The following is a 115343-nucleotide window of genomic DNA, read 5'->3' on the forward strand; positions in this document are numbered from 1 at the left end:
ATCCGGAACTGCGCCGTCGCCTCCCTGAACGTCGTCACCCGGGAACCCGACGGGTGGCAGTACCAGACCCAGGACGGCGAGACCTCCGTCGTGAACCGTGCCGTCATCCGCCGCTGGGCGGTCCACGACGCCGCCCAGCGCAACGGCTACCGCCCCCGTCGCACCACCCCCGACGCCGACAACCCCGACACGGCCCGACGGCAGGCCGAGCATCTGGCGTCGGTGACTTTTCTCGCCGGACTCTCCAACGTGATCTTCGCGATGGCGTGGGAAGACGGACGCGACTTCCCCACCCTGCGGCAGCTCCTCCACCTGGCAGGCCACGCCGAAGATCTTGGACGCGCCGGACTACTCGCCACCGTCGCGCAGCAGACCTACGGCGGCAAGTACGGATCACGCCGCGCCGTGATCAAAACTCGTGACGCCGCACTCGCGGAAGCACGCGAACTCACCAACCGCTGCGACGACATCCGCCGCAACCTCACCCACCGCGACCGACCCCACCGCGAACACCACACCGACGGCTGAGACCACCCACCCCGGGAGCCTCCGAGCAACCCCGCTCGGAGGCTTCACCACGTTCCTGTCGACTCCGCCGGTTATGTCGCTGGGGCTGATGATGCGGTCCCCTGTCCCGCCGTTCGCGTTGGTGAGTCGTGCGCTCGCACCGGTCCCGATGATTGAACTGGAACACCCCACGGTTCATCCGCTGCTACGCCGAGGACCTGGAGTTCCTCCACCTGCCCCGTGCCATGGCCGACACCGCCGCCGCTCTCGTCCGCGACGTCGGCAGCCAGCTACCGATCACCGACCGTCGCGCCGACCCACCAACCATCACGGTCTCCTTCACCGGCACGCTGCGTGACACCCAGTCGGCCGCGGTCACCGCCCTCACCCACCACGACCTCGGTGTCCTCGAAGCCTCGCCCGGATAAGGAAATACGGTCAAAGGCCAAGGAGTTCAGCCAGAAGGCCCCGCGTGAATCGGTCCGGAGCGATGCCTCGGCGCTCCCAGCGCCAGATCTTCTGATGGTCAGCGGCCGTGTTGCTGTCTGCCCGGCGAGCATGGGCCGCGATGAGGCGTGCCAGCTGGTAGCTCCAGCCATGGGCGGCCCGGGAGCAGTTGTCGAGGCCGGACGTCCGAGAGATGATCAACAAACTTTACCCACTATGCGAAGAAATTGATGTTGCGTGACTACTTCGCCTTAGCCGCTCGCTTGCGAGGCTCCCTGTGTCGCCTTGAAAACTTGAGCCTCGGCTCAATCCCGAGTTCTCGGCAGCGCCGCGCCCAATCGTCAATCTTGTGCTTCAAGATGAGAGAATTTACTTCTGAGATTCTAGCTATAGATGTCTTTCGGGCGAAGCCGAGCCACAAACAGTAAGCTCGAAGCTCTTGATCCAACTCGTGGATGTTTGCATTGTTGCGGATGATTTCGAGCACGAGGGACGCTTGGTCGCAGACGTAGTTAATCTTCTGCGTAGTACCAAATTTTACAGCGTATACAGTGCCATCTCGGTAAAGATCCCATGCTTCAACTGGGGTAGAGGCCCTTGTTGAGACGATCCCAAAGTTCTTGTCGGCGGACACGTATCCCAACTCGCCGACCTTATCATTGAAGCTTCCCTCAATTTCGGTAATGTACTCTAGATCCGCCTCCACCTCTTCGACTGCGATGCCGTCAATGGAAGTATGAAGCTGATCGAGGTAGTCTTCGTTGAAGCGAACCCATTTCCCCTCTCGGAGCATCACGTTCTCACCCTCGACAACAAAGTCGAGGGAGTCCTTGAGCTTCCTGGAGTATGACTTCTGGCCTTCGTTGTCCACCCGAACGCGGATGCTCAGAATTCGGTTTGCCGGTATCCGCTGGTTTCGCACATAGGATCTAAGCGCGTCAATGTTAAGATCGTCATCGTCGAGCTCAAGCTTGTCGTATCCTCGGCAGGAAAGTGCGTACCTCTCGTTCCGCCTGAAAACAAAGTCGACTCCTACAACGTCATGCCCCTCGTCGGCAAACTCGGCCGCCTGCGAGGCTCCGGCAATGGCACTCAAGAGGCGGGAGTCATAACGAGAGATCTCCTCCTCCTCATTAACGATGGCGGTACGGGGCAGGGAAAAGCGAGGCACCCCCTTGAGTGCATAGTCAAGGTTGTCGAAGAGGTCGCCAATCTCATCTTTCGTGATTGGCGCGTTCAGGAGGATGGAAGAGCCGAACTTGGCTGAGGGGCCGAAGCGGTTCCGGTACTCAGGAGAGATGTCGGTCTGCAGGTAGTCGACAGCTTCGCCACTCTCTAGATCAAGCGCAGTTCCTCGCGCCTGGCTTCTGATCTGTCTCTTGCGCCTCCCTGTCAAGCGTCGCACCGATGTCTGGCGCGTATTGTTATGATCGCCGATACGCTTCACAACTTCGATACCAAAATCATGGTCACAGAACTGGCGTATGTAGAAGTGGCTCTTGCCATAGCTCAGGACATAGCATCTACCGTCTTTCTCGAAGAGATAGGCGGCGAAGTAGATGAGGTTGGTTGGAAGGCTGTCGCCGAAGTACTCCGCATAGGTCTCAACCCACGGGATCGAAGCCGGTTCCTGCTCCGTCGAAAAATAAAAGATACTCTGCCAGCCCGACGTCTCGTCTTGATGGATGGCTTTGAGTCCGACGTCTCCGAACTTCGCCTTTAGGGGCTGAACGCTCCCGCTCGGGACAGAGAATATGTTGAACTTCATGCTGTTCTAATGCTCGGCAACATCGCCGCGCCCCCGTTAGCGGATCATGGATGTCGCCACATAGCGTGAACCTAGTGAACCACTCTGTCAAGGTCTCAGGTTTCGCGGGCCATTCTGGGTGCGGGACAAATACCCCAAAAGCCTGCCAGTCGGGCTCTAACGGACAGTCGCGAGGCCAACCACCCCCTACCGCCGCCCCCTTGGCCCCGCCGTCCGGCACACCACCCGCTGAGTGCTTCGTCTCCGTCTGCGAGGTCGGGAGGAGGCCCGAGTTCAACGATGCCGAGGCATCGAAGAAGTACCTGACCCCAGCCTGGGTGCGTGTCAACGTGGGGATTCCACGGCTGCAGCTGCCCTCCCACGCTGAACGGGACCGCTGTTCACCGACGGCGCTCACCGTACGGCGGCACAACGTGGCCAGCCGCCGGGTGATCGACACGAACGGCGATCTCCTCATCGGCCAAGATCATGATCAGCATCGCTACACCTGCCCACCCGCCGACACTGTCTGCGCTTGCGGTCCGCACCGGGTGCCTGTGGTCAGCGTCGCGTGGGCAGGGATAGGGTGATCTCGCTGAGGTCAATGTCGGCGACCAAGAGGCGGTGCAGGGCGCCGCCGGGGTGGCGGGGCAGGGACTGGACAGGACTGGTGAAGTATTCGAGGTCGTCGAAGACGGGCTGGCCGTCCGGGCGGCGCGCAAACTCGACGTGGCCGTAGTCGACCCCGTCGGTGGCGTCATAGCTCATCCAGCTGATCGTCTCGGTCTCGCCGGGTTGGAGCGGTGCGGTGTACAGCGGCCGGGCCTGGATGATCTCGCCGTCGTCGTAGCAGACCTGGGGGACGGCGAGAGCCCAGCGGTGGGTGTGGAGGGCTTTTGCGGTGGCGGCGGCGCGGATCTCGAACGCGAGGGCGGTCGCCCAGCTGGTCAGGTAGGGGTAGTCGCTGAGGAACAGGTTCCAGTCGCCCTGCAGGCCCAGGATGGCGGGGTAGTCCCCGGCGCGCACGGCGCGCTGCACGCGGCTGGTGATGTCCTCGACGAGCGTCCAGGTGTCAGCGTTCACGGCACAGTCCTCTCTCGTGGTCCCCGTGTCCGACCGGGCCGGGGTCGTGCCCTGGCCGGTGTCGGGCCTCTACTTGTTCATGCGGGGCGGGCGTCGTCCCGGCCGTCCGCGGCCGTCTCCCTTTCTTCTTGGGCCGGTGCGGCGGGTGGTGGCGCCGTAAGTGCCCCGTCACTCTGATACGGGGCTGCCGGCGTCCCGACCGTCCGGAGACCCCGTCGGAGTGGGTCTTCTCCCGCGCCGGCGGTGCCTTGCCTGCCGGCCGTAGGACCGGCGGGCAGACACCATCAGCGCGGATGGGCGGGGTCCCGGTCAGGCCGCGGGATGCAGGCTGGTGGGTGGCATTGGGTCCGGCGGATGCAGCCGGCCGGAGGGGTCCGACGGGCCGGCGGTGTCGTCCTGGCGGGCGGTGGGACGCAGGTGCGGCGGGACGCCGGGGAGCTGGTGCAGGCCGAGCCGGCCGGGCCGGGACGCGGTCAGGGGAAGCCAGCGGGCCGGGGTGGGGTCGAGATGCTGGTCGGGTGGGGTGAGGTCGGCCGCGGTGGTCGCGACCGGCACCAACTCGGGCCGGTCGAGGTTGTGCAGCGTCTGGGTCATCGCCTGGCGGATGCGGGCCTCGCGGCGGGCGGTGGTGGTCCACAGCAGGATCGGGGTGGCGATTCTGGTGCTGGTGGCGAGCTGCTGGTAGTGGGTGAGTTTGGCGGTGACGCGGTGCAGGGGTTCGGTGCCGTAGTCCAGTTCCAGGAACCACTCGACCACGGTGCCGCCGTGGGTCGTCCAGCGGCCGAAGGCGTCGGGGCGGACGATGTCGCCGAAATGCCGGGCGCAGCGTTCTTCCGGCCACCAGGCGGTCAGCGTGCCCGTGGCGCCGGGCTGGCGGGCGTGGTGGATAAGGCGGGTGAACGTGCCGTTGACCGCGACCCGGTGCGCCAGGTGCAGGGAGTGGGCGATGCCCTTCGCCCGATCATGCTGGTAGCCGATCTTCTTCGGGTCCAGGCCGTCCTCGTGCGCCAGCACGGCCGCGCCTGCGACGTCGAGGATGTAATGCATGGGCGCCAGCCCGGYGGGCACCAGCGGTTGGAACCTGTCGAGGACGCGCCAGCGGTAGAGCTCCAGCAGGCGCAGGTTCGCCGCACGCCGGCCCGTCCAGCCGAGTTCGACAATCTGGTGGGTGGTCAGGACCCGGTGCTCGTGCAGCATCCGGGTGATCCACCGGTCCCGGGGGGTGAGGTGGCGGGCCAGCCACAGCTGGTGCTCACTGCCGGCGACGGTGCGGGCGGCGGGACGAGCGTAGGTGCGGCGGCCGAGATGCTTCTGCTGCGGAGGATTCGTGATCACGTGTGCGTGTCTCCCTGGACGGCGGCGGGGGCGGGGGCGGCGGTCGACGGGCGGGCACGGACAGGGCCGGGCTGGACGGGATGGGGCGTGCCCCGCAGGGGGTATCCGGGCCGGCGCGGACTCCCGGTGCATGCTGGTCCCGCACGTACGGGCGGAGGCTTCATCCGACGGTGGCGAGCACACCCGGCGGGTCGGCCGGCTCCGCCGGCCCGATCTCGACCAGCTCCACCCTGTCCCCGCCTCCGCCGCTGCCAGAGAGGCTCTCCAGGAGAGGGCCGCCCGTGGTGGGGGCGCCGGCCGGGCTGTGTTCGTCGAGGACGCGGCGGGCCTCGGCGCGTAGCTGTGTGACCAGGCTCCGGGCCCGCTTCGACCCCACGTGCAGTCGCCTACGCAGCTCGTCCGAGGAGATTGGCCGGTGGTTCTCCTCCCAGTACAGGGCATCCTCACGCCGTGCCCGCGCCAGCCACTCCTCATCCGACAGCCCACCCGAAGCCGCCGCGGGTCGACGCTGCCGAGGAACCTCCGGCGAGGCCGACGGCGGTGTGGTGATGCCGCCGTCGGCGGTTGGCGCCGGTGCCGGCGGCGTGGCGTCCACACCAGCCGGCGGGTATGAGGGAGGATTCTGAGGGCCTTCGGGCGAGTGGCGCATGGCCTGCAACAAGCCTGGGCCGACCTCACTCCAGCCGATCAGCAAAAGCGGACCGACGCTGTCGAACGCGGCCTTCGCGTAGTCACCCGCGATCACCGGCTCGGCGATATTGAGCGCCAGAGTGACAATGCTGGAGAACACCAGCAGCCGCCGGGCCGGGCGCAGAAGTTCGATGGGAGCGCCCCGCAACGCCAACTGCCGCGTCCCGAGCAATAGCCCCACCACCGAAAGATCAACAGCCGGGGCCACCAGCGGCGCGATCCAGATCGGCACCCCCAACCGAAGCCCGAGTTGGAGGACATTGCCGAAGCCGAACAAGAACGTCAACCCGACAACCAACGCCATGATCAACGTGACCAGGGTGACCGCGATGTCCTTGCTCTGGGCCGGCGCGTCCACGGCCGGAGCACCGGCCGGGCTGGTGCCGTCCGGGGCCCTCATGCGTCATCCCTGGTCAGGGCACGTGTCCCTACCGGACGAACCACGATCTCAGGGCCTTCAACCAAGATCGTCCGGTTCTTATTGTGGTCCTGCCGGTGCACGCACGGTTGAGACAGGCCAGAGCCCCGCAGCCCCCATCCAAGGCTGCGGGGCTCTGCCGCTTCTGTAGCAACGGGTGTAGGAATGTTCCTCAGCTCAGGTGTTGGTCGAGCGGGGCGGGCGCCTTTCGCTTCTCTTCCAGCGAGCTGTGCCCATACACGGTCATTGTGACCTCTGCCGTGGCACGCCTCGCGATCTCGCGGAGCTCGCCGTCCCAGAGGTCGCAAGCGCCGGGCAGCACGGGTCGGCATCTCCGAGCGGCAGCACTGGGCGGGCCCGGCAGGAGTCACTGTCATGGGTCGCAGGCCCTCGTCGTTCATGTGTGATCTCGTCCTGGGGGCCCGCTCACCCCGCCAACACGATGGCGTGCGGCGCCAGTGCCAGCCGTGCCCGGTAGCGGCGGACGCCCCAGACGTGGTGCTCCAGCTCGGCCGCCATCAGCACTTCCGCCGTGTTCACCCGGTCGGGCACGAGTTCCAYCAGCGCGGCTACAGGGTGGTCTCCGACCAGCGGGAAGCGCCTGACCCGGCGGAACTCCCACTGCGGGTTCGACTGGGACGCACCGTGACCCCGGACTATCCACTCTTCCCTTGCCGGACCGGCGCCCGGCGGTCTCTGCACATCCACGTTCGGTCAAGCCCGCGGAGGACAGTGGACGGTCACGGACTACCTACTTTCACCACAATTCATCGGAGATCAATCGAGCGCGTTATAAGAATCCGGCGGACTGGTCAACTCCGGATGGCGCAACCAGTAGCGCTCTCCCTTGAGGTCAAGCATCGCCCAATGCCACGCCTCGTCGTGAAAGATCAGGCCGCGATACGGAGCGTCCGCATGCTCATACGGATATCGTCGCTCAGCTGCCTCAGTTGCTTGCGCCTGGGACAGGTAACCATAGACACGCATAACCCAGGCGTATCGTGAACGCTCGGCCTCCAGATAATGCACGTACTCTTCCTCGGATTTCCGGCTCCCATCCCCCACCATGAAGCCCATACTAGGCTCAGGTCCGAGTTCCCTCAGGACATTGTTTCGAGGTGCCAGACCGCGAACGCGGGAGCTGGTGGCGAGCCGCAGCGACGGACCAAAGGGCCGCGCTCGTAAACCAACGGCATGCACACTCCGTGAGCATCGTCGCGGCCGGAGCCGCACTGCAGTTGTACTGTGTCCCGGGAACAACGAGTCGGCCGGCAAGCACTATTCCGGCCGCAAGGCTGTCAGGGTGACCTGGTGGCCGAGCTGTTGGAGCTGGTGGACGAGCCCTCCATGACCAGACCACCTACCGCGACCTCGGCCCCGACTACTACCAACGGGGGTTCGAGTCTGGTTCGAGTTCCTCCGAGCACATATCCTTGGTCGTCGCCCTTTGGGGCGACTCCCCAGGGCCCGCAATGTGACCCCGGGGCCGAGCCCCGCACCCCACGGCCTGGAGCTTCGTTCCAGGTACTACCCGTGGATCTTCCCTTGGGTGGGACCCTCAGGTGTCTGGTTGAGACAGGTTCAGAGCCCCGCAGCCGATCACACGACGCGGGGCTCTGGGCTTTCCGGGGCTCACGTACTGCGGTCCGTAGGCAGACAAGGCCGTCATTGCCCCGCCGAGCAGGCGGCGGACGTCTTCGCGGCGCTCGGCTGCGCGCCGCCCTGCCATCCGGAACCGGCCATGGCGATCGTGGAGATGCCACGGACGAGGCCCAACGACCTTGTTTTCGTGGCAGCCGACGTCGCGACCTGCCTACCTGACCCAGAACAGTTCGCGCGGGTCGCTGCCAGCGCGATGATTTTCCTGCTTCGGATGAGGCCGTGGCCTGCCCTGTGGAGCTCCAGAACTCCGATCTGGGTGGTGGCCTGCGCGTTTGCCTGCGGAAGCGGGCCCGTCCTGGGCTACTTCGATGCACGCAACAGACTCGGTGGTAACGCCCGGCTCGTCCGAGTCTCAGCCAAGAACGAGACAGGCCCTCTGATGTCAGGCCCTTCAACCTACAGGTCGACGCTGGACATGTCCGGATACCGCTCGCCCCGGACGCTCTCGCCTGCCTGTGCCAAGGTCTCGAGCTCCCCGTCGCTCAGCTCGAGATCTGCGGCGGCGGCGTTCTGCTCCAGGTAGGTACGTCGCTTCGTCCCGGGGATCGGGACGATATCGGCGCCCTGATGGTGTACCCAGGCGAGGGCGACCTGTGCCGGTGTGTATCCCCGCGCTGCCGCGATCTTTTCGATCTCCGCCACCAGCGCGAGGTTCGTCTCCAGGTTCTCCTCGTTCATCCGGGGCAGGGAGCCACGGAAGTCCCCGGCCTCGAAGTCCTTGGCGCCGCGGAAGCTCCCGGTGAGGAAGCCCCGCCCCAGCGGGCTGTACGAGACGAAACCGATACCGAGCTCGCGAACCGTCGGGAGGATCTCCTTCTCAGGTTCGCGGGACCAGATGGAGTACTCGGTCTGCAGCGCGCTGATCGCGTGCACGGCATATGCCCGGCGGATGGTGGCCGGGGCCGCTTCCGAGAGTCCGAGAAAGCGCACCTTACCTGCCGCGACCAGCTCGGCCATGGCCCCCACGGTCTCCTCGATCGGCACGTCGGGGTCGACCCGGTGCTGGTAGTAAAGGTCGATGTGATCGACCCCGAGCCGGGAGAGGGATGCGTCGCAGGCCGAGTGCACGTACTCCGGCCGACCGTTGACACCGCGTGCGAGCGGGTTGGCCGGGTCGCGGACGATCCCGAACTTGGTGGCGATGACCACCTCGTCGCGGCGGCCGGCGATGGCCCGCCCGACCAGCCTCTCGTTCGTGTGCGGTCCGTACATGTCGGCTGTGTCGAGAAACGTGACACCCAGGTCGAGCGCCCGGCGGATGGTGGCCACCGACTCCTCGTCGTCGCGGGTGCCGTAGAAGTCGGACATGCCCATACAGCCCAGGCCTTGGGCGGAGACCTGAAGGCCCTGGGCGCCGAGCGGTATCTGGCGCAGCGTGGAGGTTGGCATCAGTCGTCGACCTTCTTCCGATAGATATCGATCTTGTTGTCGATGGCCGTGAGGTGACGGCGGACTTCTTCGAGCCGCTCGGCGACGAGCCGTCGGTGCGCGGCCAGCAGGTCGAGTCGCTGCGCCTCGTTGCCGTCGCCAGCCCGGACCAGCGCCGCATACCGGGCGATCTGCCGGATCGGCATGCCGGTGCGGCGCAGTGCGGTCAGTGTCCCGACCCAGCGCAGGTCCACATCGTCGTATCGGCGATGACTCGACGGCGCTCGGGACACGCGCTCGAGCATCAGATCCACGCGCTCGTAGTACCGCAGCGTGTGCGCGCTGACGCCCGTCGCCTTCGCCGCCTCTGCGATCGTGAGACCGGTGAGCGGAGGGGCGACGGTGTGCTCGACGTCGCTGCCGCTGTCGGCGCTGCCGCTGATGTCAGCGGTGCCGGCCGTGCCAGCGATACCCACGGCGTCGAGTCGGAAATCCGGGCGCGCAAGGAGGACGGGGGATGCATCGGAGTCGGCGTCAGGCTCGGTGGGCGTGACATCCGGCCGGCGCGAGCCCGAGACTCCGAGACCGCGCTCATCGAGCCCGTCGATCGTGACCATGCCCCGACGCTAAAGCTTAGAGCGCGCTCGAAGTCAAACCAGACTGCGCTCGAACCGTCCGGCTCCTCCAGCGACGTCAGGCGATCGGGCAGCTCCCCTGGACGGACGGTCGACGGTCGACGGTCGACCGTCGACGAGTCTGGTGAACGAGGATGGACGCCAGCGGACGTCCATCGACATATCACCTCCGGCGGGAACCGGAACCGCGCGAACTCCGACGTCGGAACCGGTGGACAGCCCACGACGTCGACGCAGCACCCGATCATGGCCGGATAACGGCCGCTGGATGGCGGACTGTCGACGCGACAGCGCCCGACGGAGCACGTTATTCCGGCCGGGCGGCGGACCGGTTCGGATGTTTCAGCAGGCCGATACCTGCTCCGAGGGCGACCAGCCCCATCCCGACAGCAAGGCCGGTACCCTTGTTGCCGTCAACGAAGAAATAGGAACCCACGGCGATGCCGCCGTTGAAAAGAAACAGGAACCATTGCACCCTGGTCGACCTGAGGAGCGATTTCAGGGGCTCTCGCCGTGCCAGCAGCGATCCCACCAGGAGAGAGAGTGCGATCGAGCCGTAGCTCACGGCTTTACCCTGCACACCGTCGAGATCGAGGATCTTCGCTCCGGCGATCGTTCCTGTGATACTTACGGCGAAAGCCACCCAGAGCATGCACGACCAGACGAAGGACGCAGCTCTCCCCGCGGCCATCCGTAGGGCGTCAGCGATATTTGGCTCTCTGCCAGGACGGGACGTAAGAAGCCGCCTCATCGGGGTGCTCCGAGATCGATGTGGACCGGCATGCGTTGGGGTAGGCCTTCCGCTCCGCGACCGGATCATCAGAATGGCGGTGTGGATTCTCGCAGCTATCCACCGAGTGAGCGATCGTCGTGGCATCAGCGCCCCTCCAACTGTGCGTCGCCATTCGTCAGACGGTCTGGCAGATTTTCGCCATGGTGAGTAGCGCGATGTTGTGCAGAGTGAACTGGTCGGCTTTCGATCCACCGAGCCCGTAGCGTTGCCCCATCGACGGAGTGGTTATAGCCATGGCGGCCGCCATGTCCGAGCAGCTACTGAAGGCATCCTGGATGATCTGCTGGTCCGTCCTGCCTTCGGCGACCTCTGGGAAATCCCTGCGGAACTGTGCAACATATGCGGCGGCGTCCGCACTGTCTGGCGCGGCACCCGGGCTCGGTGACATCTGCGCCGAGGCGCTCGGCCCGGAGGATGCGTTACTGGCGCCGCCGGCCGAGTCGATTGGATCCTGACATGCGGTCAGTACAGTAAATGCGGCGGCGAGGGAAACAGCGATCCTCTTCACGTCCACCCTCCTTCTTCCTTCTCGAAAATTTCTGGTCGTGGAAAATTCTTCCGTAGGAGATTTTTTCATGGGTGCGAAACCATAGGACGCATTCGTGGGCTTCGCTGTGGTTGCCCGAGCGCGACACGGCTACGGCGGCGTGTTCGGTCACTCAGGACCGGTCGGTGTCCGCCGCCGAGCAGTTCCGAGGCTTCGTGTCGGCCTCGGGGAGCGTGATGTCCCTGGCCGTGGCGGTCAGCGAGAGACCTGTCGCATCGGTCGCCGCCTTGACAACGCTGACGTCGAACGGCAGGGCGCCGACCGGAATCGGTATGTCGGGAAGCAGGTTTCCCAACCCACCCGGAACGGGGATACTGATGTCCAGCGTGCCACGCAGCGAGATCTCTGAAGGTACGAGAGTGAGCTTGTTGTCCCGGATCTCGAAGGTGGTGATGCCGCCGACCTGCTGGGAGCCGACTACCGGGATGTCGGCGATTCCGGAGACCTCTACCTGGTCACCGTCGTCCACCGGGTTTATCTGCACCGCGCCCGGCTGGTCAGCCAGGTAGGTGTTCACATCTTTGTAGTCGAGGTGAACTGTTGCCTCGACCTCGTCGACCGGCACTTCACCGACGCTGTTGGTGAGCATCTTCGTGACCGGGATGTGCAGGCCGCGCAGGTGTGCCTCAACTGCGGAGATCCGGGGCCCTGGCGTGGGTACCCCCTCTACGGTCACCCCGATGTCCTTGAACCTGCCGAATGCCACCTGAGTCAGGAAGGGGAACCCTCCGATACTGACGTCGCTCACCGTGGGTGGGGTGACGTCGCAGTCGAGGTTCTCGATGATGCTGGCTTCGATCTGGCTGACCATCTGGTCTTCCGCGGCGGAGACCGCGAATCGGTCACCGGCCGCCAACACGACGAGTTGGATGAGTGCCGCCACCGCAATGATCCGCCGCCGACGACGCCGCTTCGCATGTCGTGCTGTGTCCGCAGAGGCCACGGATGGCGGTTTCCCGTCGGATGCCGGCCGGGCGCCTGCATCATTCCCGGCGTCGCGGTATGCCACCGGACCTTCCTCATGGCTCTGCTGATCATCACCGCGAGGGCAGGCGTGGCTTTCGCTGGCGACGTCCGGCTGGGTGCTACGGGTGGTTGACTGCGCCTGTGGGACGGGGTGACGAGCCTGGATCCGTTCTCTCCACAGTGCCTCGGGCCGGACGTGGGCTTGTCTCAGGGGTTCGACCGATTCAATGCGGCTCTGTTCGGCGCTGTTCTCCCCTGCCTCGTCAGGGCCGCCGGCATCGCCGGACAGGTGGGCGCCGGTGCCGGGCTCACCGGCGTCGGATCGGTGATTCACCGCACATCTCCATCTCATGCTGCTGGCGGTGGCGGGGTGCAGGGGGGTGGCGGGGTGCAGCGAGGTGGCGGGGTGCAGCCAGAATGTGCACCGCGCCGCTCGATTTCCGCCTCGGACGGAGGCAGCCATTTTCGACTACTGCAGGCTGTCCGCACCGGGCTCTCGTCCGGACGCGACAGCGGTGTCATTTCTTCGGTCAGTCGTCGAGGGTGACGACGATCTTCTCGGCGGCGCCGGGCGTCAGGGCCCATTCGAAGGCACGGTCGGCCTCGGCGAACGGCACTCGGTGGCTGATCAGCCTGGCGAAGCGGTCCTCGTGCTCGACGAGTTCGGGGGTGACCTCGAAGATCTCGGTCGGATAGCCCTGAGACGCGATGAGCGTGAGCTCGCTGCGGAGCATTCCGCCGAGGTCGATCTCCGAGCTCTTCTTCTGTATGGCGACCATGACCAGTTTGGCGCCCCATCTGGCGTTGCCCACCACGGTGTTGAAGACCGCCGCTGCGCCGGCGGCATCGAAGTAGATGTCGGTGCCGGGCCGGGGCTGTCCGAGGGCGTTGGTGGCCTGCCCGTGCAGCTCGGTCAGGCGCCCGGTGACGTCCTCCTCGGCGGAGTCGATGACGGCGTCCGCTCCTATGGCCAGCGCCTTCTCCAGCCGGGACGCAATGACGTCGGCGACGACCACGTGCTCCACGCCGCGCAGCTTCAGCCAGATCGCCGCGCCGAGGCCGATGGGCCCGGCGCCGAAGACGACGACCTTGTCGGCAGGCTTTGCCTCGGAGCGGTTGACCGCGTGCCGGGCGACGGCCATGGGCTCGTTGAGGGATGCGACGTCGAAGGGAACGTGGTCGGGGAAGACGGCCAGGCTCCTGCCGACGGCTGCATTCTCGACGAGCAGGTACTCGCTCAGCGCGCCTTGCCGCGCTCCGCAGCCGATGACGCCGCTCGGCCCCTGCGGGTTGACCACGACCCGGTCCCCCACCTTCAGTCCCTCCACCTCGGCGCCCACCTCGACGACCTCACCGGCCGGTTCGTGGCCCAGCGCGACGGGGACGATGTCGCCGCCCAGGTGAGCGTGGGCAGGGATACCGCCCAGGTGCAGAAACGACACGTCGGTGCCGCAGATGCCGCAGGCTCGGATCCTGACCAGCGCGTCGCGCGGGCCTGGGACAGGGCGGTCCACCTCCAGGATCTCGACGGTGTCCGGGGTGGTGCCGGTGTAGAGGGCCTTCATCCTGCTCACGGTGGTGCTCTCCTCCGGTGGATGAGGGGGTGATGTAGGGCGCAGGTCCCGGGCGCGTGCCGCCGTGGGGTTCGCCGTCCGTGAGGCGCGCGGTGAACGGTGCGGTGCCCGGGCAGGAGTCTTCGACCTGCCGTTGGTTCCAGCGTCTCCCGGGCGCGTGTGTGCGGGCCAGGGAGCGCACTCCCGAACGAGTGGTGTAGCGGGCTACACCTTCTTGGCGTCGGCCCGGTCCGCGGAATCCGATCCCCTAGCGTGGGCTTATGTGGAAGGCGATGCGGCTGGCCGGGCGGGCGACGGTCCAGCTGGGCGGGGCCGCGGTGATGGCCTTCGGGCTTTACATCTTCATCACGGTTCTGCTGATCACCGCCATGGGCACGCTCGCGGTGGTCGGGGCGTGGCTGCTGCCGGAGACGGTGTTGCTGATCCGCCGTATCGCCGGGGCCAAACGGCAGATGACGGCGGCGTGGACGGGCCGGGAGATCCCCGAGGCGTACCAGGCGATCACCGGCCCGCTGCGGCAACGGCTACGTATCGCGGTCCAGGACCCTGGGACCCGCACCGATCTGCTGTGGATGCTCGCCTTCTACCTCTACGGTGCTCTGATCCTCCTCGCTCTGCCACTGTGGCCGCTCGGCCTGGTCGTCGACGGGGTGCGGTGCGGGTTGCTGCGCCGCGAAGCCGTGGTGCTTCCGCTGATCACCCGGCTCGCCGAYCTGGAGGCTCGCTGGTCGCAGGCCCTGCTCAGGCCCGCCCCACGGGCACTGCTCGCTGCCCGGGTGCAGGAGCTCGCCGCCACCCGCACGGACGCGATCGCCGCGCACGAAGCTGAGCTGCGCCGCATCGAACGCGACCTGCACGATGGCGCTCAGGCCCGCCTGGTGGCCCTCTCCATGCGCATCGGCCTGGCCCAACGCGCCTACGACCGCGACCCCGACACCGCCCGCAGACTGCTCGCCGACGCCCAGGACCATGCCCAGGAGGCTCTTACCGAGCTACGGCACGTGGTGCGCGGCATCCACCCACCGATCCTGACCGACCGCGGTCTGGTCGGCGCTGTGCGGGCGCTGGCGGCGAGCAGCGGGCTGGACGTGACCGTTCACGTCGTGGGTGGTCTGGAGGAGGGGCCCCGTCCCCCGGCGGCGGTGGAGGCGGCCGCGTATTTCGCGGTGGCTGAGGCGCTGACCAACGCGGCCAAGTACAGCGGCGGTAGCCGGGCTACCGTGCGGCTGGAACGCCTGCGCGCCGGACTGCGTGCCGTCGTCCGCGACGATGGCGCCGGCGGCGTGGACGAGCACCGCGGCTCGGGCCTGCTGGGCATCCGCCGCCGCGTCGCCGCCCTGGACGGCGAGGTGACCGTGACCAGCCCGACCGGGGGCCCGACCGAGATCGAAGTGGAGCTGCCGTGCGTGTGGTGATCGCCGAGGACAACGCCCTGCTGAGAGAGGGGCTCGTCCTGTTGCTGAACTCGGCCGGGCACCAGGTTGTGGCCGTCGCCGGCAGCGGGCCCGAGATCCTGCCCGCTCTGCTCCGATACAGGCCGGACATCGCCGTACTGGACGTGCGGATGCCGCCGCACTTCCGCGACGAGGGCCTGCGCGCCGCCCGCGAGGCGCGGGAGACGATTCCTGGCCTGCCGGTCCTGGTCCTCTCCCAGTACGTCGAGGGGTCCTACGCCGCCGAACTGCTGGGCGGCGGGGCGAGCGGGGTCGGCTACCTGCTCAAGGACCGCGTCGGTCGGGTCGACGAGTTCCTCGACGCGCTGGAACGCGTCGCTGCGGGCGGCAGCGCCCTGGACCCGGAGGTGGTGACCGAGCTGATGACCCGCCGCCGCGACACGCCGATCGACTCGCTCACACCGCGTGAGCGCGAGGTGCTGGAGCTGATGGCGGAAGGCCACGACAACAGCACCATCGCCAGGACGCTCGTCGTCACCGAGCGTGCGGTCCACAAGCACATCGGCAACGTGTTCCTGAAGCTGGGCCTGCCGCCCAGCGACAGCGGTCACCGACGGGTGCTCGCCGTGCTCGCCTACCTCAACAGCCCGCAGAACACCCAGCCCTGAAGTCCTGGCCGTCCACGCCCGGTGTTCTCGGGGACGGGGGCTCCGTCAGGTTCATCCGATGGTGCCCAGGACGCGCAGAACAGCGTCGGCCATCCCCTGCTCGCCGCGTGCGTTGGGGTGGATGGCCGCGGCGGGGCTGCTCGGCACAAGAGGCTCGACCCAGCGGTCAGCCGCCGCCGAGCAGGCGTCGTGGCCTTCCGACGCCGAGTAGGTGTCGACGTACACGGCCCCGTTGGCCTCGGCCCGCTCGCGGAGTTCGGCGTTGAGCTGTTCCTCCTTCTCCCGCAGGTAGGTCATGTCGCCGGGGGCGAGGGACATCTCGCGCTCGCAGCCGGTGCTGTCGTCCGGCAGGATCGCCGGGTATCCGACGACGTAGACGCGGGCTTCGGGCGCCCGCTGTTCGATGTTCTTCAGCGCGTCCGTCAGCCGGCTGCCGGCGGCGTCGATCTTCCGCTGAACCTGGTCGCCGCCGGTCCCGGTGTAGAGCCGCGCACAGGGCATGTCATCGGGGATGTACTTGCCGCTGCCGAGGGCGTGGTATACGACCCCCATGCCGACGCACCGCTTGATCATCGTGCTGAAGCCGATGTCGTTGCCGCCGATTCCGAGGGTGACCAGACGGGTCTGGGCGGACAGGGCCGTGAGCTGGGCGGCGTTGGTGCCCTCGCCGGTCTCCTGGGACTCGGTGAGATCCGCGATGGTCGCGCCGCTGCAGCTCATGTCGCGGAAGTCGGTCGCCCGGATCCCGAGTTGGCGGGCAACGAGGGAGGGGTAGTTGTGGTCGGATCGGGCGCAGCCGGCCGGCGTGCCCGTCTGGCCCGGGATTCTCGGCCCTGCGGTGTAGGAGTCGCCGAGCGCGACGTACGGCCCCCTGGATGTGACGAGTGCTTCCATTGTCTTTTCGGGGGCGGCGAGCGCCTCCATTGCCTTTGTCGCGGAAGTACTGTCGTCGCCGTCGTGTCGTGTGACGCCAACCGCAGCGGCCAAGGCCCCGCAGGCAAGGAGAGCGCCGGCCGCGGCGGTGCGCAGCGCAGTGGTCATCAAGGTGTTGCGCCTTCCGTTTCGGGCGTGCCAGCGATGTTTGGCGCGGTCGGAGCCGCCGCCGGTCCGGCGGCCCCGGTCAGCGTGTGGCCGGACCAGTGAAGGCCGGCCGTTCCGCCGTTCCCCGGTCCGCGGTGACCTCAGCGGATGGGGAGGGGTTGTACGACCGGCTGGTCCGGCTCGGTCCGCATCACGTCGCTGGGCGGCGTGACCTTGTGGCTGAGCTTCTCGCCCTCGACGTCGATGTTCGGCAGCAGCCGGTTCAGCCACCGCGGCAGGTACCAGGCCTTGTCGCCCAGGAGTGACAGCACGGCCGGCACGATTGCCATGCGGACGACGAAGGCGTCGAAGAGGACGGCGATCGCGAGACCGAAGCCGATCATCTTGATCATCGACTCCTCGGCGCCGACGAAGCCGGAGAACACCGCGATCATGATCAGTGCGGCGGCGACCACCACACGGGCGCTGTGCCGGAAGCCGGAGACCACCGCCGGCTTGGCCGCATCCGCGTGGACGTAGGACTCGCGGATCCGGGAGACGAGGAAGACCTCGTAGTCCATCGCCAGGCCGAAGACGATGCCCACCAGAAAAATCGGCATCATGCTCATGATCGGGCCGGTGGTCTCGACGCCGAGCAGGCCCGCGCCATGGCCCTGCTGGAAGACCAGGACGACCGCACCGAGAGCGGCGAGCACCGAGAGCAGGAAGCCCAGTGCCGCCTTGACAGGCACGAGCAGTGAACGGAAGACCAGCAGCAGGAGCACGATCGCCAGTCCGACCACGACCGCCAGGTACGGGATGAGCGCGCCCTGCACCTTCTCGGCGACGTCGATGTCGAGCGCGGTCTTGCCGGTGACCTCGAAGCTCGCGCCGTCGGTCTTCGCCTCGATACCGGGCCGCTGGTCACGGATGCTTTTGACCAGGTCCTTGGTCTTCTCGTCCGTGGGGCTGGTGGACGGGATGGCGGAGAACACCGCCGTGTCACCGGCGGAGTTGAAGCGAGCCGAGGACACCGACACGACTCCGTCGGTGGCCCCGATATCCGTGGAGATCGCCGCCACGGCTGCCTTCGGGTCCGTGGCTCCGCTGGCGTCGACGACGATGGTCAGCGGGCCGTTGAAGCCGGCTCCGAACCCCTTGGCCAGATCGTCGTAGGCGCGACGCTCGGTGGTGGAGGCGGGTCTGGCCTCATCGCCGGGCATGCCCAGCTGGAGGTTCATGACCGGGGCGGCGACGACACCCAGGGCGACAACAGCCAGCAGCAGAACGGGCCACGGGCGGCGTACGACGATCCGTGCCCAGCGGGAGCCGCCGTTGTGCTGCTTGAGTTGCTTCCGGCGGTAGCGCTCGGAGTTCCTGCGGGCTCCGCGCGAGAGCACGGCGTTAGGCCAGAAGCCCAGCAGGGCCGGGACCAGCGTCAGGCAGACCAGCACGGACAGCAGCACCGCGCCGGCGGCAGCCAGCCCCATCTTGGTGAGCATCGGAATACCGACCACGAACAGCCCGCCGAGGGCGATGACGACGGTCAGCCCGGCGAAGACGACAGCCGAACCGGCCGTGCCCACGGCCAGCCCGGCCGCATCCCTCGGCGTATGTCCCTTGGCGCGCTCCTCCCGGTACCGGGAGACGACGAACAGGGCGTAGTCGATGCCGCAGGCCAGGCCGAGCATGGTGGCCAGGGTGCCGGTGCTGTCGGACAGGCCGAACGCGCTGGAGAGCGCCAGGATGCCGGTCATGCTGACGGCGACGCCAAGGATCGCCGTCAGCAGGGGAAGCCCTGCCGCGGCCATCGACCCGAAGGTGATCAGCAGCACCACAGCGGCCACGGCGATGCCGATTGCCTCTGTCGCCCCACCCGCCCCGGGCTGCTCGGCCAGGGCGTTCCCGCCGACGTCGAYGGTCAGCCCGGCCTCGCGGGCCTGTTCGACGGCGTGCTCCAGGTGCATCTTGCTCGCGTCGGAGAGGTCGTCGGCGGCGACTTGGAAACTGACGGTCGTGTACGCCGTCGTGCCGTCGTCGCTCACCGCCCTCATCTGGAAGGGATCCACAGCACTGGCGACCTGCGTGCCGTCGGCCGCCTCGTCGACGAGGCGCTCGATGACCTTCCGGTTCTCTGCCGCGGTGACCTTCTCACCGCCGGGCGCGACGAACACGATCCGGGCGCTCGCGGCGTTCGCGACGGAGCCGGGGAAGCGCTGCTCCATCAGGTCGAATGCCTTCTGCGACTCGATACCTGGCGTGGTGAACCCCTCGTCCTTCGCGGTGGACGCCTGCGAGGCGGCGAAGCCGACGCCGCTCAGCACGGCCACCCACAACAAGGCGACGAACCATCGCCACCGGAAGGAGACATGGCCCAGGCGATAAAGGACAGTTGCCATGGCTGGAGCAGCCTCCGCATCAGCGCATCGGGTCGAAAACAGACTCGAAGAACCACCCACACGCATCCGGCCAGCTGAAGCGCCGGTGAGGAGTGCCCTTCGTCGTCTCACACGATTCCGCGAGACGGTCTTCGCCACGAGGGTGAGGACTCCCCAACCAGTGGTGTAGCCCGCTACACCACCGGGCACTCACTGGGCACTCACTGCGCTTCTGATTTCGAGGCTTCCATCAAGGGTTCACCTCATTCACCCTTCCAGCATTTTCCTCGCCTGTACCCGACGGATGGAAGTCGGTTCTTGGGCTTTCACCCCCCGGGCGTCACGCCCGGCGCATGGGTGCATGCGGCGCGCGCGCCAGGGCAGATACGGGCTCCCGACACAAGCCCGGAGAACTCACTCATCGACTACGAGACCGGGAAGGATCTCGATGGGTTCCGTCTGGCGTCCGCGCCATTGGTCGTGCGAGTCGGGCGTCGGTGACGGAGGTTCCGGCCGGCTACGCGCCGTTCAGAATCGACGAGACCACATAGTCGACGAGGAGCGGCCCACTCGTCCGCTTCCGGGCGTACTCCTGGGCGGTTGGCATACTTGGCAGCAGGTGCCACCACCGGAACCAGCCGGCCCGACGAACCGTTGCGAGGCGACCATCAGCACTCGCAGCCGCGAGAACCGCGAGAGGCGCAAGGCCAAGCAGCAGGCCCGCGAGGCGCGTGCCCGCGCGCAGGCCGACCACACAGGCAAGGCCGGTGACACAGGCCCTGCGGGGGATCCTGCGGGTCATTCAGGCCGGATCGATCAGGAGCATGACCACCGGACGATGCTCCGGGAGACCGCCGACATGGTGATCGCCGAGGCGCTGAACGCCCATGTCAACGGCATGGCCGCCACAGTGGCAGCACAGGTGCGGCACCTGGCCGCGGCGCCGGCCGGGTCGAGCGGGTACCAGGTCGTCAACCAGGCTCTCACCGGCTGGCTCGAACGCACGGTCAGCACTGCCTGGCGCCGCGGCTGGCAACCTGCGGACCTCCACCGCTTCGCCAGCCGCGAGGTCGGTAGCCGGTCGGCGCGCATGGCCGTCGACATCGTGGCCGCGATGATGCGTGGCTACGACGCCGCCACCGTTGACGAGCGGTGGGATGCGCAGCTGCGGGCCCTCGACGCCACCGTCTGGTGGGGCGATGACGAACTGCTGGACGCCTGGGGTACGCAGGGCACGCACGAGGGCCGCGGCCGAGCCGAAGTGATCCACGACGCCATCGAACTGATCATTCTGATCCACGGCCTGCCCACCATCCAGATGCTGGGGCCCCTGCCCGGAGCCGCACGGCGTGGTGCCCGCGGCCCCGTCGGCGATCCCCGTGTCCTGGACAAGGTCCGCGCGCTGCTGGCCAAGGCCGAATCGACCACCTTCACGGAGGAGGCCGAGGCCCTGACCAGCAAGGCCCAGCAGCTGATGGCCCGGTACAGCATCGATGACGCGCTGCTGGCGGCTCGCGGCTCGTCGGCGTCGGCGTCGGCGTCCGCGTCCGGGGACGAGCCGGATGCCAGCCGGATCGGCATCGGCAGACCGTATGAGGAACCGAAGGCCATCCTGCTGAACGTGATCGCCGAGGCGAACCGCTGCCGCTCGATCTGGGTGAGGAATTTCGGGTTCATGACGGTGATCGGGTACCCGAGGGATCTGGAGGCCGTGGATCTGCTCTACACCTCGCTGCTGGTGCAGGCGATCGCGGCGGTGACGCGGGCTGGCGGCCGCCAGGACCGGTACGGCCGGTCCCGGACCCGCGCGTTCCGCCAGTCCTTCCTCACTTCCTTCGCGACCCGGATCGGCGAACGACTCGCGACCGCGACGGAGCAGGCGGGTGCCGACGCCGCCGCCGCCTCGGGCGACAGCCGGCTGTTGCCGGCACTCGCCGCCCGCTACGACAGCGTTCGGGAGGCGGCCGAGAGGATGTTCCCCGAGGTCGTGGCGCGAACTGTGAACGCCACCGATGTGGAAGGGAGCGTCCTCGGCCGGGCCGCCGCCAACCTCGCCTCGCTCGCTGTCCGGGACGGGGTGGCCGACGCCGAGGCCAAAACCAACACCGACACCTGAGCGGGAGGAAGCGGAGATGCTGCCAGCCGGCAGCAACCGCGTCCTCCCCACCAGCCCGGGTGACCTGCTCGGTCGAACATGCATCGGCCCGCTGGGCTGCAGGCCGGGAGGCTCGGCCCGCCTCCGTCCCCGTCCGGCCCTGCCCTCCCTGCCCTCCCTGCCCCGAGGGCACAAGGTGCACTGAGATCGTTTGACACTGATGAGTGTCAATATGACAGTCGGAGGTACGACAGACCCGGCCGCCGGTTCGCATACAGCAGTCCTGCGCCGGATTCGCGGCACACGATACGAATCTCCGCCCCGGGGTCTCGCCGGAGGCCGGAGATTCTCGTCAGGGAGGCATCGATGGATCGTCCGCCTCGACTGTTCGAGGGACTCCGCCTTCCGCTGGTGTGTGCACCGATGTCCTACGTGTCGACCCTGTCTCTGACGCTGGCGTGTTGCCGCGCTGGCATCGTCGCCGGCTGGCAGGGCGGCCTGGTGCGCGACATCGACGAGTTCGCCCGCATCATCGACGCTCTGGTGGAGGCTGAGGAAGCCGCCCGCAGTGAGGGGCGCCTGTTCGCGCCGCCGGCCGTGAACCTGCCGGCTGGCTCGGCGATGGACGCCGGAGTCGGCGCGCGGCGCCTTGATCTGTGTGCGAAGGCCAAGATCCCGATCGTGATCTCCAGCGTCGGTGATCCCACCGAGATGGCCGGCCGTGTGCACGACTGGGGCGGCTATCTGATCCACGACGTCAGCACAGTCCGGCATGCGGAACGGGCGATCGCGGCAGGCGTCGATGGCCTGATGTTGACCTGCGCCGGCGCTGGTGGGCTCACGGGTCGCCTCACCCCGCTCGCGTTCGTGCCGAAGGTGCGGTCGATGTTCGACGGGGTGATCTTGGCTGGTGGCGGCATCGCGACAGGCGCCGGAATCGCCGGCGTGCTCGCGCTCGGCGCGGATCTCGCCGTCATGGGGACGCGTTTCATAGCCACGCACGAGTCAGGCGCGGTCGCCGGCCACAAGCAGATGATCGCCGATGTCGGCATGGCGGACATCGTCGCGTCCGACGCGATCACCGGTGTCGAGGCGAACTGGATCCGTCCTTCGATCGAGAGCGCCGTTGGAGGGTCCGGAGCGCCGCCGGCGGCGTGGGACCGGGGCCAACGCGTGACGTTGCGGGACGGAGTCCGCGCGTGGCGGGATGTCTGGAGCGCCGGCCAGAGCGCGGGCCTGATCGACGACGTACCGACGGTGGCCGTGGTCGTCGACCGGCTCGCCTGGGAGTTCGAGACGGCGACGAGGCCCGAGGCGTGGCGCGCTCGCCTGCCGTGACGGTGCCAGCCGCGCGCCTTCCGCGTGCCGCGAACCCGAACCGTAGGAAGCTGGAAAACAGGAGGCTTCACCATGGAATACCGGCGGCTCGGTCGGACCGGTGTCGAGGTCAGCGCCCAGTGTCTCGGCGCGATGATGTTCGGCGCGATGGGCAACGCCGACCACGATGACAGCGCACGGATCATCAACCGGGCGCTCGATGCGGGTATCAACTTCATCGATACCGCTGACGTCTACTCCCGCGGCGAGAGCGAGACGATCGTCGGCAAAGCCATCAAAGGCCGACGGGACCACGTGGTGCTTGCCACGAAGGTTTTCAGCCCGATGGGCCGTGATCGCAACATGCGGGGCGGCTCGCGACGTTGGATCATCCGGGCGGTCGAGGACAGCCTGCGCCGGCTCGACACTGACCACATCGACCTCTACCAGGTGCACCGCCACGACTGGGACACCGACCTGGAGGAGACGCTCGGCGCGCTGACAGACCTGGTCCGTGCCGGCAAGGTGCGCTACCTGGGCTCGTCCTCCTATCCGGCGGACTGGATCGTGGAGGCGCAGTGGGCCTCCCAGCGCCGCGGCTTCGAGCGGTTCGTCTGCGAGCAGCCGCAATATTCGATCTTCGCCCGGTCGATCGAAAACGCGGTCCTTCCCGCATGCCAGCGGCACGACATCGGCGTCATCCCGTGGAGCCCACTCGCCGGCGGCTGGCTTACCGGCAAGTACCAGCGTGACGCACCGGCGCCCGCCGGCTCGCGTTTCTCGCCCGAGGGAATCTCCGCCCGGCGGCGGCAGACCCGGTTGGAGGACGACCCGACGTCGCCGGCCCGCTTCAGTGCCGTCGAGCGTCTCCAGAAGATCGCCGACGGAGCCGGGCTGAGCCTCACTCACCTGGCGCTCGCGTTCGTCGCCAGCCATCCGGCGGTCACCTCGGTCATCATCGGCCCGAAGACGGCCGCCCAGCTCGACGACGTGCTCGGAGCCGCGGACGTACATCTCGACGCATCGACATTGGACGCAATTGACGAGGTGGTCGCACCCGGCACAGACCTCGCCGGAATCGACCATCTGGACGGTAACCCGTCGCTGAGCCCCCACCTGCGCCGACGCGTCCGAAATCACGCGGGACCCGCGCGGTGACCGCGCCGCGCGCGGACCGCCGTGAATTCCAGGTCTGCGGCGTTGTCAGGTGAGGGCGACAGTAAGGCCGATCACGATCGCGGCCAACAGCAGCGTTCCGAGGAGGACCAGGACCAGTGGGTGCGCCGGTCTGGACCGGCTCGGTGGCGTGGACTGGCTCGGTGGGATGGACCGGCTCGGTGGGATGGACTGGCTCGGTGGCGTGACCGCAGGCGGCTGATCGCGGGAACCTGGGTTCTGGCGGGCGTCGGCGTCCAGTTCGGTTCGCTCGGCCGCGCCCAGCGGCACGGCGTGGCTGGACAGGACACCATCGTTGCCAGACTCGTCCCGCAGGAATTCCTGAAGGCTCGCGAGCAGGGTCGCGTGCGCTCGATCCCATTCCCGATCGGTCACCGGCAGGTGCTCGTGTCTGCCTCGGACCGCATACCCCTCCACCATGGGGATGGGCCGGCCGTGCCGGTCACGAATGAACGGCGCCTCCGTCTCGCCCGTTCCTTCGTCCCGGGCGGTGACCACACGATAGACCAGGGAAAAAACGTCGCCGGCCTGCGTCTGGACAACCCGCAGCCGGGTGTCGTGCGTGTTCACACCCGGACCGATCTCCGCCGCGACGAAAAGGATTCCGGCTTCGCCGGCGGCCCGCAGAAAATCGGGGGCGACGATCACACGATAACCCAGCCGGCGTCCCCGGCTCACCAGAAACGGCCAGGCGTCCATTTCATGTCCGGGCGGCCTGCCCATAACGTCGCTCATCAYGCGGACCTGCCGGGCCGGACGAGAGGACGCTTTTCCAGCGCCGAAACCAGGTTCCAGCCTGGATATCCCTGGTCGAAGTCCGCTACCCGCTCCGCGAAGGACAGCAGCAAGGATCGCAGCACGGTGGCGGAGTTGGCGGCGATCGGACCGAGCCGGTGCAGCATCTCCTCGACCTCATGGCGGTCCTCAGAAATCGTTCCAGGACCCGTACTCGTACTCCTGGCCAGCATCTCTACCAGGTACTCGACCAGCGGCTCGCTGATGTCCGCCGCCTGCCGGCCCAGAGCAAGGCCGATCACGACCTGTAGGGGCCGACCGGCGATCCGCAGCGTCTCGCCGCCTAACCAGCGGATCCGCTGACCGGCCTGCCGGCGTCGGCGTCGCCGGGCCGCCCGCCGGAGTCCGCGCAGCGTCCGCGGGCTCAACGACGCGAAGACCTGTTCAACACGGTCCGGAAGGATGGCGGACAGTGGCACGTCGAGATTGATCGGGTGCGGCTCGACATCCGCCCGCTTCGTCATGACGTCGACGCCGTCCGGCTCCGTCGTCAGCTCCGCGACACCTCGACCCAACACCGACACCGGGATCAGCCGCACACCGCCGGCCATCGGTTCACCGCGCACGGCCACCGGACGCCGGGCCCGTACCATTCCGCGGACGAAACCCACGTCGAGAAGCCGGTCCCGTACCTCGGCCAGACTGTAGCCCGCGTCGGCCAGCAGATCCCACTTGGTGACCAGCAGGTGGACCGGGCAGGACGTCGCCTGTACCCGCTGGACGGTCGGCCGAAGTTTCGTCCGCAGGTAGTCCTCGCCTCGCTCCTCGCCACGCAGCACAGCCAGCAGCTCACGGCCGTCGATCATCGCCAGCAACGCGTCCGCGCTGGTGAGGGTCTTCTCGAGCAGGTCGCGCTGCTCCTCGGCGCCCTCGGGCGTCTCCGTCAGGTACTCGCCGGGATAGTCGACGTAGCGGATTCGCATAATCGGGAACGGTGATCCGCCAATGGGCACGAAGCAGGTGAACTCGATCTCGGGCTTCACCCACCTCGTCGATTCGGGCCACTCCGAGCCAGGCTTCCGGATCACCTCGGCCAGCGGATTGAGCCATTCCGTCGTCGCCATGTCGGTGGATATGTAGTAGCCACGTCCGTCTGGATCGGATTCCAGGCTCTCGAAGAGCGCGGCCAGGTAGGCGGTCTTACCCGCACCCTGCGCCCCCACCACCACGATGGTGAACTGAGCTACGTCCTTAGCCATCCGCTTCCCCAGCGTCGAGGCCAGGCCGCTTCCATCGCACCGAGCCAGGAATCGTGCCCGACCATGGTACCCGTATCGTCCGCACAACGCCCTCTTCGTTCCGCCTTCAGCGGCCTGAGCCCCCGAAGGACCGGCTGGGGTCGGGCCCTGGAACAGGACGGGCCCGACCGTCGGCCGATCACGGGAGTCCCTTGCTAGGGAGCCTTGGACATTCCGAAGTAGATCTTGTAGTTCCCTCCGTCACCCTCGATCAGAGGAGATGCGATCTTGAATGCCACCTGTCGCTCAAGTGAATTTTGGGTGCGTGCCGCAAGAAGGACCATGTCCTTCGGCGAAAGGGCGATCGTGGTCGGGGGGCCGATCAGGTCGTCACCCAAGCCGAGGAGCTTGCCCAGCTCGTCGGCGATGGCGGGCTTAAGCGCCCCCAGTATGGGGCCGGCCGCAGCCGACAGTATTGGGCCGACGGCGGGAACGACCGCAAGAAGCGCCGTCACACCGGCGCCGGCGACCGATGCCACGCCCTGCATGATCTCCTTGTAGTTCTCCGGGTTTCCGTTGTCATGCTCGATGAGCTGCGCGACAATCGTCATCCCGCGCGGCTGCCCTCGATAGAGCTCCACCTGGTCAGGTCGTGTATCACCCCCATCGACATCGTTGTAAATTTGCGAACGCAGAGACAGCGGCGGACTTCCGGGTACGGCGACAGCCATTGTCACATAAGGTTCGTCTGACCCCGATCCGCTGGTTGTCGCGAAACAGTTCAGACCTTGGAAGTGAACGAAGATCTCGCCTATGTCGATTGCCCCGACGTCCGGCCACCAGTAGATGGATCCTCTCTCGAAGACGCTGACACGACCGCCCTCAGAAAAGTCCATCTCATCTGTGACCGGGTTTCCGAGGAATGATCCAGGACCACCGATGGACAGCCACCTGTCCCGTATGGCGCCAATGACCTCGGGCATCTTCCCGCTCCCTTCCTGGAACCCGCCTACCGAAGGCCGGACCGCGATCACCACGGCCTGCCGACCAGGCGCCGACTGTGGCATGCCGGGCATTCGCTGCGCGTCGGGTGTTTCCCTACGCGGGTGCCGTGACAGACCCTCGGCAAGGGTTCACCCGGTGCCGGCGGCGCCGCCGATGCCCAGCTCGCGAGCGGGGGCGACCGCCCGGAACGTGGCATTCGGTCAGCGTTGATGTCGTCCCCAGGACCGGCAGCACTCGACGAGATGGGTCCGTTCCACGGCTCGACGGTGGCCGGCCTGGAGTCGGCGCGCCGGGGTTTCCTATGCCTCCGGTGGCTGGCCCTTCGTCCGTCTCTCCGCCAGCCATACGCCCAGCTGAGCTCGGGACCGAATCCCGAGTTTGCGGTAGGCCCGGGACAGGTTGGCCTCGACGGTCTTGGGGCTGATGGTGAGCGCGGCGGCCACCTCGCGGTTGATCAGCCCGCTGGCGGCCAGCTCGGCGACGCGTTCCTCCGTCGGAGTCAACTCGTCGACCGGACCCGGACGCGAGCCCAACCTGTCCAGCTCGGCCCGGGCGTTGTCGGCCCATCGGCGCGCCCCGACGACATCGAAAGCGCGTACGGCCTCCTCCAGCGTCACCCTGGCCGCCTGCCGCTCATTGCGGCGGCGCTGCAGCTTTCCCAACAGCAGCAGGGTGCGGGCCCGGTCATAAGGCAGGGGCAGCCGGTCGTGGACGACAAGTGCCCGCTCGAAATCCGACCGCGCGGCGTCGAGATCACCGCGGGCCGCTGCCAGCAGGCCCCGGATCCGGGCCCCGACCGCTTCGGCCCAGGTCTGGTCGGGGCCGCGGCCGCTGGCTTCAAGCTGATCCGCCAAGGGCTCGGCCTCGTCCAGGCGACCGAGGACGATGAGCGCCTCGGCGGCGTCGGGGAGGAAGGGCACACAGGCCGGTTCACAGACGCCCATCTCGGCCATCGCCGTCGCGGCGGGCGCCAGCCAGCGACCCGCCGCCGAGTGATCCCCAACCGACAGTGCGAGCGTGCCGAGCGTCGCCTGCGCGAACAGGGCGCCGGGGAGCATCCCGAATTTCGCGAGGGAAACCGCCGCCTCCTCGCCCGCGGCCTGTGCCTCGTCAACCCTCCCCGTCCATGCCGCCACCTGCGCCTGGGTAGCGAGCGCAAGTGCCCGGACGTGCTCGGTCCCGATCATGAGCGCTCGGTCGGTCACCTCGACGGCGAGCCGCTGCGCCGTCTCGACATCGCCGGACCACAACGCAGCGGCGGCGGCTTGGAACGAAAGGAACCACAAGCCGATTTCCTCACCCTGCTGCAGACACCGCTCACGTATCGCCATCAGTCCGGCCCGAGCCTCACCGACCCGGCGGGTCCACAGGTGCACCATGGCCGCGTGCAGCGCCGGCCACCGCATCGCGTGATTGCGCCGGTTCCGGTCCTCCAGCGCCAGCGCCCGAGCCAGGGCGACGTCGTCGACGCCTTGACCGGCCAGGAAACGGACGAACACCGAGGCGCCCAGGGCCTCGGCGAGCAGGCCGTCGTCACCGACCTGCTCGGCATCCTGCACCGCGACCACCGCATACGTCTGGGCGTCGCTCACGCTCCCGCCGTTCGTGAGCGCTATCTGGAGTTCCACCGCGATCTCGGCCCGCAGCCGGGGATCGTCGCCGGCGTCGTCGAACGCCCGCCGCAGAGTTCGAACGGCCTGGGCGTAGTCGTCAATCTGGTAGAAGATCGTGGCCATCAGGGCAAGCGCCTCGGCTCGCACTGCGCCCGGGTCGAGCAGATCGACCGCCGGCTCCAGTAGATCCCGGGCCCGCACAGGGTCGCCCGCGTGCAGGTGGTCCCGTGCTGCCTGGACCCGCCGCGGTGTCTCGTCGGCGCCCAGGCCGATGGCCAGTTCCAGGAGTTCGGCTGCCGCTGACGCCGCGCCGCGCCGCCGCGCCTGGCCGGCAGCCGCATCAAGTGCGCGCACCGCCTCGGCCTCCGGGCCGGTGACGGCGAGCGCCAGGTGGCGTGCCCGCTCCTCGACGTCGTCGACCAGCTCGCTCAGCTGCCTGTGCAGCGCCCGCCGCGTGGTGGGGGACGCCTCGGTGTAGACGCCGCTGGCCAGCAGTGGATGCGTGAACCGTGCGTAGCCGCCGGACAGCTCGACCACCCCCGCATCCTCGGCGGCGCCGAGCGACTCGGCGGCGTCCACACCCCCACAGACCCGTTCGACCAGGTCGAGGCGAGGTACCGCGAGGGCGCTCACCACCAGCAGCGCCTGCCGCACCCCCGGGTCCAGGGAACCGATGCGGTCCCGGACCACCGCCCGAAGRCTGTCCGGGAAGCCAGTCAGCGCCGAACCCCGCTCCTCCAGCGACCGGGCGAGCTCCAGCGCGTAAAACGGGTTGCCGCCCGAAGCCTGAGCGATCCGCAGCATCACCGGCCGCGGGAACGAACGCCCCAGGTTCTCCAGCAGGACGTGATGCAAGGCACCCAGGTCAAGCGGAGCTACATCGATGTGCCACAGCCGCGCCTGGTCGCGGGGACGAATCTCGCCCCGCCGGTCCGCCCGATCGCCGTCCCGATCGCCGTCCCGACCAGCCGTCAGCGTGACGACCGGCCCGCAACATCGCCGCACCGCGAATGCGATCGCCCGACGGGTCGACTCGTCCAACCACTGGACGTCGTCCACCGCCACCAGCACCGGCGCCCTGCCAGCCAGCCGCTCAAGCACGGACAGAAAAGCGGCCGCCACCGCCCGGAGCTCGGCCGGAGGACCGTCCTCTTCGGTGTCTGCCCCTCGCAACAGCGCCGCATCCAGCGCCCGTCTCTGCGGTCCCGGCAACGACGCAAGGTTCCCGGCACCGACCTCGGCGAGCAGATCGGAGAGCCCCGCATAGCTCAGGCGCACCTCGGCAGCCGCAGCGCGACACGCCAGCACCGTGAATCCCCGAGCTACCGCGACCGCGACGCCTGCATCCCACACCGTCGTCTTCCCGATCCCGGCCTCACCCCATATCGCCAGGACCGCCGGACCGTCCGCCACCCCGTCAAGAAGCCGGGTGACCGCCGTCAACTCTCGCTCCCGACTGAAAATCCCCCGTGTCACGCCCCGATTCTGCCGCCCTTCACAACAGAGCCCAAGCAGCGCGCCCATTGGGCGTGCGGAGGAACCGCCATCCGGAGCTCAGCCACCATTTTTTCGCGGACGATGGCGCTGCGGCCGGCGCCAGCGCTACTGGGCCGCGTTTCGCCAGCCGTCCGAGAATGTGGGCAAGGAACGCCGACGCCTCGCCCGTGGTGACTTCGGCCAGCCGGCGGCCGTGCAACAGTGCCCGCCCGCCAAACCCGTACGCTGCTCGCCCCTGGTTCACATCATTTCCGCATGAACGCGCGGTCTTCTCGGTCCTATGCGGAACCTGGTCGCTGTACCCCGATCGCAGACCCGCCCGCTCCGGCGGCGGGCGGGCGGCGTGGATGGCCGAGCGTGGTGGCGGGACCGGTGGCGATGGGGGGCTGCGACGCCGTTCATCGTCATGGCTGCCCTCCTGGTGACCGACCGCCTGCTCGTTCGAGTCGCCGAGCACCACCTGACCGAGCGGTTCGGCTGCATGGGCACGTTTGTGGGCACGCGGTCCGTCCACATCGGCGGCTTTCCGTTCCTGACCCAGCTCGCTGCGGGGAATCTCCGGACCGTGACAGCCACGGCCGCCGGGATCGACCCGGCCGACAGGTTGACCGACGTCGCGGTGACCTTCCGTGACGTCCGTGTGCCCGTCTGGTCGGTTCTTCTCGGCCGGGGGCGCCCCGGCTCGCTCACCGTCGGCTCGGTCTCGGCGGCAGCCGTCCTGCGGTTCGGGTCGGACGGTCGGCCGGTTCTCGCCGGCTCGGGCGGCCTGCTCGGCCGAGCACTGGCGGCGGGGTCGTCGGCGGAGCCGGTCCTGCCGCCGGGCACACACCTGGACTCCGTCGAGCCCATGCCGGGTGGGCTGCGGCTCACGGTCACGATCCCGGGTGGCGTGCTCACCGAGACCGGCGGACGGCTGTGCCGTGGCTGACGGACGGGACGCAGAGCTCGCCGAGACCGGCGCCGTCCGGCGCGTCACCGTGCGCGTCGTTGGGCGCGTCGTTGGGCGTCTTGCCGTCCGGCGTGGCCTGTCGGCCCGGGATCGCGCGACCAGGCTGCTTTTCGTCCTCGCCGCGCTGCTGGTGCTGCGCGTGGTTCAGGCCGCCGTCGCCGGGTTGACCGTGCTCGCCGTGACCGTCTCCGGGCTCGAGCACCCAGCTCCCGGCCTGCGTATGGCTCGCCTGGCCGAGGTCGAACCGGAGCCGACAACCGGGCTGACCACACTGGCCATGGTCCTGATCTCGGCGGGCCTCGCCACCGTCCTGCTTCCCCGCGCGCACGTGCTGGCGGCGTTCGCCGGAATCAAGGCATTCGCGATGGTGGCGGCGTCGGCGATCGCCGTCATGTTCACGGCCGAGCCGGTCGGCGTCCAGGCCGCCGTTGCGGGCTGCGGCGTCAGCGTCGTGCTGCTGTTGTGGCCGAAGGCCCGGGAGGCAGCCACCCGTGTCCTGGCAGCGATCGGACTGCCCCACGTGTCCGGTCCCGCCGGCGACCTCGTCCTCGCCCTGAAGATCGCCCTGCTGGTGGCGTTTGTCCTCCTTCCCGGCTGACGGACGTCCGGATGACCGTCGGGACGACCGCCCGCACCCTGCCGGCCTCGCCGGTCAGGAACCGCCCGGCCTGCCCACCGCGGCCGTGCCGCTGCCCGCACGGACCCAGGTCGCCCGTGTCCCACCTCGACAGTCCCGATCCGCCTTCCCTGTTTCCTTCCCCCTACGTCGTGACAAGGAGGCGCCGCATGGCGCGCCCGACGGCATCCGAACCCGACCACCCTCTCCTTCCTTCTCCCCTGGTCAGACCGGCCACCGCAGCGGCCCCGGTGTCCACACAGACATCGGCCCCGCAGGCATCGGCCCCGCGGGCCGCGGCCGAGGTGCCCGGCCCGGCCGGTGGGCCGATGGCGGCCGTGCGGCGGCTGCGGGCCGACCCGCTGACCCGGCTCGCCGAGATCCGCCGTGGGTACGGGCCGATCGCGCGGCTGGCAAGCTGGCCGGTGTCCGCCTTCCTCGTGTCCGACCCGGACGCGATCGCCGACGCGCTGGTCAGCGGTCACCGCCTTTATGCCAAGGGGGCCGTGGTCCGCGGCCCCGGATCGCGGGCAACCGTCACGCAGCCGCTCACGCTCCTGCTCGGCCAGGGCCTGCTGACCAGCGCCGGCGAGACGCACATGCGCCAGCGCCGGCTGATCCAGCCCCTGTTCCACAAGAAGCAGATGGCCGGCTACAGCGGCCAGTTCGTCGCCCTCGCCGAGGCCACCGCCGCGACCTGGCGGGACGGCCAGTCCCTGGACCTGCACGCAGAAATGACCGAGATGACGCTGGCGATCGTCGCCAGGACGCTGTTCGACGTCGACATCTCCGACCGCGTCGTCGACGTCGTGCGGACCGCCGTCAGCGAGAACATGCCGGTCGCACGCCGGGCCGGCCTGCCCGTCCTCGAGCGGCTGGAACGGTTCCCGCTGCGAGCCGCGCGGCGGCGCCAGGGCGCCAGGGCAGCGCTCGACCGCACCGTCCACGAGATGATCGCCGGCCGTCGCGCCGCCCAGGCACAGGGCACGAGCGCAGGAGCCGGCACCGACCTGCTGTCGCTGCTGCTGGCCGCCCGGGATCCCGACACCGGCGAGCGGATGGACGACATCCAGATCCGCGACGAAGCGATGACCCTGCTCCTCGCCGGTCATGAGACGACCGCGAACGCGCTGGCGTGGACGTTCCACCTGCTCGGTGGCGAACCGGCGGTGGCAGCGCGGCTGCGGGACGAGCTCGACACGGTCCTCGACGGCCGGCCGCCCACGATCGAGGACCTGCCGAGGCTGACCTACACGAACGCGGTGTTCTCCGAGTCGATGCGGCTCTATCCTCCGGTCTGGGCGATGGGCCGCCACCTCGTCGCGGACCACGAGGTAGCCGGCTACCTGCTTCCCGCAGGCTCAACGCTGGTCTTCAGCCAGTGGGTGATGCACCGCCACGAGCGCTGGTGGCCCGATCCCGACCGCTTCGCCCCCACCCGCTGGCTGGGGGCGGCGGACAACCGGCCGCGTTTCACCTACTTCCCCTTCGGCGCCGGGCCCCGCCAGTGCATCGGAAACAGCTTCGCCGTCGCCGAGGGCGTGCTGACACTGGCGGCAATCGCTCGCCGCTGGTCGTTCACCCCGGCGTCCGACGCTCCGGTCGTGCCCGAACCGCTGGTCACCCTGCGCCCCAGGGGCGGCCTACCGATGGTGGCCCATCGCCACCGCTGACGGCCCTGACCGTCGACCGTCCGCCGCTGGCCGCCGAGCGTTCCACGCCGAGCCGGGCACGGCCATCGTCCAGCCGCCGCCGGCTGTCCTGCCGCCGCCTGTGCTCACGGAGAACGGAGGGCCGTCGTGGGCAACGCGAGGGCACTGTGGTGGCCCCGGAGCAGTCCGGGGCCACCGGGCATGCTTCGCCGGGTCAGAAGACGACGGTGCGCCCTTCCTCGGTGGCGTCCGCGGCGGTGTAGGCGACACCATCGACCTTGAGTCCGACCGCGTCGAGCAGAGTGATCGTCCCACCGTGGTTTCCCAGCGCGACAGGTGGTACGACCGGGATCCGGATCGTCTCTCCCGCGGCCAGCGTGCGGGCAGGTAGCGACACCTGGTGCTGGTCTCGGTCGGCGATCGCCCAGCCGGCCAGGTCAACCGACTCGGTCGTCGTGTTGATCAGTGTTACGGACTCGTCCTCGGGCGAGGCGCCGACCGCGTTGACGAGCGCTCCGACGATCCGCAGCCGCTGGTCGGGCTCGCCCTCCGCCGGCTGTCCACCCGGACGGGCCTGCGGAACGTCCGGCAGCGCACCGCCGGTGCGGTCATCGGTGTGCCACTTCTGGCTCTGGAACGCAAGGAAGACCGCGACCCAGCGATCCGCGGCAGGGAAGTGGAACAGGAGCGCGCCGTCCTGCCACACCCCGTTGTCGCCTTTGAACCGGCCCGCGTTCCCCTGGTTCATGTGGATGTTGTGGATGCCTCGGCCCGGCTTGAACCTGAAGACCTTGTCGGCTTCCTTCTCCGCCGACCACGGCTCGCCGAAGGCGTAGATACGGCTGCCGTTGTTCGCCTGTGCCCGGGTCACGTAGTGGTCGAGCACATCGGCGAGATCATTGTCCTCGCCGGGCTCGTGCGCGGGCAGCGCCCGCAGGTCGGTGCGGTCGAACAGACTGCCACGGATGTAGTCCAACGCCAGCCCGCCGGGCTTCCGGTCGAGCTCCGTGTACCCGTCCTTCAGCTTCTCGAGATCTGCAAGAATGGGATGCTGGAAGTCCTCCACGGCAACATAGAGCAGTTCCGACATCTTCGGATCCGACTCCTGGCCAGAGGAAAGAACGTTGACGGCCGCGCGAGCGGAGCCGTCACCGTCGATGAGGATCTGGTAGTGCGGCGTGTCATCGTCGGGTTCCCGGCGGTGGTCAAGAACCCGGCCTTTTAGAACACCGTATCGATCCAGAGACATCAGCGGTACACCCGTTTCTTCTCAACCGAGAGAAAAGCTCCGAGATGTACTCCTTGTCGTCGCGGCCAGGCGGCGTTCAGAAGCACATGTCAGGAGGGAAATGGCCTGTTGACACGGGAGGGTGATGAGGACCGGGGCACCTCACCGGTATCGAGCTTGCGAAGCAGGAAACCGGCGACCCAGGAGAAATCCACAGGGTCGGCCACGATCCCCCGCATTTTCGCTGCCCGCTACTAACCCGTCACGCTACCCGCCACAGTGGGCGGACGCGCGTCGACGCGCCATCCCCCCGAACGCATCCGATATCTGAACGGCACCGTCCGACACCTGAACGGCACCGGCCGGCTTTCGACGCTTTTCGCCGGGTAGCAACGATCCGCGCCCGAAGCGGGATGGCAACCGAGGTGCGGGCCCCGCCCTCGGCAACGAGCGCCGCGAGCGCCACAAGCGCCGGCGATACGTAGGTCCGATACGTATTTCGGCGGATTCCCGCGCCACCCGACGGCGGCCATGATCCTCCCGGACGCCCTGACCGGCATCCGTCAGTGAGGACAGGCGAACTCGCACCGCCCTCCCTTGGCCCGTTCTCCGCGAGAGCGCGAGCCGGCGGCGGGAAGACGCGAGGCGCCGTCTGACGAAACCAGCACCCGCCGCCACACCAGTTCAGGAGCGCTCCCGTGACGTCTCCCCATGTTTTCCGCGTCGTCCGCCACGGCGCCGCGGCCGTGGTCGCCGCCGCGGCCCTGACCGCGACCGCCGCCTGTTCCTCGGCCTCCGACGAGCCGGCTACCGCCGCGGCCACCAGGCCGACCACCAGCCCGCCGACCACCAGCCTGACCACCGTCGCAGCGGACGCAGGCGACGTGCGGGCCGCGTGCGCAGCGGAAGTCGCGATCAACAGCCTCGGCTTCCCCGGGTCCGATCCCGCGGCCCCGGCTCCGACCGCCGCGGAGCTGCGGGCCTTCGCGACGGCCGCCGAACCGCTGGCCGCCACGCTGCGCGCGAGCGTCCCCGCCGAGCTGACCAGCAAGGTCGACGTCCTGATCTCCGTGGTGAATTCCGCCAGGCAGGGCCAGCCGATCGACTACGAAGGCAGTGGGCTCTTCGCCGCGGGCCAGATCGTCGACGCCTGGATGGTCGACAACTGCGGTTATCCCACTCTCGCCGTGACCAACGACGCCGGGACGCTCACCGGCCTGCCGGAGACCGCTCCCGCCGGGCCGGTCGCCATCACGTTCACCAACGCAGGCGACGACCCGGCGAAGGCCGGGTTCGTCCTGCTGTTCGCCAAGGTCAAGGACGGGGTCACCGCGACCGCGGCCGGACTCGCGGACGGGTCGACCAGCCTGGAATCAGCCACCGACATCGTCTCCGCGGTTCAGCCACAGGGTGACTCTCCCGGTTATGGCCTGGCGGAGCTGCCCGCCGGTCGCTACATCGTCGCCAGTCCGCTCGGCAGCCCGCCGGACTTCGCCGGTGGTTTCGCCGCCCGCGAGCTCCACGTCCGCTGAGCCGGCGACGTCACCGTCGATCCCATCCGAAGGGGACCCCATGCTCACCCACGTCTCGGGCCGCGTTCTCGCCGTGGTCTGCCTGGCCATCGTCGCCGTCTGCTACGGAATGTCGGTAGCGGTCCACCCGGCGCCCGGCGGTGGCGGCGGCTCCGCCCTCGACACCGTCGAGAACTTCGCCGTCCATCCCGGACGAGCGAACGCCCTGCTCGTCCTCGATCTCGGCGCCCTGCTCCTCCCCGTCGCCATCGGCCTCGTCGCGCTGCTCGCCCGGCCCGGTGCGCGGGCGCTGTCCACCTGGGCCGGCCTGCTGGGAACGGTCGTCGGCGGGGCGACCGGTGTTCTGGTGGCCGTCGACATCATGTGCGCCGCCGCCGCGCGCACCGCCGACCGCGAGGCCGCCGCGGAGGTCGTCGCCGCCTTCTTCGAACGACCGGTCGTGATCGTCTACCTCGCCGTGGGCGTGGCGGGCGGCCTGGCGGCGTTCGTCCTGCTCGCGATCGCGCTGATCCGCGCGAAGGTCGTCGCCTGGCCGTTCGCGGTCGCGTTCCCCCTCGGCTATGTCGTGGGCGGACCGTTCGCGGCGCCCGTCACCGGCGTCATCTCCACCGGCCTGCTCCTCGCCGGTTTCGGCGCCTGCGCCGCGTGCATCCTGCGCTCCGGCCTTCCCGCCGTGCCCGTGTCCGCGGCCACGACCACAACCATGCCGGCGTCCATGCCCGCGGCTGTGCCCGCGTCTGCGGCCGCAACCAAGGCCGCGCCCGGGCCGGGCACCGCCCAGCAACAGTGATCCGTGCCGGTGGGACGTCCATTCATCTTCGTCAACCTGAAGGAGGAACAACAATGGCGCTGGAGCAGACTCCGGAGGATACCGACGGACAATCGGGGAGATTGCTGGACGGTCTGGACCACGTGGCGGTCATCACGGGTGACACCGAGCGGCTGATTGCCTTCTACGCCGAGGTGTTCGACGCCACCGTCCGCTATCAGGTTCCCGGGCCCGGCGGTGGCCGGATCTCCATTCTCCAGATCGGCCCGGCTACCGCGCTCAACATCTACGAGATTCCCGGCAACTCCGAGGCCCGACGTCAGGCACCGATGTTCGGCCGCGGCCGTCTCGATCACCTGGGCCTGCGGGCCGCCTCCCGGGAGACGTTCGACCTCATCCGGGATCGGCTCATCGCCCGCGACGCCTCCGACGGCTTCGTCACCGATTTCGGCCCGACCCTCAGCCTGTTCTTCCGTGACCCGGACGGACTCGAGGCGGAGGTGTGCGTCCCGAATCCCGCGGGCCGGCCGGGCGTCCACAACCCGCCCGGCACACCAGCGCCCGGCTACCAGCCGGGCGTCCCGTCCCTCTCCACCACGGACGGCGCAGGGGCCGCAGGGGCCGCAGGGGCCGCAGGGGCCGCAGGGTGATTTTCGGTGAAGCGGTCAGCGTGGGGCCTGCGCATCCCGCAGGCGCGGGCCCTCGGTGTCCTGCTGTTGGTGGCGGGCAGTGACCCAGGCGGCGATCTGAGCCCGGGAGGAGAAGCCGAGTCTGGTCAGGATGTGCTGGACGTGAGTCTGCGCGGTGCGCTCGGAGATGAACAGCTTCACGGCGATCTGCCGGTTCGTCAGTCCCTGGGCCACCAGTTCGGCGACCTCGCCCTCCCGGGGCGACAGCGGGCTGACGGCCGGCGTCCTGGCGCTCGCCGCCGTGGACGTCGCGGAGGCCGCGGAGGCCGCGGCGCGCAGATCACGGGCTCGGCGGGCCCACGGGTCCATACCGAGCTGGACGGCGGYCGTCTCGGCATGCTCGAGGAGCTGACCGGCCCGGTCGAGGTCGCCGAGGTGTGCTCGACGGGTCAGGGCGGCGGCGAGCTCGCATTCGGTTTCGACGGTGAACCCGGCCGCCCCCGCGGCGCGGCAGTAGGCGAGCGCGGTGTCGAGGTCCGCGACGGCGTCGTCGAGACGGCGCAGGAAGACCGCCGCCCGGCCGAGGTGGAGCTCGACAGGGCCCAGATAGTTGGCGGTCCCGGCACCGCCGACCACGAAGCGCCCGCGTTCGGCGAGCAGCAGGTCGTACAGGAACTCGACGTCATGGCGCTCGCCGACGGCAACCGCGACCGCGGACCCGAACGCCCAGGTCGGCACCCGCCAGTACGGCGGCGGATGCCAGCTCCGCACTGGCCCGGCCTCCCGGTAGACACCGAGGGCCTCGGCCCTCCGGCCGGCGAGGACGAGCATGTGCGCGGTCCCGAGAGGCCCGCGGAAGATCCCCGTTCGTGCCTCGCCACCACCGGTAGATCGGCCGGTCCGCGGGTCCGGCGGGTCCGAGGGGTCCGGCGGGTCCGACGGCTGGCTGGTCGCCACCCGCTCGTGGCCGATGTGGGCGGCGATCATGCACTCCAGCGACCGGTACGCGCCTGACGCGGTCGGGTGGCTGTCGGCGGGGAGTGTTCCGAGGGCCGCGCGGCCGAGCTCGAGCGCCTCGCCGTAGCGGCCAAGCGCGCCGGCGAGCGCGGCACGTACGACGAGCAGGTGCCAGTGGGCGATCGGGCCGCCGACCTGCTCGACGCACCAGGCCAGCCGGGGCAGCTCAGCCGTGACAGCCGCCAGGTCCCCACGCTCCCAGTAGGTGTCGATCCGCCACAGCCGACCCCACATCTCCTCCCTGGAGCGGCGCAGCGTACGCCCGATCTCGGTCATCCGATCGGCGAGCCCGGCACGCTCGTCCACGTGTTCCGGACCGCTGCGACACAGCTGGCGGGACCTCAGAGCAGCGATCACCGCGGCCGGATCGGTGACGTCGGCGGCGATCTCCAACGCCTGCCGGCTGCTCTCCTCCGCCGCGGTGACGTCGTTCAGATACACGGAGCTCTCGGCCGATCTGGCGAGCAGGCGCGCCCGGCGGGACAGATCGGCCGGGTCAGCCAGAGCAGCCGGGTCAGCCGGGTCAGCCGGGTCAGCCGGGTCAGCCGGGTCAGCCGGGTCAGTCAAGGCAACCAGGTCGAGCCCGGCGAGCGCCTCGTCACACCACTGGCGCAGCCCCAGGTCCCAGGCCATCGCGCCGATGGGCTCGATACCGAGGGCGGCCTGGGCGATCAGGTCCACCCGGCCGATCCGGCGGGCGAGCGCAACTGCCTCCGTCGTCGCGGTCCGGCACGGCTCGATGTCCCTGGCCCTCCAGCGGGCACCGGCGAGGTCGATCAACAGCCGACAGCGCAGCTGTCGGTCGACCGTCGGCCCGCCCGCGTCGAGCGCGAGCTGGTAGAGCCGTGCGCTCTCCTCATACGCGAGGGAGCGCAGGGCGGCGTCCGCGGCCCGCCGGGCCCAGGCCACGGCAGGCCGCGGGTCATCGAGCGCGGCCGCGGCCCAGTGCCGTGCGATGTCCGCCAGCCGGTCGTCGATCTGCCCCGCGTAGACGCGCTCGAGCGCCTCGGCCGCGGACCGGTGCAGCCGCAGCCGCTCCTGGGCCGGCGTGTCAGCCTCGATCGCCTCGCACACCAGCGCGTGGACGAATCGCCAGGCCCCGGCGGTGTCAGCGGCAGCGATCAGCCCGGCGTCGGCTGCTTCCTCCAGCGGTGGCAGGCAGTCCAGCGGTGGTCGGCCAGCCATCGCCGCCACCGTCGCCACCGAGAACTGCTCTCCCAGCACCGCGGCCGCCGCCAGCATCCGGCGGGCCGGGCCGGACAGGCCCGCCGCGCGCTGCCCCACCACCTCGACGAGCGACGCCGGCAGCCGCCGGCCGGCCAGAGCCGCGTCCGTCGGCAGCATCCGGGCCAGCTCCCGGACGAAGAACGGGTTGCCGCCGGTCCGCCGGTGCACCTCCCTCGCCACGTCGTCGGCCACGTCCGTATCGGTGACCGCCCGTACCAGGTGGGCGGTCTCCGCCTCGTCCAGTCCGGCCAGCGGCACCTGCACGGTCACCGGCTCCCGGCCCAGGTCCGGGAGAATCCTGCGCCACGGCGCCGCGTCACCGGCACCTACCGTCCGATGGGTGGCCAAGACCAGCACCCGCGCTCCGCGCAGCTCGCGAGCCAGGTAGCGCAACAGCAGGAGCGACGGCTCGTCCGCCCACTGCGCATCCTCGACCACCAGCAGCAGGCCGGAACGCTCGGCGAGCGCGAACACCCGGCGGACGACGGCGTCGAACAGCGCGATCCGGTCGGCCTCCGAGTTCGCCTCGATCGTCGTCGGCAGATCCGCCGGGCCGTTCCCCTCCCCTGCCAGGTCGGAACGCAGCAGTTGCCGCCACAGCCAGAAAGGAGGGGTACCGACGCCTTCATGCGCCCGTGCCCACCGGGTGAGTGCGCCGCCGGCCGCCGCCATGTCGGCCGCCTCCGTGGCCAGCCGGGTCTTGCCGATGCCCGGCTCACCTCCGCACAGCACCAGCATCGGCGCCCCACCGAAGGCGGCGGCAAGCCAGCCGGAGATGGCGGCACGCTCGCGTCGGCGGCCCACCAGGCCCGGTGCCCCCAAGCTCGTTCCTCTCCTGAATGTCGCGTTCTCGCGAGCATCACCGCGGTGGCCGCTCTGCGCCGACCGCGGGTAGTGCGAACACGCGTGTTCCAACCTGGCTCCTTGTCGGGCCGGTCTCCAGCCTCTCACCCCGCGCGCCCGGGTTACCTGGCGTTCAACCCGGAGCGTGGAGGCCGACTCGTCGAACTCCGACCAGCGCGGCGCGGCGCCGCGCAACGCAACGCTTCGCCGCAGCGCGACCATCACCGGCCGCGGGCAGCACATGCAGACCGTAAAACCGGGTTGAGGCCACGATGCGCTCTGCGAGAATTCCGCCGAAATCCGCCTCTCATCATGAAGGAGGAGCCTTGTTTCCCTTACTGGAGCGAGCCCGCGCTCGTCACCGCGTAGTCGCCGTGGGGCTGGCTGCCGCTATGGGTGCTCTCGCGCTTTCTGCCGCGGCCCCGGCCCAGGCGGCTGGCACGTTCACCTCGTACCCGACCCCCACCCCGGCGTCGATTCCCTGTGTCACGGCGGGTGGGCCGGACGGGGCGGCCTGGTTCGTCGAAGCACTCGCCAACAGGATCGGCCGCATCGACCCGGCGACCGGCGAAACAGCGGAATTCCCGATTCCCTGGTCCACCGCACAGCTGCCGGCGTCGCTAAACTGGCTGAATCTGCCGGTCGCGACACCCGCACCGGTTACCGCCCTGCCGTGCGCGATCACGGCCGGGCCGGACGGCAAGATCTACTTCGCCAACGGTCTGCGCAACCAGCTCGGCAGCATCGACCCGCAGACGAAGGCGTTCGCCCTTTACTCGGTTCCCGGCGTGGGGGGTAATCTCTTCCCCTTCAACGACCTGGCCGCCGACCCGGCCGGGGCGATCTGGTTCACCCAGACCACCGCCAACACGATCGGCCGGTTCGACATCGCGACGAAGACCTTCACGTCCTACCCGGTGCCCACGCCGGGTGCGCTGCCGATTGGTGTCTTCACCGGCTCGAACGGCGATGTGTGGTTCACCGAGGCTCTCGGGAACAAGATCGGCCGCATTGACGCAACGACCAGAACGATCACCGAATACCCGGTCCCGAGCCTCCTCGCGGTCCCGTTCGTGATGCGTGCCGAGACGGATGGCGGCCGATATGTCTGGTTCACCGAGCTCGGTGCCAGCAAGCTCGGACGGATCGACACGGTTACCGGTTCGGTCAGCGAGGTCCCGGTGCCGGTCCCACTGTCGTTCCCGATCGGGATCTGCTCCTCACCGCAGGGGAAGATCTACTTCACTTATCTTCTCCGCGACAAGCTTGGTGCCTACGACCCGGCGACCGGCGTTTTCACGGAGACCTCGGTGCCCGGCGGCCCCCTCGGCCCACCCGCGGAGCTGAACTACGGTCCGGGCGACGCCGTCTGGATGGCCCAGCTGACCGGAAGCCGAGTGCTGCGCTACTCCCCGGCCTGATGCCGTCCGGTACCGCGCGGTGCCGCGGAACCGCGGTACGGCTACCGACCTGGCCGTGAACCTGGCCGCCGGGTAGGTACCCATTCCGGCGGCCGACCCGGGTCGTGCCCGCGTGTGGTCGTTCCCTTCCGGGCATCCGCACCGGCACGGCCCGGGATTCAGGCCCTCGTCCTGCCGGCTTGAGTTCCAGCGGTCGTTGCCTGGACAGACCTCACCGATGGGCTGCCCGTGGGCCGGACCAGGGCGATGGGACGCTGCATACGCATCCGGCGGGCCCATGCAGCAGAGGAGAACGCGGTGGAAGCAGGCGGAGCTGACGAGCGGTGGTGGGTGCACTGCTGGTGTGGCGCCCTCAACGGCGAGTATCCGACTGAGGCCGCAGCCGATTCGGCTGTTCACAGCCACCCGCTCTCGGATCGACGGTGCGACGTGGTTCTGAAGAGCCCGGAGCCGCCGGGGCTCCGCTCCATGCCCCTGTTCCTGCTGGGCGACGAAAGCTGCACCGGCGCCACCATCGACCAGGACCTCGACGGCCAGTGGCAGGTCACCTGCCACTGCGCGGCGCTGGACAGTCTGCGCTTTCCCACCGATGAGGAGGCGGAGACGGCTATGGATGAGCACCTTGACGCCGAGGACGCACGCGCCCGGGCGCTCTTCGATCAGCTTGCCGCAGAGACCTTCAACGACCGGTTTCCCCGCGGCTGACCGCGTCCGGGCCGGGCCGGTCAATGGGATCTCACTGGCGAGGTGGCGTCCAACCAGCGCCGGACGCCGGGATTGGCCGACAGGCCAGCACGATGCGTGAGCTGAATGGCCGGGCATGCCGACGGCCTGATCCATCCCGGCCGGCGGCACTTTCGTGGTAATGCGCGCCGGTATCCGCGTATCTGGTCGAGGCCGTTTGCGGCGGTGGCCTTTGTGCAGGCCACCGCGCGGCGGGCAAGCCAGGCGCCGACCAGGCGGCCGGTGGGGCCCGAATCCGCGGGAGGCCAAGTCGTAAGGACGTCTCGCCCCCGCACACATTTGCGTGACACGCTGTGCCACCCAAATGGAAGGGGGCCTCGTATGGCCACTCCAAGGCGAACGCCGCTGCGTCGCCTCGCTCCGGTCGCCGCGTTGGCCGTCGCCGCGCTGACGGCGTCCGCCTGCCTGCCGATCTCGACGGGAGAGCTGTCTGGGCAGCCTTCCTCGCCGCCTTCGTCCGGGTCGGTCAGCGCGCAGCCGCTGTCGGCCCAGACGAAGGCATGGTGGAGCTACGACCGCGAGGCCACCTACCAGTCCATCACCACCAAGGTCACGGTCCCGACCCGGGACGGCACCCAGCTGAGCTGTACGTTGGTTCGTCCCGCGACCAACAGCGCGCCGGCCGCGGGAGCCTTCCCCGGCATCGTCACCGAGTTCACCCCGTACTCGCTGTTACACGACACCTACGTCAACAGTGAGGCGACTTATTTCGCGACGCGCGGCTACAACGCCCTGGTCTGCACGCTGCGTGGTGTCGGCGGCTCCGGCGGCACCTGGCAGAACGCCATGTCGGCCCAGGACGGCAAGGACGGCTACGACCTCGTGGAGTGGCTGGCGGCGCAGCCCTTCTCCAACGGCCGGATCGGGATGACCGGCGAGAGCTACGGCGGCGACACCACCTACGCCACCGCGATCAACCAGCCCCCGCACCTCGTCGCCATCGCGCCGCTGCAGTCTCCGTCCGACCTGTACCACGATGTGATCTACCCCGGTGGCATCAAGGCCACCGAAGGCGGCGACATCGACAACTGGCCCGGCACCGCCGAGCTCATGAGCGGTGGAGTGATCAACCCCGCCAACGAGTACGCGACGAACCGCGCCCACCCCACCTACGACGACTACTGGCAGTCACGGTCATTCCTTGGCCGTCACGACTCCATCAATGTTCCTGTGTTCACCATGGGCGGCTGGGTCGACCAGTACTTCCGTTCCGGCGAACTGGCCAACATCGAGGGCGCCTTGGGCAGGACCTGGGCAATCTACGGCCAGTGGACCCACCTGCTCCCGCTGACCTACCCGAACTGCGGACCGCTGTGCAACTCCGACGGGCTCGCCCCCGGAATCGTGCTCGCCTGGTTCGATCACTGGACCAAGCAGCTGCCCGACGTCCCGATCCCGGCCAAGCCAACCTTCGTCAGCTACGCGGGTGCCACCGCTTCCGCGCCGGGCTGGCGCGAGATCGTCGGCTACGACCCGAACGACGCGGCAACGCAGTCGTTCGCCCTCAACACCGCCAGCACCACCGGCACCGCGAGCACCACCGGCACCGCGAGCACAACGGCCGGAACGGCCGGAACCGCGACATTCCACCAGCCGCAGGATCCTTCGACCTCCGGAGGATCGGTCCTGTTCCAGACCAGCCCGCTCACCACCGCGACGTCGATCTTCGGCCATTCCACGCTCACCCTGAAGGCCACGCTGACCGGAACGGACGCCAACTTCTACGTCGAACTGCTCGACGTCGGCACCGATGGCACGCAGACCCTGGTCAACAACGGCTTCCTGCGCGCCAGCCACCGGACGTCCGACGTCGTGCCGATGCCGGTGCAGGCGGGCGAATCCGTCACCTACACCATCCCGATCCGGGCCGACGACTGGCAGTTCGCCGCAGGCCATCGCATCGCCCTGCGGATCTCCGGCGGCGCCTCGTCGATGCTCACCCAGAACTCGACACCGGTCGACGTCGCCATCGCCACCGGCGCCGGCGGATCCGCCCTGGCCCTGCCCACCATCAGCTGACCCCGGCCACCAGCCGCCCCCGAAGCTAGCCTGGTCGAAACGGCGCAGACTGCCGTCGCGGACACAGGCACAGGCGGGCACAGGGGGAAACGGTGGCGGGCGGGACGGCGAAGCGTCCGTACAGGACATCACCGCATGTGGAACAGGCCCGGGCCGACCGGCGGGAAGCCGCGGCCCGGGCTGTCGAATCCGCCGCCCTCAACCTGTTCGAACTGCACGGATTCGACGCGGTGACCGCAGGTGACATCGCGAACGCCGCAGGGATCTCCATCCGTACCTTCTACCGCTACTTCCCCACCAAAGACGATCTTCTGCGCGCCGGTGTCCGCCGCCGGGCACAGGCCATCGCCACCGCGTTGGCCGCCCGAGCAGCCGACGAACCACCCATGCGCTCCATCCGATGGGCTGTCCACGACGTCGTCGCCGCCGAGGACACCACCGACGTCGCCCGCTGGATCCGTATCTCCATGGTCAGCCCGGCCGCCAGCAACGTGATGCTCGGCATCAACGTCCTGGAACTCAACGCGGTCCTCGGCGACTTCCTCAGCACCCGCCTTGGCACCGCACGCGACAGCCTCCAACCCACGATGCTCGCGGTCGCCGCCGCGGCAGTCATGATCGCCGCACACGCACGCTGGAGCTTCCATGGCGGCGACCTCGCCACCATGCTCAGCGACGCCCTCGCCGTCCTCGACGCCATCCCCCCGAACGCAGCCGATATCTGAACGGCACCGCGAGGACCGCGCTGCGTTGAGTTGAGTTGAGTTACGGTCAGTGGTCGACCAGCGAGAGGGCGCGGCGCAGGTCGTCGGGGGTTGTCGGAACCTGCATGACCAGCAGAAGGTCCGGGTATTCCACCGGTCGCAGCTGGTAGACGTCCAGGGCGATTCGGCCGGTGGCCGGATGGTCGATCGAAATCGTCGCCGGTCTGAAATCCCGGATCGGGTAGGTGTTCCACCACTGGCCGAATTCGCGGCTCGCCTCGGTCAGCGCACGGACCAGCTCCACGAACCGGGCGTCGTCCGGGCGCTGGCCCACGGCCGCGCGGAACTGGCTCAGCACAGCCCGCGCGGCCGCTTCCCAGAACGGCATTCGTGCGCGGTTCTCCCTGTCCGTGAACATCATCCACAGCAGATTGCGCCGGCCTTCAGGTAACACGGCGGGATCATGCCTGATCCGAACGTACGGGGCGTTCCAGGCGATGAAGTCGAAGTACCGGTCGAACATGACGGACGGGTTCGGCGCGGTCGCGTCGACGAGGCGCTGGACCCGGGGCTCGACCTCGTCCGGGGCGGTTCGCGCCGGCGGCACCGGCAGGCCGGCCAGGACACGCAGGTGCCGGTGCTGGTCGGCATCGAGCCGCAGTGCGCGGGCCAGCGCGTCCACGACCTGCGCGGACGCCGCGATCGGGYGGCCCTGCTCCAGCCACGTGTACCAGGTGAGCGAGAGCCCGGCCAGCTCGGCCACCTCCTCGCGGCGCAGGCCGGGAGTCCGCCGCTGGCCGACGCCGTCGGGCAGGCCGACGTCCGCGGGCCGCAGGGCTGCCCGTCGCGCGCGCAGGAAGGTGGCCAGTTCGGCGCGGTGCATAGATCCTCGTCCCCTTGCTGTCCAGGAGTCCTGGGTATCACCATCGCAACCAGGTTGTCGGCGGTGACCGTGGCTAGCTTTACGCCCCATGGATGATCGTGAGAATTCAGTTCTTGTCATCGGCGCGACCGGACAGCAGGGCGGTGCGGTGGCCCGAGCGCTGCTGGGACGCGGGCGGAAGGTGCACGCGCTGGTACGTGACCCGCAGCGGCCCGCGGCGCGAGCGCTTCAGGCGGCGGGGGCCCGGCTCGTCGTCGGCGATCTGGACGACCCGGCATCGATCCGCACGGCCATGGCGGACGTGAGCGGCGTCTTCCTGATGCTGAGCAGCGTGACCTCGGGCACCGTGAGCCTGGCGGACGTCGAGTCCGAGGTACGGCGCGGAAAGTGCGTCGCCGACCTCGCGGCGCAGGCCGGTGTCGACCACCTCGTCTACAGCTCGGTTGCCGGCGCCGACCAGGACACCGGCGTTCCGCATCTGGAAAGCAAGGGGCTCGTCGAAGCGCACATCCGGGATCTCGGCCTGCCGGCCACCGTCCTGCGGCCGGTGTTCTTCATGGAGAACTTCACGACCGTCACCCGCCCCGTCCTGACCGAGAACGGGCTGGTCGTCTCCCTCGCCCTGCGCCCGTCCAGCCGGCTGCCGCTGATCTCGATGGCCGACATCGGCGAGTTCGCGGCATTGGCGTTCGGCGAGCCGGCGGCGTTCGTCGGTCAGACCCTGGTGATCGCGGGCGACCATCTCGCCGCCTCGGAGATAGCCGAACGGTTCGGCGAGGCGGCCGGAATCCCGGCACGTTTTCACCAGACCCCGCTCGAGCAGCTGCGCGCCTTCGACGAGGAGGTCGCGAAGATGTTCGCCTGGTTCGATTCCGGCGCGATGGAACAGCCCGATCTGCCGGCCCTGCGCGCCCTGCACCCGAAGGTCCTGACGATGGGGGCGTGGCTGCGGTCGGCGGACTGGCGCCCGCAGAACGCCGGCGATTTCGGCGGCTGAGCCGGCTGAGCCGGCTGAGCCGGTTCCTCGCGCGCCGCTTCGGCACACGCCGTTCGCAGCCACCGAGAACGAAGCAGGGGCCGCAGGCCGCGGGGTCGCGGAACCGCGGGGTCGCGGAACCGCGGGGTCCCGGGACAGCGGGGTCCCGGGGCGGCGGGGCGGAGTTCGCCGGGCGGCGACGTACCGCGCCCCGCGCGTGGCCGCGGCAGGCGGTGGGTCAGCCGACGCGAAGCTGCACACCGGCCAGGGTGACCTCGTCTCCCCGCCGTAGCTGACGGCCGCGACGGGTCTCGACCTCGCCGTTGACCTGGACGTCCCCGTTGGCCAGCACTGTCCTGACCTCCGCGCCCGCCTCCACGACGTCGGCGAGCTTGAGGAACTGACCCAGGCGGATGACGTCGTCACGAATACTCACTTCACGCATCCGCCCAGCATGCCGGACCATCGCAGCGCCTGGTCGGCTGGCTACCCGGGGCTCCGCCGGGAACGGGGAACGTCACGCCGATACCTGAAGGCGGTAACGCCCGGACCTGCCGAAACAGCACGTCGCGCTTCAAAGCGCTACGCCCTTGATCTCGTGGTGACATCATGACCGGAGTTCACGCTGGACATCTGTCCATCTCTCGCCTTTTCTGCCCGCGAGCAAGGGAGACCAACTGTGGTGCGCTCGGGTCGATTTCGTCGAAAATTAATGTGCACGGTCGTCGCCGGTTTCATTGCCGCCGGTGTGCCGGTCGCGGCCGGCGCCTCGCCCGCGCCGGGCGCGTTCGCGAACACCTCGCCAAATGCCGTCATCGTCTGGGACCGTAACGCGCAGACCGCGATCTGGGATGTGGCCGGGCAGCAGCCGCAGGTGCAGGCGCGCAGCTTCGCGATGGTGCACGGAGCGGTCTACGACGCGGTGAACGCCATCTCCGGGCGCCCCTACGAGCCCTATCTCAGCGCTCCGCGCACCAACGGCCGCGAATCGGTGAACGCGGCGGTCGGCACCGCGGCCTTCCAGGTTCTCAGCTCGCTTTTCCCAGCTCAGCAGGCGCGTCTGCAGGCACAGTACGACGAGTGGATGGCGACCGTCCCGGACAGTGCCGCGAAGCGCGGCGGGGTCTCGGTGGGCAGCCAGACCGCCGCCGCGATGATCCGGGCGCGCCAGGGTGACGGGGCGTTCGGCGACCCGGCCTGGCCGATGGGTACCGAGCCCGGCCAGTGGCGGCCGACCCCGCCCACCTACGCCTCCGACACGGCGTGGGTGGCGAAGCTCAGGCCGTTCCTCCTGCCGAGTACGTCGATGTTCCGCAGCGCCGGCCCACCCGCGCTGACCTCCGCCCAGTACGCCCGCGACCTCAACGAGGTCAAGGAGATCGGCGCGGTCAACAGCCGCACCCGCACCCTCGACCAGACGCAGGCCGCGATCTGGTGGCATGACCGTCACCTGGGCGAGTGGGAGATCAAGCGGCAGCTGGCCACCGGCCAGCGCCTGACCGTCCTGCAGACGGCACGGATGTTCGCCATGGTGGACATCTCCGAGGCCGACGCGACCACCGCCTGCTACAACGAGAAGGCGGCCTGGATGTTCTGGCGGCCGGTGACCGCGATCCAGCTGGCGGACACCGACGGCAACCCGGCCACCGCGGCCGACCCGAACTGGATGCCGCTGCTCGTGACACCACCGCACCCCGATTTCACCTCGGGGCACACCTGCTTCACGGCAGCGAGCATGTCGGCGTTGGCGTACTTCTTCGGCCGGGACGACATAGCCTTCAGCGCCTACAGCGAGGCCTCGGGCACCACCCGGTATTTCCGGAGCTTCTCGCAGGCCATCGCCGAGGTGATCGAGGCCCGTATCTGGGGTGGCATCCACACCCGGACGGCCGACATCGAGGGTGCGAAGATCGGTGCGAAGACCACCGCTTATGCGGTCAGAAACTATTTCCGCCCCCGGCGGTAACGGAGCCTTTTCCCTCATCGACCCAGACCTGCGTTTCCCTGACCGTGGACGGTGATACGGAGAAGGATCACTGAAAGTCAGGGGCCGGCCGCCCGGGCTGCGGGTGATATTCCGCAGCGTGGGCGGCCGGCGTCCCGGCTGTTGGCGTGGGCGTGGGCGTGGCGGGGATTCGCAATCTGACCGGATCCGCCCCGGCGGGAAGGCCGCGGGGCCGTCAGGTACCGGCGGGCTCGTAGCCGAGGCTCCGGGCCGGTGCGTCGGTGCGGATGTCGGTCCGGTCGGTGAGCTCGTCGGCGGGGGACGTCCGGTGGCGGGGGACGAGCAGGGAGCCGAGCGTTCCGACGCCGGTCGCGACCGCGCCGACGACCAGGGCGACGCGGATGCCGTCGGTGAAGTCGGCGGCGCTGGCGTAGCCACCGGCCGCGGCGAACACCGAGGCGAGGACCGCGATACCGAAGACGCCGCCGACCTCACGGAAAGCGTTGTTGACCCCGGAGGCCACGCCCTCGAACTCGGTCGGAACCGACCCCATGACCACGTTCGCGACCGGGACGAAGAACAGGGCCATGCCGACGCCGGAGACGACGAAGGCGGGGACAAGGGTCAGGAACGACGTGTCGGGGGCCAGGTCAGCGCGCAGCCACAGCAGCCCGGCGGTCATCATGGCCAGGCCGGTGACCATCAACGGGCGCCCGCCGATCCGGTCGGACAGCGGGCCGGCGATCGGCGCGACGATCAGCGGCATCACCGTCCAGGGCAGGGTGCGCAGGCCGGCGCCCAGCGGTGAGTAGCCCATGACGTTCTGCAGGTACTGGGAGATCAGGAAGATCGATCCGAACATCCCGAAGGAGAACAGCACCGCGACCGCGTTGACCGCGGCGAACCCGCGGCGGCGGAACAGGCTCACCGGCAGCATCGGTGCGCCGCCGCGCCGCTCGGACCGCAGCTCCCAGGCGACGAACGCGACCAGTCCGACCGCGCCGGCGATCAGTGCACTTAGCACCCCGGCGCTCGTCCAGCCGTGGTCCTGCCCACGGACCACACCGAGGACCACCCCGAACAGGCCCAGGCTGACCAGGACGGTTCCCGTGACGTCCAGCCGGCTGGACGGCTCACGGCTTTCGGTGAGGCGGGTGAAGGCCAGGGGGATCACAGCGAGGCCCAGCGGGACGTTCACCCAGAAGATCCACTGCCAGGCCGCGCCCTGCGTGATGGCCCCGCCGACCAGCGGCCCGAGCGCGATGGCCAGGCCGGAGACCGCGCCCCAGATGCCCAGTGCGGCGCCGCGGCGCTCTGCCGGGACCGCGGCCGACAGCAGGGTCATCGACAGCGGCAGCACGATCGCCCCACCGACTCCCTGCACGGCCCGGGCGGCGATGAGCGTGCCGACGCCCGGTGCCAGTGCGGCGGCGGCGCTGGCCACGGTGAAGATCGTCAGCCCGGCGGCGAAGACACGGCGCCGGCCGAGCCTGTCCCCCAGCGCCGCCGCGGGCAGCAGGAGGACGGCGAAGCTGAGGGTGTAGGCGTTAACGGTCCATTCCAGCTCGGCCAGGCTGGCGTGGAGGTGCTCGCGGATCGACGGGAGCGCCATCGTGACCACCAGGTTGTCCAGGGAGGTCATGAAGGCGGCGAGGCAGGTGACGACGAAGGTCCAGGTGAGGCGGTTCCGGTCGGTGGCCATCAGGCCTTCCCTCCAAGGTAGTGACTGACCACTTCCTTCCGCGGCCAAAAAAAATTCCGCGGATGACTCGTTTTGCTACTCAGTCGATGCCGGCCACATCGGCGTCGGCGGGCTCGGAGACCGGGCCCGTGAAGCCTTCGGCCAGCACCTTCTTGCTCACCCCGATGCCCGCGCCATCCGTGCAGATGATCTGCGCCCAGCGCTCGTCGAGGGCAGGCAGGTCCATGGCCGCCGAGACGTTGCAGAGCATCCCCATGGCGAAGAAGGCACGTACGACGTCGACGTCCAGGCCACTGAGACGCTCGACCGCGTACCAGAGATCCCGGAAACCCCGCCGCGTCGCGGCCCGGATGTCCGGATCACCACAGGCCGCGTATGCCTGCATCTGCATCAGCAGGTAGCTGGGTTCGGCCAGCAGGTCGTTGTAGGCCACAGCCATCGCGGTCATGGCCTCCTGGCCGGACCGCTCCCCCGCCGCGGCCTCGAAGGCCGCGACCGTCCGGGCGAAGGTCTCCTTCACGGCCGCCAGGAACAGGCCCTTCTTCGAGCCGAACAGCCGGAACAGGTAGGGCTGGGAGATTCCGGCCGCCGACGCGATCGACTCGGTCGACGTGCCCTCCAGCCCACCCCGCGCGAACTCCGACACCGCGGCGGCGAGCACCGACACACGGCGTTCCTCTGCCGTCAACCTTGCCCCTGCCGCTGCCACAAGAACGAAGGTAGTGGCCAATCACTACTTCGTCAAGCGGACGGGCCAGCCAGCCGACACCGGGCAGCTCGCTGGGCCAGCGCACGGCTCTGCCAGTCGGCGGTGCAGGTCGTCGAGGGTCCGCCTGGGGGATGTCGATCCGAAACCGGGTGATCGTTTCGCTCATGCCCGGAACGCTGGGGATCCTTGCAGACAATCCCCGTCCTCAGCTTTCCGCGTTGCCGGTACCGGCCAGCTCCGTGGCTGAGGCGGCGCGGCCGAGCCGGCGGGCGAGCGCGCGGATGTGGTCTCTGAGCTCGGGCGGGTCGAGGACCTGGAAGTCGATGCCCTTCAGGGCGACGTAAAGGGCGATCTTGTCGAGGGAGTCGCCACCCGCGTGGAACAGGCAGCTGTCGGCGTCTCGGGGCACGAGCCGGCCTGCGGTGGGCGAGGTGTGCTCGGCGACGACCTGAAGCGGCGCGTGGAACAGGATGGTCGCCTGGTACCGGTACGGAGCGGCGGTGAGGGCGTTCGCGACGTAGGCGTGCGCTCCCTCGGCGGGCTCGGGCCGGGGCGTGAAGCGTGGCCCGGGCTGCGGTGGCGCCGGGTCCATGCGGTCGACACGGAAGGTGCGCCAGTCGTCACGGTCGAGGTCGAAGGCGAGCAGATACCAGCGCCGGCCGGTGTGCACGAGGCGGTATGGCTCGACGCGGCGGGTGCGCTGCTGATAGCCGAAGCGGACGCCTTCGTGAGCCCGGCAGGCGGCGGCCAGTGCGAGGAGCAGGTCCGGGTCCACGGTCGGGCCGGGACCGGTCAGCGGCAGGATGGCGGACCGCATCGCGTCGACCCGGTGGCGCAGCCGGGATGGCAGGACCTGTTCGAGCTTGGCCAGCGCACGCAGCGACGTCTCCTCGATCCCGGTGACCGTCCCGGTGGCGGCGCGCAGGCCGACGGCCACGGCGACGGCCTCGTCGTCGTCGAGCAGCAGCGGGGGCAGGGCGGCGCCCGCGCCGAGCCGGTACCCGCCGCGGGTGCCGGTGGCGGACTCGACGGGGTAGCCGAGGTCGCGCAGCCGGTCGACGTCGCGGCGCACCGTGCGGGTGGTGACGCCGAGGCGCTCGGCGAGCTCGGCGCCGGGCCAGTCACGCCGGGACTGCAGCAGGGACAGCAGCCGTAACAGCCGAGCCGACGTTTCCAGCATCCGCGCGCAGCTCCCTCCGAGCTGAGGAACGAACCTGTCCTCAGGAGTCTCCAGGATGGCTGGTACCGGCCTGACCAGGCCACCTGCTCAGATCAAGGAGCGACCGAGCGATGACACGCATCTACCTGGAAAAGGGTCGGACGAAGATCGTCGCCTGCGCGCTGGACTGGCCCGGCTGGGCGCGCATCGGCAGCACCGAGGACCGCGCCGTGGCCGCGATGACCGCGTACGCCGACCGGTACCGGCTGATCACCACCGACGCCGGGCTGACCTTCGACCCCGGGCCGATCACCGTCGTCGACACGGTGACCGGCGTCAACACCACCGACTGGGGCGCGCCCGGCGTGCCCGTCGCCGAGGACAGCGGCCCCTACCGTGTCGCGGCGGCGCAGCGCACCGTCGCGGTACTCCAGACCGCCTGGCGCACCCTTGACGACCTCGCCCGGTCAGCCCCGCGAACGCTCCGCAAGGGGCCCCGCGGCGGCGGGCGCGACCGCGACGAGATCGTCGCCCATGTCATCGACAACGAGCGCGCCTACGCACGGAAGATCGGCATCCGGCGTCGGCCGTTCCCTGCCGACGACCGGGCCGCCCTGACCGCCCTGCGTGCCGAGATCCTCGAGGTGCTGGGCACTCCCGCGGACGGCGTGCCGCTCACCGGCGGCGGCTGGCCACCGGCCTATGCCGCCCGCCGATTCGCCTGGCACGCCCTCGACCACGTCTGGGAGATCCAGGACAAGTCCTGAACTCAGCCGCTCCGCCTTCCGCGGTCGAGGCAGTTCATGATCTTGTCGACGACTTTCTTGGGGCCCACCGCCCCCGCTCCTGATCCCCCAATCGATGCCGGTGGCGGTCAGCTCAGCTCAGCCCGAGACAGGAAAAGGTTCTCCCTGATCACGTTGAACTGCGCGCCGCACGAGCGGTACATCAGGCGCCGGTATCCCGAGCTCCAGTCGTCCTGACGTCGACTGGCAGACCACGATCCTGAACAGATCCGCCTTGATCTTGAAACTCTCCGCGCCCCGGACCTCGCGCACCTGCTCGACGTCGAGCCGGGACGGCAGGCGGGTCACCTGGTTACGACGCCAGTAGTAGAAGGACCGCCACGTCAACGTTCTCCCGTCGAGGATCAGAACCCCGAAAGACCAACGAGATGGCATCGTGTCCGCGGTGCCGCGGAGAAAACATGAGACAGCCACGGGATTTCCGACGAGCAGGCCGGCGTCCATCTCGGCTGTGAGCCGACTGACGGCATCCGGGTCGGGTGGTCTCAACAGTCCACGGAGAACGTCGAGGGCGGTCCGGCTGCCAGGTGATCGTCGGGTGCGGGACACGAGTGAAATGATGGCCCATCGCGCCGTGGTCCGGAGAGGGACGAAGACGCCTACGCCTGACGGTGGCCTGGATGATCGCGTCACCGGCGCTGGACGGTCAGGGGTTGCCGGAGCTCACGAATCCGGATTCGTAGGCGATGATGACCGCCTGGGTGCGGTCACGGGCGCCGAGCTTGGCGAGCACGCTGCTCACGTGGGTTTTGACGGTCTGGGCGCCGAGGTACAACCGGCTGGCGATCTCGTTGTTGGACAGTCCTTCGCTGATCAGTCGAAGTACTTCGGACTCCCGATCGGTGAGCGCGGCCCGTCGCATCGTCTCGTGGGCCACCCGGTTCCGTCGGCTTCCTGCCATGTGTCGGATTGCTTCGGGAAACAGCAGGATGTCGCTGCAGGCAATCGTTCGGACGGCCTGGATGATCTCTTCCGGCCGGGCTCGTTTGAGCAGGAACCCACTGGCCCCACCACGGAGCGCCTCGTAGACGTAGTCGTCCATCTCGAAGGTGGTCAGCACCAGGATCTTCGGAGGCTCGGCGACTTCTTTGAGGATTTCCCGAATGGCGGCGAGACCGTCGACCTTCGGCATCCGCACATCCATGATGACGACGTCCGGGTTTGTCTCCCGGATCAGTGGCACGACCTGCGAGCCGTCGGCGGCCTCCCCGACGACGACGATCTCGCCGCGCGACTCCAGGATGGCCCGCAGACCCACCCGCACCAGCTCTTCGTCGTCCACGAGGAGCACTGAGACCTGGGTGTGGCTACTGGGCATGTTCGGTACTCGCTGGCGGGTTCTGGCTCCGCTCGTTATCCACAGCCGATTCGTCGACCGAGCCCGCGGCCGGCGGCGGCACATCGAGGACGAAGAACAGGAAGGTGGTTTTGGTCGAAAGATCGTGGAAGCCGTCGGGGAACAGCTCACGGGCGGCCGGGTCGGGCTGCGGCTCGCTGATGGCGGAAAGGCGGAAGCCGGCGGTGGTGAAGGCATCGGTCATCGCATGCAGCGGCTTGCGCCAGAACCTCATCGGGACGGACCGGCCGTTGAGCATCCAGTTGAAGTCATAACCGGTGGTCGCAAAGTAGTCAGGCCGAGGCTTGCTGATCATGTAGGCGACGAAAGGATGGTCCACCGACGCGATCAGTCGGCCGCCGGGCCTGAGCACTCGCCGCATCTCGGCCAGCGTCGGCCCCCAGTCCTCCAGGTAGTGCAGCACCAGTGACGCGACCACGTCGTCGAACGCTCCGTCGGCGAACGGCAGACGGTCGCGCAGGTCGACCAGGTGCAGGGCCAGGTCGTCACCCAGGCGCCGCCTGGCCAACGCCAGCATTTCGGCGCTGGCGTCGATGCCGGTGACGACCGCACCGCGATCGCGCAGAGCAGCAGACAGGGGCCCGGTGCCACAGCCGGCGTCCAGGATCCGACGGCCGGCCACGTCTCCGGCGAGGGCCAACATCGCGGGGCGCTCGTAGTACGCATTCACGAGACTGTTCTCGGTCTCCGCCGAGTAGGCCTGCGCAAAGCTGTCGTAGTCATTTACCCGGGTCGAATCTGCAGACTGGGTGAGATGCTCAGGCGCATCGGCTGCTCGGTCCACCGATGCAGCCTAATAGGTCAGGTCGATTGGTGGAGCACAACCTGCACCGCCGCCGGGCGAGCTACTCGGAGACGCCCCGTCCCTGCGAACGGCCTGAACGTTGAATCCCAGGCTCAGAGGGAGCCTGGCTTCGAGGATCCAGTTGTCGCCCTGGGGCTTCGCGCTGAAATCACCGCCGAGGAGAATGGCCCGTTCCCTCGCGCCTCGCAGGCCTTTTCCGCCCTGCCTCGGTGGACCGGCGGACCTGGCGGGAAGCAGACTGACGACACGCAGCTCCAGGTAGACGTCGTCGACAGTGACATCGATCGTCACCGGGCCGCCCGGCGCATGCCGCAGCACATTGGTCACCGCCTCCTGCAGGATCCGGTAGGCCTCCCGCGACACGACGCCGGGGACGCCGCCGATCCGTGGGCTGATATCAGCCAGGATCGGAGTGCCTGCGGTTCGCGCGTTGTCCAGCAGGGTGTCGAGCTCCGCGAGCGTCGGACGGGCTCGCGGCCCGTCCTGGGCGTCGCGAAGGACTGCCAGTGTCCGCTCAAGATCGCCCAGGGCACGCCGCCCGGTATCCTCGATCACCRCCAGGGCACGGTGGACGAACTCGGGATCGGTCGCCGCAAGCCCCCTCGCCGCACCGGCCTGCAGGATGGTCAGGGTGAGTGCATGGCCGATGGAGTCGTGCAGCTCCGCGGCGAGCCGGTTGCGTTCCAGAAGCTGCTCGGCCCGGTGCTCAACCTCCGCCAGCCGCTCCGCCGCAGATGGGCCGAGCAGAGCGCGGGCCGCTCGGGTCTGAAACACACCGGCCGCGGCGACCGCCCCCAGCAGAGCGAGGATCAGGGGCGGTACCAGGAACGGGCCCAGCAGAAGGCCGCCCCCGGCCAGTACCCGGATTCCGTTGACCTGCAGCGGCTCCGGCCGAAAAGGGGCGAGCGCGAGCTGACCGGCGAGGAGGACGGAGTTGACCGTCAGCGCGAGAACGGCGACTCCGAGCCAGACACGGAAGAACAGCCAGAGCCCGGTCCGCACGCGGTCGGACCGGGCACGTGACGGGGAGAGACTGATCGCGCTGCTTTCCGACGGCCTCAGAAGCCACCGTGCCTGAACGCCCTCGGCATGCCTGGTCGCCGGCACGAGTGCGGTCAGCGCCAGCACCGGCAGCGGGGAGATCAGGCAGGCGATCAGGGTACGTGACAGGGACTCGTCGAAGCCTGGGGCCACCATGACGCACATGCCGGCGAAGACCCCGCCCATGGCCAGATGCAGCCAGCGCGTGAAGACCGCGGGCCGCAACACGGCGGAGACGAAGATCGGCACTGCCCCATGATGCCCACAGCCACCCCAGGAGCGCCTCCCCCACGAGAGGGAGCCTGCACTCGGACCGCGGGGGGATTCGCTCGCAGCCCGCCAGAGCGCTTACTAGAACCATGACGACCGAGGAGGACCGACCGGCCCGGGTGGGCATCGACGTCCGGGATCTCAGCAAGCGCTATGGGGCGACCGTTGCCGTGGAGCAGCTCACCTTTCGGGTCGAACCCGGTCGTGTCACCGGCTTCCTCGGGCCCAACGGGGCCGGAAAGTCGACGACCATGCGCATGATGATCGGTCTCGACCGGCCGACCGGAGGCGAGGTGCTCATCGGCGGCCGGTCCTACCGGCAGATCCGGGAACCGCTGCAGGAGGTCGGCGCACTCCTCGATCCGTCCGCGGTGCACCCGGGGCGGCGGGCTCGTGACCAGTTGCTGGTCCTGGCCAGGAGCAACAGGATCCCGGACAGGCGGGTGGACGAGATGCTCGACCGAGTGGGCCTGGCCGGCGCGGCGGGACGCCGGCTCGGCGAGTTCTCGCTGGGAATGCGTCAGCGGCTCGGGCTCGCGGCCGCGCTGCTGGGCGATCCTCGGGTGCTCATCCTGGACGAGCCGCTGAACGGCCTCGACCCCGAGGGCATCCAGGGGGTCCGGGGCCTGCTGAGGGAACTCGCCGAGGGCGGCAGGGTGGTCCTGGTCTCCAGCCATCTCATGAACGAGATAGCGGTGACCGCCGATCATCTGGTCGTCATCGGCAGGGGCCGGCTCCTGGCGGACGTCAGCATGACCGAGTTCGGTGCCCGGTACAGCCGCGGTCGAGTCCGCCTGCGCACGACCAGGCCGGACCGGCTGGGCAGGGCGCTCAGCGCCGAGGGGCTCACCCTCGCACCGGCGAAGGGCGGGGCGTGGGAGGTGGCCGATGCTCGGCCGGACCACGTCGGCGCGGTCGCCGCGCGCGAAGGGGTGCCGCTTCAGGAGCTTGCGCCGCACAGCGACTCCCTGGAGGAGGCGTTCCTACGCCTGACCACGCACTCAGGCGACTTCAAAGCTGCGTTCACCGCCGATGCCGGGCGAAAGGGTGCGCCGGTATGACCCTGCAACCGGTGCTGTATTCGGAATGGACCAAGATCCGGTCCGTACGGTCACTCGTCTCGTCCCTGGCGCTGTCCGTTGTGATCCTCATGGGCCTCGGTGCCTTCGCATGCGGGGCTTACGGCGACGCCGAGGCCGCCGCAGCGGACTATGACCCACTGGCGATTGGTTTCTGGAGCCTGAACTTCGCCCAGATCTCGCTGGCTGTCTTCGCGATGCTGTCCCTCGGCGGCGAATACGAGAAGGGCACCATCACCACCTCGCTTACGGCCGTTCCCCAACGAACCCACTTCTACCTGGGAAAGCTCGTGACCAACGCCGGCCTGGCACTGGCAGTCGCCCTCCCGGCCGCACCGCTGACGTTCTTCCTGACCCAGGGGCTGCTCGGCGAGCACGGGGTTTCCCTCGGTGATCCCGGCACCGTGCGCGCCGTGATCTCGCTGATCCTCTACTTTCCGCTGCTAACCCTGCTGTGCATGGGTCTTGCCGCGATGACCCGTTCCCTGGCAGCGACGCTGGGCCTGCTCCTGCCGTTCCTCTTCCTGCTGTCACCGTTGAGCATGGAGGTCCCCGGCCTGTGGAAGATCACCCAGTTCCTGCCGGACCGGGCCGGGCTGTACGCGATCCTGAGCTCGCGGGCGGACCCTGATGTCCTCTACAACCCATGGCTGGGCCCGCCGATCACAGCCGTCTGGGCAGCGGCTGCGGTCGTCGGCGGCTGGCAGACGCTACGCAGCCGTGACGCGTAGCGGCACCTGGAATGACAACAGACATCATCCAGCAGCTGAATGCCTACGGTGTGAGGGCTCGGGTCAGGATGCTGGCAGCGGCCGCCCGGGAGGGCACTCCGAGTTTCGCGAAGATGCGGGTGAGATGGTGTTCGATCGTCTTTTCGCTCAGGAAGAGGGCGGCGGCGATCTCCCGGTTGCTTTTTCCGGAGCGGACGAGTCTCGCGACATCCAGTTCACGATCGGTGAAGGCCGCGACCTGGGCGGCGGTCCGGCCATCGGCTGCGATCCGGCGGCCATTGTTCGTAGCCCGTCCACCACCAGCGGGCCGGCGGCGACGTTCGCGCTGCCCGAGGCGGCGCAGCTCACGACCGGCCTGCTGCTGGTAGCCGTAGGCGCCGAACCGGGACAGATCCGCCTCGGCGTCGGTGAGCTCCGCGACGGCCAGGGCCGTCTCACCGGCGGCGGCAAGCGCCCGTCCCACCACTATCCGGGTTCTCGCCTGTTCGACAGGGTTGCCGGCCAGGCCCAGCAGCGCGGCGGATTCCTGGGCGAGTTTCACCGCCGCCGCGGCCTCACCCATCGCGAGGCAGACGCCGGCCCGGGCGCGGCTCGCCCAGCCGGCTCGTCCGGGCAGGCCCAGGTTGTTCGCGCTCTGCGCGGATCGTTCGGCCCAGCGACCGGCGGCGTCAACCCGTCCGCGGGCAAGCTCCGCCCGGGTCAGGACCTCGTACCAGTAGGGGCAGTCCGGGAGTTCGGCTCTCGGTAGCTGAGGTCCGCCGCCCGTCGCGAGCACCAGATCGACACAGCCGTGGGGATCTCCGGCTTCCAGCTGCGCCTCGGCGAGGAAGAGCCCGGCGGCTGTGGTCGTCAGGTGCGCGGAGCTGTCGATGGTCTGCAGCGCCCGTTGGCCGTAGCGCACCGCCGCGGCGAAGTCGCCGGCGACGGTCGCGGCGTAGCAGCGCAGCCCCGCGGCCCAGACGTAGGTCTCCTTGACCGCGGTGAGATGGGCGACCTCGATCGCGTCGTCGTACGTGCTGATCGCGCCCGGCACGTCGCCCTTCCACTGCAACGAGTAGCCCAGCGCGGTCAGCACGGCGGTGAGCAGATGGCCCTGCCCGGTCGTCTGGGCGATCTGGAGGGCTCGGTGGCAGTGCTCGATCGCGTCGTCGACCCGCTCGCTCAGGGCCTCCGCGAACGCGAGCCAGGTGAGGGCGTCGACTCGCGGGGACAGCCGATCATCGCCGAGGCCGGCGAGTATGCCGCGGGCCGTGTCGATGGCCTCGAAGGCGGCACCGGTGCTACCCATCCGCCATTCGCCCAGCGACAGCAGGCCGAGCGCGGCAACGGTCAGCGCCGGGTCGTCGGCGTGGACGCCACCGGCGAGCGCGTTACGGGCCCAGGTCCGCGGGGCGGTCTGATCGTCGCTCCAGGTGAGGATCCCGCCGATGGCCAGTCGCAGCTGGCAGGCTTCCGCCGAGCCGGGGTCGGCGATCTGGTCGAGGGTCTCGTGCAGGATGGCCAGTGCCTCGGTGTGCCGCCGGAGCAGGTAGTCCAGGCCCGCGCACGCCACGACCACGGCCACCCGCGACGTCCTGTCCGGCGCGGCCAGCTCCAGTGCCGCCCGCAGGCAGTCGCGGCTTTCCTCCAGCCGGCCCGCGGCCCGAAGGCTGTCCGCCGCGGCCAGCAGAAGATCGCGGCGGTGGTCGGATGTCCGAGCCGTCTCGGGGATCAGCCGCAACGCCGCCTGGAACCACCCGGCTGACGTCGCGGGATCCCGCGAGGCCACCTCCTGCCCCGCTCGGGTCAGCAGCTCGACGGCGTCGCGGTCGCCGGGCCGCGCGGACGGTTCGATGTGATGCGCAAGCACGGCGGAGGAAGCGCCCCACGCTGCCAGCACCTCGGCGGCACGCGCGTGGGCGCCGAGGCGCCATCCGGCTCCGGCGGCCTGATAGGCGGCCCGGCGCACGATCGGATGGCGGAACCGGAACTGGCGCGCCGGCGCGATGGGCTGGACGAGTGTGTGGGCCAGCAGTTCGTCGAGGGCGGCAAGCGCATCGTCGTCGTCGAGATCAGCGGCGATGGCGGCGAGATCCACCCCGAAGGGGTCCCCGATGACCGCGGCGCCGTCCAGCAGCCTTCGGGCCCGCGGGCTCAGCGCGCTCAGTTCGCCGGCGATGGCCTCACGTACCGCCGGGGGGACGGGGTCCGCGTAAGCGGCGGCGTCCACCTCCGGCCGGTGCGGCAGGATGGCCGCCGCGCCGGACGACTCACCTGACGCGCGGGCCAGTTCCAGAAGGTAGAAGGGGTTCCCGCCGCTGTCCCGGTAGATCCGGCGCCGCGCCCTCGGATGCAGGTCGGGCCGGAACAGACCACCCGCCTCCTGCTCGCTCAGAGGGGCGATGTCGAGACGGCGGGCGCTCCCGTCCCTGACCGCGGTGGCCAGCTCGGTCGCGAGCGGCGGGGGGACCTCCTCCTGGCGGAAGGCCATGGCGAGCAGCAGCCGTTCACGGACCGGATGGCGCAGCAGGTAGGACAGCATCTGCGCCGAGGCCGGATCGGCCCAGTGCATGTCGTCCAGAGCCAGCAGTACGGGACGGGCCTCGCTCAACGCCCGCAGCAGGGCCCGTAACGCCCAGTGACCGCGATGCCGTTCCTCCCGCAGCCGCGACGGATGCGTCTCCTCGCCCGCCCCCCAGGAGGGGAGAATCCGAGCGAGCTCGCGGTCGGCTTCCCGGGGAAGTGCCACACCGGACGTGCCGACCGCGACGACGTGATCGTCGAGGGCGTCGACGACGAGCCCGAACATGCGGTCGCGCTCGTACTCCGTCGCCCGGCCGTACAGGGTCAGGGCGCCCGCGGCCCGCGCGCGAACGACAAGCTCGCGTAACAACCGAGTCTTGCCGATACCCGGCTCACCGGCCAGGAGCAGTACTCCCGACCGGCCCTCGCTCAGAGACTGAACTGCCTGCTCAACCGCGCCGAGCTCACGCTCACGCCCCACAGGAACGGCCGCCCCCGCCGACATGACCCCTATTATCGTCGATGCAACCCCCCATTCCCTCAGGGTCAGGGAATCCGGATTCGGGGGCACGTGTTCGGGATTTTCCCGATGTCGCCGGCAGGCGAAACACCGACGATCCGGCTATGCAGCCAAGCGCAGCGGGAGCCGCGTCATGACGCCCCGCAAGGCGGATTTCCTGCCCGGGAGGTGGCTGCGCCTGGGAGCCGCAGCGGCGGAGGCCGTGGCGAGGGTCGGCGTTCCCGCCGGTTTCGGCGTTCCCGCCGGTTTCGGCGTTCCCGCCGGTTTCGGCACCGGGTTCCTCGTCTCCCCCTGGCTGCTGTCGGCCGACAAGGGCATCCGGATCTCGGCGATCGTCGAGAAAGTACGCATGATCGCGCGCGCCGCCCCGGAAACGGCCGGCGTCGACGCGAACCCCCTGCTCACCGAGTTCCTCGACATCGGATGGACGCGATGACCGACCAGTTCAAAGCCCTGTTGACAGACGTGCGGATCGGCGGGCACCCGGACTTCGACCGGGTCGTGATCGAATGGGACGGCCCTCGACCCACTGTGGACGTCAGGTACGTGCCGGAGGTGTTCCAGGACGGATCCGGCGACCGGATCCCGCTGAAGGGGCGCGCTTTCCTGCACGTGACACTGCGGCCCGCCGACGTCACGGACGACCTCGGCAACCCGACGGTGACGCTCGCGCCGCCAGCCTTCCATGATCTCGCCGCGCTGCGGGAAGTGACGCAACCCGACTACTTCGAGGGAATCGCCAGCTGGGGCATCGGGGTCGCGGCCCAAACACCGTTCGAGGTCCGGCCGTTCGAATCGCCTTCCCGGATCGCGATCGACATCACCCACACCCCACCGGGTACCGGCAACCAGCTCCTGCAGGTCGGTGCCCTCGGCGCCGCGGTGGCGACCTGGCAGTGGCGGCTACGCCTGGCCCTGCACCGGGACCTGACGGTCGACGAGGCGTTCGGGCCGATCACCCAGGCCGCGACCCGCGACTTCCAGAGCAGCCACGGGCTTGTGGTCGACGGCGTCGTGGGCCCGGCGACGCGGGCACGGATGCGAAGCGCCCTCAGTCTCTGAACCGTGCGCTGCCCAGGGAGCAGGCGAATCCCTGGGCACCACCATCCCTGGGCACCCCCGGCCTGGGCAGCGCCATATCTGTGCACCACCCGCTGGTCATCAGCCACGAGGCGACCCCGGAGCGCTCTGGCACGCCGACTGCTTGCTGCCCTCGGCAACTTCGTAGATTCTGTAAGGATGCCGGACGGCCAGGTGGGAGATGCGGCCCGACGGATCCTGACACAGGTGGCGCCATGACGCCCCACGGGTCGGCCGCGGTCAGTGCGGCGTTCGGTGTCGCGGTGTACGTGTCCGCGCAGGCGCGGCCGGCGGTGGACGCGGTCCTCGCCCGAAACCCGGGCATGGCGGTCATCCAGGCGGACGAGCCCGGCCCGGACGGCTGCCGGCGGATCATCGTGGACGCCGACAGCGGGCCGACATTGTCCTGGCTGGTGGAGGCCCTCCGGGAAACGCTGGGCGCTGACCTGCTCCGGACCGAGGACCCGGTGTTCACGGTCGCCTCGACGGGGAAGCTGGGCCAGCAGCTGCGGGCGTCGACCGCGACCGGGCGGGACCTGGCGTTGCTGGATGCCGACGCGGACCGCCGGGTGATCCGTCATCTGGTCGCCCATCCGGGGCACGTCGACAGGTTCAGCGGCCGGGCCCGCCGAGTCGCGCTGCTCAGCGACGCCAGCGCGGTGCTGGACTTCGAGTCGTTGCCGGCGGAGGCGGCGCTGCCAGCCGTCGAGTCGCAGGCAGCCCACCTGCACCGGGAGACCGGTCTGGACGTGGTGCCGATTCCACTGTCGGCCTGTGGCCCGGACGAGCTCGCCGCGATGATCCGCATGATGGCGCCGGGGTTCGGTGCGTCGGTGCTGGTCCACACGCACGTCCGGCACATCGACGCCGTCCGCGCCACGCTGCGGGCCGCGCCCGCGCCGCAACCCGCATCGCACCCCGTACCGCACCCGGTACTGCTGGACGCGATCAACGACGGTCTCGCCGTGGCGGCCGCGGCGGCCGCTCTGAACCATCTGCGGCGCCGGGGCGTCGACCCCCGCCACGCCCGGGTGGCAGTCGTCGATCCGCAGCGCGGCGGGGATCTCGCCGGTCTCCTGCTGGCCGCCGGGATCCGCGACCTGATGCTGTACGACCCGGTCGCCTACGGGGTGACACTGCTGCACGAGCTCGCGGGCCGTCTCGATCTCCTCGTCGACCTGATCGGCCTGGCTGCGCCGCCGGAAGGCCCCGCGCTGCTGCGGGTCCGTCCCGAATCACCGCCCCTGCTCCCGCAGGCGACGGACGGGCCACGGCCCCTGCACGCGCTGCCCGGCCTGCTGCGCGCCGCGGTCACCGCCCACTGCCCGATCAACATGGCCGCCCGGGTCGCCGCGGTCCACGCCATCGCCGCCCAGGCCCCCTTCGGCGCGCTGCTCCCGCGGCCGGACCATCCCCGGCTCGCCCCCGCCGTCGCCGACGCCGCCCTGCCGGCACTCACCGACACCGACACCGATTCCGCTACCTGACGGTGGCGGTGGAGCCGTTCTGGGGGCACGCCGGTGCGGTGTCCGCGGTGGCGGTGACACCCGACGGGCATTCGGTCGTCAGCGGGGGCAAGGACGACGGCACGGTCCGGGTCTAGCCTCCCGCCGGTCTCTTCAGGCCGTCGATGACGACGTCGAGCAGGAGGGCGGTGCGGCCCCGGAAGGCCGCGTGTTCGGCCATCGACGCGACCGCTCCCACCAGCGCGAAGACGTCCGGGCCGGTGATGTCAGCCCGGACGGCGCCGGCCTGCTGGGCGTTCTCGACCAGGCCGGCGCCCGCGTTCTGCAGTGCGGAGCAGGAGGCAAAAAGCGCCGATGTCGGGTCCTGCAGGGTCGCGACCAGCGAGGCCGGTAGACCGCGGTAGACACTGGCGCCGGTGGCGAGCTCGTGGAGCCACCTGGTGAGGGCCTGTTCGGGTGGGTGGGTCGCGCGCAGGCTGCCGGCGAGCTCGACGAGCCGTTCGAAACCCTGGCGCAGCAGCGTTTCCAGGAGCACCTCGCGGGTCGGGAAATGCCGATAGAGGGTGCCCAGACCGACGTCGGCGCGACGGGCGACGTCGCGTAGGGACGCCTGCACGCCCTGCTCCTCCAGCACGACCGCCGCGGTGGCGAGGATGTGGTCGTAGTTGCGGCGGGCGTCCGCGCGCCGGTCACGGTGACCGGGCGAGTCCGGTCCAGCGCTCATGCCGTCCGCCGAGGTTGAAATCGGAGCAGTGCTCCGTCTAGCATCCGGAGCACTGCTCCGGAATGTGGTGACCTTCGCCTGACGATCAGGAGACGACCTCGCATGAAAACCATCCTCGTGCACCGCCCCGGCCCGCCCCGCGAGCTCCAGCTTGCCGACGTCGGCCGTCCAGAGCCCGGCCCGGGTGAGGTCCTCGTGCGGGTGCACGCCGCCGGGGTGAACCCGCCGGACTGGTACGCGCGGTCCGGGCTCGCCGCGATCCCCGCGGAGCTTCGACCCGTCGTCCCGTTCCCGTTCACGCCGGGGACGGACGTGTCCGGCGTCGTCACGGCCACCGGGCCCGGCGTCACCGCCTGGGCGGTGGGGGACGAGGTCTTCGGGCTGCTGCGCTTCCCCACCGCGATAGGCGCGGCGAAAGGCTACGCCGAGTACACGACCGCACCGGCCACGGAGCTCGCGCGCAAGCCGGCCGGAGTCAGCCACATCGAGGCCGCGGCGGTCCCGATGGCGGGTCTCACGGCCTGGCAGTTCATCCGGGAGCACGCTCGGGTGAGCCCCGGGAGCACCGTGCTGGTCAACGGCGCCGCCGGGGGCGTCGGGCACCTCCTCGTCCAGTTCCTGCGCGTTCTCGGCGCCCGGGTGATCGCCGTCGCGTCGACGCGGCACGAGGAGCTCCTGCGTCGGCTGGATGTCGACGAGTACATCGACTACACGACAACCCAGGCCACGGACGTCGTGAAGGACGTCGACGTCCTGTTCGACACCGTCGGAGGGCCGGACGCCCACCGCCTCACCCCCGCGATCAGGGACGGTGGCGTGCTCAGCCCGGTGTTCTACGGCGACTTCGGCGAGGAGGAGCTGGCCCGGCGCGGCGTCGTGATTCGCAGCGGCCAGGTCCGCTCCGCCGGTGACCAGCTGGCGGAGATCGCCGCCCTCCTCGACGCCGGTGCCGTTCGGGTCGGCATCGACAGCGTCTTCCCGCTCGCCGAAGCCTGGCGGGCACACGAGCGGGCCGAGCAGGGCCACATCCAGGGGAAGATCGTCCTGGCGGTGGCCGAGTAACGCCTGACGCCTCAGACGCCAGACGCCAGAGGTCAGGCGTCAGGCGTCCAGCGGGCGGCGGAGACGGGTGCGGGCGCGGCGCAGGCGTTGCCGGACGGCCGCCGGGGTGATCCGCAGAACGCCGGCGATCTCGTCCGTGGTCAGGCCATCCCAGCAGGAGAGGGTGAGAACCAGCCGGTCGGACTCGCTGAGCCGCAGCCCTCAGCGGCATGGCCCGATCTGGGGATGTCACCATCGCAGCGTGGTTGTGCATGCCGGCGCAGTGGCCGGGGCGGATGTCTTCACCAACCAGCGCGAGTACCCGCTCAGGTTCGGGTGGGGCGGCGAAGATCTCGCGGTGCTTGCCCGGGCTGGATGTGTCCTTGTCGTCGTCGACGTCCTGAGGTTCAGCACGGCGGTGTCGGTCGCCGTCGCACGCGGTGCCCGAGTGTGGCCTTATCGCTGGCGCGATGCGTCCGCGCGTGGGTTCGCCGTGGAGCATGGCGCGGCGCTGGCAGGTAGCCGGGATGATCCGTCCAGCCGGTGGTCGCTGTCGCCGGCGAGGCTGACCGCCATCCCGGCCGGTACGCGGCTGGTGCTGACGTCGCCGAACGGGGCGACGCTGTCGGCACGGGCCTAGGAGCTGGGTGCCGCCGCCGTGATCGCCGGCTGTCTGCGCAACGCGGCTGCGGTCGGCGGGTGGCTCGCCGAGCGGATCAGCGCAGGGCAGGCCGTGGCGGTCATCGCGGCCGGGGAACGTTGGCCGGATCCGTCCGGCACCCCGCACCTGGGTCCGTTGCGGCCGGCGGTGGAGGACCTGCTCGGCGCCGGCGGCATCATCGCGCGCACCGTTGACGCGGGGGGACTACCGACGTCCGCGGTGTCACCCGAGGCACGGGCGGCGATGGCGGCGTTCCGCGCCGCGGTGGGCGACCTGCCCGGCGAGCTGATGGCCTCGGCCTCCGGCCAGGAACTGCGGGCCCGAGGCTGGGATGACGACGTGCTGTGCGCGGCACATGCCGACACCGACGACGTGGTGCCCATCCTGCGCGACGGCGCCTACGAGCGCAGCGCCGTGGACGTCTGAGCTGCCGCGATCGGCGCCGGCGCGGGATCGGCCCGCGGCAGGCTCGTCGCCGGCAGATCTGCCGCGAAAGGTCCGAACCAGCCCGGGTGCGAGCGCCCGGCCCGCCCCGAGTTCCGTGCCTGTCTCGTCCGGGCGGTCAGGGTCCCGGCGGTCGTCAGGTTCCGCGGCGGTCAGGTGCCGGTGTGCCAGTGCTGGATCTCCAGTGCGGCGGCGACCGGGATGAGGTTGTCGGCGAGTGGCACCGGCAGCAGGCGCTCGGCGCGGGCGAGCCGGCGCAGCAGAGTGTTGCGGTGGGTGTAGAGCCGGGCCGCGGCGGCGGTGGCGTTGCAGCCGGCGGCGACGAACGTGCGTACCGCCTCGCGAAGCTCGGGCGGGGCGGTGGCGAGATCCCCGAGGGCGCCGGCGACGAACTGGTCGGCGCGTTCGCGGTCGGCGGTGAGCAGCGCGACGAGCTCCACATCGGCGTAGGTGGCGATCTGGCGGGGGGCGCCCAGCCGGGCCAGCATCCGCTGCACGGTGAGGGCGTCATGATGACTGCGCCGGAACCCGTCGAGATCGACCCGGCGGCGGCCGATCGCAATGCGGGCGGCCGGGATCTCGGCGGCTGTGGCGTGCAGCCGAGCGAGGTCCGGCTCACCGTGGACCCAGACCCAGCGGGTCGCGGCGCTGGCGAGCACGGTCAGTGGCCGGGGGTCGCCGGCGGCCACAGCAAGCAGGTCGGCGGCCCGGTCGAGAGCGGCGAGGTCGATGTCGGGGTCGTCGCTCCAGATGACGGCCGCCCAGTGCGCGCCTTCGAGGCGATAGCCCAGCCGCTGCTGCGCACGCTGCGGGGACAGCGGTGCCCCGTCCAGCAGCAGGGTGACGGCCTCGCGGCGCTCGGCGTGGGTGCCGTGGGTGAGGTCGGCGCGTTCCCGGTCCATCTGGGCGGCGATCGCGTCGACGGTGTCCTCGATGTAGGTGGCGATCGAGCGGCAGGAGACGTCCAGCAGGACCTGCAGCTCCTCCGGGTCGGAGGTGAGGGTGAACACGATCTCGATCCAGTAGCGCAGGGCGACGCTCTGCCCGGATCGGTAGGCGCCGAGCATCGCGTCGTCCAGGCCGCGGCGGACCAGGTCGCGGGCTACCGCGAGCGGCACATCTCCCAGGTCGGCGGGTACCCGCTCCCCCGGGGCACGGATGTTGGCCGCCGCCCAGTAGCGCAGGTTCGAGCGGTTGCTGCGCCGGATCGCCGCGGCGAGGACCGGGTCCTCGGCGACCTGCTGGCGGGCCGGCCCGGCCAGGGTCGCCGCGTCGAGCTCGTCGAGCCACTCCGGCTTGGGATGCAGCACCAGCTCGGCGCCGCGGCGTAGCAGCTCGCGGATCCGGCTGGGCGGAAGGTCCCAGGACACGACCCGAACCTACGGCAGGCAGTGCAATCTGCACCAGTTTCCGTCCAGGATGGTGCACTGCATCCCTGGCGGATCGCACGCGACGGCGACACCATAAGTCCCCATACGGTGCTTGATGCCGGCTGGGAGGTCACCGAATGTCGCCGAACCCCGACTCCGCCGCGCACGCCCGCGGCTCTGCCGAGCGCACGCGCAGCCTCCCCGAGCACATCGGTCTCCCCGAGCAAGTCGGTCTCCCCGAGCAAGTCGGCCTTCCCGAGCAGGCCAGGCTTCCCGAGCACGTCGACGTCCTCATCGTCGGGGCGGGGATCTCCGGTATCGGCGCCGCGTACTACCTGCAGCGGGACCATCCTCGGCGCAGCTACGCGATCGTGGAGGCACGCGGGGCGATCGGCGGCACCTGGGACCTGTTCCGGTACCCGGGTATCCGCTCCGACTCCGACCTGCACACGTTCGGCTACGAGTTCAAGCCGTGGCGTGGCGACGGATCACTCGCCGGTGGCGACGAGATCCTCACCTACCTTCACGAGACCGCGGCCGAGTTCGACATCGCGAGCCGGATCCACCTTCGGACGAAGGTCGTCGGCGCCTCCTGGTCGTCCCCCGACGCGCGCTGGACCGTCGAGGTCGAGGTCGGCGACGACAACGGCGGCGGCGGTGAAAGCGGCGGTGGATCACTCGGCGGCGACGGTGAAAGCGGCCGGTCCGGGACCCGCCGGACGCTGACCTGCTCCTGGCTGTTGTCCGCGACCGGCTACTACCGCTACGACGAGGGCTACACCCCGCGGTTCGAAGGCCGGGAACGGTTCCGCGGGCAGATCGTCCACCCCCAGCGCTGGCCGGCGGATCTCGACTGCACCGGGAAACGGGTCGTGGTGGTCGGCAGTGGTGCGACGGCGGTGACGCTGGTCCCGGCGCTGGCCGCCACCGCGAAGCACGTGACCATGCTGCAGCGGACGCCCACCTACATCCTGCCGATGGCCAGCAAAGACGTGCTGTCCATCGGGCTGCGGCGCGCGGTCGGCGCGGAGCGCGCGCACGCGATCATCCGCCCCCTCTACATTTTTCGCCAGCAGGCGATCTGGCGTTTCTGCCGGCGGTATCCGACGGCGGCCCGCCGCGTCCTCCGCCGGCTGACCAGGATGCTGCTGCCCGCCGGTTATCCGGTCGACGAGCATTTCAACCCRCCGTATGACCCGTGGGATCAGCGGCTGTGTATCGCCCCCGGTGCCGATCTTTTCCGGACGATCGGCCGCGGCGCGGCCTCGGTCGTCACCGACCGGATCACCGAGTTCACCGAGGACGGTGTGCTGCTGGAATCCGGCCGGGAGCTGGCGGCGGATGTCATCGTCACCGCGACCGGGCTGAACCTGAAGTCGCTCGGCGACGTGAGCCTGGCTGTCGACGGGGAGCCGGTGCGGCTGCCGTCCACCGTCTCCTACAAGGGCCTCATGCTTTCCGGCGTGCCGAACTTCGCCTACCTGGTCGGCTATACGAACTCCTCCTGGACGCTCAAGGTCGGCCTGCTCGCACAGCACCTGTGCCGGCTGCTGGCCCATATGGACGCGAACGGCTACGACACGGCCTGCCCGGCGGTCACCGGCCCAGCACTGAGCACCCAGCCGTTCCTCGATTTCGGCGCCGGCTACATCCGGCGTTCCATCGACGAGCTGCCCCGGCAGGGCGACCGGGCACCGTGGCGGACGTCGTTCGACTACTTCGGGGATGTCAGGCTGCTGCGGCGGATGCCGGTAGAGGACGACGAGCTGCGGTTCACCCGAGCCCGGCAGGCCCCGACCCCGACCCCGGGCCCGGTCCCGACACCGGCCCCGACGCTGACACCGGCCTCGGCACTGACAGCAGCCCCGGCATCGGCACCGGCCTCCGCTGGGCAGGACGAGCGGTTCTGCGACCTGCCCAGCGGGATGCGGCTTTGCTATCGGATCGACGAGCCGGACCAGTCCGACCGGTCTGACCGGTCCGACCAGAGCAGCCAGAGCGGGCAGACCGGCCAGAGCGGGCAGCGCAGCCAGACCGGCCGGAGCGATCCGGGTGGCGCGGTCCCGGTGCTGTTGATCGCCGGGCTCAGCCTCGACCTGGCGTCCTGGCCGGAGTCGATGGTGGCCGGCCTGGTGTCCAGCGGCCTGCGGGTCATCCGGTTCGACAATCGTGACGTCGGTCGGACGACGTTCCCCACCGCGTCACCATCGCCGCCTCCGCCGGGCCGGGCCCGGCTGCTGCTGGCCCGGCCCCGCCCCGACGCCTACAGCCTGGCCGCCATGGTCGAGGACACGGTGGGGCTGCTCGACCAGCTCGGCGTCGCCCGCGCCCATGTCGTCGGCATGTCGATGGGCGGCATGATCGCCCAGTCGCTCGCCGCCCGCCACGGGGAGCGGGTCGCCACCCTCACCTCGATCTTCTCCACCACGGGGGCGCGTCAGGTCGGGCAGCCGGCCCGGTCGACGCTGCGGCTGATGGCCAGGCGCCCGGCCCGCGACCGCGAGGAGGCCGTGGCCCACCACCTGGCGCTGCTCGGGCATATCGGGTCGACCACCTACCCGCCCGATGTGGACGTCGAATCCGACTGGGCCGCCCGGGCCTGGGACCGCGGGCCGGGCCCGCGGGGACGGGCCGGGGTCGCCCGGCAGATCGGCGCGATCCAGGCCTCGGGCAACCGCACCGCCTCGCTCGCCGCCGTCACCGCGCCCACCCTGGTCATCCATGGCGACGCCGATCTGATGGTTCATCCCAGCGGCGGCCGGGCCACCGCGGCGGCGATCACGGGAGCGCGACACGTCGAGATCACCGGTCTGCGCCATCACCTCGCACCGGGCGTCGTCGACCAGCTCGTCGAGCTCATCACCGACCACACCAACGCCGACCCCACCAGCACAGCCCCCACCAGCACAGCCCGCACCGGCACAGCCCGCCCGGCCGGCGACGCCCCGGCGGCCGGCGACGCCCCGGCGGCTGGCAATGCCCCGGCGGCTGGCAATGCCCGAACCGCCCGGTCGGGAGCGGCCCAGCACGGAGGAGAAGCACGCTGACCACCTTCCACAGCAGGGTCGCCGTCGTCACCGGCGCCGCGTCGGGTATCGGCCGTGCCCTCGCCTTGGGCCTCGCCAGCCGGGGCGCCCGGCTGGCCTTGGCGGACGTCGACGACGCCGGCCTCGCCGAGACCGCCGACCTGGTCAAGGCGTCCGCCGGTGCCGACGTGCCCGACCTGCACACCAGCCACCTCGACGTCAGTGACCGTGCCGCGGTGGAGGTCTTCGCCACCGAGGTCAACGCCCGCTTCGGGACCGTCCACCAGCTCTACAACAATGCCGGGATCGCCGGCGCCGGTACCACGATCCTCGACTCCGACTGGACGGTCTTCGAGCGCGTCCTGTCCGTGAACCTGTGGGGTGTGCTGCACGGCACCAAGGCGTTCCTGCCGTATCTGATCGCCTCCGGCGACGGCCATGTCATCAACATCTCGAGCCTGAACGGATTCATGGCCCAGCCCGAGCTCGGCCCCTACTGCACCTCGAAGTTCGGGGTACGGGGCTTTACCGAGACCCTGCGCATCGAGATGCTGCAGGGAAACCATCCGGTGCGGGTCACCGTCGTCCACCCAGGCGGGGTGAGGACCAACATCGCCACCGCCGCGCTCGAGGAGGCGCGGCGCCGGGACCTGGAGATCACCGACGAGCAGCTTCAACGTGCCCGACTTTACAACGAAAAGCTGCTGAGGCTTCCCGCGGAGAAGGCCGCGACCACGATTCTGCGGGGCGTCGAGGCGAACCGACCGCGTATCCTCGTGGGCACCGACGCCAAGATCACTGATGCCGTGGTGCGGCTTTTGCCGCGGCAGTACCCGGCGCTGGCGCACCGTCTCCTGCGCCGCGCGCTCCGCTAGCGACCCGCCGGGAATTCCGCGCCGCCGCACGACGCCAGCAACTATCACCGATAGGCGCAAACGGGGCGCGTGATCACCTGACGATCCGCAAGAAGTGAAGGTTTTGGTTGTCCTCGCAGCCGAAATCCTCACTTCTTGCTCCGGCGACAGTGGAAGCCTTCCGCGGGTATCCGCCGCCGCGCGGAAACGCCAGCCCTCCCTACCATGGCACTGTGGGGCGACACGCGTTCCGGCTGAGGCGGCTGCGCACGGACACCGAACTGGCCGAATTCACCGCACACTATGCCCGATATTCTGGATATTCCGTCGAAATCGAATATCTGCGCCTTGCGCGCGTCTTCGCCACCTTCGACGGCCCCGACCTCGTCGGCGGCTTCGTACTGAACGTGACTCCCCCCTTCCGTACTCTCACCCGAATTCCGCAGCCAGCGCGGGCCCGCTGCGAGATGGAGATCGACGAAACAGACACCCAGGAGTTCACCTGCGCCTGGCTCGCGCCGTCCCTGCGCCGGAGCTGGCGTTCCCTCCTGTTCTGGGCCCATGTGCTGCACCAGGGCGGAAAGGCCGGCAGACACAGTGTCATCATGGGCACCGAGGTTCCCGCGCTGCGCGACTTCTACCACCACAGCAGGCCGCGGCCGTTATACGTCGGGCCGGTCGTGGTCGACGGCGTCGAGAAGACCGGATGGGTTTACCAGACGACGCTCGAAAAGCGCTATTTCGGCATTCTGCGGATAGTGCGGCACAGGCTGGGCAGGGCACTGAGAGAGCGGCTGGGCCTGCCCGCCAGGAGACCAGGGCCACGGACCGAGGGGCGGATGCCGGTGCGGATGCGGGTGYGGGCGCCGTTGCGGATGTCGGCGGCCGGCAAGGCCGTTCTCGCCCAGGCGGCCGACGGCGGGTGGGCACTGGTGACAGGCGCGTCGTCGGGGATCGGTCGGGCCTATGCCGAAGCTCTCGCCGCCCTCGGCGTGGATCTGATCCTGACCAGCGACGACGCCGAGAACCTGGTCCGGGTGGCCGCCGCGCTGCGCGCCGAACACGGCGTCCGGGCGGTCGCTCATCCCCTGGACCTGGCCGATCCCTCCTTCGTCGACAAGCTGCCGGGCCTTGTCGACGGGCGGCGTGTGGACGTGCTGGTCAACAGCGCCGGAATCGGCATCAAGGGACCGTTCACCGCCGCGGACAACGCCGCGTACACGGATCTGGTCCACCTCAACATGCTGGCTCCGGCGCTGCTGACCCGAGCTGTCCTGCCCTCGATGCTCGGTCGCGGCCGCGGTGCCGTGATCCACATCGCCTCGGTGAACGCCCTGGCACCAATCGGGCACAGCGCCGTCTATTCGGCGGGGAAGGCGTTTCTGCTCTCGTATGCGACGGCTGTATGGCACGAGAACCGTGACAGCGGTGTGCTGTTCCAGACCGTACTGCCCGGAACGACGGCCACGCCCTTTCAGGCACGCTCCGGAAGCACCCGCCTGCCACCGTGGACGCTGACTCCGGAGGTCGTCGCCGCCGGTTCACTGGCCACCCTGGGCCGGGATCTCGTCCACGTTCCCGGACTGATCAACCGTACCTACCGAGTCGTCGGCGCGGTTCTTCCCCTGCGCACGAAAACGGCTGCGGCGACCGCCGTCATGCGCCGCAGCCTCGGAGTCTGACAGCCGACCGGCGGGCGGGGAGAGACACACCCGCCGGCCGTACTCGCCGTGGATCCAGTCGTCCCACTCGTCGGAGTCGGCGACGGCGAAGACGTCCCGCATGCGGACGGCGTTCTCCCGCGCCTGGCTGGCCTGGGCGCGCGACCAGATGTTCTGCGTCGTGAACGTCCAGCCCTTCCGCTCCTCGACGCCGCCCGACGGCAGGCGGGAGTTGTCGACGCTCCAGCCAGCCGGCGGGGTGTGCGTGAAGCCCTTGACCGAGCTGGGGATGAGCAGCTCGCCGCTGCGGGTGCTCAGTGCCGGGCGCAGGGGATCGAAGGCGTCGGAGGCACGGCTGCCCAGCGGCACGCCGTCGAGGCCCCAGGACGGGTCGATCGTGACGCCCATCCGGGCCAGGGCGGTGGCGCTCGCGTCCACGAGCTGGGCGTCGTAACGGTAGCTGGCGGGGACGCCGTCACCGGCGACGATCACGTAGCTGGAACGTTCGCCGATGGTCGCGCCGCCGTGGCCACCGATCGGCAGGTGGCCGTGGTCGGCGCTGACGATGATGGTCCACTGCTCGCTCGCACGGGTCGGGCGGGCCTCGACGGCGGCGATCAGCTGGCCGAGCCGGGTGTCGGCGGCCTCGATGGCCTCGGTGAACTGCGAGCTGATCGCACCGTAGGTGTGGCCCGCGTGGTCATCGTGTGTGCGACTCCGAATCGGGTCGGTTTCCGGGGGCAGTCACCCTCGGCCGCCACCCTGTCGGTCGATGCGCCGCGTCACAACGAAAGACGTGAAATGTCCACGCTCCGTTCCAGTGGATGGCCGTCCGGGCAACCCGAGCGATACCTACGGGCAACCCGGTCGACGACTCCGGGAAGAGGGCACTGATCCGCGAATCGTTGTCTTTTCCAGGTAAACCATCCCGGGCTGTGCGGACTCTCCTGTATCGGCGGCAACCTTGCCGCGGAGGAGGAGACAATGACGATGTCCGACCAGACCGGGGTGCGCCCGGCCCAGCAGCCCGCCGCCGGAAGCAGGCGAAGCCCGGAGCCGGATCGGAACGGCCAGGAAGGTCGGCGCAGGCAGCGGGCGCGGCGGGGGTGCCTGGCCTGGCTGACGCTTTTCGCCGTCGCCATCGTGGCGCAGATTCCCGCCCAGACGGCGACCGCCGGCGGGCCAAGGCCCGCACCGACACAGCACCGGCCGCAGGCCGCGATCACCGCCGCCTACACGCAGGCCTTCACCGGCGGCCAGGACCCGGCGTACGCCCTCGCCGCCGTCGAGGACGGGCCGGCGCTGGCCGGCACCCTGCAGCAGGCCATGCAGAACTTCCCGCAGGCCACCAGCACCGCACAGGTGACGGTCAGTGACATCAGGTTCCAGGGGCCTCGCACGGCCGGGCTGCGTTTCCACGTCGTCTACCAGGGCGGCGTCGACTTCGGCGTGCAGAACGGCACCGCGGTGATCAGCGACGGCCGGTGGAAGGTCAGCCGCGAGACCTACTGCACCGTCATGAGCTGGGCCGGGGCCATCTGCCCGGCCAAAGCAGGACGCCAGCCACGGGACGTTGCGGCGGCCCGAAGCGCGGTCCAGCAGGCCTACGCGCAGGCATTCACGAGTGGCCAGGACCCGGCGTACTCCCTCGCCGCGGTCGAGGCGGGCCCATCGCTGGCTGGCACCCTGGAGCAGGCCATTCAGAATTTCCCCACAGCGACGTCGACCGCCACGGTGACCACCCGCGACATCGTCTTCACCGACCCTCGGCATGCGTCGCTGCGTTACGAGATCACCTACCAGGGCGGGGTGACCTTCGGTCTGCAGACCGGCAAGGCCGTGATCAGCGAGGGCCGTTGGAAGGTCAGCCGCGAGACCTACTGCCACGTCATGGGCTGGGCGGGGGCTGTCTGCCCCGCGCCCTGACCTGAGGCCGCAGCGGTACGGCGGCATTGCAGCGGCAGCGGCAGCGGCACGTGCCCGGCCGGCGCACTCAGCGTTTCGTGTAAAGGTGCGCCGGCGGCGGGCCGAAACGCCCGCGGAGAAAGTCGACGATGCCGCGGACACGCCCGTCGGGGTGCCAGTAGGGGCCCCGACGGGCTGGCCTGATCGCACCCGTACCAAGCTGCAACAACGCGATGCAGAGCCGGATGAAGACGTGATAGCGGCCGAAGTGCTCCCGCACCATCAGCAGGGTGTTTCGCAGCTGCAGGTAGTCGATCGCCCCGGAGGGCGAGCCGACATACGGGTTCTTGACCATCGCGCCCCGTACCAGCCCGGATTCCCAGCCGGCGGCGCGTGCCCGCAGCGCCAGGTCGGCTTCCTCGCAGTACGCGAAGTAGCGCTCGTCGAAGATTCCCACCTCGTCGAGGCAGGCCCGCCGGGCGAACATCAGCGTGCCGTGCGGATGCCCGACCGTCTCCCAGCCCACGTCGACGCTGGCGGGCACGAGGATCCCGCCGAGGTAGGCGTCGATGACCGGGGTCGCACCGTCACCGACGTCCGCGCAGGCGAGCCCTGCCCGCGGCCGCTCGGCCAGCACGCCGAGGATGTGGCTCAGGCAGGTCGGTTCGGGCAGTGCGTCGTGCGGCGCGAGCACAACCCAGTCACCCGCGTGCGGGTCGGCGAGGAACCTGCGGTAGCCGATGTTCGCCGCCGGCCCGAATCCCAGGTTGGCGCCGCCGAGCACGACCGTGACGTCGTCGGCCTCGACCGGCGGGATGGTCACCGATCCGTTGTCGACGATCGTGATCGCGACGGGGATGTCCTGCGCGCGGAACGCGTCGATGGTGTCGAGGAGTCGCTCCGGTTGGTCGCGGTGAACGATGACGACCGTAAGAGGCTGCACGAATCAGTGCTACACCGACGGACCGGTGCCGGGAAACAAATACAGAAATTGCCGTCGGGGCGCCTCGTTCCGCCCAAGACCTGTCGCGGTACGCAAGACTCCAGCCACCCAGGGAGATGCAAACCTCCACTGATCTCGCTAGCCTGGCGGCGACCGCTTGCAGATCACCAGCACCAGGAGCAGCGATGTCGGCGGTACGTGTCCACAACTTCGCGATCTCACTCGACGGATTCGCCACCGGCGAGGGCCCGACTTTCGAAGCACCGTTCGGCCACGCCGGCATCCGCCTCCACGAGTGGGCGTTCGCCACCCGGTTCGGCCGGGCCTCGCACGGCCAGCCGGGTGGCAGCACCGGCGTCGACAACGCCTACGCCGAGCGTTTCGGCCCCGGTATCGGTGCCGAGATCATGGGCCGCGGCAAGTTCGGCCCCCAGACCGGCCCGTGGGAGTACCTCGGCACCGACCGGGAATGGCGCGGCTGGTGGGGCCCCAACCCGCCGTTCCACACCCCGGTCTTCGTTCTCACGCACCACCCGAGGCCGTCCATCGAGATGGAGGGCGGCACCGTGTTCCATTTCATCGACGCGGCACCGAAGCAGGCACTCGACCTCGCCCGGGAGGCCGCCGGCGACCTCGACGTGCGCATCGGCGGCGGCCCGACCATCGTGCGTGACTTCCTGGCCGCCAACCTGATCGACTCGATGCACGTCGCGGTGGTCCCGATCCTGCTCGGCCGGGGCACCCGGCTGTGGGACGGCCAGGAGGGCCTCGAGGAGCGCTTCGACATCGAGGCGGTCTCCTCCCCCAGCGGCATCACCCATCTGTCCTTCACCCGCCGCGTCTGATCCCGGGAGCCGGCCGGCCGAGGTCCGCTGCGGGCAGCTCAGCGGCGGACCGCCGCCCAGGGGCCGACCCCGCCGATGCGTTGCACGCGATACCGGACGATGTAGCCGGGGCCTTGGGGCGCCGGGAACCGCGCGTCCGCCGCGACGTAGATTCTGGTCAGGCGATCGAGCAGGCCCCAGGCTTCGTCGCTGGGCTGCACGATGGCCCGCGTGTGCAGCACGGCGTACGGGTTCATGACCACGCCGGGTTCCCGGGGCGCGGCGAAGGACAGCACCGCCCGGGGATCCCGCTCGATGTTGCTTAGCTTCGCGTACCACGACATGTGGCCACTGACCAGATCGTCGCCGTCGAGGCCGATCCAGATGACGGAGACCTGCGGACTCCCGTCCGCGTTGATGGTGCTCAGATGCGCGAGTGGGCCGGTTTCGACCAACTCCCGCAGCTCCCGCGGCAGTGTGTTCATGCCTTCAGCCGTGCTCATACCCTGGCTCCTTCCCGCCGCACCGCTCGCTGCCACGCCGCACCGACTGCTGCCACGCCGCACCGGGCGCTGCTTGCACCCCGGCCGCACCGCCGCCCGCCGCCCCGCGCCGTGATGGCTTCATCCCGGCCGTGGCGGGCCGCCCGGCCCATCGTGCACCGATCATCCGACGGTGAGCACGAGCTTGCCGGTCACCCGGCCGCCGTCGCCCACCGCATGTGCCTTCGCCGCCTCCTCCCACGGGAAGGCGGCTTCGATGACGGGGCGGAGCCGCCGCGTCCGCGCCAGCTCGGCGACCGCGAGCATGCCCGCCTGATCGGCCTCGACCAGCATCAGCCGGTGATGGACACCGCGCCGGGCAGCCTCCTGCGGCATCGGCTGGGTCTCGGTGAGCGCGAGGGACACAAGGACACCACCCGGGCGCAGCGTCCGCAGCGACCTGGTCGTGTAATCGCCACCAATCGGGTCGATGACGACGTCGACTCCCCCGGCTGCCCGCTCGAAGTCCTCATGGTGGTAGTCGATCAGTTCGTCGGCGCCCAGCCCGCGCAGCAGGTCGTGCTTGGCCGCGCTGGCAGTGCCGATCACATACGCGCCGAGCGACTTCGCGATCTGAACCGCGAAATGCCCGACTCCGCCGGCCGCGGCGTGGATCAGCACCCGCTGGCCGGCCCGCACGTCGGCGGTGTCCACCAGGGCCTGGTAGGCGGTCAGCGCCGCCAGCGGAATCGCACCGGCCTGAGCGTGATCGAGCTCCGCCGGCTTGTGGACGAGCACGCGGGCCGGCGCGGTGACGTACTCGGCGCAGGAACCGTGCCCGTACGGGTACGGCAGCATGCCGAACACCTCGTCGCCCACCTCGTGGATGGTCACCCCGAGCCCGACCGCCTCGACCACGCCGGAGACGTCCCAGCCGAGGACGAGCGGAAGCTTCCCGAGGAAGCCCGGCATGGCCCGATGCTTCCAGTCGGTCGGGTTGAGGCCCACCGCCCGCACCCGCACCAGAACCTCGGACGGGCCTGGAACGGGGAGTTCGACCTCGACCAGCCGCAGCCGCTCAGGTCCTCCCAGGCTGTCCTGGCTGATCGCACGCATCATCGCCGTGGCCGTGGCCGTGGCCGTCGCGGTCGCGGTCGGCGTCGCCGGCAACGTGGACGTCGTTGGGGGCGTCGTTGGGGGCGTCGTTGGGGGCGTCGTTGTCGTCATGGCTCCACACTGCTGCCGGCCCCGAGCGCCAAAAAGTGGCCCGAAGGCCGACTTGTGCAAGGATCGGGCCATGCATCAGGTTGCCGTCCTCGCGACGGACGGTGTGATGCCGTTCGAGCTCAGCACGCCGTCCAAGATCTTCGGCAATGCCTGCGACGACGCCGGCCGGCCGCTGTACCGGGTGACCACCTGCACGGTGAGTGGCGGCCCGGTGACGACGGCCGCCGATTTCTCCGTCACCGTCGCAGGCGGCGCGGCGGCGCTGGCAACCGCCGACACCGTCGTCATCCCTCCTGCCGAGGAGATGACCAGGATCACCAGCCGCGATCTCCTGCCTGCCGATCTGGCGAACGCGCTCGGCCAGGTGCGCCCCGACGCCCGGCTGGTCTCGCTCTGCCTGGCGTCGTACGTCCTCGCCGCCGGYGGCCTGCTGGACGGTCTGCGGGCCACCACCCACTGGCGGCATGCGGAGCACCTCCGGCGCTGCTACCCAGCCATCGACGTCGACCCGGGCGTCCTCTTCGTCGACACGGGGCGCATCCTCACCTCCGCCGGTGCGGCCGCGGCAGTCGACCTCTGTCTCCACATCGTCCGCCGCGACCACGGCAGCGGCGTCGCCAACCGGGTGGCCCGCAACAGCGTGGTTCCGCCCTGGCGGGACGGCGGCCAGGCCCAGTACATCGAACGCCCCGTCCCACACACCGCGGACAACGGGACGGCGCCGACCCGCAGCTGGGCCCTCGATCGGCTCGACCAGGCACTGGGGCTCGACGAGCTCGCCGCGCACGCGGGGATGAGCCGGCGGACGTTCACCCGCCGCTTCCGTGCCGAGGTCGGGCAGAGCCCGGGGCAGTGGCTCACCGGGCAGCGGATCGACCTTGCCAGGCAGCTCCTGGAGAACACCGACCTGCCGGTCGACCGCATCGCGGAGCGCGCGGGCTTCGGCACCGCCACCTCCCTGCGCCAGCATCTGCGGGAGGCGATCGCGGTGTCACCGAACGCCTACCGCAGAACCTTCCGCGCCTGACGTCCGCCGCTGTGTGAACAGCGGCCCACCCGTCTCGCCGGGTGCGGGGGCTGTGATCGTCGCCCGGCCATCAGATCGAGGGTCGCCGCGTATGCAGGGCGGCCGAAGTTCTCCTCGTTCTGAACCTTTCCCGTCGACCGGCCGGAAACACCGGGAATCACGCTCACCGACACCCGGACGGGGAAGAATCCACGGTCGCCCGGATACCCGATGCAGACCGATCCTTTCCGTCGTCGGCTCGGTCTGCGGCTTCCCTGCCCGTGGACCGTGAGATGGAGAAGGCTCGCTGAACCAGGCCGCGGTGAGGTGAACGGCACAGCTTTCCGTATGATGGGGCCGGGAGAGTCTCCATTACCGAGCTCCGCGATGTGCGACCGGAGTGAGCGGACCCCTTGTTCGGAGTCACCGTCTCGCGAATAATGATTGGCGTCCTGATCGGTCCGGTGAGTCGGGGGAAGGCTCAGGGGTGGGGAACGGGGGCCGAGATCCCGACAAAAGCCGGCGTGATGGTGGCGGGGTTGGGGTACCGGCACTGGCGGTGGTGGGAGCGGTCTTCGGCGCCACCGCGCTCTGGGTGTCCGACGGCGGCCGGGACCCGGACACGACCACCACCTTCTTCTCCGGTGTCGTCGGCGGCCTTTATCTGCTCACCGGGTCCATCGCGCACCTGCGCCGGCCCGGCCGGCTCGGCCTGCTGATGGTGATGGTCGGTATCGCCTGGTTCGCCGAGGACCTGCAGGTCTCGAGCAATCCCGTCCCGCACACCATCGGGTTGTTCTGCCGGACGGTGGCCTCGGCGAGCCTGGTGCACCTGCTGCTCGCCTTTCCCGACGGACGTCTGCATGGGCGGTCCGAGCGGGCGGTGACCGGTGCCGTTTACGCGACGGTGTTGCTCCTCGTGCCGCTCGGCGTCCCGTTCTACAACTCGATTACACCGAACCTGGTGCTGGTCGCCGACCTGACCCGGCTGCAGGAGAATCTGATCAATGGCACACAGGTCGGCTTCGCCGTCGCCGTGGGCGGGCTGCTGATTCGCCGGTGGTTCGTCGCGACGCCACCGGCCCGCCGCGTGCTGGCACCGGTGTACGGCGTCGGGATCACGGGAGTCGCCGCGTCGCTGTCACAGCCGGGGCTGCCCGGTGAGAGCGCCGAGCTGGTCAACGAGATCGCCCACCTGGCGACGTTGGGTCTGCCGCTGGCCTTCCTCGCCGGTGCGTTACGGATCCGGCTCGGCCGCACCGTCGTGGGTGGCCTCCTGCTCCGGCTGCCGCGGGCGGATCCGGCGGAGCTGCGCGACCTGCTGGCCCACGCGCTCGGCGATCCGACACTGCGGATCGCCTACCCCCACCCGGACGACACAGACGACCCCGGCGCCTCCGATCTCTATGTGGACGCGGCGGGGCGCCCGGTCATCCCCCGGCCGCAGGACGCGGTCACACCGGTCCTGCGCGGTCCGCGGGTGGTCGCCGTACTGCTGCATGATCCGGCGCTGCGCGCCGACCGGCACGTCCTGGAAGCCACCATCGCGGCCGCCGCGCTGGAGCTGGACAACCAGCGGCTCGCCGCGGAGGTGCGTGCGCAGCTCGCGGAGGCTCGGGCCTCCCGGGCCCGCATCGTCACGGCGGCCGACGAGCAGCGCCGCAGGATCGAACGCGACCTGCATGACGGAGCCCAGCAGCAGCTGGTCACGACCGCGCTGATCCTGCGGCTGGCACGGGACCGGCTCGGCCCCGATCCGTCCGATCCGGAGCTGGGGGTCCTGCTGCGGCGGGCCGCCGACGGGCTGGAGGCCTCGGTGTCGGAGCTTCGGGAACTGGCCCGCGGCATCCACCCGGCGGTGCTCACCGAGGCGGGCCTGATGCCCGCGCTGCGGGCGCTCGCGGCCCGGTCCGCGTACCCGGTCGACGTCATCGACGGTCCGGCGCTTCCTCCGCTGCCGGACCAGGTGGCCGCGACCGCCTATTTCGTGGCGGCCGAGGCGGTCACGAACGCCACGAAGCACGCCCACGCCACTCGGGTCCACGTCGGTGTGCGGGTGTCCGCGAACCGGCTGGTCGTCACCGTCGCCGATGACGGCGTCGGCGGCGCGGACCTGGCCGGTGGGACCGGACTGCTCGGGCTGCGCGACCGGGTCGCCGCGATCGAGGGCCGGCTGGTCGTGCGGAGCTCCCCCGGCGACGGCACATCCGTCCACGCCAACCTGCCCCTGGAGATGCCTTGACCCCAGCCATCACCCCAGCTGACCAGCCTGCTCCCGCTCACCGTCCTGCGACGGGCCAGCCCGCCACGAACCAGCCCGCCACGAACCAGCCCGCCACGAACCAGCCCGCCACGAACCAGCCCGGACGATCTTCCTCGTCGGGGCCTCGGGTCGTGCTCGCCGACGACGCGGAGCTGTTCCGGACGGCTCTCGCCGATCTGCTGGAACGCGACGGATGCGTGATCGTCGGCCAGGCCGCGGACGCGGACGGACTGCTCGACGCGGTCGAACGACACCGCCCCGACCTCGCGGTCGTCGACATCAGGATGCCGCCCGGCCACCATCTGGAGGGCCTGCGCGCGGCCGTCAGGCTGCGTCGGCGGCACCCCGGGACGGGAGTGCTGCTGCTGTCCCAGCATCTTGAGGTCACGCATCTCGACGAGTTGGTCGGGCAGTCCGCCCGCGGCGTCGGCTACCTGCTCAAGGACCGGGTCACCGGGCCCGATTTCCTCAGCGCGATCCGCCGGGTGGCCTCCGACGGCTGCGCGTTCGACCCGGAGGTGGTCCCGCTGCTCGCCGGCCAGCGGGGCGGGGCGCGGCGCGGCGAGCTGGCCGCGCTCAGCACGCGGGAGCGGGAGGTCCTCGCGCTGATGGCGCAGGGCCGGTCGAACGGCGCGATCGCCACCGAGCTCCAGCTCACGACGCGGACCGTGGAGACACACGTACGCAACGTGTTCCTGCGGCTCTCACTGCCTGACGAGGCGGAGCACAACCGCCGCGTCCTGGCCGTGCTCGCCTATCTGCGTTCGGCCCCGCGCGCCCGCGCCACGACGAGCGCGAGCGCCTCCGCGGACAGCGTCGACTTGGGGAGGAAGCCGGCGGCGGACGACTGGTCGACCGCGTCTCCGTAGTGCTCGGCGTCGCGTACCGAGCAGAACACAACCGTGGCACCGGGAACGGTGTCCCGCAGCTCGCGGCAGACGGCGAAACCGTCCAGGTCGGGCAGGGCGACGTCGAGCAGCACGACGTCGGGGCTCGCCGCGGGTGCCGCGGCCAACGCCTCGGCCCCTGTCGCGGCGTCACCGACGACCTCGTAGCCACCGCTTTCCAGCAACGCGCGGGCCACCGCCCGGAACGGTGCGCTGTCGTCGACGATGAAGACACGCCCCACCGCCACCCGGTCCACGGCTCGGACGTTAGCACCGCCGCACGCGCCCGGAACTCCGTGCCAGCACTGGGCTGTACCGGTCAAAGAAGCCAGTGGTGGCACAGATGTGCCGGTTTCCGGCCCGCCGGACACTCGTTTCCGTGAAGGCCTTGCGCACCGGCACCGCCGACCCGTTCACCCGCGGGTGACGCCGCCACGCCCGCCGCTGTGGCGGCACCCGGCCCTGGCGCCCGTATACGCGGCGGCGCTGGCGATCGGCTGTGTCGCCCTGGCGAGCCTCGTGGTGGCACCGCACGCCTCGGCCGGTGACGATCCACCGGGTCCGCCGACGGCCCCACCGACGGCCACCGCGCCCGTGACCTCGCCCACCACCAGGGCCGCCGCCAAGCCCGTGACCACCGCGCCGGGGAAGGTGCCCGTGACCGCGGTGGTAACGGTGACGGAGGCGCGCGCCGGGCTCCGGCTCAGTCACCTGGCCGTGCAGATCCGTGAAGGCGCGGTCGTACTGGCCGACGAACGGGCCGACGACCAGGGACAGTGGTCATCCGAGATCACCGCCGGCAGACGCGAGGTCTGCGTCATGTCGGCAGACGCCCCGGTGCGGCTGGCCGGGACGAAGCCCGCGTCCGCGTGCCGGCAGGAGCAGGTCCCGGGCACCCGACCCATCGAGCTGAAGATCGAACCGGCACGGGTGATCGCGCGGGTCACGGGGGGTGGCACCAAGGTCCCCTCCGACAGCTCCGTCACGATTCGCTACGCACAGGACGGCTATTCGGAGGATGGCGCGCTCGATCAGTCCGGGTCGTTCATCCCGAAGCAGCTGCCGCCTGACGCGCGGGTCTGCCTGAGGCTGGTGGACGGCTGGCGGTTCGCCGGCGCCGCGGCACCCGGCGGCGAGCAGTGCCAGGCGATCACCAATCCGGTCGCCGACGTGACGTTCTCGGTGGAGCCGTCATGACGCCGGCCGCCTCATCAGCCCCATCAGGCCCCATGGGAAAGGTGGTGGCCTGGTGACCGCGAAGGCGACGCGGAACTCCCTCGTCCTGCTCCTGGTCGCCGCCGGCGGCGCGTCGCTGGCCGGTTGGGGGCTGCTGTTCCGCGACCGCCCGGGAACCACCACCGCCATGGTGGTGGCCGGCTCCTTCGCCGTGGGTGTGCTGACGTCGGCGCTGCTGGTCCTGCCGCCCGGGTCGGCGCGACGACCGGCCGGGGCGCGGGATGCACGGCTGGGCGAAGGGCCCCGTCGGCCACATCCCGACCAGGCGCCCGGGCGCACCGGGAGCGCGGGCGCACATCGACCGCATCCCGCGGACCGATCCCATCCCACCGACCGGCAACAGCCCACAGCCGACGACCAGTGGGCGCCACCGCGTGGCGGCGGGAAACGTGAGGCGCCGGCCCAGGCCCAGACACCGGCCCAGGCCCAGGCCGTCCTGCTGCCGGTCGAGCGTCCCGGTACCGAGACGACCCGCAGCGGCCAGTGGTGGACCCAGACCGCAACGCCACCGGGCGGGCCCGCGAGCGGCGCCCGGGAACCCGCCGGGAACAGGACCACCCCGGGTACCGAACCGGTCCGACCGGCTCCCCGTGAGATCGCCGAGCTGCGCGAGGCGGCCAGGGTCGTCCAGTGCCCGCGCTGCGGCGCGTTCCGTGTCGACGCCCGGTACGCCGCTACCGGGTTCGCCTTCCGCTGCCGGGTCGACGGGCACAGCTGGTCCTGGCAGCCCGGGACCGCCTGGCCGGTGACCGTCGTGACGAGCCGCCGTCGGAACGGAAACCCATGAATCCCGGACCGCGCTGACGAGAACGGACAGAGCGAGCATGTACGAGCAGACCTTCTCCCGTGCCAACCCGGGTTGCATCGTGTTCCTGCTGGACCGGTCCGACTCGATGAAACAGCCGTGGCAGTCCAGTGGGGGAACCCTCGCCGAGGGCGCCGCCCGCGCGGTGAACAAGATCCTCCTCGATCTGTGCGTGAAGTCGGCGAAGGAGGTGGGCGGCCGGGCCCGGCACTACTTCGACGTCGGCGTCTTCGGCTACGGCGCCTGCCCGGTGACGGGCGGTGAGGGCGTCGAGCCCGCGCTGATCGGCCCGGTGGACGGTCAGCCGATCGTCCCGATCTCGCACGTCTTCGAGAACCCGCTGCGGATCGAGTCGACGCCGCCGCCATCCGGGCCCGGCGCCGTGGCGACGGTGGACCYGGTCGCGGGCTCACGGCTGCCGGTCTGGGTCGAGCCCGTCCACGGCTACCGCACCCCGATGTGCCAGGCGATCGCCAGCGCCGGCGAGCACGTCTTCGAGTGGGCGGCGAGCCATCCCGACTCCTTCCCGCCGATCATCATCAACATCACCGACGGGATGGTCACCGACAGCCCGTTCGACGGCGTCGGCCTGACTGACTGGGCCTCCCGGCTCACCTCGATCGAGACCCACGACGGCCCCGCGCTGCTGTTCAACATCTTCCTGTCGCCGGCGCTCGCGCCCGAGGTGCTGTTCCCGGTCTCCGCGGCCGGGCTGCCCGAGCCGGGCCCCGAGCTGTTCGCGATCTCGAGCACGCTGCCGGCGTCGATGGTCGCGAACGCCCGCGGTGCCCGGATGGAGATCACCGACGGTGCCCGCGGGTTCGTGTTCAACGCGGGCCTCGCGACGCTCGTGTGGTTCCTGGAGATCGGCACCCGGGTCGCCGACCTGCGGGACCGGTGAGGGCGCACCGATGATCGTCGCCCGCTCGGTCTGCTTCGCGCTGGAGAAGCTGGGGAGCACACCCCAGGAATGGGAGGACGCCGCGGCCTGCCACGACGGCGATCCGGCGGTCGGCGTCGCGCCCCGCTACGCGGTCGCGGACGGCGCCACCGAGGCCTACGACGCGATCCRCTGGGTGGACCACCTGGTCACCTCGTTCGTCGCCGGCGCCGGACCGGACCTCACCTCCGAGGGCCTGCGGGCCTGGTTCGAGTACGTCCAACAGCTGTGGGTGGCCGAGTCACCGGCCCGGTTCGCGACGGTGATCGAGGAGCACAAGTTCCGCAGCGAGGGGTCGTTCGCGACGTTCCTCGGCTGCCGTCTCACCGGCCTGGACGGACCACAGGCCCGCTGGGAGGCGGCGGCGCTCGGTGACACGGTGCTGTTCCACATCCGGGGCGGCCGGCTGCTGACCCACTTCCCTCACCTCGACGTCGACGGGTTCGGCCTGTCCCCCGACGGGGTCAGTACCCGTCCGGAGGCGCTCGGCCCGATGCTGCGCGGCCTGGCCCTCGCCCACGGCGAGCTCCGGGTCGGCGACGTCCTGTTCATCGCCACGGACGCACTGGCCCACTGGCTGCTGACCGAGACGGGCGCGGGCGGCACCAGCCGACACGGCAGCGGCACACACGGCACCGGCACGCACAGCACCGGCGCACACGGCACCGGCAGGCACGCCACCGGCGGCCGGGGCACCGGCCGGAAACGGGACGGGCTGTGGGCCGACCTCACCGGTATCGACCACGACGCGACCTTCGCCGCGATCGTCGCCGACCAACGCGCCGCGGGACGGATGCGCAACGACGACGTCACCCTGCTGCGGGTGCAGCTCGTGGCGGCCGAGCCCGACGCGCTGGTGGTGTGCCTGTGACCAGCGCTCGCCAGCCGGCTGTCCGCCACCCGTCGGCGGAGGACTACATCCGCGCGGTTCAGCGGCCGGACCTCGTGTTCGACCATCCCGAGCTGACCGGGGCCCGTTTCGACGTCCATCCGCTGCTGGGCATTCCCGTTCCGGCGTCGGGCAGCACCGCGGTCGTGTTCCGCGCGACGATCGGCGGCGCCACGCACGCGCTGCGGTTCTTCACCCGCGAGGACGCGTCCACCCAGCAGCGTTACACCGCGATCGACGACTGGTTCACCGAACGCGGCCTCGGCCCGGACGTCGCCGCCTGCCGGTGGGTGGACGACGCGATCCTGGTGAACGGGCGCCGCTGGCCGATGGTCCAGATGGACTGGGTGGACGGCCACACCCTCGACCGGCATGTGGAGGAGCTCGTCGAGGCCGACGACCGCGCGGCGCTGCGGACGCTGGCCGACTCGTGGCGGGATCTGCTGCGCCGGCTCCAGGCCGCCCAGTTCGCGCACGGCGACCTGCAGCACGGCAACGTGCTCGTCGACACCGCCGGGCGGCTGCGCCTCGTCGACTTCGACAGCTCGTGGATCGCCCCGTTCACGGGCTCGCCGCCGCCCACGGAAGGCGGGCACCGCAACTACCAGCCCGAGAACCGGCCGTGGGGGCCGTGGATGGACACGTTCCCCGGTCTTGTGATCTACCTGTCGCTGCTGGCGCTCGCCCAGGAACCGGACCAGTGGGAGCGGTTCAACGACGGCGAGAACCTGCTCCTGGGCCGCCGCGACTTCCAGCCGCCGCACCAGACCGAGGCCTGGTCCTGGCTGGCCGAGCTGCGCGACCCGCAGATCGACCAGCTCGCGGCCAGGCTGCGATCCTGCTGCGCGGCAGGCTGGACGGCAACCGGCGACCTCGAGGATCTGATCACGGGCTCGGTGCCCTGGTGGACGCGCACCAGCAGCCGCGTCGTACCCACCGCGCCGGCCGAGCCCGCGGCGACCGCGACCAGCTCCACACCCGACCCGGCGACACCGCCGGCCGGGCCGGTGCCCACACCGTCCAGGCCCACCGCCAGACCGTCCAGGCCAGCCGCCAACGCGTCCAGGTCAGCCACCAAGCCAACCGGGCCAGCTACCAGACCAACCGGGCCGAGTGCCAAGCCATCCGGACCAGCTGCCAAGCCGTCCGGACCGGCGAGGACATCGACGGGGCAGCGCCGCCGCCGGGGTACGCAGACAGGTACCCGGCCGGCGGAGGCAACCGCCTGGTGGCAGCAGTCATCCGGCTCCGAGGGAGCGGCCGCGGCCGGACCGGGCCGGGGCTCGGCACCAGCTCCTTCCACACCGGTGCGGCCGACGCCCGCGCACCCGATGCCGACAAACCCGGCGCCGGCAGCGGCGGCTGGCCGCGGGCGGGTGCGGCGCAACCTGAGCGCCGTTGCCGTGGCCGTGCTTACCTGGCTGGCCGCCACCATCGCGATCACCCTCGCGATCGTCCAGGGTGAGGACGCGCGGCCGGCGATCGCGAACGTCAGCGCACTGATTGCTCTCCTGCCGGCGGTCCTCGTCGGCGTCCTCTGGGCACGGTGGCGGCGACGCCGCCGTAAGCAGCCCGGGAACCCGCGATAGCGACGTCCGAGCACGGGCGAGACCTCGCACGGCGACCACCGGAGAAGGCGGTATGACAGAGCGGATGTTCGGCCCCTACCGCATCGAGGCCCGACTGGGCCGCGGCGGTATGGGCGAGGTCTACCGGGCGTACGACACCGCCCAGCAACGTCTGGTGGCACTCAAGCTCCTGCTCCCCAGCCTGGCCGAAGATCCGCACTACATCGAGCGGTTTCGCCGGGAATCCGCGACGGTGGCCCAGCTGCGTGAGCCGCATGTGATCCCGATCCACCGTTACGGCGAGATCGACGGCCAGCTGTACATCGACATGCGTCTCGTCGAGGGCGCCGACCTGGGCACGGTGCTGCGGGCCGGTCCGCTCGACCTGCGGACGGCCGGCAACGTCATCGAGCAGATCGCCGCCGCGCTGGACGCCGCACACGCCGACGGCCTGATCCACCGCGACGTGAAGCCGTCCAATGTGCTCTGCGCGGGCCGGGGGCGGCCGACCGACTTCGTCTACCTCGTCGACTTCGGCATCGCCCGTTCGGTCCACGGCACCGACCTCACGACGGTCGGGGCCGCGATCGGCTCGATCGACTACATGGCACCCGAGCGCTTCGGCACCGGGCCCGTCGACCACCGGGTGGACGTCTACTCCCTGGCCTGCCTGCTGTTCCAGTGCCTCACCAGGCGCCGGCCGTTCGCCTCCGCCGAACGGCTGGCGGTGGTACGAGCACATCTGGAGGATCCGCCGCCGATCCTGTCCGCGGTGCGGCCGGACGCTCCGGCGGCACTCGACGCCGTCATCGCGCGCGGCATGGCGAAGGATCCTGCGGAGCGGTATCCGTCCACTGCTGCCTTCGCGGCGGCGGCCCAGGCCGCCATCATCGGCGCCGCCCCGAGCACCCCGAGCAGTCCAAGCAGTCCAAGCGCTCCGAGCAGTCCAAACGCCCCCAGCAGATCAGGTACCCCGAGCGCGGCCGGWACCCCGGCGGCGCCAGCGGCTTCGAACCCGCCGCCTGCCAGCCCCGCGCCGCGGGCCAAGTGGTGGGCGCAGACCCCCGGCGCTCCCGCGGCGGCATCGCCCGTATCGCAGCCCAGCCCGCCGCAGCCACAGCAGCCACCACCACAGCAAGCACCGTCACAGCAGCCACCGTCACAGCAGCCACAGCAGGCGGCCCAGCCGTCAACACAACCGATGCGGCCGCCGTCCCAGCCAGCGGCGCCGGCGGCAGCGGCACAACCATCACCGCCGGCACCGGCGTCATCCCCCGCGCCCGCCGGCAAGTGGTGGCAGGCGGCGAGCGCCCCGCCCACCCCCGTGCAAGCACCGGCACCGCCGCCCACAACCCCACCGCCCATCGCGGCGCCACCGCCGTCCACAACCCCACCGCCGTCCGCAGCGCCACCGCCATCCACAACCCCACCGCCGTCCGCAGCGCCACCGGAATCCGCGCAGGCTTCGGCTTCGCCCACCGCGGCGCCCGGCGTTCCCGGGCCGCCGCCCGGATCCGCCGCCGCCGCGGYGTTCGGAGCCGGGCGCTACCGAGCGGCCCAGCCCCCGCCCACCGCCCGGCTCGGTGCCGGCCAGCCCACCGTCACCGCTCTGCCAGGCGGCGGCCAGCAGACGCCAGCCGCTCGACCGGGCAGCAGCCAGGCAGGCGGCGGCCAGGCGACGACGACCATCGGGCCGGGTGCCGCCCGCCCCACCCCGAGCTCCCGACCTGGCGGCGGCCGGTCGTCCGGGAGTCCGTCCGCCGGTTCGGTGGCTGGAGGGCAGTGGTGGGAGCACCGAGCCACGGCGCTGCATCCGATGACCACCGCTTCCGTCGTCATCGGCCGCGCGCCCGAATGCGACGTGGTGCTCGGCGACCCGCTGGTGTCACGCCGGCATGCGGAACTGCGCCGAACCGGCACCGAATGGAAGATCGTCGACCTCGGCAGCTGGAACGGGACCTTCGTCAACGGTCGCCGGATCGGGCAGCAGGCCCCGCTCGCCGCCGGGGACATCGTCGGCATCGGCCACGCCCTGCTGCACCTGCAGAACGGCACGCTTGTCGAGTACGTCGACGAAGGCGACATCTCGTTCGAGGCTGACGGGCTGACCGTCACCCGCTCCGGGCGGCGGCTGCTCGACGATGTCGGTTTCGCGCTGCCGCAGCGCAGCCTGCTGGCGGTGGTCGGGCCGAGCGGCGCCGGAAAGTCGACACTGCTCGGTGCGCTGACCGGGCAGCGGCCCGCCGACTCCGGCGAGGTCCGCTACGCCGGCCGTGATCTCTACGCCTCCTATGACGAGCTGCGCCAGCGCATCGGGCTCGTCCCGCAGGACGACATCCTGCACCCGCAGCTGACCGTCCGCCGGGCCCTGCGGTACGCGGCCGAACTGCGGTTCCCCGCGGACACAGGTTCCGCGGAGCGCCGCGCGCGCGTCGACGAGGTGATCGACGAGCTGGGGCTGACCGACCATGCCGAGCAGCGGATCAGCACGCTCTCCGGCGGGCAGCGCAAGCGCACCAGCGTGGCGCTGGAGCTGCTCACCCGCCCGTCGCTGCTCTTCCTCGACGAGCCGACGTCCGGGCTGGATCCCGGCATGGACAAGTCCGTCATGCAGACCCTGCGCACGCTGGCCGACGACGGCCGCACGGTGGTCGTCGTCACCCATTCGCCGGCGCAGCTCGACCTGTGCGACCGGCTGCTGGTGCTCGCCTCGGGCGGCCGGCTGGCCTATTTCGGCCCGCCCGACGAGGCGCTCGAATACTTCGGTCAGCAGGACTTCGCCGACATGTTCCTGCTGCTCGACCGCTCGCGGGACGTCGACTGGACGGCCCGTTTCCAGGCCTCGCCCCAGTACGCGAAGTACGGCGCACCGCGCGGCACGGCGCCTTCCGCGGCGCCGCAGCCAGGCGGCCCCGCCGGCCCGGCCAGCCCGGCCCGGGTCGCGCCGGATGCGCCGCCGCGCCAGCAGCCGGCCGTGCGCCAGTTCGCCGTGCTTGCTCGCCGCTATCTGGCGGTGATCGCGGCCGATCGGGCCTACGCGGTGTTCCTGCTGGCACTGCCGTTGGTCCTGAGCCTGTTCGCCCAGCTGCTGCCGGGCGGGCACGGGCTGTCCTGGCACCATCGGCAGACCGGCGCCGACCGTGAAAGCGACATCTCGCCGCTGATGCTCGTGCTCATCCTCGGCTGCGCGTTCACCGGGTTCGCCGGCGCGTTCCGCGAGCTGGTCAAGGAACGGTCGGTCTTCAACCGGGAACAGGCGATCGGGCTCTCCCGCGGTGCCTATCTCTGGTCGAAACTGGCCGTGCTCGGCGCGATCAGCGGCCTGCAGGCGGTGATCCTCGCCGTGGCCGGCCTGGCCGGCAAGCCGCTGCCGGACGCCCCACCGGCACTCGGCGGTGGCCTGACCGAGGTCGTCATCGCCATGGTCGCGGTCGCGCTGGCGGCGATGGCGCAGGGCCTGCTGGTCTCCGCGATGATCGGTAACGCCGACCGGGGCATGCCGATCCTGGTGGTCGTGCTGCTGCTGCAGCTGCTGCTGTGCGGACTGATCATCCCGTTGGACCATCGGCCGCCGCTGGAACAGCTCGCCTATCTCATGCCGGCCCGGTGGGGCTTCGCGATGCTCGCGGCGACGACCGGCTACCGGCAGACCCCGTCCGACCCTGATATCGACGCGCTGTGGACGTCCGACGCCGGTACCTGGGCACTCGACCTCGCCGCCCTCCTGCTGCTCACCGCCGCCGTCGCGGCGACGATCTGGCCCGTGCTGCGCCGCGGGTCGGCACCGCCGCGGCGCCGGGGATCGGCACCACGGCGGCGACTCGGGCGGCGACTCGGGCGGCGATGAGCCCACTCTGCCGGCCGAGCCGTTCGCCGAACCCACGGCGGCATGTTCGGACGCGTGACGGCGGAGCCACCAACGGGCCGTGGGCGCCATGGAGCACCGACGACATCCAAGCTAGTGTGGATGTCGTGAGCGTGGCCTACGAGGAAGTCCCGTTCAGCGAGCTGCTCCACCACCCGGCGGCGACCGCCAAGCGGCTGGACGAGGTGCGGGCCCTGCGGTTGCGCCGCCGCGGCGCGACGGATCTCGCCCTGATGCGCGTCGACCAGATGGAGCGGGACTCCGTCGTGGTGGACTTCGCGACCAGCATGCTCGCCGGCCTGATCCGCACCGGGAACACCGCCGCGCTGCGGCAGGCGCTGCCCGACGCGCTGCCCTGGACGATCTTCCTGCCGCCCGAGGACGTCGACACCTTCTTCACCGAGCTGATCGAGACAGCACGCGGCGCGATGGCGCTGAACACGCTGGCTCCCATCGCCGCCCTACTGGGTCAGTGGCGGCACAGCGCCGAGATCCACGCCGACCCGGACCTGTATACGATGTTGACCCGCGAGCCCGACGGCGACCTCGGGCCCGCCCCACGCCCGTCCGGTACATCCGGTGCGTCCGGTGCGTCCGGCCCGACCGGTTCGACCGGCGCCTCCGGAGCACGTGGGGGCTGACACCGGGAAACGCCGAAGCGTTGCTGAAAAAGGCTGGATGAGCCCGAAGCGAGGAGAGCGCGCCGCCCCACCGCCCAGCGGGGGTGAGTACGACATCCGTTTCGCATCCAACAATGCCGCCGAGGGCTGGGAGCAGCTCGCCGGGCAGGCGCCGAACAACCTGCGCCGGGCCTTCGACGCCATCAGGTCCAGGCCGCGCTCCCGGGACGCGCCGGACCGCCAGCACCGCCTGAAAGGATCCCTCGGCACCGCGGTCTTCAAGGGCCAGCCGCTCGAACGCTGGCAGTACGAGGTGACCACCGGCGGACGAATCTGGTATCTCGTCGACGACGCGAGCCGCACGGTCTGGGTGATCCACGCCGGAACAGGCCACCCCAAAGCCACGGACTGAAGCACGGACTGAGGCGCAGAACCACCGGCCTCGGGTTCAGCGCTCCGTCATGCCTGCCGACACCGGGTCCGCGGCTCGGCGGCCCTCGCCGGGCCCCGAATCCGAGGTGACCGGGGCGGTGGAGGCGTCGACGGGATGCTCGCCGGTTTCGCTGAAGGCGCGCGAACGTTCCTCGGCCTCGGCGCTGCCGGTGAACAGGCGGGCGTCGGCGAGCAGCTCGGGCTGCTCCTTCTCCAGCTTCACCCGGTCCGGGGACGGGGTGCGGTCGATCTCGACCCTGGTGCGCGGCAGTGCCGGCACATGGTTGCGGCGCAGCCAGCCCACCAGCGCCTCGCGAACGTGGCAGCGCAGGTCGAAGGTCGTCGGCCCGTCCTTTCCGCTGACCAGAACCCGGATCCGCACCTGGTCGCCGACCGCGTCGGTGACCTGCAGGACGCTGACCCGACCGTCCCACAGCTCGGTGTTCTCCACGATGCGGTGCATCTCGGCCCGCATGTCGGTGACGGGCACCGACCAGTCCAGATCGAACTCGACCGCGCCGAGGACGGCGGATTCCTTGCGGGTCCAGTTCTGGAACGGGTTCGTCGTGAAATAGGTCGACGGGAGAATCATCCGGCGGTCATCCCAGATGTGCACGACCACATAGGTGAGCGTGATCTCCTCGATGCGCCCCCACTCGTCCTCGACGACGACCACGTCGTCGACCCGGATCGCGTCGGTGAACGCGAGCTGCAGGCCGGCGAAGACGTTCGCGAGCGAGGTCTGCGCCGCCAGGCCGGCGATGATGCCGACGACGCCGGCGGAGGCCACGATGCTCGCCCCGGCGACGCGGACGCTGGGGAACGTCATCAACATCGACGCGGTCGCGATGACCGCGATGACCAGCACGGTGATCCGCCGCAGCAGGGTCACCTGGGTCCGGATCCGGCGGGCATGGCGGTTGTCGGCGATGTCCATCCGGTAGCGGGCCAGCGCCAGATCCTCGACGACGAAGGCGAGCACGCCGATGATCCAGGCCACGGCGGCGATCAGGGCGAGGCCGAGCACACGCACCGTCGGCGGCGTCCACGGCTGCTCCGCCGCCGCGTTCGCGGCCGTGAGCAGGGCGATGAGGACGAACGCGAAGCGGGTGGGCCGGCGTCCGCGTTCGGCGAGGTCGTGGACGATCTGCGAGTGCCGGCCGATCCGGCGCAGGCCCTGGTGCAGTAGCAGGGCTGCCAGGTAGCCGACGACGCCAGCCCCAACCATGATCACCAGCACGGCCAGGCCGGAGTCCAGAGTGTCGAGGTCGGCGAACGCAGGCGCGGATCCATGGATCACAGGCAATACTCCTTGCGATGCGGGCTTTTCCAGGCCACGCCCCGGTATGCCCGCCTCCGCCCGGGTAACGCCCGGTTGTGGCGAACGCCCGGTTGCGGCGAACGCCCGCACCGCCCGGGCGACCCCCGCACACCCGGCCGGGAGACCTCAGACCACCAGCGAATCCGCACCCGGCACGTCCACGCCCACGCCCACGCCCACGCCCGGGGATTGCGCCGGACGGTCCGCCCGCCGGTGTTCCTGGGGGCTGACCCCGCGAACCCGCTTGAACGCGGCGCTCAGCGCGAACGCACTGCCGTACCCGACCTGCCGGGCCACCGCGGCCACCGTCGCATCGGTCGTGCGCAACAGGTCGGCGGCCACGTCGAGCCGCCAGTTCGTCAGATAGGTCATCGGCCCCTCGCCGACCAGCGCGTTGAACCTGCGGGCCAGTGCCGCCCGCGACACCCCGACCCTGGCGGCCAGGGCGGCGACCGTCCACGGAAACGCCGGTTCGGCGTGCAGCAGGCGGATCGCCGGCCCGACCACCGGATCATGCTGGGCCCGGTACCAGCCGACGTCCGGCGCGTCGGCGCTGGAAAGCCAGTGGCGCAACACGCTCACCAGCAACAGGTCGAGCAGCCGGTCGAGGATGAGCTCCTGCCCCGGCTCATCCCGGGCGACCTCCCGCCCGAGCAGTTCGACGAAGGGTGCGTCGGCGGGTGTGGTGGTGCGGGTCAGCACCGGTGGCAGCAGCCTGAGCAGGCGGCGGTGCACATCACCGTCCAGCTGGTATGTCCCGCTGAGCATGACCGTCGCGTTCGGGCCGGCCTCGCCCCAGGTCCGCACGCCCAGCCGCATCGCGTCGGCCAGGTCGTCGCCCTGCGGTGTGCTGCAGCGCTGGCCGGGATGGATGACGACCCGCACGTCCCGCCCCGGCTCGTCGGCCATCGTGTAGCAGTCGGGGCCGCGCAGGACCGCCGCGTCACCCGGCTCCAGCCGCACCGGCGCACCGTCGTCGGGCAGGAGCCAGGCGTGGCCACGGATCAGTGCAACCAGGGTCAACGGCGCCCGGTCCTCGATCCGCAGCGACCACGGCGGGCTCAGGATCGACCGGAGCACGAACGCCCCGCGGGCCCTGGGCTGGTCCAGCAGCTCGGCGAGTGCGTCCACACCTGCGATCGTAGATGCTTTCGTATGAATTCGAGCCGTCCACGCATTGCTCCACGGGGACCGAGATCAATAGCGTGGACGGAAAGGGACGGCGAACAGAATCGCGGGCAGACCGGCAGGCCGGCAGACCGGGCAAACAGATGACCGGCGGACGAGAGAACAGGGCGCGGCGCCGCCCTGGCAGGGGGAAAAATGTCCGAAGCGGCACTGATTGCGGCCGTGGTGACCACCGGATTGATGTCCGGGATCTTTCTCGGATTCTCGACGGCGGTGATGCCCGCGCTGGCCCGGGTTGATGACCGGGCATTCGTCGACGTCATGCGGGCTGTCAACGCCGCCATCCAGAACGGCGTCTTTGCCCTGGTCCTCCTCGGCGCCCTGGCCAGTACCGGCGTCGCGACCTGGCGGTATGCCGGCCACGACGACGTTCTTCCGTGGGTCGCGGCCGGCTTCGCCGGCTATCTGGTCACCCTGGCCATCACCTTCCGGGCCAACATCCCGCTGAACAACAGGCTCGATCGGACGGGGCCGGCCGAGGACGAGGACGTCCAAGATCTCCGCGCGGGCTTCGAACGCTCCTGGGTCCGCTGGCACCACCTCCGGACCCTTGCCTGTGTGTTCGCGTTCGGCTGCCTCTGCGCCGCCCTGCTCACCGCGGCCTGACCACGTCTGACCAGGTCAGGGGCACAAACCCGATCCGGCTCGCACCGGCCGGCGCCAGGTGGGTCAGTCCGGCGGCGACGGCCCGCCCCGGCCGTGCAGCACCAGGGCCCGGGTGAGGAAGGCCAGGGCCGCGGTGCAGGTCAGCGTGCGCAGGATGTTGACGGCGACCCAGGTGCTCTCGAAGTCGCCCCGCACGGCGGCGAGATCCCTGATGGTGCCCGGATCGCCGGCGGCGGCAAGCTCCTCGTTCAGCGGCACCTCGACGGCCATGGTCAGCAGCAGCGTCAGGCAGTAGCAGGCGAGTGCCGCCACGGTCCACGTCACGACCGCACGCCGGCGGAGCCGGAACTGCAGCACCGCCGCGGCGGCGGGGGCCAGCAACGCCCCGGCGAGGACCAGGCCGAAGGCGGGGTTCTCGATGGCCGTGTTGATGTTCTGCATCGCCGTCACGAAGGTGTGGTCGTCCGAGGCCGCGAGCCCCGGCATCACCGAGATGTCGAAGCCCCAGAACAGGCCGGCCATCAGCCCCGTCAGAACGGCGGACACCCCGAGCGCGGCGCCGGCCGTGCGGCCGCGCCCTGATATCCCGGGCGGCACCGGAGCGGGCGACAGCGGCGCCGGAGAAGGAGGCGGAAAGGAATGGCCGGGTGCGACGGACATCGGCGTTCCCCCCTCAGAGCGACCGGTCCCAGGCTCCGGACGCCGCCGTGTTCCGGGCGTAGTCAGCGAAGTCCCGGGGCTCCCGGCCCAGCACGCGGCGCACGCCGTCGGTCAGGCTCGCGTTGCGTCCGTCGAGGATCCTGGCGAACAGTTCGAGCAGGTCGAGCGGCAGGCCGTACTCCGTCAGCACCGCGGCGTACTGCTCGCTGGTCTGCGGCACGTACCGGATCTCCCGGCCCAGCGCCTGGCCGAGCTCCTTGGCGACATCGTGGAAGGTGAGCAGCCGCGGCCCGGTCACCTCGTACACCTCGCCGGCGTGGCCGTCGCCGGTCAGCGCGGCGACGGCCACCTCGGCGATGTCGTCGGCGTCGACGAAGGGCTCCGCGGCGTCGCCCGCCGGCAGCGCGATCTCACCGGCCCGCACCGAGTCCAGCAGGAAGTCCTCGTGGAAGTTCTGGTTGAACCAGGACGCCCGGATGACGGTCACCTCGGCTCCGGACGCCCGCACGGCCTGCTCACCGGCCAGCGCACCTTCCTCCCCGCGCCCCGAGAGCAGGACCAGCCGGTTCACTCCAAGGTTCACCGCGAGCCTGGCGAACGCGCCGACGGTCTCGGCGGCGCCGCGGAACCCCAGGTCGGGGACGAAGCAGAGGTAGGCCGCGCGGGCCCCCTGCAGCGCGGGGTGCCAGGTGCTCTGGTCCTCCCAGTCGAACCGGATCGGCGTGCTGCGGGAGACCGCACGCACCGGCTCGCCGGCGGCGGTCAGCCGCGCGGCGACCCGGCGGCCGGTCTTCCCCGAGGCGACGGTCACGAGGACGGGCTTGGCGGGGTTGCTCTGCGTGTGAATGGTCACGACGTTCAGTCAAGTCCGCGGTGCCGGGACGGACCATAGCCGAACGGCTCAACCACATGTCCGCCCGTCCAGGGCAGGCCGGCGGACCGGCAGAGCGGCGGACCGGCCGGCCGCGGTCAGCGCCGGCCGGCCCCCGCACACGAAACGGCCGCCGTCCTGCGGCAGGACGCGCCCGAGCCGTCGGTCAGATGAAACGCCGGACGAAGCCCAGGGCGGTGTCACAGACCTCGCGCCAGCCGGCGTCGATGGTGAGGGAGTGGCCGCGGTTCGGGATCTCGGTGATCTCGGTGACGGCGTCCTTGTTGTGTTCCTGCTTCTTGAAGGCGGCGTTGGTGATCGCCCAGGGCACCGTGTGGTCCTTCTCGCCCGAGATGAGCAGCAGCGGCCCACGCTCGGGGTTCTCCGTGTCGACCTTGACCTCGGACCACGGGTTGAAGTTGGCGACGGCGGCCTGGAAGAGCGGCTTGCCGGGTGCCGGAACGGCGAAGGTGTCGTAGAGCTGCTGGGCCTCGTCCTCGCTGACGGCGTTCGCGAAGGCGTAGCGGAACTGGTCATAGGTGAGCGGCACGGCGCGGTGGACGTTGGCCGGGTTCCCGAGCACCGGGGCCGAGGAGCGCAACGTGGAGATCGGCAGCGGCAGGACACCCTGGAACGGTGCCGGGTCGACCGCGACGGTGGCTGCAGACAGCCCTCGGCCGGCCAGGATCTGCGCGAACAGCCCGCCGAAGGAGTGCCCGATCACGACCGGCTTCTTGTCCAGGCGGCCGATGATGTCGGCGAAGTGGTCCGCGACCTGGCCGACGGTCTTGCCGGCGAACACCTCGGGATGGGCGTTCGCCTCGGCGACGGTCTCCGGATCGTCGGGCCAGCCGGCCAGGACGGGCGCGAAGCCGGCTTCGGTGAACACCTCCGCCCACCGCTCCCAGCTGCTGGGCAGCAGCCAAAGCCCGTGGACGAACACGACCGGCGTGCGCCCGGAGGCGTTGGCCTCTTCGATCTGCTGAACGTCGTGCTCGCTGGGCATCGCGGGTGGCTCCTTCTGGTCGGCGGCATCCTCATCCTGGCCGAACCACCCCCGAGAATCCGGTGACCTGGAAACTCACCGATCGCGGGGGTTGAGGCGGGGGCCGGCGGAACGGAACGGAGGCCGGACCGCGCCGATCAGGACACGTCGAGTCGACGCGGTTCGGACGCGACGAACGTCGCCACCCCGCCGATGATCTCCACCCGGTGGGTGGCGAACACGGCCTCCAACGCCCGGTCCAGGGCTCCCACCTGGTCTTCGGTGTTGTGAAAGATCCCCTTCTGGTTGTAGAAGCCGAGCAGTTTCCGCGCCGGCGCGGACAGCTTGGCGGCGTCGGCGAGGATCGTCGATCCGAACAACACCGCACCCGGCCCCATGGTCGGCCGGATCGCCGCCAGCAGCTTTTCCGCCTTGACGTCGAGCGAGCCGGGCATGCAGTGCAGAAGGTAGTTCACGCCGACCGAGTCGAACGGGGCGCCCGGCAGGGTGCCCACCGGCTCGAGCGCATTGCGGACGGCGGTCAGCGGCGCGAGCCTGCCGATCCTGGCCGAAGCCGTCCGCAGGGAGTTCTCGTTGAGATCCACCAGGGTCACGGCGGGGTTCGGTGTGGGCCACCGTGCCTTGTCGAGGTAATAGCCGGTGCCGACACCGATATCCAGGTGCCGGGCGCTGACGTGGTCGTCGTACAGGCGGCGCAGCCGCTTCGTCGGGCAACGCCAGACAAAGCTGTTGGAAATTCCGAGCACCCCGATGTCGTAGGCGGCCAGAACCCACCGGTTGTAGGCCGCCTGACCGGCAACGACGTCATCGGAGAGGTCTCCGGAACCAGCCGCACCACCTGAAGTAGCAGATGCCATACGGCCAGTCTCTCCTATTCGGCCGTCACCGGCCGCTTACCAGCCGCTCACCGGCCGCTCACCGGCCGCTCGTCGACGCGCGGTGCCAGGTGAGGGTGATCGTGCCGTCCTCACCGTCACGCCATCGGCGCGCGAGGTCCCGCAGGCGGGTGTGGATCGTGTCGACGCGATCGGATGTGGCGCTCTGCGGCAGCTGGAAGCCGAGGCGTCGGGCGGTACCGGGCAGGTCGGGGGTGGCGAAGGAGCCCGGGTCGACCCAGGCAAGAATGATCTCGCCGGACTGTTCCAGGTGCGGCTGCGGGCCGAGGATGGCGACGGCTTCCTCGGCCCGCCGCAGGCCGGCGAAGCCGGTGTCGGGCCGCTGGGCGAGGGGCACCCCGTCGCGGGTCAGCACGGCCTGGTCACCGACCATGACCACGTAGGCCCCCTGGTCGATCAGGCCCCAGAAGCCGTCGGTCAGGTCGAGGCCCTCCTCCACGACGAGGTGGACGAGGTCGTGGGGCAGGGCGTCGCCATAGCTGGGGAACTCCCAGCCGGTCGTGGTCGTGTCGCCGCGGGTGACGTGCACCTGGTCCGCGCGTCCGCGGCGGCGCGTGAACGAGACGGTCAGCGCGCCGGTCACGGCTGGGCCACCGGGCGAGACGGCTGCCGTCCGTCAGAGCGTGGGCGAGGGCCGGCCGGATCCGCTGCGGCGGGATCCCGCGCGGGTCCGGTCGCCTGGTCGAGGACGTCGTGCAGGCGGGCCGCGAACGCGGTCGGTCGCAGCACGAAGCCGGAATGCCCGCCGGGGAACTCGGCCAGCGGCCGGCCCAGTTCCTCGGCCAGGGCGCGGGCGCACTGGCGGGGGAAGCCGGTGGAGGTGGCACCGGCCGCGGGCACGATCCGGCCAGCCGCGGCCCGCAGACCGGGCCAGGCCAGCCGGTGAAGCCGCACGGCGGGAGCGTCGTGGGACAGGAAGAACGCGAGGTTGGCGATCCGCTCCGGTCTGGGCCGCGGCACCGCGACGTCCGGCTCCCGGTCGGTGACGTCGACCCCGCCGAGCGCGGGGAGCCGCCGCATGGCCGCGGCGAGCCCCTCCTCGCGGTATAGCCGTTCGATCTCCTGCTGGGCATGGACGGCCTGCTGACGTTCCGGCTCGGGGAGCAGTTCGGTCGCCGGCGGCTCGTGTGCGACGAGCCGCCGCACCTGGTGGGGGTGACGGCAGATCAGATCCAGCCCGATCAGGGCGCCGAGGCTGACTCCGAGCACCAGCGCCGGGCCGCCGGCGACCGCCGCGAGCACCCGGGCGGCGTCGTCACCATGCGTCGCCACGTCGACAGTGGCGTCCGCGTCCTGGAGCGGGCTGCGTACCTGGCCGCGCCGGTCATAGCTGATCACCGCGTACCGGCCGGTCAGCCCGGCGGCGAGCGCGTCGGTGGCGTCGGCGTCGCCGTCACCGCCCGGCAGCACCAGCAGCGCGGGGCCGTCGCCGCGGATCTTGTAGTGCAGCGTGGCTCCTGGTACGTCCAGCAGCCCTGTCTGGGTTCCGTCTCGCACGATCCACCCCAACCTACGCCAGATAAGATACTCAGGTTTCTTATTGGGCAGCGTAGCCGGCCGCATTAGGGAACTCAAGTATCTTGTTGGCATGCCGCTCGACAGGGACACCCCACTGGCGGAGACCCGTGACCGGCAGACGGCGCCCCGGACACGGCGCCGGGGAGACACCCTCGAGCAGGCGATCCTGGACGCGGCCTGGGAGGAGCTCGCCGCGGTCGGCTCCGCCGAGCTCACCGTCGCCGCGGTCGCGGCCCGTGCGGGAACCAGCAAGGCCGTGCTGTACCGCCGCTGGCCCACCCGAACCGACCTGCTCGCCGCCGCCATCAGCCGGCGCGTCGTCGACCTGACCGGCCCACCGCCCGACACCGGGAGCCTGCGCGGCGACGTCATCGCCGTCCTGACCGCGATGAACCAGCGMGCCCACGCCGCCCAGGCCGTCCCCGACATCGGCGGCGACCTGGCCGTCCACCTGCGTCGCCAGGCTCACGCGGACGGCGCCGACCAGACGGGAATCGTCCTCGACCGCGCCGCCGGCCGCGGAGAGATCGACCTCGACGCGCTCCCTGCGCGCCTTGCGCGCCTTCCCGTCGACCTGCTGCACGCCGAGCTGTCGCTGCGGCACTCGCCCGCCCCCGACGACCTGATCGTCGAGATCGTCGACGATCTCTTCCTTCCACTCGCCTTCCTGCGAGCCTCACCACCCGCATCACACGCACCACCCGCACCGCACGCACCGCACGCACCGCGCAGCGACCTGCGCTGAAGCCACGAACCGCGCCGCTCCAGGCGAGCAGGCACTCCGGTCAACCGAGCTGGCTGATCCCGTGCCGGCACCGCCCGGGGTCTGCTCGGCTAGAGCCAGCCGGAGTCCTCGGCGACGCGCAGGGCCTCCATCCGGTTACGGGTTCCGGTCTTGGCGATCACCGCCGACAGGTAGTTGCGGACAGTGCCCTCGGACAGGAAGAGACGCTGGGCGATGTCGGCGACGGTCGCGCCGTCACGTGCGGCGACGAGCACGTCACGTTCGCGGCCGGTGAGCGGGCTGGCTCCGCCGGCCAGCGTGGCCGCGGCCAGGGTCGGGTCCACCACCCGTTCGCCGCGGGCAACCCGACGGATCGCCTCCGCGAGGGCCTCGGCGGGGGCGTCCTTGACGACGAACCCGAGGGCACCTGCTTCCATCGCGCGGCGCAGGTAGCCGGTGCGACCGAAGGTCGTCACCACCAGCACCTGGGTGTCGGGGGCGGTGGCCCGCACGGCCCGGGCGGCGGCGAGGCCGTCGATGCCCGGCATCTCGACGTCCATCAGGACCACGTCCGGATGCAGCCGGGTCACGGCGGAGACCACCTCGTCACCGCGCCCGACCTGGCCGACGACCTCGAGATCGTCCTCCAGTGAGATCAGGGCGGCCAGCGCACCGCGGACGAGGTGCTGGTCATCCGCCAGCAGAACCTTGATCACCTCACCGGGCCCCTTCTTCGGCCCGCGCCGTACCCGCCCGGCCCGGAAGGTCAGTGCCCGAGTCGGCAGTGCCCGAGCCGGCAGTGCCCGAGTCGGCAGTGCCCGAGCCAGCAGCGTTCGAGACGGCGGAGCCTACGACGCCGGCGCCCGAGCCGGCAGCCACCGGGGCAGCGGTGTTCGGCAAAGGGCCCGCCGGGAAAGCAGTCGTCGGGACCGCCTCGGCGAGCGGTTCCACCGCGGACGGGATGACCGCGCGCAGCACGAAGCCCCTTCTCACGGGCCGCATGCCAGCCGCCGCGAGGCCCGACGTGGCCGCGGCGGACTCGGCGGGGCCGGCCTCCAGCTGGCCACCGACGGCGGCGACGCGCTCCCGAAGCCCGCCCAGGCCCGAGCCCGGACGCGACGAGGCCGGCGCCGACGGCGGCCCGGACCCGTCGTCGGAGATCTCGATGCTGTGCCCGTCCACACGCACGCGGACATGCTGGGCGCCGCTGTGGCGCACCGCGTTCGTCACTCCCTCCCGAAGCACCCAGCCGAACAGCTCGCGCAGCTCGCCGGGGACGGCTTCGGTGGTGGCGGGCAGCTCCGCCGAGATGCCGGCCGCGGCCAGCACCTGCCGGGCGGAGGCCAGCTCGGTGACCAGGTTCACCTCCCGGTAGCCAGCCACGGTGGCCCGCACGTCGGCGAGGCCCTGGCGGCCCAGTGCCGCGACCTCGGCCATCTCGGCGGCGGCCCGCTGCGGGTCGCGGCGGGCAAGCTTCGAGGCGAGCTCGGCCTTCACCGTGATCGTCGTGAGCGCGTGGCCGAGCAGGTCATGCAGGTCGCGGGCGATCCGCAGCCGCTCCTGCTCCTTGGCCAACCGCTCGATCTCCAGGCGGGCCCGGGTGAGCTCGGCCTGGTTGCGCGCCCCCGCCCGCACCCCGTACATCGCGATCGCGGACAGCAGCGCCGGGCCGGACAGTGACCACTGCGGACCGTCGGCCTGCCACCACCCGACCTGCTCCGGCAGCCAGGTCTCGATCACCACACACGCGGCCACCAGCGGCAGCGAGACGATCGGACGCAGCAGCAGGACGAACGTCATCGCCAGGTAGATCGTCATCACCAGGCCACCGCCGCCCGCGATCGGCAGGTAGCAGACGACGCAGGCCGTCATTCCGATCATCACCGTCAGGCGGTGGCGTTCCCGGTCACCGAACAGCACCTGCGGCAGCAGACCGATGTAGAGGTAGATGAACACGGCCAGGATCACGAAGCCGTACGCCATGGTGGCGGGGCCTTCGTTCAGGCGGGCCATGTCGACGACCGCGTACGCGAGGTAGATCAGGAACACACCCGCGCTGCGCCGCCAGCGCGCCGCGTTCATCCCGGCCTCGTCGGCCCGCCGCTCCCCCGTCAGCGTGGGGCGCAGAAGCCAGGCCACCAACGCCCCGGGCAGGTCGCGATCACCGCGTACCCCGGTCACCGCCACCGCGGGTTCACCGTCGCCGGCTGGCCAGCGGGCACTCGCCATCGCCGGACTCGCCTCTCTCCGCCGCGCCCGCGTCAGGTACGCAGCTGGTCGCGGGCGTAGGCGCGGCCGGCGACGGCGGCGAGCACGACCGACCAGATCGCGAGCGTGCCTAGCCCCTGCCAGCCAACCCAGCCGCCTTCCAGGACCGCACGGCCGGCCTGCGCCGACCAGTACATCGGAAGCTCCTTCACGATATCGGCGAGCCAGCCCGGGAACTGCTCGATCGGCACCCAGATGCCGCCGGCGAGCGCCAGCAGGCTGAACACCCCACCCGCGACGGCCTGCAGGTTCTCCGGGCGCACGAGATAACCCAGCCAGACGGCGAACCCGCCCAGCGGGAGGAGGCTCAGCAGGATGGACGCACCGGCACCGAGGTAGGTTCCCGCGGACAGTTCCACTCCGCGGGTCGCCCGGCCGTAGGCGAAGACGGCGACGATCGGCAGCACGGCCGTGGTGAAACCGGTCGCCACCTTCCCGAACACGTACTGGGAGCCGGTGAGGGCGGTGAGCCGCAGCTGGCGGTTCCAGCCGATCGACCGTTCGACGGCGATGCGCCCGGCCGAGCCGAGTACCGCGTTCATCGCGCCGAACGTGGCCATACTGATCATGATGTACGGGGCGATCTCCAGCCCGCCGAGCGTGTCGCCGTCGTCGCTCGCGCTGAACGCGGCGAACAGGAGAATCGGCATGACCAGGCTGAACACGACCAGCCGGGTGTTGCGCATAGCCCGGATGATCTCGGAGCGGATGTACCGGAGGTAGGTGCCCCGACCGCCGGCGGCAAGACAGCTCTCGATCATTTATCTATCTCCTCGCGGCCGAAGTGGAGGCGGGGGCGGGGGCAGAGGCAGGGGTCGCGTCGCTGGTAAGAGCGGTGTCGCCGGTGAGAGCGGTGTCGCTGGTGAGAGCGATGAAGGCATCCTCCAACCCGGCACCGACAATCTCGATGTCGCAGGCGTCCGGGCAGGCGGCGAGCAGCGCGCGCAGCGCCCGGTCGCTGTCCGGGCAGGCGAGGCTGACCACGTCACCGCGCCGCTCCGCCCGGGCGACCCCGGGCAGCCCGCGCAGCTCGTCGAGCGCGGAGGCGTCCAGCCCGCGCACCGTGGCCCGGATCGTCCGGCCACCGACGAGTGCCTTCACCTCGGACGTCGGCCCGTCCGCGATCACCCGGCCGCGGCGCAGCAGCACGATGCGGTCCGCGAAGTCGTCGGCCTCCTCCAGGTAGTGGGTGGCGAACAGAACCGTGCGCCCACCAGCCGCCCACGCCCGCATGGCCACCCAGAACGCGCGCCGGCTCTCGACGTCCATCGCCGCGGTGGGCTCGTCGAGCACGATCAGGTCCGGGTCCGGCAGCAGGGCGAGGGCGAACCGGACCCGTTGCCGCTCGCCGCCGGAAAGCCGGTCGGTGCGGGATCCGGCGAGGTCGGTGACACCGGCCCGGTCGAGCACCTCGTCGACCGACAGCGCGCGCGGGTAGAGCGACGCGACGTCGCGCAGCATCCGCCCGACGGAGACCCCTGGCAGCAGCCCGCCGTTCTGCAGCATCGCGCCGACCCGCCCGGCGGCGCAGGCCTGGCGTGGGCCGAGCCCGAACAGTGTGACCGCRCCCTCGTCCGGCCGGGTGAGGCCCAACAGCATGTCGATCGTCGTCGACTTGCCGGCGCCGTTCGGACCGAGCAGCGCGACGATCTCCCCGGCGTCAACGGCCAGGTCGATGCCGTCGACAGCCCGGACCGCCCCGTACATCTTGCGCAGCCCGGACAGGCGGACACTCACAGGAGGGTCGCTCGTCATGGTGTCGAGGGTCCTCTCCGGGCCGGCCTCACCCCAGTCATCGTCGTCACTGTTCAGCCATGACATGTGTCATGAACCATGACCGAGGCGAGTGACAGGAAGCGCCTCAGCCCCGGGGCGACGGGGCTTCTCCGGGGAAGGGTTCGGGGAGGGCTTCGGGCGACGTCCCGGTGGGCTGGCGCAGCGGAATCCGGCCGGTGAAAACGGTCGCGAGCAGCGCGAAGAAGACGAGGACCGCCAGCGACGCCCGCAACGCCGTCACGCGCGCATCGGCGTTCTCCTCGACGATGATGTCGACGGTCGGCGCGGGCACACCGGCCGCGGTGAGCTTTGCCCGCAGATCCCGGTCGGAAAGAAACGGAGCGCCCTGGGCCAGCTTCACATTCGCCTGCGCGGCGAGGTCCGGCGGAACCGCCGGGTTTTCCCGCACTCCGGCGAGAAAGGACGTCGTCAGGCTGGCGATGAGCACCGTTCCGGCCACGGCGGTCCCGATCGATGCACCCAGGTTCGTCACCGTGTTCTGCACACCGCCGACCTCCGCGCTGTGCTCGTCCGCGACGGAGGAAACGGTGACGCTGYCCAGCTGGGAGGCGAGCGCGCCGATGCCCAGGCCGGCGAGCAGCAGCGGCCAGACCACGATCTGCGGCCCGGCGCCGAGGTCGAGCGCGGCGACCAGGATCACGATCCCGACGAGGAGCGAGAGAAAGCCGCCGCGGACAGTACGGCGTGGGGAGGCATGCGGAAAGGCCTTCGGGATGCCGACCGCGGCGACGAGCAACGTCACGGACAACGGCAGCAGCCAGACACCGGTCCCGACCGCCGACAGACCCAGCGACACCGACAGGAACAACGGCACAACAAAGAAAAGCCCGGCCTGCAGGAGGTACTGGAAGAAGAAGGATGTCAGGCCGCCGCGCAGGACGGGGCTGCGCAGCATCGCGGGGTCGAACAGGGATGCCCGCCCACGCGCGATCCGTGCGTTCTCCCACCACAGGAACAGGCGCAACACCACCAGGCCGGCAAGCAGCAGCCAGAACGTCGGTGAGATTCCGAGCCAGGCGGGAGCACCGGCCTTGGGACGGAACAGTCCCCAGGATCCCGCCCGCAGAATGCCGTACACCGCCAGGCACAGGCCGAGAGCGGACAGCACGGTACCCACCGGGTCGAGGCCGTTCATCTCACCAGCCCGGCCAGCCTCACCGACCCGTCCAGACCCGTCAGCTGCGTCAGCCCGGCCAGCCGCGTCACGCTGCTCGGAGAGGGCTGGTGCTGGCCGTGCCGTGCTCGGCGGCGGGGCCTGCTCCGGTGTGTCGGTCAGCTGGCGGGCGAAGAACAGGATGCCCAGCACGACCAGCACCTCGCCGGCGAACACCCAACGCCAGGAGAGATAGGTGGTGAAAAGGCCACCCACAAGCGGCCCGGTCGCCACCGCGATCGCGCCCGCCGAGGCGACCAGGCCGTAGGCGCGCGGCCGGTCGGCCGCCGCGAAGTTCGACGCGACCAGTGCGACGATCGCGGGCATGATCAGCGCTGCGCCGATCCCTTCGAAGAAGGACCAGCCCAGGATGAGCACGGGCAGGTTCCCCGCGAGCGAGGTCGTCAGCGACCCGCAGCCGTAGATGGCGCACCCCACGGCGAAGACCCGCCGGCGGCCGAAGATCCGGCCGATCCGACCACCTGTGATCATGAATGCCGCCATGACCAGCGTGTAGAAGGTGATGGCGGTCTGGATGCCGCTCACCGTGGTGCCGACATCCGCGGAGACCGTCGCGATCGACACGTTCATGACCGAGCTGTCCAGAGTCATCAGGAACTGCCCGGCGCACAGCGTGAGCAGCACCATCCCACCGCCGGAACCGCCACCGGGCCCAGGGTCAGGGCCTGGGTCAGGGCCATCTCCGGTCTGGGCCATAGCCGTCCTCCCCACCGAGGCATCCGGGCAGGTGCCGCCGCGGTCACCGCCATATCCGCCGCATTTCTCCGCGTCCCGCCGGTTCGGGCCTCGTCGACGGATTCGGCGACGAGCGCGGAGCCGGCGGTCGGCCGCCTCATTGTCGGTGCACCCGCCAGCCAGCACACCTGCTCAGAAACCTGCGCCGCCGCCCGGTGCCCCTCTGACAACAAGACAGCCAACCCGGCCGGCGAAAAATCGGAGCATCCACGGACACCCGAAGGAAAGGCGGAGGCGAGGAGATGAGGATTCTTCCCCTGCCACCACGGTATCGCGGCACCAATTCACAGCAAAAGGAACGAAGGTCGCACAAAGCCATCTTGACGATCCACAAAAAGTAAGGATTTCGGTCGTTCCAGCAGCCAAAATCCTCACCTCCTGCCCGTCGGCAACGCCGACCCGAAGGTCACGATTCCGCGAGAGGCTTCAAAACAACCAAAATCCTCGCAGCCTTGATCGACACCACCTTTGCGGCAAGGACGGACTTGACCCCGAGGGCCGCGTGAGCGATTCCGGTCGACGACGAGTCACAGCCGGAAGCTCGGCGGCAGGCTCGCCGACGATGCTCCCGCCCTGAAGGAGATCACTCCAGCGAGGACGGCGAGGCCTGGCGGGTGGCGAGGGTGGCGCCAGCGATGAACAGATCCATCCACCCCACCCCTAATGCGAGAACAGCACAATGATCCGATTCGTTTCAGCGCCACACGATCACCGCCATGCCAACAGGCACACCAGGACGCATCAGAACGCACCCGACATCACCCGATCTGCGATGATGGACTGCTGCACCGCCGCGGGCTCCAGAGTCACGGCGTTCCGTGCCTGGGGGGGCGAGATGGTGACCGACAACCGTGATCTGATCATGGCCRCATTACCCGGCTACCAGATCGGCAACGAGATCGGCCACGGCGCTTTCGGTGTGGTTTTCGCCGGCCAGAACCGGCTCCATCGCGAGGTGGCCGTCAAAGTCGTGCACGGTGCCGATGGCGACGGTGACGCCAAGGCGGAAGCCCTCACCCTGGCCAGGGTCGAGCATCCGCACGTGGTGCAGGTGTACGACTACATTCAGCAGAACGGCTCCGCGTTCATCGTCATGGAGCTGCTCGGTGGCGGCACCCTGCGCGGGCGGGCCACCCGCGGGCTGTCCACGGAACAGGTGTGCGCGGCGGGTCTCGCCACGGCCGCGGCCCTCGGATACGCCCACGAGCAGGGCGTGCTGCACCGGGATGTGAAGCCGGCGAACGTCCTGTTCACGAACAGCGGGCAGCTCAAGGTCGCCGACTTCGGAATCGCCCGCGAGTACGCCGGCACCGCGCTGCAGACGGCGACCGCCGTCGGAACCCCGCGGTACATGGCACCGGAACAGTTCCTGGCCGGGCGGCTGACGCCGTCGACCGACCTCTACGCGCTCGCCGTCATTCTCTACGAGCTGCTCGCTGGCCGGCCGCCGTTCCGGGCGGCGCCGACCGACGCGCGGTCCTTCGAAGGGCTGCGACGCAGCCATCTGGACGAGATACCGCAGCCGCTGCACACCGCACCGGCGCCACTCGGCGCCGTCGTGCTCCGCGCACTGGGCAAGCGCCCCGTCGACAGGTACCAGACGGCCCGCGAGTTCTCCGCCGCGCTGGCCCGCGCGGCCTACGATTCGCTCGGGCCGGGCTGGCTGGAACGCGCGGGCATGACGCTGGCTCTGGATGACGACATCCGCGCCCTCGCCGCAGGTGACACGGTCACTGTCAAGATCCCGCCGCCGGCGCGGACTGCTGCACCGGCTGCCGTGCTGTTGCCGTTGCCAGCGCCAGCGCCGCTGTCTGCGACTGCGCCATTGCCAGCGCCAGGGCCAGCGCCTGCGCCTGCGCCGCTGCCCGCACCAGCGCCGCTGTCCGCGACTGAGCCGTTGCCCGCGCCAGGGTCAGCACCCGCGCAGTTGCCGGCGCCGGTGACTGTGGTCGTGCCCGGGCCGGTGCCTGCCACTGCCCGGGCGTTCCCGCGGCCGGCCGCTGCGCCCCGCCCCGCGGGTGCGCTGCAGCAGGTGGTCGGGGACGAGCCGCGGGTGGTGGTCCACACCGGGTCCGATGTCGGCTACCGCAGGTTCGGCGTCCGCGCGGCGGTCGCCGTGACGGTGCTGCTCGGTTCGGTCGGCCTGCTGGTGGCCGCGGTGGTGGCGCTGGCCAGGTGACTCCGGCCGCGGCCGGAGTACCGGCATACCGGCCCAGGCCCGGCTGAGCCGGGCCTGGACCGGCCCAGGCCCGGCTCAGGCCCGGGCCAGGCCCGGTGAGGACGCTGGGCGGCAGGAGAAGGCCTGCCGCCCCGAACGGGGGAATGATGACGGAATCTCTGGTGGACGCGAGCGAGGCCACCTGGTTCGCGGAACGCTGCGCGGCACTCGTCCACAATGTGGAGACGTTGATCCGGGGCAAGACCGAGATCGTTCGGCTCGTCACCGTGTGCATGGCGGCCGAGGGCCACGTGCTGATCGACGACGTCCCCGGGACGGGCAAGACGTCGCTGGCGAAGGCGGTGGCGAACTCGGTCGCCGGCACGATGCGGCGGATCCAGTTCACGCCCGACCTGCTGCCCACCGACGTCACCGGCGTGCAGGTGTGGAACCCGGAGAAGAGGATCTTCGAGTTCCAGGCGGGCCCGATCTTCGGCAACATCATTCTGGCCGACGAGGTGAACCGCGCCTCGCCGAAGACGCAGTCGGCCCTGCTGGAGGTCATGGAGGAACAGCAGGTCACCGTGGACGGCCAGCCGCTCGCGGTACCGCGCCCGTTCGTCGTCGTCGCCACCCAGAACCCGGTCGAGCACGGCGGGACGTACGACCTGCCCGAGGCGCAGATCGACCGGTTCATGATGCGCCTCACGCTCGGCTACCCCGACCACGCGGCCGAGGTGGAGGTGCTGGCGAACCGCCGCGGCGGTCAGTCCGCCGCCGCGGTGACACCCGTCCTGACCACGGCCGACGTCGAACGCATGATCGGGATCGCTCGGCGGGTGCACCTGTCCGCGCAGCTGCTGGGGTACATCGTCACGCTCGCCGACGCCACCCGGCGCCGGCCCGAGGTGCGCCTCGGGGTGAGCACCCGTGGTGCGCTGGCGCTCGCCGCCGCCGCGCAGGCGCACGCGGCCGCCGACGGCCGCACCTACGCGACGCCGGACGACGTCAAGGCGCTGGCACCGTCCGTCCTCGCGCACCGGGTGCTGCTGCGTCCCGAGGCGGAGATGTCGGGCCTGCGCGCCGTCGACCTGCTCGGTGAGACGCTCGCGTCGGTCCCGGTCCCGAACCAGCGGCTGGCGATGCGGTGATCACGCGATCCGGTGCCACGATGATCGTGGCCGCGGCGGTGCTCCTCGTAGCGGGGATCCTGCTCGACTACCCGGAGCTGGTCGTTCTCGGGCTGGGCGCGGCGACGGTCGTGGCCGCGGCCGCCGGCTGGATGCTCGCCAGGCCCGAGGTGACGATCGAGCGCGAGATCCGTCCGGACCGGGTCGCGGAGGGCGGGATGGCCCGCGGCGTCCTGGTCGTGACCAACACGGCTCGACGTCGCTCCCCACCGATGGTCGTCGGCGAGTCGGTGGGCGGGCAGCCGGTCGGGATCACGGTGGCGAGCCTGCCGCCGGGTGGCTGCCAGCAGGCCGAATACCAGCTGCCGACGGCCCAGCGCGGCGTCTTCGAGGTCGGGCCGCTGACCCTCGGGCACGCCGACCCGTTGCGGCTGATGCATCTGCGGCGGGGGTTCCCGTCCCGCTCGGTGCTGCGGGTGTACCCGAAGCTGCTGCCGGTGGTGCCGCTGCCGACCGGCGGCTCACCTGACCTGGACGGACCGACCACCGCAGCCGCCGCACCGGGCGGCGTGGCCTTCCACGGGCTGCGTGACTACGTCCGCGGCGACGACCTGCGGCTCATCCACTGGCGTTCCACCGCGCGGGCCGGCAAGTTCATGGTCCGCCACAACGTCGTGCCCCGCGAGCCGCGGATGCTGGTCGTGCTCGACACCAGCGCCGCCCCCTACCTGGACGCTCCGAACGGCGGCCGCGCGAACGACGGCCGCCGCGGTGACGGCGACGGTCACAGCGCCGGCGATGGCCGCGGCCAGGGACAGGTGCACGGCCGCTTCGAGGACGCGGTGCGCATCGCCGCCTCGCTCGCCGCCGCGGCGGTGACGCACGGTTTTCCCGTCGAGGTGCATACGACCGGTGGCCAGCGCGCGGTCGCCCAGCGGGGCGAAGGGGCGCCGATGGCGGTCCTCGACCTGCTCGCCGGGGTCGAGGCCGGTGCGGACGACCCGGGCCTGACCGCACTGACCGGGATGGTTCCCCGCGACGGCGGTGTCGTGCTCGGGATCGTGACCGGTCAGCCGGCCGCGGTCGCCGCGGCCACGGTGTCGGCGGTCCGCCCACGGTTCGCGATGGTGACCCTCGTCCAGGTCGGTGCGACACCGGGGCGGCCCGGCCCGGCGGTCCGCGGAGCGCTGGTGCTCAACGTGCGCACCAGCGAGGATTTCGTGGCCGCCTGGAACACGCGGGTGGCCCGTTGAGCCGCGAGACGCAGGTACCGGGCGCCGGTGCGCTGCCCGGGGGCGCCGCGGGGCGGCAACGAGATCTCGCCCTTGCGGACATCTCCGACGCGGCCACGCTGCTGGCGCCGCCGACCGCGGGACGACCACCGGGTCCACCGCCTGCGGTACCCATGCCGCTACCGATGCCCGCCGTCCCGTCTACGTCCGCGTCTGTGCCGGCGGTCGCGGCCACCGCTGCGCCGACCACGGCGGTGGGCGCGAAGGCCCGGCCCCTGGGCCGTCGGTTCACGCAGGCCGCCGTGGTCGTCCTGCTGATGGTGCAGGTGGCGGCGACCTACCGTGGTTTCTTCGCGGGCACCGCGTTCCTGGCGCCGCTCGGCGGCGCGGTGCTGCTGGCGGGCGTGCTGGCCGCAGCGACATCCAACCGCCTGAAGATCGACGCGATCGTGGCGGTCGCCGCCGGCGGCTGGCTGTTGTTCGCGCTGCTCGCCCTGTTCGGCGCCCGCGGCGGCGCCGCGCCGTCGGCGTTCGCCGGCGCACTGCGTGAGGGCTGGGCGGACCTGCTCACCGTCGGGCTGCCCGCCGACCCGACCGGCGAGCTGCTGCTCGCCCCGAGCCTGCTGCTGTGGGCGGCCACGTTCACCGCCGTCGCGCTGGCCCTGCGCACCCAGGCGGTGCTGCTCCCGCTGCTGCCCGCGATGCTCGCGGAGGTTCTCACCCTGATCGTCACCGCGGCCGGTGAACGGTCCCAGCTGCCGCTCACCGGATGCCTCACCTGCACCGCACTCGTGCTCGTGTTGCTGCGGGCGTCGCAGTCCGGCGAGGCGGACAGACAGGAGGGTTCCGGCCCGTCGGCGTCGGCGTCGGTGCTGGTGCTCGGGCTGCCGCTGGTCGCCGCCGCCGCCACGGTCGCGACCGTCGGCGCGGCCGTCCTCCCCCTCGCCGACGGCGATGGGCGCTTCGACCCGAGGGAGCATCGGACCCCACCGGTCGAGGCGACGCCGCTGCTCGACCCGCTCGCCCAGGTGCAGGTCGAGCTGCGGACGAACCCGCCGCGCTCGCTGTTCACCGCGCGGCTTTCCACCAGCACCGGACGTCTGCCCGTGGACCGGCTGCGCATCGCCGCGCTCGGCGACTTCGACGGGGCGACCTGGCGCGACGCCGGGCTCTTCCTGCGCGCCGGCAGCACCCTGCCCCAGGACGGCCCGGCCGTGACGGTCCCCACCGCCCAGGTGGGCCTGGACGTGTCGATCGAGGCCTGGGACCGCACCCTGCTGCCGCAGGTCGGTGTGCCGGTCACGCTGCACGGGCGGGAGATCTCCGTCCAGGCCGAGTCGGGTGCCGTCGCGGCGACGTCCGTCCCGCGTGACGGCGACGGCTACCAGCTGCGGGCCGAGGTCGCCACCCCCGGCGCGGAGGACCTCCGCCTCGCCCGCGCGGCGATCGGGCCCGCGACGGACGGCGCGGTGGCGCTGCCGCCAGGCCTGGCCCCCGAGCTGACGCAGCTCGCCGACGAGGTGATGGGGACGGCGGCGACGTCCTACGACAAGCTGCTCGCGCTGGAGCGCTACCTGCGTGACCCGCAGCGTTTCCCGTACGACGGGGACGCCCGGCCGGGCCACTCGTACGGCGCCGTGACCCGCCTGCTCGACGCGGGCAGGACAGCAGCCAGCGGCACAACAGCCGCTTCGGGTGAGAGGCCGGGTTCGGGCACGGGCACGGGTTCGGGGTCGGACGCGGACCGCCGTGGCTACGCCGAGCAGCACGCCGCCGCCTTCGCCATCCTCGCCCGCACCCAGGGGTTCCCGACCCGGATCGCGGTCGGCTACCTGCTGGACGAACAGTCCGGCGACGGCCAGGGGGCGTTCCACGTGACGACCCGACAGGCCCACGCCTGGCCGGAGGTTGCGCTCGCCGGGCTCGGCTGGGTCCCGTTCGAGCCCACCGACGTCAGCCGGCTCGGGCTCGCGCTGCCCCCGGTCGACCGCGCGACCAGCGCCGACACCGGCCAGCAGGAGCAGAGCGTGGATGTGGTGACCCCCGTCGTCGTCCCCCAGCTCGACCCGGCCGGCACGGGCGCCGGCGGCGGCACGG

General features: G+C 70.5%; 100 protein-coding genes and 3 pseudogenes (2 of these 103 cut by a window edge). 52 read left to right on the forward strand and 51 right to left on the reverse strand.

Annotation, left to right across the window (positions count from 1 at the left end):
- Both CcI49_RS30690 and CcI49_RS30695 read left to right on the forward strand, forming a co-directional pair.
- On the forward strand, window positions 1-528 hold the 3' portion of the coding sequence (locus CcI49_RS30690) for a hypothetical protein (protein WP_076832582.1). Its footprint begins 291 nt before the window's first position; the window shows 528 of its 819 coding nt (coding positions 292-819); its start codon lies off the left edge, out of view; the stop codon is at window positions 526-528.
- Between the two features lie 152 nt (window positions 529-680).
- On the forward strand, window positions 681-935 hold the full coding sequence (locus CcI49_RS30695; protein ID WP_076832319.1) for a hypothetical protein: 255 nt from the start codon (window positions 681-683) through the stop codon (window positions 933-935).
- A 260-nt stretch (window positions 936-1195) separates the two neighbouring features.
- On the opposite strand, the gene CcI49_RS30705 is transcribed toward CcI49_RS30695, so the two are convergent.
- The 11 genes from CcI49_RS30705 to CcI49_RS30760 all read right to left on the reverse strand — a co-directional run bounded on the left by CcI49_RS30705 (window position 1196) and on the right by CcI49_RS30760 (window position 13763).
- Window positions 1196-2722: a DUF6119 family protein gene (locus CcI49_RS30705; RefSeq protein WP_076832326.1), complete on the reverse strand. Its 1527-nt coding sequence runs from the start codon at window positions 2720-2722 to the stop codon at window positions 1196-1198.
- Window positions 2723-3262: 540 nt separating this feature from the next.
- Complete coding sequence (locus tag CcI49_RS30710) at window positions 3263-3784, reverse strand: hypothetical protein (RefSeq protein WP_076832329.1); 522 nt, start codon at window positions 3782-3784, stop codon at window positions 3263-3265.
- A 309-nt stretch (window positions 3785-4093) separates the two neighbouring features.
- Complete coding sequence (locus CcI49_RS30715; RefSeq protein WP_076832332.1) at window positions 4094-5119, reverse strand: replication-relaxation family protein; 1026 nt, start codon at window positions 5117-5119, stop codon at window positions 4094-4096.
- A 160-nt stretch (window positions 5120-5279) separates the two neighbouring features.
- The gene (locus CcI49_RS30720) at window positions 5280-6209 is read right to left on the reverse strand and encodes a hypothetical protein (RefSeq protein WP_076832336.1); all 930 of its coding nucleotides are present in this window, start codon (window positions 6207-6209) and stop codon (window positions 5280-5282) included.
- 795 nt (window positions 6210-7004) lie between these two features.
- Entirely contained in the window at window positions 7005-7304 is a 300-nt protein-coding gene (locus CcI49_RS30730) for a hypothetical protein (protein ID WP_198955682.1), read from the reverse strand.
- Between the two features lie 981 nt (window positions 7305-8285).
- Window positions 8286-9278 (reverse strand): aldo/keto reductase, encoded by a 993-nt coding sequence (locus CcI49_RS30735; protein WP_198955683.1) that lies wholly within the window; start codon window positions 9276-9278, stop codon window positions 8286-8288.
- Complete coding sequence (locus CcI49_RS30740) at window positions 9278-9874, reverse strand: MerR family transcriptional regulator (protein WP_198955684.1); 597 nt, start codon at window positions 9872-9874, stop codon at window positions 9278-9280. Before CcI49_RS30740 ends, CcI49_RS30735 begins: the two co-directional genes overlap by 1 nt.
- A 325-nt stretch (window positions 9875-10199) precedes the next feature.
- Window positions 10200-10535, reverse strand: a complete 336-nt coding sequence (locus tag CcI49_RS42770) for a hypothetical protein (protein WP_198955685.1) — start codon at window positions 10533-10535, stop codon at window positions 10200-10202.
- A 265-nt stretch (window positions 10536-10800) separates the two neighbouring features.
- On the reverse strand, window positions 10801-11193 hold the full coding sequence (locus CcI49_RS30750; protein WP_076832599.1) for a hypothetical protein: 393 nt from the start codon (window positions 11191-11193) through the stop codon (window positions 10801-10803).
- Window positions 11194-11344: 151 nt separating this feature from the next.
- Entirely contained in the window at window positions 11345-12115 is a 771-nt protein-coding gene (locus tag CcI49_RS43720) for a DUF2993 domain-containing protein (protein WP_076832340.1), read from the reverse strand.
- A gap of 613 nt (window positions 12116-12728) precedes the next feature.
- Window positions 12729-13763: an alcohol dehydrogenase catalytic domain-containing protein gene (locus CcI49_RS30760; protein ID WP_241840348.1), complete on the reverse strand. Its 1035-nt coding sequence runs from the start codon at window positions 13761-13763 to the stop codon at window positions 12729-12731.
- Between the two features lie 269 nt (window positions 13764-14032).
- Here CcI49_RS30760 and CcI49_RS30765 point away from each other — a divergent pair, with 269 nt between their 5' ends.
- A complete protein-coding gene (locus CcI49_RS30765; RefSeq protein ID WP_054568078.1) occupies window positions 14033-15187 on the forward strand; it encodes a histidine kinase in 1155 nt (384 codons plus the stop codon).
- On the forward strand, window positions 15175-15834 hold the full coding sequence (locus tag CcI49_RS30770) for a response regulator transcription factor (RefSeq protein ID WP_054568079.1): 660 nt from the start codon (window positions 15175-15177) through the stop codon (window positions 15832-15834). Before CcI49_RS30765 ends, CcI49_RS30770 begins: the two co-directional genes overlap by 13 nt.
- A gap of 51 nt (window positions 15835-15885) precedes the next feature.
- On the opposite strand, the gene CcI49_RS30775 is transcribed toward CcI49_RS30770, so the two are convergent.
- The 3 genes from CcI49_RS30775 to CcI49_RS43725 all read right to left on the reverse strand — a co-directional run bounded on the left by CcI49_RS30775 (window position 15886) and on the right by CcI49_RS43725 (window position 20034).
- Window positions 15886-16728 (reverse strand): SGNH/GDSL hydrolase family protein, encoded by an 843-nt coding sequence (locus CcI49_RS30775; protein ID WP_198955686.1) that lies wholly within the window; start codon window positions 16726-16728, stop codon window positions 15886-15888.
- A gap of 287 nt (window positions 16729-17015) precedes the next feature.
- Window positions 17016-19253, reverse strand: coding sequence for an MMPL family transporter (locus CcI49_RS30780; protein ID WP_076832352.1), 2238 nt, complete (start codon window positions 19251-19253; stop codon window positions 17016-17018).
- Window positions 19254-19749: 496 nt separating this feature from the next.
- Entirely contained in the window at window positions 19750-20034 is a 285-nt protein-coding gene (locus tag CcI49_RS43725) for a hypothetical protein (RefSeq protein WP_076832356.1), read from the reverse strand.
- 36 nt (window positions 20035-20070) lie between these two features.
- On the opposite strand from CcI49_RS43725, the gene CcI49_RS30790 reads away from it, so the two are divergent.
- The 3 genes from CcI49_RS30790 to CcI49_RS30800 all read left to right on the forward strand — a co-directional run bounded on the left by CcI49_RS30790 (window position 20071) and on the right by CcI49_RS30800 (window position 23802).
- A complete protein-coding gene (locus CcI49_RS30790) occupies window positions 20071-21348 on the forward strand; it encodes a DUF2786 domain-containing protein (RefSeq protein ID WP_063793186.1) in 1278 nt (425 codons plus the stop codon).
- Window positions 21349-21693: 345 nt separating this feature from the next.
- Window positions 21694-22665 (forward strand): nitronate monooxygenase, encoded by a 972-nt coding sequence (locus CcI49_RS30795; protein ID WP_063793167.1) that lies wholly within the window; start codon window positions 21694-21696, stop codon window positions 22663-22665.
- A 72-nt stretch (window positions 22666-22737) separates the two neighbouring features.
- The gene (locus CcI49_RS30800; protein ID WP_076832360.1) at window positions 22738-23802 is read left to right on the forward strand and encodes an aldo/keto reductase; all 1065 of its coding nucleotides are present in this window, start codon (window positions 22738-22740) and stop codon (window positions 23800-23802) included.
- A gap of 45 nt (window positions 23803-23847) precedes the next feature.
- Here CcI49_RS30800 and CcI49_RS30805 read toward each other — a convergent pair whose 3' ends face one another.
- The 4 genes from CcI49_RS30805 to CcI49_RS30820 all read right to left on the reverse strand — a co-directional run bounded on the left by CcI49_RS30805 (window position 23848) and on the right by CcI49_RS30820 (window position 29935).
- Window positions 23848-24468, reverse strand: a complete 621-nt coding sequence (locus tag CcI49_RS30805) for a hypothetical protein (protein ID WP_152991480.1) — start codon at window positions 24466-24468, stop codon at window positions 23848-23850.
- Window positions 24469-24554: 86 nt separating this feature from the next.
- On the reverse strand, window positions 24555-25814 hold the full coding sequence (locus tag CcI49_RS30810) for a hypothetical protein (protein ID WP_076832363.1): 1260 nt from the start codon (window positions 25812-25814) through the stop codon (window positions 24555-24557).
- A 194-nt stretch (window positions 25815-26008) separates the two neighbouring features.
- Window positions 26009-26776, reverse strand: a complete 768-nt coding sequence (locus tag CcI49_RS30815) for a hypothetical protein (RefSeq protein WP_158230842.1) — start codon at window positions 26774-26776, stop codon at window positions 26009-26011.
- 321 nt (window positions 26777-27097) lie between these two features.
- A complete protein-coding gene (locus CcI49_RS30820; RefSeq protein WP_083749824.1) occupies window positions 27098-29935 on the reverse strand; it encodes a LuxR family transcriptional regulator in 2838 nt (945 codons plus the stop codon).
- 379 nt (window positions 29936-30314) lie between these two features.
- Here CcI49_RS30820 and CcI49_RS30825 point away from each other — a divergent pair, with 379 nt between their 5' ends.
- The 3 genes from CcI49_RS30825 (at window position 30315) to CcI49_RS30835 (ending at window position 33146) form a co-directional block, all read left to right on the forward strand.
- Window positions 30315-30836, forward strand: a complete 522-nt coding sequence (locus CcI49_RS30825; RefSeq protein ID WP_076832374.1) for a DUF2993 domain-containing protein — start codon at window positions 30315-30317, stop codon at window positions 30834-30836.
- Window positions 30829-31455, forward strand: a complete 627-nt coding sequence (locus CcI49_RS30830; protein WP_241840335.1) for a histidine kinase — start codon at window positions 30829-30831, stop codon at window positions 31453-31455. Before CcI49_RS30825 ends, CcI49_RS30830 begins: the two co-directional genes overlap by 8 nt.
- Window positions 31456-31643: 188 nt before the next feature.
- Window positions 31644-33146: a cytochrome P450 gene (locus tag CcI49_RS30835; RefSeq protein ID WP_083749826.1), complete on the forward strand. Its 1503-nt coding sequence runs from the start codon at window positions 31644-31646 to the stop codon at window positions 33144-33146.
- A 193-nt stretch (window positions 33147-33339) separates the two neighbouring features.
- Here CcI49_RS30835 and CcI49_RS30840 read toward each other — a convergent pair whose 3' ends face one another.
- Window positions 33340-34374, reverse strand: a complete 1035-nt coding sequence (locus CcI49_RS30840) for a DUF2278 family protein (protein WP_054568088.1) — start codon at window positions 34372-34374, stop codon at window positions 33340-33342.
- A 677-nt stretch (window positions 34375-35051) separates the two neighbouring features.
- On the opposite strand from CcI49_RS30840, the gene CcI49_RS30845 reads away from it, so the two are divergent.
- From CcI49_RS30845 to CcI49_RS30855, 3 genes are read left to right on the forward strand one after another with little or no spacing between them, the layout of a single operon-like run.
- The gene (locus tag CcI49_RS30845; protein ID WP_054568089.1) at window positions 35052-35885 is read left to right on the forward strand and encodes a hypothetical protein; all 834 of its coding nucleotides are present in this window, start codon (window positions 35052-35054) and stop codon (window positions 35883-35885) included.
- Window positions 35886-35925: 40 nt separating this feature from the next.
- Entirely contained in the window at window positions 35926-36675 is a 750-nt protein-coding gene (locus CcI49_RS30850) for a hypothetical protein (RefSeq protein WP_076832380.1), read from the forward strand.
- 53 nt (window positions 36676-36728) lie between these two features.
- Window positions 36729-37304, forward strand: a complete 576-nt coding sequence (locus CcI49_RS30855) for a VOC family protein (RefSeq protein WP_076832383.1) — start codon at window positions 36729-36731, stop codon at window positions 37302-37304.
- Between the two features lie 15 nt (window positions 37305-37319).
- On the opposite strand, the gene CcI49_RS30860 is transcribed toward CcI49_RS30855, so the two are convergent.
- Complete coding sequence (locus CcI49_RS30860) at window positions 37320-40349, reverse strand: LuxR family transcriptional regulator (protein WP_076832386.1); 3030 nt, start codon at window positions 40347-40349, stop codon at window positions 37320-37322.
- A 413-nt stretch (window positions 40350-40762) separates the two neighbouring features.
- On the opposite strand from CcI49_RS30860, the gene CcI49_RS30865 reads away from it, so the two are divergent.
- The 4 genes from CcI49_RS30865 to CcI49_RS30880 all read left to right on the forward strand — a co-directional run bounded on the left by CcI49_RS30865 (window position 40763) and on the right by CcI49_RS30880 (window position 45279).
- Entirely contained in the window at window positions 40763-41791 is a 1029-nt protein-coding gene (locus CcI49_RS30865) for an SMP-30/gluconolactonase/LRE family protein (RefSeq protein ID WP_076832389.1), read from the forward strand.
- A gap of 468 nt (window positions 41792-42259) precedes the next feature.
- Window positions 42260-42496 carry a hypothetical protein gene (locus CcI49_RS42775; protein WP_198955687.1) on the forward strand — a complete coding sequence of 79 codons (237 nt, stop codon included), beginning with the start codon at window positions 42260-42262 and terminating at the stop codon, window positions 42494-42496.
- Window positions 42497-42856: 360 nt separating this feature from the next.
- On the forward strand, window positions 42857-44554 hold the full coding sequence (locus tag CcI49_RS30875; protein ID WP_076832392.1) for a CocE/NonD family hydrolase: 1698 nt from the start codon (window positions 42857-42859) through the stop codon (window positions 44552-44554).
- 137 nt (window positions 44555-44691) lie between these two features.
- On the forward strand, window positions 44692-45279 hold the full coding sequence (locus tag CcI49_RS30880) for a TetR family transcriptional regulator (protein ID WP_241840336.1): 588 nt from the start codon (window positions 44692-44694) through the stop codon (window positions 45277-45279).
- A gap of 46 nt (window positions 45280-45325) precedes the next feature.
- Here CcI49_RS30880 and CcI49_RS30885 read toward each other — a convergent pair whose 3' ends face one another.
- Window positions 45326-46141: a helix-turn-helix transcriptional regulator gene (locus CcI49_RS30885; RefSeq protein WP_076832398.1), complete on the reverse strand. Its 816-nt coding sequence runs from the start codon at window positions 46139-46141 to the stop codon at window positions 45326-45328.
- 88 nt (window positions 46142-46229) lie between these two features.
- Between CcI49_RS30885 and CcI49_RS30890 the strand changes: the two genes are divergently transcribed.
- Window positions 46230-47138 carry an NmrA/HSCARG family protein gene (locus tag CcI49_RS30890; protein WP_076832401.1) on the forward strand — a complete coding sequence of 303 codons (909 nt, stop codon included), beginning with the start codon at window positions 46230-46232 and terminating at the stop codon, window positions 47136-47138.
- A 217-nt stretch (window positions 47139-47355) separates the two neighbouring features.
- Here CcI49_RS30890 and CcI49_RS30895 read toward each other — a convergent pair whose 3' ends face one another.
- Window positions 47356-47562, reverse strand: coding sequence for an RNA-binding S4 domain-containing protein (locus CcI49_RS30895; protein ID WP_193209756.1), 207 nt, complete (start codon window positions 47560-47562; stop codon window positions 47356-47358).
- A gap of 234 nt (window positions 47563-47796) precedes the next feature.
- On the opposite strand from CcI49_RS30895, the gene CcI49_RS30900 reads away from it, so the two are divergent.
- On the forward strand, window positions 47797-49083 hold the full coding sequence (locus tag CcI49_RS30900; RefSeq protein WP_241840337.1) for a vanadium-dependent haloperoxidase: 1287 nt from the start codon (window positions 47797-47799) through the stop codon (window positions 49081-49083).
- 214 nt (window positions 49084-49297) lie between these two features.
- Here the strand turns inward: CcI49_RS30900 and CcI49_RS30905 are convergent, their stop codons facing one another.
- The 3 genes from CcI49_RS30905 to CcI49_RS30915 form a co-directional block, all read right to left on the reverse strand.
- Complete coding sequence (locus CcI49_RS30905; protein ID WP_076832409.1) at window positions 49298-50764, reverse strand: DHA2 family efflux MFS transporter permease subunit; 1467 nt, start codon at window positions 50762-50764, stop codon at window positions 49298-49300.
- A gap of 79 nt (window positions 50765-50843) precedes the next feature.
- The gene (locus CcI49_RS30910) at window positions 50844-51431 is read right to left on the reverse strand and encodes a TetR/AcrR family transcriptional regulator (protein ID WP_241840338.1); all 588 of its coding nucleotides are present in this window, start codon (window positions 51429-51431) and stop codon (window positions 50844-50846) included.
- A gap of 247 nt (window positions 51432-51678) precedes the next feature.
- A complete protein-coding gene (locus tag CcI49_RS30915; protein WP_076832415.1) occupies window positions 51679-52653 on the reverse strand; it encodes a WYL domain-containing protein in 975 nt (324 codons plus the stop codon).
- 110 nt (window positions 52654-52763) lie between these two features.
- On the opposite strand from CcI49_RS30915, the gene CcI49_RS30920 reads away from it, so the two are divergent.
- Window positions 52764-53399, forward strand: a complete 636-nt coding sequence (locus CcI49_RS30920; RefSeq protein ID WP_076832418.1) for a hypothetical protein — start codon at window positions 52764-52766, stop codon at window positions 53397-53399.
- Window positions 53400-53516: 117 nt separating this feature from the next.
- Here the strand turns inward: CcI49_RS30920 and CcI49_RS30925 are convergent, their stop codons facing one another.
- The 4 genes from CcI49_RS30925 to CcI49_RS30940 all read right to left on the reverse strand — a co-directional run bounded on the left by CcI49_RS30925 (window position 53517) and on the right by CcI49_RS30940 (window position 56890).
- Window positions 53517-53765 carry a hypothetical protein gene (locus CcI49_RS30925; protein ID WP_241840339.1) on the reverse strand — a complete coding sequence of 83 codons (249 nt, stop codon included), beginning with the start codon at window positions 53763-53765 and terminating at the stop codon, window positions 53517-53519.
- 319 nt (window positions 53766-54084) lie between these two features.
- A complete protein-coding gene (locus CcI49_RS30930; RefSeq protein WP_054568117.1) occupies window positions 54085-54756 on the reverse strand; it encodes a response regulator transcription factor in 672 nt (223 codons plus the stop codon).
- A complete protein-coding gene (locus tag CcI49_RS30935) occupies window positions 54746-55579 on the reverse strand; it encodes a class I SAM-dependent methyltransferase (protein ID WP_076832421.1) in 834 nt (277 codons plus the stop codon). The genes CcI49_RS30930 and CcI49_RS30935 overlap by 11 nt, the downstream gene beginning before the upstream one ends.
- Before the next feature lie 9 nt (window positions 55580-55588).
- Complete coding sequence (locus tag CcI49_RS30940; RefSeq protein WP_076832424.1) at window positions 55589-56890, reverse strand: histidine kinase; 1302 nt, start codon at window positions 56888-56890, stop codon at window positions 55589-55591.
- A gap of 110 nt (window positions 56891-57000) precedes the next feature.
- Between CcI49_RS30940 and CcI49_RS30945 the strand changes: the two genes are divergently transcribed.
- Together CcI49_RS30945 and CcI49_RS30950 are read left to right on the forward strand one after the other, a co-directional pair.
- Complete coding sequence (locus CcI49_RS30945; protein WP_054568120.1) at window positions 57001-57972, forward strand: ATP-binding cassette domain-containing protein; 972 nt, start codon at window positions 57001-57003, stop codon at window positions 57970-57972.
- Window positions 57969-58721: an ABC transporter permease subunit gene (locus CcI49_RS30950; RefSeq protein WP_054568121.1), complete on the forward strand. Its 753-nt coding sequence runs from the start codon at window positions 57969-57971 to the stop codon at window positions 58719-58721. The genes CcI49_RS30945 and CcI49_RS30950 overlap by 4 nt, the downstream gene beginning before the upstream one ends.
- 43 nt (window positions 58722-58764) lie before the next feature.
- On the opposite strand, the gene CcI49_RS30955 is transcribed toward CcI49_RS30950, so the two are convergent.
- On the reverse strand, window positions 58765-61728 hold the full coding sequence (locus CcI49_RS30955) for an AAA family ATPase (protein WP_076832427.1): 2964 nt from the start codon (window positions 61726-61728) through the stop codon (window positions 58765-58767).
- Between the two features lie 148 nt (window positions 61729-61876).
- Between CcI49_RS30955 and CcI49_RS30960 the strand changes: the two genes are divergently transcribed.
- From CcI49_RS30960 to CcI49_RS43730, 4 genes are all read left to right on the forward strand, one after another.
- Window positions 61877-62179, forward strand: coding sequence for a hypothetical protein (locus tag CcI49_RS30960; protein WP_076832430.1), 303 nt, complete (start codon window positions 61877-61879; stop codon window positions 62177-62179).
- On the forward strand, window positions 62176-62805 hold the full coding sequence (locus tag CcI49_RS30965) for a peptidoglycan-binding domain-containing protein (RefSeq protein WP_054568549.1): 630 nt from the start codon (window positions 62176-62178) through the stop codon (window positions 62803-62805). The genes CcI49_RS30960 and CcI49_RS30965 overlap by 4 nt, the downstream gene beginning before the upstream one ends.
- Window positions 62806-63038: 233 nt before the next feature.
- Window positions 63039-64310, forward strand: a complete 1272-nt coding sequence (locus tag CcI49_RS30970) for a malic enzyme-like protein (RefSeq protein ID WP_076832434.1) — start codon at window positions 63039-63041, stop codon at window positions 64308-64310.
- Between the two features lie 8 nt (window positions 64311-64318).
- Window positions 64319-64426, forward strand: a complete 108-nt coding sequence (locus CcI49_RS43730) for a WD40 repeat domain-containing protein (protein WP_235498083.1) — start codon at window positions 64319-64321, stop codon at window positions 64424-64426.
- Here CcI49_RS43730 and CcI49_RS30975 read toward each other — a convergent pair.
- Entirely contained in the window at window positions 64423-65013 is a 591-nt protein-coding gene (locus tag CcI49_RS30975; protein ID WP_076832440.1) for a TetR/AcrR family transcriptional regulator, read from the reverse strand. The two genes, CcI49_RS43730 and CcI49_RS30975, sit on opposite strands and share 4 nt — an antisense overlap.
- A gap of 102 nt (window positions 65014-65115) precedes the next feature.
- On the opposite strand from CcI49_RS30975, the gene CcI49_RS30980 reads away from it, so the two are divergent.
- Window positions 65116-66075, forward strand: a complete 960-nt coding sequence (locus CcI49_RS30980; protein ID WP_076832444.1) for an NADP-dependent oxidoreductase — start codon at window positions 65116-65118, stop codon at window positions 66073-66075.
- 39 nt (window positions 66076-66114) lie between these two features.
- Here the strand turns inward: CcI49_RS30980 and CcI49_RS43735 are convergent, their stop codons facing one another.
- Window positions 66115-66273, reverse strand: a complete 159-nt coding sequence (locus tag CcI49_RS43735) for a sigma factor-like helix-turn-helix DNA-binding protein (protein ID WP_347280155.1) — start codon at window positions 66271-66273, stop codon at window positions 66115-66117.
- 43 nt (window positions 66274-66316) lie between these two features.
- Between CcI49_RS43735 and CcI49_RS44575 the strand changes: the two genes are divergently transcribed.
- Together CcI49_RS44575 and CcI49_RS44580 are read left to right on the forward strand one after the other, a co-directional pair.
- Entirely contained in the window at window positions 66317-66694 is a 378-nt protein-coding gene (locus tag CcI49_RS44575; protein ID WP_347280152.1) for a hypothetical protein, read from the forward strand.
- A gap of 18 nt (window positions 66695-66712) precedes the next feature.
- A complete protein-coding gene (locus CcI49_RS44580) occupies window positions 66713-67141 on the forward strand; it encodes a 2-phosphosulfolactate phosphatase (RefSeq protein WP_347280153.1) in 429 nt (142 codons plus the stop codon).
- Window positions 67142-67311: 170 nt separating this feature from the next.
- On the opposite strand, the gene CcI49_RS30995 is transcribed toward CcI49_RS44580, so the two are convergent.
- A complete protein-coding gene (locus tag CcI49_RS30995) occupies window positions 67312-68529 on the reverse strand; it encodes a PucR family transcriptional regulator (protein ID WP_076832447.1) in 1218 nt (405 codons plus the stop codon).
- A 293-nt stretch (window positions 68530-68822) separates the two neighbouring features.
- Here CcI49_RS30995 and CcI49_RS44585 point away from each other — a divergent pair.
- The 4 genes and pseudogenes from CcI49_RS44585 to CcI49_RS40085 all read left to right on the forward strand — a co-directional run.
- Window positions 68823-70313 (forward strand): annotated as a pseudogene (locus CcI49_RS44585) (NAD(P)/FAD-dependent oxidoreductase); the annotation flags it as partial.
- 291 nt (window positions 70314-70604) lie between these two features.
- Window positions 70605-71576: pseudogene (locus tag CcI49_RS44590) on the forward strand (alpha/beta fold hydrolase); the annotation flags it as partial.
- Window positions 71573-72430 carry an SDR family oxidoreductase gene (locus tag CcI49_RS31005; RefSeq protein ID WP_054568131.1) on the forward strand — a complete coding sequence of 286 codons (858 nt, stop codon included), beginning with the start codon at window positions 71573-71575 and terminating at the stop codon, window positions 72428-72430. The pseudogene CcI49_RS44590 and the gene CcI49_RS31005, both read left to right, overlap by 4 nt.
- 212 nt (window positions 72431-72642) lie before the next feature.
- Window positions 72643-74091 carry an SDR family NAD(P)-dependent oxidoreductase gene (locus CcI49_RS40085; protein ID WP_083749829.1) on the forward strand — a complete coding sequence of 483 codons (1449 nt, stop codon included), beginning with the start codon at window positions 72643-72645 and terminating at the stop codon, window positions 74089-74091.
- Between the two features lie 201 nt (window positions 74092-74292).
- Here CcI49_RS40085 and CcI49_RS44595 read toward each other — a convergent pair.
- A pseudogene (locus CcI49_RS44595) lies at window positions 74293-74814 on the reverse strand (alkaline phosphatase family protein); the annotation flags it as partial.
- Between the two features lie 240 nt (window positions 74815-75054).
- Between CcI49_RS44595 and CcI49_RS31025 the strand changes: the two are divergent.
- On the forward strand, window positions 75055-75996 hold the full coding sequence (locus CcI49_RS31025; RefSeq protein ID WP_076832456.1) for a hypothetical protein: 942 nt from the start codon (window positions 75055-75057) through the stop codon (window positions 75994-75996).
- A gap of 67 nt (window positions 75997-76063) precedes the next feature.
- Here CcI49_RS31025 and CcI49_RS31030 read toward each other — a convergent pair whose 3' ends face one another.
- Entirely contained in the window at window positions 76064-76918 is an 855-nt protein-coding gene (locus CcI49_RS31030; RefSeq protein WP_076832459.1) for a glycosyltransferase, read from the reverse strand.
- 185 nt (window positions 76919-77103) lie between these two features.
- Between CcI49_RS31030 and CcI49_RS31035 the strand changes: the two genes are divergently transcribed.
- Complete coding sequence (locus CcI49_RS31035; protein WP_076832463.1) at window positions 77104-77763, forward strand: dihydrofolate reductase family protein; 660 nt, start codon at window positions 77104-77106, stop codon at window positions 77761-77763.
- A 38-nt stretch (window positions 77764-77801) separates the two neighbouring features.
- Here CcI49_RS31035 and CcI49_RS31040 read toward each other — a convergent pair whose 3' ends face one another.
- Together CcI49_RS31040 and CcI49_RS31045 are read right to left on the reverse strand one after the other, a co-directional pair.
- Window positions 77802-78245 (reverse strand): PPOX class F420-dependent oxidoreductase, encoded by a 444-nt coding sequence (locus CcI49_RS31040; protein WP_241840340.1) that lies wholly within the window; start codon window positions 78243-78245, stop codon window positions 77802-77804.
- 162 nt (window positions 78246-78407) lie between these two features.
- Entirely contained in the window at window positions 78408-79340 is a 933-nt protein-coding gene (locus CcI49_RS31045) for an NADP-dependent oxidoreductase (protein WP_076832611.1), read from the reverse strand.
- A 181-nt stretch (window positions 79341-79521) separates the two neighbouring features.
- On the opposite strand from CcI49_RS31045, the gene CcI49_RS31050 reads away from it, so the two are divergent.
- From CcI49_RS31050 to CcI49_RS31060, 3 genes are all read left to right on the forward strand, one after another.
- Entirely contained in the window at window positions 79522-80478 is a 957-nt protein-coding gene (locus CcI49_RS31050) for a helix-turn-helix domain-containing protein (protein WP_076832614.1), read from the forward strand.
- 466 nt (window positions 80479-80944) lie between these two features.
- Window positions 80945-82699, forward strand: coding sequence for a histidine kinase (locus CcI49_RS31055; RefSeq protein ID WP_241840342.1), 1755 nt, complete (start codon window positions 80945-80947; stop codon window positions 82697-82699).
- Window positions 82696-83589: a response regulator gene (locus CcI49_RS31060; RefSeq protein ID WP_347280154.1), complete on the forward strand. Its 894-nt coding sequence runs from the start codon at window positions 82696-82698 to the stop codon at window positions 83587-83589. Before CcI49_RS31055 ends, CcI49_RS31060 begins: the two co-directional genes overlap by 4 nt.
- Here CcI49_RS31060 and CcI49_RS31065 read toward each other — a convergent pair.
- Window positions 83475-83864: a response regulator gene (locus CcI49_RS31065; protein WP_241840343.1), complete on the reverse strand. Its 390-nt coding sequence runs from the start codon at window positions 83862-83864 to the stop codon at window positions 83475-83477. The two genes, CcI49_RS31060 and CcI49_RS31065, sit on opposite strands and share 115 nt — an antisense overlap.
- A 166-nt stretch (window positions 83865-84030) precedes the next feature.
- Here CcI49_RS31065 and CcI49_RS42295 point away from each other — a divergent pair, with 166 nt between their 5' ends.
- From CcI49_RS42295 to CcI49_RS31105, 8 genes are all read left to right on the forward strand, one after another.
- A complete protein-coding gene (locus CcI49_RS42295; RefSeq protein ID WP_076832478.1) occupies window positions 84031-84804 on the forward strand; it encodes a hypothetical protein in 774 nt (257 codons plus the stop codon).
- A gap of 52 nt (window positions 84805-84856) precedes the next feature.
- Window positions 84857-85630 (forward strand): hypothetical protein, encoded by a 774-nt coding sequence (locus CcI49_RS31075; RefSeq protein ID WP_054568139.1) that lies wholly within the window; start codon window positions 84857-84859, stop codon window positions 85628-85630.
- Between the two features lie 37 nt (window positions 85631-85667).
- Window positions 85668-86549: a vWA domain-containing protein gene (locus CcI49_RS31080; RefSeq protein ID WP_076832481.1), complete on the forward strand. Its 882-nt coding sequence runs from the start codon at window positions 85668-85670 to the stop codon at window positions 86547-86549.
- 10 nt (window positions 86550-86559) lie between these two features.
- Window positions 86560-87459 (forward strand): hypothetical protein, encoded by a 900-nt coding sequence (locus CcI49_RS31085; protein ID WP_076832485.1) that lies wholly within the window; start codon window positions 86560-86562, stop codon window positions 87457-87459.
- A complete protein-coding gene (locus CcI49_RS44265; protein ID WP_054568142.1) occupies window positions 87456-89066 on the forward strand; it encodes a phosphotransferase in 1611 nt (536 codons plus the stop codon). The genes CcI49_RS31085 and CcI49_RS44265 overlap by 4 nt, the downstream gene beginning before the upstream one ends.
- A 52-nt stretch (window positions 89067-89118) precedes the next feature.
- Entirely contained in the window at window positions 89119-92892 is a 3774-nt protein-coding gene (locus CcI49_RS31095; protein ID WP_076832489.1) for an ATP-binding cassette domain-containing protein, read from the forward strand.
- A 125-nt stretch (window positions 92893-93017) separates the two neighbouring features.
- The gene (locus CcI49_RS31100) at window positions 93018-93551 is read left to right on the forward strand and encodes a hypothetical protein (RefSeq protein ID WP_241840344.1); all 534 of its coding nucleotides are present in this window, start codon (window positions 93018-93020) and stop codon (window positions 93549-93551) included.
- Window positions 93552-93588: 37 nt separating this feature from the next.
- Entirely contained in the window at window positions 93589-93942 is a 354-nt protein-coding gene (locus CcI49_RS31105) for a hypothetical protein (protein WP_054568145.1), read from the forward strand.
- A gap of 36 nt (window positions 93943-93978) precedes the next feature.
- Here the strand turns inward: CcI49_RS31105 and CcI49_RS31110 are convergent, their stop codons facing one another.
- On the reverse strand, window positions 93979-95262 hold the full coding sequence (locus tag CcI49_RS31110) for a mechanosensitive ion channel family protein (protein ID WP_054568146.1): 1284 nt from the start codon (window positions 95260-95262) through the stop codon (window positions 93979-93981).
- Between the two features lie 147 nt (window positions 95263-95409).
- Window positions 95410-96414, reverse strand: a complete 1005-nt coding sequence (locus CcI49_RS31115) for an AraC family transcriptional regulator (protein ID WP_076832496.1) — start codon at window positions 96412-96414, stop codon at window positions 95410-95412.
- Between the two features lie 192 nt (window positions 96415-96606).
- Between CcI49_RS31115 and CcI49_RS31120 the strand changes: the two genes are divergently transcribed.
- Window positions 96607-97077, forward strand: coding sequence for an anthrone oxygenase family protein (locus CcI49_RS31120; RefSeq protein WP_054568147.1), 471 nt, complete (start codon window positions 96607-96609; stop codon window positions 97075-97077).
- A 63-nt stretch (window positions 97078-97140) separates the two neighbouring features.
- Here the strand turns inward: CcI49_RS31120 and CcI49_RS31125 are convergent, their stop codons facing one another.
- The 6 genes from CcI49_RS31125 to CcI49_RS31150 form a co-directional block, all read right to left on the reverse strand.
- Window positions 97141-97737 (reverse strand): anthrone oxygenase family protein, encoded by a 597-nt coding sequence (locus CcI49_RS31125; protein WP_083473451.1) that lies wholly within the window; start codon window positions 97735-97737, stop codon window positions 97141-97143.
- A 13-nt stretch (window positions 97738-97750) separates the two neighbouring features.
- Window positions 97751-98590: a sugar nucleotide-binding protein gene (locus CcI49_RS31130; protein WP_235498089.1), complete on the reverse strand. Its 840-nt coding sequence runs from the start codon at window positions 98588-98590 to the stop codon at window positions 97751-97753.
- A 184-nt stretch (window positions 98591-98774) separates the two neighbouring features.
- Window positions 98775-99614 (reverse strand): alpha/beta hydrolase, encoded by an 840-nt coding sequence (locus CcI49_RS31135; protein ID WP_054568148.1) that lies wholly within the window; start codon window positions 99612-99614, stop codon window positions 98775-98777.
- Window positions 99615-99751: 137 nt separating this feature from the next.
- A complete protein-coding gene (locus CcI49_RS31140) occupies window positions 99752-100471 on the reverse strand; it encodes a class I SAM-dependent methyltransferase (RefSeq protein WP_054568149.1) in 720 nt (239 codons plus the stop codon).
- Window positions 100472-100529: 58 nt separating this feature from the next.
- On the reverse strand, window positions 100530-101093 hold the full coding sequence (locus tag CcI49_RS31145; RefSeq protein WP_076832500.1) for a hypothetical protein: 564 nt from the start codon (window positions 101091-101093) through the stop codon (window positions 100530-100532).
- Entirely contained in the window at window positions 101090-102007 is a 918-nt protein-coding gene (locus CcI49_RS31150; protein WP_076832503.1) for an alpha/beta hydrolase, read from the reverse strand. Before CcI49_RS31150 ends, CcI49_RS31145 begins: the two co-directional genes overlap by 4 nt.
- A 91-nt stretch (window positions 102008-102098) precedes the next feature.
- Here CcI49_RS31150 and CcI49_RS31155 point away from each other — a divergent pair, with 91 nt between their 5' ends.
- Window positions 102099-102773 carry a TetR/AcrR family transcriptional regulator gene (locus tag CcI49_RS31155; protein WP_083749832.1) on the forward strand — a complete coding sequence of 225 codons (675 nt, stop codon included), beginning with the start codon at window positions 102099-102101 and terminating at the stop codon, window positions 102771-102773.
- An 89-nt stretch (window positions 102774-102862) separates the two neighbouring features.
- On the opposite strand, the gene CcI49_RS31160 is transcribed toward CcI49_RS31155, so the two are convergent.
- The 5 genes from CcI49_RS31160 to CcI49_RS31180 all read right to left on the reverse strand — a co-directional run bounded on the left by CcI49_RS31160 (window position 102863) and on the right by CcI49_RS31180 (window position 108618).
- Window positions 102863-103468 carry a response regulator transcription factor gene (locus CcI49_RS31160; protein ID WP_054568153.1) on the reverse strand — a complete coding sequence of 202 codons (606 nt, stop codon included), beginning with the start codon at window positions 103466-103468 and terminating at the stop codon, window positions 102863-102865.
- Window position 103469: 1 nt separating this feature from the next.
- Entirely contained in the window at window positions 103470-104981 is a 1512-nt protein-coding gene (locus CcI49_RS31165; RefSeq protein WP_076832506.1) for a histidine kinase, read from the reverse strand.
- Window positions 104982-105013: 32 nt separating this feature from the next.
- The gene (locus CcI49_RS31170; protein WP_076832509.1) at window positions 105014-105781 is read right to left on the reverse strand and encodes an ABC transporter permease; all 768 of its coding nucleotides are present in this window, start codon (window positions 105779-105781) and stop codon (window positions 105014-105016) included.
- A gap of 4 nt (window positions 105782-105785) precedes the next feature.
- Window positions 105786-106775 (reverse strand): ABC transporter ATP-binding protein, encoded by a 990-nt coding sequence (locus CcI49_RS31175; protein WP_347280156.1) that lies wholly within the window; start codon window positions 106773-106775, stop codon window positions 105786-105788.
- A gap of 106 nt (window positions 106776-106881) precedes the next feature.
- Window positions 106882-108618 carry an MFS transporter gene (locus tag CcI49_RS31180; RefSeq protein ID WP_241840345.1) on the reverse strand — a complete coding sequence of 579 codons (1737 nt, stop codon included), beginning with the start codon at window positions 108616-108618 and terminating at the stop codon, window positions 106882-106884.
- 943 nt (window positions 108619-109561) lie between these two features.
- Here CcI49_RS31180 and CcI49_RS31185 point away from each other — a divergent pair.
- The 4 genes from CcI49_RS31185 to CcI49_RS31200 all read left to right on the forward strand — a co-directional run.
- On the forward strand, window positions 109562-110905 hold the full coding sequence (locus tag CcI49_RS31185) for a serine/threonine-protein kinase (protein WP_158230844.1): 1344 nt from the start codon (window positions 109562-109564) through the stop codon (window positions 110903-110905).
- A gap of 143 nt (window positions 110906-111048) precedes the next feature.
- Window positions 111049-112035, forward strand: a complete 987-nt coding sequence (locus CcI49_RS31190; protein WP_076832522.1) for a MoxR family ATPase — start codon at window positions 111049-111051, stop codon at window positions 112033-112035.
- A complete protein-coding gene (locus CcI49_RS31195; RefSeq protein ID WP_076832526.1) occupies window positions 112032-113267 on the forward strand; it encodes a DUF58 domain-containing protein in 1236 nt (411 codons plus the stop codon). Before CcI49_RS31190 ends, CcI49_RS31195 begins: the two co-directional genes overlap by 4 nt.
- A protein-coding gene (locus CcI49_RS31200) for a transglutaminase-like domain-containing protein (protein WP_131831257.1) crosses the window boundary here: on the forward strand, window positions 113264-115343 show its 5' portion. 539 nt of this gene lie beyond the right edge of the window; the window shows 2080 of its 2619 coding nt (coding positions 1-2080); its start codon is at window positions 113264-113266; its stop codon lies off the right edge, out of view. The genes CcI49_RS31195 and CcI49_RS31200 overlap by 4 nt, the downstream gene beginning before the upstream one ends.

Source organism: Frankia sp. CcI49 (genome assembly GCF_001983215.1).
In the GTDB taxonomy this organism is placed as follows: domain Bacteria; phylum Actinomycetota; class Actinomycetes; order Frankiales; family Frankiaceae; genus Parafrankia; species Parafrankia irregularis.

Coding starts and splice junctions, on each gene's coding strand:
- CcI49_RS42775 (WP_198955687.1), top strand. CDS start 42,260: ATGCCCCTGTTCCTGCTGGGCGACGAAAGCTGCACCGGCGCCACCATC.
- CcI49_RS30720 (WP_076832336.1), bottom strand. CDS start 6,209: ATGAGGGCCCCGGACGGCACCAGCCCGGCCGGTGCTCCGGCCGTGGAC.
- CcI49_RS30955 (WP_076832427.1), bottom strand. CDS start 61,728: ATGTCGGCGGGGGCGGCCGTTCCTGTGGGGCGTGAGCGTGAGCTCGGC.
- CcI49_RS31105 (WP_054568145.1), top strand. CDS start 93,589: ATGAGCCCGAAGCGAGGAGAGCGCGCCGCCCCACCGCCCAGCGGGGGT.
- CcI49_RS30875 (WP_076832392.1), top strand. CDS start 42,857: ATGGCCACTCCAAGGCGAACGCCGCTGCGTCGCCTCGCTCCGGTCGCC.
- CcI49_RS30815 (WP_158230842.1), bottom strand. CDS start 26,776: ATGCCCGAGGTCATTGGCGCCATACGGGACAGGTGGCTGTCCATCGGT.
- CcI49_RS30865 (WP_076832389.1), top strand. CDS start 40,763: ATGGGTGCTCTCGCGCTTTCTGCCGCGGCCCCGGCCCAGGCGGCTGGC.
- CcI49_RS30705 (WP_076832326.1), bottom strand. CDS start 2,722: ATGAAGTTCAACATATTCTCTGTCCCGAGCGGGAGCGTTCAGCCCCTA.
- CcI49_RS31125 (WP_083473451.1), bottom strand. CDS start 97,737: ATGTCCGTCGCACCCGGCCATTCCTTTCCGCCTCCTTCTCCGGCGCCG.
- CcI49_RS31045 (WP_076832611.1), bottom strand. CDS start 79,340: ATGCGTGCGATCAGCCAGGACAGCCTGGGAGGACCTGAGCGGCTGCGG.
- CcI49_RS30730 (WP_198955682.1), bottom strand. CDS start 7,304: ATGGGCTTCATGGTGGGGGATGGGAGCCGGAAATCCGAGGAAGAGTAC.
- CcI49_RS31025 (WP_076832456.1), top strand. CDS start 75,055: ATGACGATGTCCGACCAGACCGGGGTGCGCCCGGCCCAGCAGCCCGCC.
- CcI49_RS31140 (WP_054568149.1), bottom strand. CDS start 100,471: ATGGCATCTGCTACTTCAGGTGGTGCGGCTGGTTCCGGAGACCTCTCC.
- CcI49_RS30840 (WP_054568088.1), bottom strand. CDS start 34,374: ATGTCTCTGGATCGATACGGTGTTCTAAAAGGCCGGGTTCTTGACCAC.
- CcI49_RS30890 (WP_076832401.1), top strand. CDS start 46,230: ATGGATGATCGTGAGAATTCAGTTCTTGTCATCGGCGCGACCGGACAG.
- CcI49_RS30975 (WP_076832440.1), bottom strand. CDS start 65,013: ATGAGCGCTGGACCGGACTCGCCCGGTCACCGTGACCGGCGCGCGGAC.
- CcI49_RS30905 (WP_076832409.1), bottom strand. CDS start 50,764: ATGGCCACCGACCGGAACCGCCTCACCTGGACCTTCGTCGTCACCTGC.
- CcI49_RS31190 (WP_076832522.1), top strand. CDS start 111,049: ATGATGACGGAATCTCTGGTGGACGCGAGCGAGGCCACCTGGTTCGCG.
- CcI49_RS30740 (WP_198955684.1), bottom strand. CDS start 9,874: ATGGTCACGATCGACGGGCTCGATGAGCGCGGTCTCGGAGTCTCGGGC.
- CcI49_RS30760 (WP_241840348.1), bottom strand. CDS start 13,763: ATGAAGGCCCTCTACACCGGCACCACCCCGGACACCGTCGAGATCCTG.
- CcI49_RS31135 (WP_054568148.1), bottom strand. CDS start 99,614: ATGCCCAGCGAGCACGACGTTCAGCAGATCGAAGAGGCCAACGCCTCC.
- CcI49_RS30795 (WP_063793167.1), top strand. CDS start 21,694: ATGGATCGTCCGCCTCGACTGTTCGAGGGACTCCGCCTTCCGCTGGTG.
- CcI49_RS30850 (WP_076832380.1), top strand. CDS start 35,926: ATGCTCACCCACGTCTCGGGCCGCGTTCTCGCCGTGGTCTGCCTGGCC.
- CcI49_RS31165 (WP_076832506.1), bottom strand. CDS start 104,981: ATGGCGAGTGCCCGCTGGCCAGCCGGCGACGGTGAACCCGCGGTGGCG.
- CcI49_RS31120 (WP_054568147.1), top strand. CDS start 96,607: ATGTCCGAAGCGGCACTGATTGCGGCCGTGGTGACCACCGGATTGATG.
- CcI49_RS30970 (WP_076832434.1), top strand. CDS start 63,039: ATGACGCCCCACGGGTCGGCCGCGGTCAGTGCGGCGTTCGGTGTCGCG.
- CcI49_RS30855 (WP_076832383.1), top strand. CDS start 36,729: ATGGCGCTGGAGCAGACTCCGGAGGATACCGACGGACAATCGGGGAGA.
- CcI49_RS30800 (WP_076832360.1), top strand. CDS start 22,738: ATGGAATACCGGCGGCTCGGTCGGACCGGTGTCGAGGTCAGCGCCCAG.
- CcI49_RS31035 (WP_076832463.1), top strand. CDS start 77,104: ATGTCGGCGGTACGTGTCCACAACTTCGCGATCTCACTCGACGGATTC.
- CcI49_RS30825 (WP_076832374.1), top strand. CDS start 30,315: ATGGCTGCCCTCCTGGTGACCGACCGCCTGCTCGTTCGAGTCGCCGAG.
- CcI49_RS30945 (WP_054568120.1), top strand. CDS start 57,001: ATGACGACCGAGGAGGACCGACCGGCCCGGGTGGGCATCGACGTCCGG.
- CcI49_RS30735 (WP_198955683.1), bottom strand. CDS start 9,278: ATGCCAACCTCCACGCTGCGCCAGATACCGCTCGGCGCCCAGGGCCTT.
- CcI49_RS30775 (WP_198955686.1), bottom strand. CDS start 16,728: ATGGAAGCACTCGTCACATCCAGGGGGCCGTACGTCGCGCTCGGCGAC.
- CcI49_RS30965 (WP_054568549.1), top strand. CDS start 62,176: ATGACCGACCAGTTCAAAGCCCTGTTGACAGACGTGCGGATCGGCGGG.
- CcI49_RS30950 (WP_054568121.1), top strand. CDS start 57,969: ATGACCCTGCAACCGGTGCTGTATTCGGAATGGACCAAGATCCGGTCC.
- CcI49_RS30960 (WP_076832430.1), top strand. CDS start 61,877: ATGACGCCCCGCAAGGCGGATTTCCTGCCCGGGAGGTGGCTGCGCCTG.
- CcI49_RS31170 (WP_076832509.1), bottom strand. CDS start 105,781: ATGATCGAGAGCTGTCTTGCCGCCGGCGGTCGGGGCACCTACCTCCGG.
- CcI49_RS30980 (WP_076832444.1), top strand. CDS start 65,116: ATGAAAACCATCCTCGTGCACCGCCCCGGCCCGCCCCGCGAGCTCCAG.
- CcI49_RS31040 (WP_241840340.1), bottom strand. CDS start 78,245: ATGAGCACGGCTGAAGGCATGAACACACTGCCGCGGGAGCTGCGGGAG.
- CcI49_RS43725 (WP_076832356.1), bottom strand. CDS start 20,034: ATGACCCGCAGGATCCCCCGCAGGGCCTGTGTCACCGGCCTTGCCTGT.
- CcI49_RS30790 (WP_063793186.1), top strand. CDS start 20,071: ATGCTCCGGGAGACCGCCGACATGGTGATCGCCGAGGCGCTGAACGCC.
- CcI49_RS30920 (WP_076832418.1), top strand. CDS start 52,764: ATGACACGCATCTACCTGGAAAAGGGTCGGACGAAGATCGTCGCCTGC.
- CcI49_RS30930 (WP_054568117.1), bottom strand. CDS start 54,756: ATGCCCAGTAGCCACACCCAGGTCTCAGTGCTCCTCGTGGACGACGAA.
- CcI49_RS30915 (WP_076832415.1), bottom strand. CDS start 52,653: ATGCTGGAAACGTCGGCTCGGCTGTTACGGCTGCTGTCCCTGCTGCAG.
- CcI49_RS30895 (WP_193209756.1), bottom strand. CDS start 47,562: ATGCGTGAAGTGAGTATTCGTGACGACGTCATCCGCCTGGGTCAGTTC.
- CcI49_RS30835 (WP_083749826.1), top strand. CDS start 31,644: ATGGCGCGCCCGACGGCATCCGAACCCGACCACCCTCTCCTTCCTTCT.